The organism is Streptomyces sp. NPDC053673, assembly GCF_055585225.1.
The window spans coordinates 64,742-155,147 of sequence record NZ_JBVJKN010000017.1 but is presented as its reverse complement, the minus strand read 5'-3'; the positions used below and the strand labels follow the sequence as shown (position 1 = coordinate 155,147).

General features: G+C 71.1%; 81 protein-coding genes, 1 other RNA gene and 4 pseudogenes. 41 read left to right on the top strand and 45 right to left on the bottom strand.

What is annotated here, in order from left to right:
• Window positions 1–143 precede the first annotated feature (143 nt).
• The gene (locus ACZ6ZQ_RS24055; RefSeq protein ID WP_469770547.1) at window positions 144–581 is read left to right on the top strand and encodes a VOC family protein; all 438 of its coding nucleotides are present in this window, start codon (window positions 144–146) and stop codon (window positions 579–581) included.
• A gap of 181 nt (window positions 582–762) precedes the next feature.
• Here ACZ6ZQ_RS24055 and ACZ6ZQ_RS24050 read toward each other — a convergent pair whose 3' ends face one another.
• Window positions 763–2,571, bottom strand: coding sequence for a serine/threonine-protein kinase (locus tag ACZ6ZQ_RS24050; protein ID WP_469770546.1), 1,809 nt, complete (start codon window positions 2,569–2,571; stop codon window positions 763–765).
• Between the two features lie 252 nt (window positions 2,572–2,823).
• Complete coding sequence (locus ACZ6ZQ_RS24045) at window positions 2,824–4,185, bottom strand: glutamine synthetase family protein (protein WP_453666887.1); 1,362 nt, start codon at window positions 4,183–4,185, stop codon at window positions 2,824–2,826.
• A gap of 142 nt (window positions 4,186–4,327) precedes the next feature.
• On the opposite strand from ACZ6ZQ_RS24045, the gene ACZ6ZQ_RS24040 reads away from it, so the two are divergent.
• The 3 genes from ACZ6ZQ_RS24040 (at window position 4,328) to ACZ6ZQ_RS24030 (ending at window position 6,171) form a co-directional block, all read left to right on the top strand.
• Window positions 4,328–4,744: a hypothetical protein gene (locus ACZ6ZQ_RS24040; protein ID WP_469770545.1), complete on the top strand. Its 417-nt coding sequence runs from the start codon at window positions 4,328–4,330 to the stop codon at window positions 4,742–4,744.
• A 93-nt stretch (window positions 4,745–4,837) separates the two neighbouring features.
• Window positions 4,838–5,476: a DUF3105 domain-containing protein gene (locus ACZ6ZQ_RS24035; protein WP_469770544.1), complete on the top strand. Its 639-nt coding sequence runs from the start codon at window positions 4,838–4,840 to the stop codon at window positions 5,474–5,476.
• Window positions 5,473–6,171, top strand: coding sequence for a DUF305 domain-containing protein (locus ACZ6ZQ_RS24030; RefSeq protein WP_469770543.1), 699 nt, complete (start codon window positions 5,473–5,475; stop codon window positions 6,169–6,171). Before ACZ6ZQ_RS24035 ends, ACZ6ZQ_RS24030 begins: the two co-directional genes overlap by 4 nt.
• 131 nt (window positions 6,172–6,302) lie before the next feature.
• Here ACZ6ZQ_RS24030 and ACZ6ZQ_RS24025 read toward each other — a convergent pair whose 3' ends face one another.
• A complete protein-coding gene (locus ACZ6ZQ_RS24025) occupies window positions 6,303–6,740 on the bottom strand; it encodes a DUF5990 family protein (protein WP_469770542.1) in 438 nt (145 codons plus the stop codon).
• Between the two features lie 133 nt (window positions 6,741–6,873).
• Between ACZ6ZQ_RS24025 and ACZ6ZQ_RS24020 the strand changes: the two genes are divergently transcribed.
• Window positions 6,874–7,293, top strand: a complete 420-nt coding sequence (locus tag ACZ6ZQ_RS24020) for a CBS domain-containing protein (protein ID WP_453666896.1) — start codon at window positions 6,874–6,876, stop codon at window positions 7,291–7,293.
• Here ACZ6ZQ_RS24020 and ACZ6ZQ_RS24015 read toward each other — a convergent pair.
• Both ACZ6ZQ_RS24015 and ACZ6ZQ_RS24010 read right to left on the bottom strand, forming a co-directional pair.
• Window positions 7,214–8,164 carry an alpha/beta fold hydrolase gene (locus tag ACZ6ZQ_RS24015; protein ID WP_469770541.1) on the bottom strand — a complete coding sequence of 317 codons (951 nt, stop codon included), beginning with the start codon at window positions 8,162–8,164 and terminating at the stop codon, window positions 7,214–7,216. The two genes, ACZ6ZQ_RS24020 and ACZ6ZQ_RS24015, sit on opposite strands and share 80 nt — an antisense overlap.
• Window positions 8,161–8,841: a DUF998 domain-containing protein gene (locus ACZ6ZQ_RS24010; protein ID WP_469770540.1), complete on the bottom strand. Its 681-nt coding sequence runs from the start codon at window positions 8,839–8,841 to the stop codon at window positions 8,161–8,163. The genes ACZ6ZQ_RS24015 and ACZ6ZQ_RS24010 overlap by 4 nt, the downstream gene beginning before the upstream one ends.
• A gap of 352 nt (window positions 8,842–9,193) precedes the next feature.
• On the opposite strand from ACZ6ZQ_RS24010, the gene ACZ6ZQ_RS24005 reads away from it, so the two are divergent.
• Together ACZ6ZQ_RS24005 and ACZ6ZQ_RS24000 are read left to right on the top strand one after the other, a co-directional pair.
• The gene (locus tag ACZ6ZQ_RS24005) at window positions 9,194–10,882 is read left to right on the top strand and encodes a multicopper oxidase family protein (protein ID WP_469770539.1); all 1,689 of its coding nucleotides are present in this window, start codon (window positions 9,194–9,196) and stop codon (window positions 10,880–10,882) included.
• 130 nt (window positions 10,883–11,012) lie between these two features.
• The gene (locus ACZ6ZQ_RS24000; RefSeq protein WP_469770538.1) at window positions 11,013–12,773 is read left to right on the top strand and encodes an NAD+ synthase; all 1,761 of its coding nucleotides are present in this window, start codon (window positions 11,013–11,015) and stop codon (window positions 12,771–12,773) included.
• Here the strand turns inward: ACZ6ZQ_RS24000 and ACZ6ZQ_RS23995 are convergent.
• The 4 genes and pseudogenes from ACZ6ZQ_RS23995 to ACZ6ZQ_RS23980 all read right to left on the bottom strand — a co-directional run.
• Window positions 12,739–13,098: pseudogene (locus tag ACZ6ZQ_RS23995) on the bottom strand (MFS transporter); the annotation flags it as partial. The gene ACZ6ZQ_RS24000 and the pseudogene ACZ6ZQ_RS23995 sit on opposite strands and share 35 nt — an antisense overlap.
• A 78-nt stretch (window positions 13,099–13,176) precedes the next feature.
• A complete protein-coding gene (locus ACZ6ZQ_RS23990) occupies window positions 13,177–14,205 on the bottom strand; it encodes an endonuclease/exonuclease/phosphatase family protein (RefSeq protein ID WP_469770537.1) in 1,029 nt (342 codons plus the stop codon).
• A 165-nt stretch (window positions 14,206–14,370) separates the two neighbouring features.
• Window positions 14,371–14,994 carry a TetR/AcrR family transcriptional regulator gene (locus ACZ6ZQ_RS23985; RefSeq protein ID WP_469770562.1) on the bottom strand — a complete coding sequence of 208 codons (624 nt, stop codon included), beginning with the start codon at window positions 14,992–14,994 and terminating at the stop codon, window positions 14,371–14,373.
• A 152-nt stretch (window positions 14,995–15,146) separates the two neighbouring features.
• Complete coding sequence (locus ACZ6ZQ_RS23980; protein ID WP_469770536.1) at window positions 15,147–16,787, bottom strand: MFS transporter; 1,641 nt, start codon at window positions 16,785–16,787, stop codon at window positions 15,147–15,149.
• A gap of 182 nt (window positions 16,788–16,969) precedes the next feature.
• Here ACZ6ZQ_RS23980 and panB point away from each other — a divergent pair, with 182 nt between their 5' ends.
• From panB to ACZ6ZQ_RS23960, 4 genes are all read left to right on the top strand, one after another.
• A complete protein-coding gene (panB, locus tag ACZ6ZQ_RS23975) occupies window positions 16,970–17,836 on the top strand; it encodes a 3-methyl-2-oxobutanoate hydroxymethyltransferase (RefSeq protein WP_469770535.1) in 867 nt (288 codons plus the stop codon).
• A 163-nt stretch (window positions 17,837–17,999) separates the two neighbouring features.
• Entirely contained in the window at window positions 18,000–18,365 is a 366-nt protein-coding gene (locus ACZ6ZQ_RS23970) for a cupin domain-containing protein (RefSeq protein ID WP_469770534.1), read from the top strand.
• 199 nt (window positions 18,366–18,564) lie between these two features.
• Entirely contained in the window at window positions 18,565–19,560 is a 996-nt protein-coding gene (locus tag ACZ6ZQ_RS23965; RefSeq protein WP_469770533.1) for an ATP-binding cassette domain-containing protein, read from the top strand.
• Entirely contained in the window at window positions 19,557–20,387 is an 831-nt protein-coding gene (locus ACZ6ZQ_RS23960) for an ABC transporter permease (protein ID WP_469770532.1), read from the top strand. The genes ACZ6ZQ_RS23965 and ACZ6ZQ_RS23960 overlap by 4 nt, the downstream gene beginning before the upstream one ends.
• Window positions 20,388–20,498: 111 nt before the next feature.
• Here ACZ6ZQ_RS23960 and ACZ6ZQ_RS23955 read toward each other — a convergent pair whose 3' ends face one another.
• Complete coding sequence (locus tag ACZ6ZQ_RS23955; RefSeq protein ID WP_469770531.1) at window positions 20,499–23,921, bottom strand: AfsR/SARP family transcriptional regulator; 3,423 nt, start codon at window positions 23,919–23,921, stop codon at window positions 20,499–20,501.
• Between the two features lie 224 nt (window positions 23,922–24,145).
• On the opposite strand from ACZ6ZQ_RS23955, the gene ACZ6ZQ_RS23950 reads away from it, so the two are divergent.
• Window positions 24,146–24,952, top strand: coding sequence for a site-2 protease family protein (locus tag ACZ6ZQ_RS23950; RefSeq protein WP_469770530.1), 807 nt, complete (start codon window positions 24,146–24,148; stop codon window positions 24,950–24,952).
• On the opposite strand, the gene ACZ6ZQ_RS23945 is transcribed toward ACZ6ZQ_RS23950, so the two are convergent.
• The 3 genes from ACZ6ZQ_RS23945 to ACZ6ZQ_RS23935 all read right to left on the bottom strand — a co-directional run bounded on the left by ACZ6ZQ_RS23945 (window position 24,953) and on the right by ACZ6ZQ_RS23935 (window position 26,290).
• The gene (locus ACZ6ZQ_RS23945) at window positions 24,953–25,126 is read right to left on the bottom strand and encodes a hypothetical protein (RefSeq protein WP_469770529.1); all 174 of its coding nucleotides are present in this window, start codon (window positions 25,124–25,126) and stop codon (window positions 24,953–24,955) included.
• Window positions 25,127–25,239: 113 nt separating this feature from the next.
• Entirely contained in the window at window positions 25,240–25,956 is a 717-nt protein-coding gene (gene npdG / locus ACZ6ZQ_RS23940) for an NADPH-dependent F420 reductase (protein ID WP_469770528.1), read from the bottom strand.
• 10 nt (window positions 25,957–25,966) lie between these two features.
• On the bottom strand, window positions 25,967–26,290 hold the full coding sequence (locus ACZ6ZQ_RS23935) for a hypothetical protein (RefSeq protein WP_469770527.1): 324 nt from the start codon (window positions 26,288–26,290) through the stop codon (window positions 25,967–25,969).
• Between the two features lie 94 nt (window positions 26,291–26,384).
• Here ACZ6ZQ_RS23935 and ACZ6ZQ_RS23930 point away from each other — a divergent pair, with 94 nt between their 5' ends.
• Window positions 26,385–26,990 (top strand): hypothetical protein, encoded by a 606-nt coding sequence (locus ACZ6ZQ_RS23930; RefSeq protein ID WP_469770526.1) that lies wholly within the window; start codon window positions 26,385–26,387, stop codon window positions 26,988–26,990.
• Between the two features lie 235 nt (window positions 26,991–27,225).
• Window positions 27,226–28,521 carry an MFS transporter gene (locus ACZ6ZQ_RS23925; RefSeq protein ID WP_469770525.1) on the top strand — a complete coding sequence of 432 codons (1,296 nt, stop codon included), beginning with the start codon at window positions 27,226–27,228 and terminating at the stop codon, window positions 28,519–28,521.
• A gap of 50 nt (window positions 28,522–28,571) precedes the next feature.
• Here ACZ6ZQ_RS23925 and ACZ6ZQ_RS23920 read toward each other — a convergent pair whose 3' ends face one another.
• A complete protein-coding gene (locus ACZ6ZQ_RS23920) occupies window positions 28,572–28,805 on the bottom strand; it encodes a hypothetical protein (protein WP_469770524.1) in 234 nt (77 codons plus the stop codon).
• Window positions 28,806–28,863: 58 nt separating this feature from the next.
• Here ACZ6ZQ_RS23920 and map point away from each other — a divergent pair, with 58 nt between their 5' ends.
• Both map and ACZ6ZQ_RS23910 read left to right on the top strand, forming a co-directional pair.
• Window positions 28,864–29,721: a type I methionyl aminopeptidase gene (gene map, locus ACZ6ZQ_RS23915; protein WP_469770523.1), complete on the top strand. Its 858-nt coding sequence runs from the start codon at window positions 28,864–28,866 to the stop codon at window positions 29,719–29,721.
• A 123-nt stretch (window positions 29,722–29,844) separates the two neighbouring features.
• Window positions 29,845–30,495 carry a biliverdin-producing heme oxygenase gene (locus tag ACZ6ZQ_RS23910; protein WP_469770561.1) on the top strand — a complete coding sequence of 217 codons (651 nt, stop codon included), beginning with the start codon at window positions 29,845–29,847 and terminating at the stop codon, window positions 30,493–30,495.
• Between the two features lie 105 nt (window positions 30,496–30,600).
• On the opposite strand, the gene ACZ6ZQ_RS23905 is transcribed toward ACZ6ZQ_RS23910, so the two are convergent.
• Entirely contained in the window at window positions 30,601–31,341 is a 741-nt protein-coding gene (locus ACZ6ZQ_RS23905) for a PhzF family phenazine biosynthesis protein (protein ID WP_469770522.1), read from the bottom strand.
• A 266-nt stretch (window positions 31,342–31,607) separates the two neighbouring features.
• Here ACZ6ZQ_RS23905 and efeO point away from each other — a divergent pair, with 266 nt between their 5' ends.
• The 4 genes from efeO to ACZ6ZQ_RS23885 are packed head-to-tail and all read left to right on the top strand — an operon-like array spanning window position 31,608 to window position 35,992.
• A complete protein-coding gene (gene efeO / locus ACZ6ZQ_RS23900; protein ID WP_469770521.1) occupies window positions 31,608–32,756 on the top strand; it encodes an iron uptake system protein EfeO in 1,149 nt (382 codons plus the stop codon).
• Window positions 32,757–32,768: 12 nt separating this feature from the next.
• Window positions 32,769–34,142, top strand: a complete 1,374-nt coding sequence (gene efeB, locus ACZ6ZQ_RS23895) for an iron uptake transporter deferrochelatase/peroxidase subunit (protein ID WP_469770520.1) — start codon at window positions 32,769–32,771, stop codon at window positions 34,140–34,142.
• Between the two features lie 16 nt (window positions 34,143–34,158).
• Entirely contained in the window at window positions 34,159–35,124 is a 966-nt protein-coding gene (efeU, locus tag ACZ6ZQ_RS23890) for an iron uptake transporter permease EfeU (protein ID WP_469770519.1), read from the top strand.
• Entirely contained in the window at window positions 35,012–35,992 is a 981-nt protein-coding gene (locus ACZ6ZQ_RS23885) for an SCO2278 family lipoprotein (RefSeq protein WP_469770560.1), read from the top strand. Before efeU ends, ACZ6ZQ_RS23885 begins: the two co-directional genes overlap by 113 nt.
• Before the next feature lie 67 nt (window positions 35,993–36,059).
• On the opposite strand, the gene ACZ6ZQ_RS23880 is transcribed toward ACZ6ZQ_RS23885, so the two are convergent.
• Together ACZ6ZQ_RS23880 and ACZ6ZQ_RS23875 are read right to left on the bottom strand one after the other, a co-directional pair.
• A complete protein-coding gene (locus tag ACZ6ZQ_RS23880; protein WP_469770518.1) occupies window positions 36,060–36,827 on the bottom strand; it encodes a bifunctional DNA primase/polymerase in 768 nt (255 codons plus the stop codon).
• Window positions 36,828–36,955: 128 nt separating this feature from the next.
• Window positions 36,956–37,570, bottom strand: coding sequence for a TetR/AcrR family transcriptional regulator (locus tag ACZ6ZQ_RS23875; RefSeq protein ID WP_469770517.1), 615 nt, complete (start codon window positions 37,568–37,570; stop codon window positions 36,956–36,958).
• Between the two features lie 112 nt (window positions 37,571–37,682).
• Between ACZ6ZQ_RS23875 and ddaH the strand changes: the two genes are divergently transcribed.
• Window positions 37,683–38,546 carry a dimethylargininase gene (ddaH, locus tag ACZ6ZQ_RS23870; protein ID WP_469770516.1) on the top strand — a complete coding sequence of 288 codons (864 nt, stop codon included), beginning with the start codon at window positions 37,683–37,685 and terminating at the stop codon, window positions 38,544–38,546.
• A gap of 390 nt (window positions 38,547–38,936) precedes the next feature.
• On the opposite strand, the gene ACZ6ZQ_RS23865 is transcribed toward ddaH, so the two are convergent.
• Window positions 38,937–39,914 (bottom strand): small ribosomal subunit Rsm22 family protein, encoded by a 978-nt coding sequence (locus ACZ6ZQ_RS23865; protein WP_469770515.1) that lies wholly within the window; start codon window positions 39,912–39,914, stop codon window positions 38,937–38,939.
• A 163-nt stretch (window positions 39,915–40,077) separates the two neighbouring features.
• On the opposite strand from ACZ6ZQ_RS23865, the gene ACZ6ZQ_RS23860 reads away from it, so the two are divergent.
• Window positions 40,078–41,394, top strand: coding sequence for a hypothetical protein (locus ACZ6ZQ_RS23860; RefSeq protein WP_469770514.1), 1,317 nt, complete (start codon window positions 40,078–40,080; stop codon window positions 41,392–41,394).
• Window positions 41,395–41,398: 4 nt separating this feature from the next.
• Here the strand turns inward: ACZ6ZQ_RS23860 and ACZ6ZQ_RS23855 are convergent, their stop codons facing one another.
• Both ACZ6ZQ_RS23855 and ACZ6ZQ_RS23850 read right to left on the bottom strand, forming a co-directional pair.
• On the bottom strand, window positions 41,399–42,703 hold the full coding sequence (locus ACZ6ZQ_RS23855) for a multidrug effflux MFS transporter (protein WP_469770513.1): 1,305 nt from the start codon (window positions 42,701–42,703) through the stop codon (window positions 41,399–41,401).
• A 236-nt stretch (window positions 42,704–42,939) separates the two neighbouring features.
• Window positions 42,940–44,571, bottom strand: coding sequence for an alkaline phosphatase D family protein (locus ACZ6ZQ_RS23850; protein WP_469770512.1), 1,632 nt, complete (start codon window positions 44,569–44,571; stop codon window positions 42,940–42,942).
• A 133-nt stretch (window positions 44,572–44,704) separates the two neighbouring features.
• Between ACZ6ZQ_RS23850 and ACZ6ZQ_RS23845 the strand changes: the two genes are divergently transcribed.
• Both ACZ6ZQ_RS23845 and ACZ6ZQ_RS23840 read left to right on the top strand, forming a co-directional pair.
• Window positions 44,705–45,463 (top strand): SDR family oxidoreductase, encoded by a 759-nt coding sequence (locus tag ACZ6ZQ_RS23845; protein ID WP_469770511.1) that lies wholly within the window; start codon window positions 44,705–44,707, stop codon window positions 45,461–45,463.
• A gap of 173 nt (window positions 45,464–45,636) precedes the next feature.
• Window positions 45,637–46,509, top strand: a complete 873-nt coding sequence (locus ACZ6ZQ_RS23840; protein WP_469770510.1) for a PhzF family phenazine biosynthesis protein — start codon at window positions 45,637–45,639, stop codon at window positions 46,507–46,509.
• 28 nt (window positions 46,510–46,537) lie between these two features.
• Here ACZ6ZQ_RS23840 and ACZ6ZQ_RS23835 read toward each other — a convergent pair whose 3' ends face one another.
• Both ACZ6ZQ_RS23835 and ACZ6ZQ_RS23830 read right to left on the bottom strand, forming a co-directional pair.
• Window positions 46,538–46,792 (bottom strand): hypothetical protein, encoded by a 255-nt coding sequence (locus ACZ6ZQ_RS23835; RefSeq protein ID WP_469770509.1) that lies wholly within the window; start codon window positions 46,790–46,792, stop codon window positions 46,538–46,540.
• Window positions 46,793–46,826: 34 nt separating this feature from the next.
• Entirely contained in the window at window positions 46,827–47,150 is a 324-nt protein-coding gene (locus tag ACZ6ZQ_RS23830) for a nuclear transport factor 2 family protein (protein WP_469770508.1), read from the bottom strand.
• Between the two features lie 598 nt (window positions 47,151–47,748).
• Between ACZ6ZQ_RS23830 and ACZ6ZQ_RS23825 the strand changes: the two genes are divergently transcribed.
• From ACZ6ZQ_RS23825 to ACZ6ZQ_RS23795, 7 genes and pseudogenes are all read left to right on the top strand, one after another.
• On the top strand, window positions 47,749–48,213 hold the full coding sequence (locus ACZ6ZQ_RS23825) for a hypothetical protein (RefSeq protein ID WP_469770507.1): 465 nt from the start codon (window positions 47,749–47,751) through the stop codon (window positions 48,211–48,213).
• 164 nt (window positions 48,214–48,377) lie between these two features.
• Window positions 48,378–50,234 carry a glycoside hydrolase family 15 protein gene (locus ACZ6ZQ_RS23820; protein ID WP_469770559.1) on the top strand — a complete coding sequence of 619 codons (1,857 nt, stop codon included), beginning with the start codon at window positions 48,378–48,380 and terminating at the stop codon, window positions 50,232–50,234.
• Window positions 50,235–50,451: 217 nt separating this feature from the next.
• Window positions 50,452–50,547, top strand: a pseudogene (locus tag ACZ6ZQ_RS23815) (SAM-dependent methyltransferase); the annotation flags it as partial.
• A gap of 412 nt (window positions 50,548–50,959) precedes the next feature.
• On the top strand, window positions 50,960–52,552 hold the full coding sequence (locus ACZ6ZQ_RS23810; protein ID WP_469770506.1) for an FAD-binding oxidoreductase: 1,593 nt from the start codon (window positions 50,960–50,962) through the stop codon (window positions 52,550–52,552).
• A 95-nt stretch (window positions 52,553–52,647) separates the two neighbouring features.
• Window positions 52,648–52,770: pseudogene (locus tag ACZ6ZQ_RS23805) on the top strand (IS630 family transposase); the annotation flags it as partial.
• 710 nt (window positions 52,771–53,480) lie between these two features.
• Window positions 53,481–55,610 carry a flavin monoamine oxidase family protein gene (locus tag ACZ6ZQ_RS23800; protein WP_469770505.1) on the top strand — a complete coding sequence of 710 codons (2,130 nt, stop codon included), beginning with the start codon at window positions 53,481–53,483 and terminating at the stop codon, window positions 55,608–55,610.
• Window positions 55,607–57,463, top strand: coding sequence for a thiamine pyrophosphate-binding protein (locus ACZ6ZQ_RS23795; protein WP_469770504.1), 1,857 nt, complete (start codon window positions 55,607–55,609; stop codon window positions 57,461–57,463). The genes ACZ6ZQ_RS23800 and ACZ6ZQ_RS23795 overlap by 4 nt, the downstream gene beginning before the upstream one ends.
• 357 nt (window positions 57,464–57,820) lie before the next feature.
• Here the strand turns inward: ACZ6ZQ_RS23795 and rnpB are convergent.
• An RNA gene (gene rnpB / locus ACZ6ZQ_RS23790) (RNase P RNA component class A) lies at window positions 57,821–58,233 on the bottom strand.
• A 50-nt stretch (window positions 58,234–58,283) separates the two neighbouring features.
• Window positions 58,284–58,862, bottom strand: coding sequence for a Uma2 family endonuclease (locus ACZ6ZQ_RS23785; RefSeq protein ID WP_469770503.1), 579 nt, complete (start codon window positions 58,860–58,862; stop codon window positions 58,284–58,286).
• A gap of 173 nt (window positions 58,863–59,035) precedes the next feature.
• Here ACZ6ZQ_RS23785 and ACZ6ZQ_RS23780 point away from each other — a divergent pair, with 173 nt between their 5' ends.
• Both ACZ6ZQ_RS23780 and ACZ6ZQ_RS23775 read left to right on the top strand, forming a co-directional pair.
• The gene (locus ACZ6ZQ_RS23780) at window positions 59,036–59,830 is read left to right on the top strand and encodes a MerR family transcriptional regulator (RefSeq protein ID WP_469770502.1); all 795 of its coding nucleotides are present in this window, start codon (window positions 59,036–59,038) and stop codon (window positions 59,828–59,830) included.
• Window positions 59,827–60,651 (top strand): hypothetical protein, encoded by an 825-nt coding sequence (locus ACZ6ZQ_RS23775; protein WP_469770501.1) that lies wholly within the window; start codon window positions 59,827–59,829, stop codon window positions 60,649–60,651. Before ACZ6ZQ_RS23780 ends, ACZ6ZQ_RS23775 begins: the two co-directional genes overlap by 4 nt.
• Here ACZ6ZQ_RS23775 and ACZ6ZQ_RS23770 read toward each other — a convergent pair.
• On the bottom strand, window positions 60,602–62,044 hold the full coding sequence (locus ACZ6ZQ_RS23770; protein ID WP_469770500.1) for an RNB domain-containing ribonuclease: 1,443 nt from the start codon (window positions 62,042–62,044) through the stop codon (window positions 60,602–60,604). The two genes, ACZ6ZQ_RS23775 and ACZ6ZQ_RS23770, sit on opposite strands and share 50 nt — an antisense overlap.
• Window positions 62,045–62,223: 179 nt before the next feature.
• Here ACZ6ZQ_RS23770 and yaaA point away from each other — a divergent pair, with 179 nt between their 5' ends.
• The gene (gene yaaA, locus ACZ6ZQ_RS23765) at window positions 62,224–63,024 is read left to right on the top strand and encodes a peroxide stress protein YaaA (protein ID WP_469770499.1); all 801 of its coding nucleotides are present in this window, start codon (window positions 62,224–62,226) and stop codon (window positions 63,022–63,024) included.
• 84 nt (window positions 63,025–63,108) lie between these two features.
• Window positions 63,109–63,798 (top strand): bifunctional 4-hydroxy-2-oxoglutarate aldolase/2-dehydro-3-deoxy-phosphogluconate aldolase, encoded by a 690-nt coding sequence (gene eda / locus ACZ6ZQ_RS23760; protein WP_469770498.1) that lies wholly within the window; start codon window positions 63,109–63,111, stop codon window positions 63,796–63,798.
• Between the two features lie 117 nt (window positions 63,799–63,915).
• Here the strand turns inward: eda and ACZ6ZQ_RS23755 are convergent, their stop codons facing one another.
• From ACZ6ZQ_RS23755 to ACZ6ZQ_RS23740, 4 genes and pseudogenes are all read right to left on the bottom strand, one after another.
• Complete coding sequence (locus ACZ6ZQ_RS23755) at window positions 63,916–65,262, bottom strand: bifunctional RNase H/acid phosphatase (RefSeq protein ID WP_469770497.1); 1,347 nt, start codon at window positions 65,260–65,262, stop codon at window positions 63,916–63,918.
• Entirely contained in the window at window positions 65,262–66,005 is a 744-nt protein-coding gene (locus ACZ6ZQ_RS23750; protein WP_469770558.1) for a zinc ribbon domain-containing protein, read from the bottom strand. Before ACZ6ZQ_RS23750 ends, ACZ6ZQ_RS23755 begins: the two co-directional genes overlap by 1 nt.
• Entirely contained in the window at window positions 66,002–66,832 is an 831-nt protein-coding gene (locus ACZ6ZQ_RS23745; protein WP_469770496.1) for a Nif3-like dinuclear metal center hexameric protein, read from the bottom strand. The genes ACZ6ZQ_RS23750 and ACZ6ZQ_RS23745 overlap by 4 nt, the downstream gene beginning before the upstream one ends.
• Before the next feature lie 164 nt (window positions 66,833–66,996).
• Window positions 66,997–67,377, bottom strand: a pseudogene (locus ACZ6ZQ_RS23740) (TroA family protein); the annotation flags it as partial.
• A gap of 357 nt (window positions 67,378–67,734) precedes the next feature.
• Here ACZ6ZQ_RS23740 and ACZ6ZQ_RS23735 point away from each other — a divergent pair.
• Complete coding sequence (locus ACZ6ZQ_RS23735; RefSeq protein WP_469770495.1) at window positions 67,735–68,916, top strand: hypothetical protein; 1,182 nt, start codon at window positions 67,735–67,737, stop codon at window positions 68,914–68,916.
• A 104-nt stretch (window positions 68,917–69,020) separates the two neighbouring features.
• The gene (locus tag ACZ6ZQ_RS23730) at window positions 69,021–69,188 is read left to right on the top strand and encodes a hypothetical protein (RefSeq protein WP_469770494.1); all 168 of its coding nucleotides are present in this window, start codon (window positions 69,021–69,023) and stop codon (window positions 69,186–69,188) included.
• Between the two features lie 70 nt (window positions 69,189–69,258).
• On the opposite strand, the gene ACZ6ZQ_RS23725 is transcribed toward ACZ6ZQ_RS23730, so the two are convergent.
• From ACZ6ZQ_RS23725 to ACZ6ZQ_RS23715, 3 genes are read right to left on the bottom strand one after another with little or no spacing between them, the layout of a single operon-like run.
• Window positions 69,259–70,218 (bottom strand): 3-oxoacyl-ACP reductase, encoded by a 960-nt coding sequence (locus ACZ6ZQ_RS23725; RefSeq protein WP_469770493.1) that lies wholly within the window; start codon window positions 70,216–70,218, stop codon window positions 69,259–69,261.
• 19 nt (window positions 70,219–70,237) lie between these two features.
• On the bottom strand, window positions 70,238–71,314 hold the full coding sequence (locus ACZ6ZQ_RS23720) for a Zn-dependent alcohol dehydrogenase (protein WP_469770492.1): 1,077 nt from the start codon (window positions 71,312–71,314) through the stop codon (window positions 70,238–70,240).
• Between the two features lie 20 nt (window positions 71,315–71,334).
• Window positions 71,335–72,189: a MaoC/PaaZ C-terminal domain-containing protein gene (locus tag ACZ6ZQ_RS23715; protein WP_469770491.1), complete on the bottom strand. Its 855-nt coding sequence runs from the start codon at window positions 72,187–72,189 to the stop codon at window positions 71,335–71,337.
• Between the two features lie 558 nt (window positions 72,190–72,747).
• Between ACZ6ZQ_RS23715 and ACZ6ZQ_RS23710 the strand changes: the two genes are divergently transcribed.
• The 3 genes from ACZ6ZQ_RS23710 (at window position 72,748) to ACZ6ZQ_RS23700 (ending at window position 76,918) form a co-directional block, all read left to right on the top strand.
• On the top strand, window positions 72,748–73,536 hold the full coding sequence (locus ACZ6ZQ_RS23710) for a hypothetical protein (protein ID WP_469770490.1): 789 nt from the start codon (window positions 72,748–72,750) through the stop codon (window positions 73,534–73,536).
• A 25-nt stretch (window positions 73,537–73,561) separates the two neighbouring features.
• Window positions 73,562–76,141 carry a VWA domain-containing protein gene (locus tag ACZ6ZQ_RS23705; protein ID WP_469770489.1) on the top strand — a complete coding sequence of 860 codons (2,580 nt, stop codon included), beginning with the start codon at window positions 73,562–73,564 and terminating at the stop codon, window positions 76,139–76,141.
• Window positions 76,142–76,285: 144 nt separating this feature from the next.
• Window positions 76,286–76,918, top strand: coding sequence for a response regulator (locus ACZ6ZQ_RS23700; RefSeq protein WP_469770557.1), 633 nt, complete (start codon window positions 76,286–76,288; stop codon window positions 76,916–76,918).
• A gap of 30 nt (window positions 76,919–76,948) precedes the next feature.
• Here ACZ6ZQ_RS23700 and ACZ6ZQ_RS23695 read toward each other — a convergent pair whose 3' ends face one another.
• The 3 genes from ACZ6ZQ_RS23695 to ACZ6ZQ_RS23685 form a co-directional block, all read right to left on the bottom strand.
• Window positions 76,949–78,391, bottom strand: coding sequence for an MFS transporter (locus tag ACZ6ZQ_RS23695; RefSeq protein WP_469770488.1), 1,443 nt, complete (start codon window positions 78,389–78,391; stop codon window positions 76,949–76,951).
• 268 nt (window positions 78,392–78,659) lie between these two features.
• Window positions 78,660–79,397: a hypothetical protein gene (locus ACZ6ZQ_RS23690; protein ID WP_469770487.1), complete on the bottom strand. Its 738-nt coding sequence runs from the start codon at window positions 79,395–79,397 to the stop codon at window positions 78,660–78,662.
• A gap of 5 nt (window positions 79,398–79,402) precedes the next feature.
• Window positions 79,403–79,993, bottom strand: a complete 591-nt coding sequence (locus ACZ6ZQ_RS23685; protein ID WP_469770556.1) for an RNA polymerase sigma factor — start codon at window positions 79,991–79,993, stop codon at window positions 79,403–79,405.
• A gap of 295 nt (window positions 79,994–80,288) precedes the next feature.
• Between ACZ6ZQ_RS23685 and ACZ6ZQ_RS23680 the strand changes: the two genes are divergently transcribed.
• Window positions 80,289–80,588, top strand: coding sequence for a hypothetical protein (locus ACZ6ZQ_RS23680; RefSeq protein ID WP_469770486.1), 300 nt, complete (start codon window positions 80,289–80,291; stop codon window positions 80,586–80,588).
• A gap of 95 nt (window positions 80,589–80,683) precedes the next feature.
• Here ACZ6ZQ_RS23680 and ACZ6ZQ_RS23675 read toward each other — a convergent pair whose 3' ends face one another.
• The 10 genes from ACZ6ZQ_RS23675 to ACZ6ZQ_RS23630 all read right to left on the bottom strand — a co-directional run.
• A complete protein-coding gene (locus ACZ6ZQ_RS23675) occupies window positions 80,684–81,115 on the bottom strand; it encodes a hypothetical protein (protein WP_469770485.1) in 432 nt (143 codons plus the stop codon).
• Window positions 81,116–81,346: 231 nt separating this feature from the next.
• A complete protein-coding gene (locus tag ACZ6ZQ_RS23670) occupies window positions 81,347–82,561 on the bottom strand; it encodes a lipid-transfer protein (protein WP_469770484.1) in 1,215 nt (404 codons plus the stop codon).
• A 13-nt stretch (window positions 82,562–82,574) separates the two neighbouring features.
• Entirely contained in the window at window positions 82,575–84,833 is a 2,259-nt protein-coding gene (locus ACZ6ZQ_RS23665) for an acyl-CoA dehydrogenase (protein WP_469770483.1), read from the bottom strand.
• 89 nt (window positions 84,834–84,922) lie between these two features.
• Complete coding sequence (locus tag ACZ6ZQ_RS23660; protein WP_469770482.1) at window positions 84,923–85,861, bottom strand: sigma-70 family RNA polymerase sigma factor; 939 nt, start codon at window positions 85,859–85,861, stop codon at window positions 84,923–84,925.
• A 9-nt stretch (window positions 85,862–85,870) separates the two neighbouring features.
• Window positions 85,871–87,061 (bottom strand): NAD(P)/FAD-dependent oxidoreductase, encoded by a 1,191-nt coding sequence (locus tag ACZ6ZQ_RS23655; protein WP_469770481.1) that lies wholly within the window; start codon window positions 87,059–87,061, stop codon window positions 85,871–85,873.
• 276 nt (window positions 87,062–87,337) lie between these two features.
• A complete protein-coding gene (locus tag ACZ6ZQ_RS23650; protein WP_469770555.1) occupies window positions 87,338–87,847 on the bottom strand; it encodes a DinB family protein in 510 nt (169 codons plus the stop codon).
• A gap of 155 nt (window positions 87,848–88,002) precedes the next feature.
• Window positions 88,003–88,284 carry a hypothetical protein gene (locus ACZ6ZQ_RS23645; RefSeq protein WP_469770480.1) on the bottom strand — a complete coding sequence of 94 codons (282 nt, stop codon included), beginning with the start codon at window positions 88,282–88,284 and terminating at the stop codon, window positions 88,003–88,005.
• A gap of 152 nt (window positions 88,285–88,436) precedes the next feature.
• Complete coding sequence (locus ACZ6ZQ_RS23640) at window positions 88,437–89,588, bottom strand: permease (RefSeq protein ID WP_469770479.1); 1,152 nt, start codon at window positions 89,586–89,588, stop codon at window positions 88,437–88,439.
• Between the two features lie 89 nt (window positions 89,589–89,677).
• Window positions 89,678–89,953: a DUF397 domain-containing protein gene (locus tag ACZ6ZQ_RS23635; protein WP_469770478.1), complete on the bottom strand. Its 276-nt coding sequence runs from the start codon at window positions 89,951–89,953 to the stop codon at window positions 89,678–89,680.
• Window positions 89,913–90,406 (bottom strand): DUF5753 domain-containing protein (locus tag ACZ6ZQ_RS23630; protein WP_469770477.1); only part of this gene is annotated, 494 nt, incomplete at its 5' end. The genes ACZ6ZQ_RS23630 and ACZ6ZQ_RS23635, both read right to left, overlap by 41 nt.

The window sequence follows — 90,406 nt, the reverse complement described above, 5'->3', positions numbered from 1 at the left end:
TCTCCCCCAGAGCTGCGCCTGGGAGGTGCCCCCACCGCCTTGCGATTGCACGCACCGGACGCCGCGCGCCCCGCCCTGCGGGCGGACGGCGCTATTTGTCAGACACGACCTAGCCGGTCCCCGCAAGGAATCCGGGCATCGCCATGGAATGGACCCTCGAAGTGATCGTCGTCCCGGTCAGCGACGTCGACCGGGCCAGGACCTTCTACGCCGACCAGTGCGGCTTCACGGTCGACCACGACAGCAGCATCGGCAAAGGCGTCCGCATCATCCAGCTGACCCCGCCCGGGTCGCCCTGCTCGATCGTCATCGGTGAGGGCATGCCTCCGGCCCCCGGCCAGACGGTGATGGCCCCCGGCGCCATCCAGGGCCTGCAACTCTGTGTCCCCGACATCGAGTCGGCCCACGACGAGTTGCTCGCCCGCGGCGTCGCGGTCAGCGCGGTCCAGCATGTCGCCGCCACGGGCTGGGCCCAGGGCAGGGGCGAGGCGTGGAACTCGTTCGTGTTCTTCCAGGACCCCGACGGCAACGGCTGGGTCGTCCAGGAGGCCCCGGCGCCCCTGTCGGACCGCCGCCACTAGCGCCTGTCCGGTGGATCGGGCTGGATCAGGCGGCCCGACAGCGAGGTCAGGTCAGGTCACCTCACTTGGCCGCCTCGAAGGCGGAGGGGCGCGGGGAGTTCGACGTCGGTGCAGCCCCGGCGCTTGGTGATGTCGTCGACGTACGCCCGGGAGAGGGTGGCCCCGCAGTGCCGACGGGACGTCATCGGCTCTCCGCTGCCTTCGACTGCTCGGAAAGGCGACTGCGCATCAGCAGCAGCGCATCCGTGGCCTTCTGGCGAGTCTCCGCCAGCCTCTCGGGCGGGCCGCTCACGTAGACGGAGACCGTGGTTTTCCCTGTCCGACCGATCAGCACGATGTAGGGCAGGTTCGCCTTACTGCCGTCATCGTAGGTGGCGAGCCTTCCTTCCTCGGAGATCACCTCGTCAAATCCGGACAAAGGCGGGGCGATGGCTTCGTGCACGTCGTCCCAGCGGGATTTGCCCATGCGCTGAGTGGTACAGCGATGGGTCGTGTTTCTGTCGTCGGCGAGGGATTCTCGTGCCGTGGCGTCGTCCACGTACACCGCCACCAGGGAACTGGTGCTGAAGCCTTGCAGGTTGTCCTGTGCTGCACGGCTGACCCCGGCAAGTGTGCCCGCCCGCAGGGGTTTCCGGTACAACTCGCAATTGGGCCGGACCGCTTCTTCCAGAGCCGGGTCCTCCTCGTACGGGTCGCTGGGAACGAACCCCGGGCCCCAGTCCTGGGGTGAGAGCGCCACCGCCAATGCGATCCTGTGCGCCTCGGCGGCTTCGGACGCGGTGTCACGCGGGGACGGTGAAACGGATGCGGTGTGATGGGGGGAAGGCGAAGTGCCCCCTTCCGAAGGACCCCTTCCACCGCCTCGAAGCAGCAGCACCAAGCCCAGCAACAGCACCAGCACCACGGCCACCCCGGTGATGAGCGGAACGAGGCCTCGCCGCGAGCGCCACCAGGATGGTTCGGGGCGCGGACCTGGGCCGGCCCGATCGGGCGGAGGGCGCGGAGACAGGGGACCCGGCGGCGGGCCCGGTCCCTCGGCGACAGCCGGCTTCTGCGCGGTGGGGCGCTCTGACGGCAGCGTCCAGTCCGAGAGCGTCGCTTGCTGTGCCGGGTGGGGCTCGGCGGCGATGACGGGGACGAGCCGCCGCGCAGCCTCCTCCCCCTCCATCCGCTGCGCGGGGTCCTTGGTCAGCAGCCCGAGCACGACCGGAGCCAGCTCCGCTGCCCCTCTGGGCGGGGTCGGCTCCTCGAAGAGCAGGGCACCCATCGTGGCGTAGTCGGTCTCGCGCTCGAAGGGCCCGGTCCCCTCGAGCGCGAAATACAGGGTGGCGCCGAGTGAGAACAGGTCGGAGGCCGGCGTGGGCGGTTCGCCACGGGCCCGTTCCGGGGCCATGAAGCGCGGGGTCCCGACGAGTTCCGACGTACCGGTCAGCCGCGGTTCGCCGGAGCTCGGCTCCAGCGAGATGCCGTAGTCGGTCAGCAGCACCTGCCCGCCCCTGGTGCGGTACCCGGGCCGCGGGTCGGGGCTGGTCAGCAGGATGTTGGCAGGTTTGACGTCCCGGTGCAGGACGCCGAGCCGGTGGCCCTCCAGCAGTGCGTCCAGGACCGCCAGCCCGATCCGGGCCACCTCTGCGGGCGGCAGCGGCCCGTGCTCGCGCACCACCGCCTCCAGGTCGGTGGCGCCGGGGATGAACGCCATGACGATCCACGGCAGCCCGCCGTCCTCCACGATGTCGTGCACGGTCACGACATGCGGATGGTCGCGCAGCCGGGCGGCGCGCCGCGCTTCACCGCGGGCCCGGGTGATCCGGGCGCTCACCTCGCGGTCCGGGACGGCCGGCGGCAGGGCGATCTCCTTGAGTGCGACCTCACACGCGAGTTCCTGATCGTAGGCGAGCCACAGGCGGCCCATGCCCCCGGCAGCCAGCTGGCGCAGGAGCCGGTAGCGCCCGGCGATCACTCGCCCGGCGGCCTCGTGTGCTCCGGTCATGGCGCCACTTCTTCCAGGTGGCCGGCACGGTTCCCGGCGATCATGGGACCCCCCATCCCCAGGTATCGCATTCAGCCGAATGGCGAGCAACTCGAGCCCGTGCGTTTCACGTGCGACAGCGCCTGGAACAGAAGTGCACAGCGAAGTGCCTGCTGCCCTGCCGTGCCGCTGGGGCACGACGCCTCCGGGCCGACGGTCGGTGACCGTCGGCCCGGAGTGTCGTTCAGCCTCAGTAACTGCGCTGACCTGCGCTTACAGCACCGGCAGGTTCTTCCGCAGCTCGAAGGCGGTGACCTCGCTGCGGTACTCCTCCCACTCCTGCTTCTTGTTGCGCAGGAAGAAGTCGAAGACATGCTCCCCGAGCGTCTCGGCGACCAGCTCGCTGCGCTCCATCAGCGTGATCGCCTCGCCCAGGTTCTGCGGCAGGGGCTCGATGCCCATCGCGCGGCGCTCGGCGTCCGACAGCGCCCAGACGTCGTCGTCCGCGCCGGCCGGGAGCTCGTAGCCCTCCTCGATGCCCTTGAGGCCCGCGGCGAGCAGGACCGCGTAGGTCAGGTAGGGGTTGGCGCCGGAGTCGATGGAGCGGACCTCGACGCGGGCGGAACCGGTCTTGCCGGGCTTGTACATCGGGACGCGGATCAGGGCCGAGCGGTTGTTGTGGCCCCAGCAGATGTACGAGGGGGCCTCGCCGCCGGAGCCCGCGGTGCGGGCCGAGCCGCCCCAGATGCGCTTGTACGAGTTGACCCACTGGTTGGTGACGGCCGAGATCTCCGCGGCGTGCTTGAGCAGGCCGGCGATGAAGGAACGTCCCACCTTGGAGAGCTGGTACTCGGCGCCCGACTCGTAGAACGCGTTCCGGTCGCCCTCGAAGAGGGAGAGGTGGGTGTGCATGCCGGAGCCGGGGTGCTCGGAGAACGGCTTCGGCATGAAGGTGGCCTGGACGCCCTGCTCCAGCGCGACCTGCTTCATGACCAGGCGGAACGTCATGATGTTGTCGGCGGTCGACAGCGCGTCCGCGTACCGGAGGTCGATCTCCTGCTGGCCGGGCGCGCCCTCGTGGTGGCTGAACTCCACGGAGATGCCCATGGATTCCAGCATCGTGATGGCCTGGCGGCGGAAGTCCATCCCGACGTTCTGCGGCGTGTGGTCGAAGTAGCCGGAGTTGTCCGCGGGGGTGGGGCGGGTGCCGTCGAGGGGCTTGTCCTTCAGCAGGAAGAACTCGATCTCGGGGTGGGTGTAGAAGGTGAAGCCCAGGTCCGAGGTCTTGGCCAGGATCCGCTTCAGGACGAAACGCGGGTCGGCGAAGGACGGAGAGCCGTCGGGCATGAGGATGTCGCAGAACATCCGGGCCGTGCCGGGGGCCTCCGCGCGCCAGGGCAGGATCTGGAAGGTGCCCGGGTCCGGCTTGGCGATCATGTCGGACTCGTAGACCCTCGCGAAACCCTCGATCGCGGAGCCGTCGAAGCCGATGCCCTCATCGAAGGCCTGCTCCAGCTCGGCGGGTGCCACGGCGACCGATTTCAGGAAACCGAGCACGTCGGTGAACCACAGGCGTACGAACCGGATGTCGCGCTCCTCGAGCGTGCGGAGCACGAATTCCTGTTGCTTGTCCATGAGCCACATCCTTGCAGTTCAGACGGCCTGTGCACCACCGCCAGGGCGTAGAGGGAAGCTTCAGTATCACGACCCGGGGTTTCGCCCAGATTACGCACCCCGTATGACATGCGGCACGCTCCCGCCATTACCATCTCCGCCCATGGGGGGCCTGCGGCACTACCGCATCGCGCGCACCGCGCGTCCCATGGCACTCGGGAGCGCCGTGGCGACGCTCCTCGCCGCGCTCTTCATCTGCCTGGGCCAGGCGGGCACCGGCGCGGCCACGGGTACCGCCGAGGGAGCGCACGGCGCCGGCACCGGCGTCCACCGGGTGCTCACAACGGCGTCCACCACCCCGTCCGACGCCGAGTACAGCTGTCCGTACGACCGGGGCGACTGCGGCCTCTTCCGGCATCTCAGCCCCGCCGTGCTCACCGCCCCGCCCCTGGACGGGCCCCTCGACAGTGCCGGACTGCCGCCCGGCCCCGCCCAGGCACACCACGCCGCCCGGGTGCCCCGCACCGGAGTACTTCCCCGGGCTCCGGATCTCCACGTCCTTCAAGTGCTGCGGACATGACAGGACCGGTTCCGCCGAATCCGCCCCCAGGGCGGGCTGTCCCTGTTCCCAGACGCACCTGACGCACCTGACGCAGAAGAAGGACGAAGAAAAATGGCTACCAGGACGAACGACCGCCGGGCCCGTATAGAGGAGATGCGCCGGGCCGAGCAGGCCCGCGAGCGCCGCAACCGCATCATCACCATCTCGGTCAGCGGCCTCGTGGTCGCGGCCCTCGTCGGTTTCGGTACGTACGTACTCAACAAGGAAGGCGAGAAGAAGGAGCAGGCGGAGGCCACCGCCAAGGCGCCGATCAAGGACGAGAAGTCCTGGGACGCGAAGAAGCTCGGCCGCAACCACGTCAAGACGCCGGTGACGTACCCGATGAAGCCGCCGGTCGGCGGTGACCACCACCAGGCGTGGATGAACTGCGACGGCAACGTCTACGACAAGGCGGTCCCCGAGGTGAACGCCGTGCACTCGCTCGAGCACGGCGCGGTGTGGGTGACGTACAACGACAAGGCCCCGGCCGCCGACGTGAAGAAGCTGAAGGACAAGGTCGGCGAGACCTCGTACTCGCTGATGAGCCCGGTGCAGGACCAGGCCGGGGCGATCATGCTCAGCGCCTGGGGCAAGCAGGTCACGGTGGACAGCGCGGACGACCCGCGGGTGGACCAGTTCTTCACCAAGTACGTGCAGGGTGCGCAGACGCCGGAGCCGGGTGCCGCGTGCACAGGTGGGCTGGGCGCGTGACCCTGAAACTCAGCCGGACGCACTGGGCCTCGATCACGGCCGTCGTGCTGGCGCTGCTGTTCGCGGGCGCGGCCACGGTCGCGTCCACGGGCGGGGACGGTGCCGCGGACGGTGGTAGGGAGACGGCGACGGCCCCCGGGGCGGACTCCCCGGAGGCCGGCTTCGCCCGTGACATGGCGGTCCATCATCAGCAGGCGGTGGAGATGTCCTTCATCGTCCGGGACCGTACGCAGGACGAGGAGGTGCGCAGGCTCGCGTACGACATCGCCAACACGCAGGCCAACCAGCGGGGCATGCTGCTCGGCTGGCTGGATCTGTGGGGGCTGCCGAAGGTCTCGGCCGGGACCGGGCCGATGGCCTGGATGAAGTCCGCCGAGGGTGGTCACGGGGGGCACGGCGGCCAGGACGGGCATGACGGGCATGAGGTCCGGGACGGCTCGCTGATGCCCGGGATGGCCACCAGGACCGAGCTGGCGCAGCTGGCCGAGGCGAGCGGCAGGCAGGCAGAGATCCTCTATCTGCAGCTGATGACCGACCACCACAAGGGCGGGGTCGCGATGGCCCAGGGCTGTGCCGACCTGTGCACGGTGGACACGGAGAAGGACCTCGCCCAGGGCATGGTCGACGCCCAGCAGTCCGAGCTGGACCTGATGGCCGACCTGCTGAAGAGGCGCGGCGCCGCGCCCCGGAGCTGACGCCGGACCGGTGCGGAGTCGCCACAGCCGGCAGAGCAGGCAGAGCCGACAGAGCTGGACGGCAGACTCCGCACCGTTCCCGGGCCGAGCCGGGCCCGGGAACGGGAACGGGAAACGGGACCGGGACCGGTTCAGCCTTCGCCCGCCCAGGCGCGCCACACCACCCGGGGCGGGCGGACCGCCGCGCTCAGCGGCAGTCCGTGGCCGTCGGTCAGCCCGAGCGTCGCCTCGGCCGCACCCGCCACCACCAGCTCCGCCGGAATGTCGGCGAAGAACAGCTTCGCCCGCCGGAACATCGTGAAGGTGCCTCCCGCCGGCAGTTCGCCCCAGGTCAGATACAGGAACCGCTCGCCGCGTCGCCCCTGTACACAGGGCCCGCGGAAGTCGGTCGTTCCGTCGGGCGCCTCGACGGTGTCGGCGGTAATGTCGAATACGGCTTCCTCGGCGTCCGCCGGGACCAGCTGATCGGGTTCCTTGCCCCGCTGCGTACCTACGTGCACGTCGGAGAAGTCTCCGCAGTCGCGGCCGGGCAGGTCCCGGCCCGTGATACGCAAGAGCAGCCGGGCCATCGGAAGGCTCCTTCCCACCCGTTCGGCGGAACCGGGTGACATCGGTGGCATCGGGTGGTACTGGGCAGCATCGGGCGACATCGGATCGCGTGGGCCGCACCCAGGAGGTACGAACCCAGGAGGTACGAACTCCATGACCATCGCCAAGGACATCATGCATCGCGGGGCCCAGTGGATCCCGTCGCACGAGACGCTCGACCGCGCCGCGCAGCTGATGCGCGAACTGAACGTGGGTGCACTGCCCATCGCCGATGCCGATGAACGGCTCTGCGGCATCCTGACCGACCGTGACATCGTCGTGGGCTGTGTGGCCATGGGCCATGACCCCTCGAAGATCACCGCGGGCGACATGGCCAAGGGCACCCCGCGCTGGATCGACGCGGAAGCGGATGTGGACGAGGTGCTGCACGAGATGCAGGACCACCAGATCCGCCGGCTGCCGGTGATCGAGAACAAGCGCCTCGTGGGAATGATCAGCGAGGCCGATCTGGCCCAGCACCTGTCGGAGGACCAGATCGCGTCGTGGGTCGAGCAGGTGTACGCGCGGGGTTGACCCGCTCCTCCCCCGGCATCAGGACCGCCCGGGCCACCGCGTCCGGGCGGTCCAGCATGATCAGGTGGCCCGACGGTTCGACGACCTCGAAGCGGGCGTCCCCGAGCCGCCGGGCCAGCGCGCGCTGCCGCTCCAGCGCGCGCAGCGCGAACCGCCCACCGCCTCCGTCGTATGCGGCGAGTACAGTCACCGGAACCCCGTCCGGGAGCGGGAACCGCTCGCGCAGGGCGAGCAGTTCGGCGGCGACCGCCTTGTAGTGGGTGTTCTCCAGCAGGGCTCCCTGCAGCACGCGCGCGGTGCCGTAGCAGCGGCGTACGAGCGCGGCGGGGGCCGGGTCGCCGCCGCCCGTACGGGAGAGCCGGATACTGGCGCGCCGGGTGAGCGGGCCGAGCGCGGCGGGCGCGCCCACGGCGGTCAGCGCCGTGCCGACGCCGCGCGCCACGGCCGTACGGACCGCGGGGGCGGCGGGCACCCGCGCATGCTCCTCGACGCTGGAGTCGACCAGTACGATGCCGGCCGCACGGTCGGGGTGGAGGCGGGCGAACGCCTCCGCGTGGAAGCCCGCGATGGAGTGGCCGACGACGGTGGCGGGCCCTTCGCAGCCGACCGCGTCGAGGAGTGCGGCGATGCGGTGAGCCTCGCCCGCGGCGGACGGGGGTACGGCGGCCGGTCCGCTCAGCCCGTGTCCCGGCCGGTCGAAGCGCACGACGGTGCGGTGCGGCGCGAGCAGGGGGACGACGGGGTCCCAGTCGAACCAGCTCATCCCGAGGCCCGCGCTCAGCACGCAGACGGGGCCGCTGCCTTCGACGACGACGTGATGGGGCACCCCACCGATCTGTACGAAACCGCCCGGCCTTGCTCCCTGCGTCATATGCCCCGCCCCTCCCGTGCCACCGAATACGCCAGTACTGCCAGCCACACTGCCACCAGCAGTACTTGGAGCCGCTGACCGGCCCCCAGCAACCAGGTGCCGCGGTCCGTCTCGAACGCGGCGACGGCGGCCAGGGTCCAGACGGTGGCGGCCAGTTCGAGGGCGAGGAGCACCGGACCGGTCCTGGCGAGCGGCGCCCACCAGCGGTAGCGGCGGGCGGCGACGGTGAGCGCCACGATCCCGGTGACCGCGCCCAGGACCGCGAGGCTGCTGCTCCAGGCGTGGGCCGTGTGGGTGGCCGGCACAAGTCCGGCCTCCTCGCGGGCGGCACACTCGGGATCCGCCGTCGCGGCGCAGCTCAGCGGCAGCCGCGAGTCGGCGGCGGTCGCGGCGCCGAAGAGCAGCAGCCCGGCCCAGCCGACGACCGTCCAGGGGCGTTGCGGCAGCCGCACCAGTGCACAGCACGCTCCGGCGAGGACGAGCAGTCCGGCGACCAGGTCGGTGGCACGGAACAGTCCGCCGAAGGGCTGGTCGGCGGCGGCGAGTTCACTGACGTACGTCTGGACGGGGTCGAGGCCGGTGGGGAAGGCCAGTTCGAGCACCCAGGCGGTGTACGCGGCGGAACCCAGCGCGATCAGCAATGCGACAACTTTGGGCATACCGATCGTTCCAGGCATCGGTGACTATGTTATGACGTGTCGTGACGAATCGGTCCGAAAACAATACCCGGCGGGGGTAGTCTGCCCGTATGACGACCGACGGAGGGCCATGGACGGGCAGTTCCTCATAGGAAGCGGGTCCGCATACGCAGCGGGTCCGCCCGGACCGGCGGCGCGAGCATCGGCAGGCCGCGGCCGCCGCTGCCCGTAGGCCCGAATCCACCACCCGCCGGACCGTCCCCGCCGCCCTGCCGGTGCTGCGGATGCAGGAGCGCGTCCGGCCGTCCCGTCCTGCCCGGACGGCGGTAGCAGACGCACGCCTCCCCACGCTCTCCTCCTCATCCACAGCGAGGTGCACATAGTCATGCGCATGGAGCACACCCGTCAGACCTCTCACACCCGCCGCGCCCTGCTCGGCGCCGGGATCGCCGCCGCAGGATCCGGACTTCTGGGGGCCTGTTCGGGCAGCGGACCGGACGGCGGCGGCCCTCAGGGGGCCCCGGGCGCCAGGCCGGAGAGAACCGCCGCGCCGGACGGCAGGAAGGCCGACCCCTCGGACACACCGAGCGACGGGGCACGGGTCCATAGCCGCACCTTCACCGCCACCCCGACCACGGTCGAGCTGGGCGCCGGGCGCACCTTCAGGTCCTGGACGTACAACGGCGAACTGCCGGGCCGGGCGGTCCGGATCACCGCGGGCGACACTCTGGCACTCACCGTCGCCAACCATCTGCCGGTGCCGACCACGGTGCACTGGCACGGCATCGCGCTGAGCAACCACATGGACGGCGTGCCGTACGTCACGCAGCCGCCCATCAAGCCGGGCGGGGCGCACGACTACCGCTTCGAGGTGCCGCATCCCGGGACGTACTGGTTCCATCCCCACATGGGCGTGCAGGTCGACAGCGGGATGTACTCGCCGCTGATCGTGGACGACCCGCGGGAGCCGCTCGCGTACGACCACGAGTGGATCGTCATCCTGGACGACTGGATCGACGGGGTGGGCGGCTCCACCCCGGACGATGTCCTCGCCCAGCTCCGCAAGGGCAGGCCCGCCATGGGCCACGGCGCCGGGCACGACGACCACGACGGCCGCGACGGCCGCGATGGCCACGAGCGGGCGCCTTCCGGGCCGGTGGGAGCCGGTGGCGGGGGGCTGGCGATGGCGCAGGCACCGGACGGGAAGGCCCCGTCACCGTCGCCGTACCGCGGGAACGGCCCGAAACGGCTGATGACGGGCGCCACGAGCAAGCTGCTCGGCGGCCACGCGGGCGATGTCGCCTACCCGCACTACCTGATCAACGGGCGCACGGCGGACGATCCCACACAGTTCAAGGCCAAGCCCGGCGACCGGATCCGGCTGCGCATCATCAACGCCGGCGGCGAATCGGCCTTCCGGGTGGCGCTCGGCGGCCACGAGCTGACGGTCACCCACACCGACGGCTATCCCGTCCGGCACCACAGGACCGACGCACTGCTCATCGGCATGGCCGAGCGGTACGACGTGATGGTCACCGCGAAGGACGGTGTCTTTCCGCTCACCGCGCTCGCCGAGGGCAAGAGGGGCTCGGCGATGGCCGTCCTGCGCACGGGAAGCGGGCCGGCCCCCAAACCGACCACGCGCCCCGCGGAGCTGGACCGGAAGATCCTGACGTCGGCCGCCCGCCTCCGGCCGGACGAGTCCGTGGCCCTGTCCCGGCGCCGCCCCGACCGCCTCCTCAAGTTCAAGCTGACCGGCGGCATGAAGAACTACGACTGGGGCATCGACCACAAGCCCTACGACCCGGACACGCTCCACAGGGTCGAACGCGGCGAGCGGGTCCGACTGGTGATCATCAACGCCACGGACATGTGGCACCCCGTCCATCTGCACGGCCACACCTACGCCCTGACCGGCGTCAACGGACGTGGCGCCCGCAAGGACACGGCGATCGTGCTGCCGCACCACAAGCTGGTGGCGGACTTCGACGCGGACAATCCGGGCCTGTGGATGCTGCACTGCCACAACATCTACCACTCGGAATCCGGGATGATGACGACGCTCGCGTACGACGAGTAGGGCACGCCCCGGCCCTTCCGGGGAGGGGCCGACGCCCCTCCCCGGGCCCCACCCGGCTGGGCATCGGGAGTGGGGCGGCCCACACCCCCGCCCCAGGACATCGCGTCAGAGAGACGATTACACTGGGCCCGTGCCTCAACTACGCCTCGCTCTGAATCAGATCGACTCGACCGTCGGCGATCTCGCCGGCAACGCCGAGTCGATCGTGCACTGGACCCGGCACGCCGCCGAGCAGGGGGCGCACCTCGTCGCGTTCCCCGAGATGGTGCTGACCGGCTACCCCGTCGAGGACCTGGCCCTGCGGTCGTCCTTCGTCGAGGCGTCACGGGCCGCCCTGCGCGCGCTCGCGCTGCGGCTCGCCGACGAGGGGTACGGGGAGATCCCCGTGATCGTCGGCTATCTCGACCGTTCGGAGAAGGCCCAGCCGCGGTACGGGCAGCCCGCCGGCGCCCCGCAGAACGCCGCCGCGGTGCTGCACCGCGGCACGGTGGTGCTGACGTTCGCCAAGCACCACCTGCCCAACTACGGCGTCTTCGACGAGTTCCGGTACTTCGTACCGGGCGACACCATGCCGGTCATCCGCGTCCACGGCATCGACGTCGCGCTCGCCATCTGCGAGGACCTCTGGCAGGACGGCGGCCGCGTCCCGGCCACCCGTTCGGCCGGGGCCGGGCTGCTGGTCTCGATCAACGCCTCGCCGTACGAGCAGAACAAGGACGACACCCGCCTGGAGCTGGTCCGCAAGCGCGCCCAGGAGGCCGGCTGCACGACCGCGTACCTTGCGATGATCGGCGGCCAGGACGAGCTCGTCTTCGACGGGGACTCGATCGTCGTCGACAAGGACGGCGAGGTCATCGCGCGCGCTCCGCAGTTCGCCGAGGGCAGCGTGATCCTCGACCTCGAACTGCCGGCCGCCTCCGCCGAGCCCCCGACGGGCATCGTCGACGACGGCCTGGCCATCGAGCGGGTCGTCCTCTCCGAGGAGCCTCTACCGGCGTACGAGCCCGAGCTGACGGGCGGTTACGCCGAGCGCCTCGACGACGACGAGGAGGTGTACTCCGCGCTGGTCGTCGGCCTGCGCGCGTACGCCGCCAAGAACGGTTTCCGGTCCGTGCTGATCGGCCTCTCCGGAGGAATCGATTCAGCGCTTGTCGCGTCGATCGCCTGCGATGCGCTCGGCGCGCAGAACGTGTACGGCATCTCGATGCCGTCCAAGTACTCCTCGGACCACTCCAGGGGCGACGCCGCCGAGCTGGCCCGCCGCACGGGCCTCAACTTCCGGACCGTACCGATCGAGCCGATGTTCGACGCGTACATGGGCTCGCTCGGTCTCACCGGTCTCGCCGAGGAGAACCTCCAGTCGCGACTGCGCGGCACGATGCTGATGGCCGTCTCCAACCAGGAGGGCCAGATCGTGCTCGCGCCGGGCAACAAGTCCGAGCTGGCGGTGGGCTATTCGACGCTGTACGGCGACTCCGTCGGTGCATACGGCCCGATCAAGGACGTCTACAAGACCTCGGTCTTCCGGCTGGCGAAATGGCGCAACCGGGCGGCCGAGGAGCGCGGGCAGACCCCGCCGATCCCGGAGAACTCCATCGTCAAGCCGCCGAGCGCCGAGCTCCGCCCGGACCAGGTCGACACCGACTCCCTCCCGGACTACGACGTCCTGGACCGGATCCTGGAGCTGTACGTCGACCGCGACCAGGGCAAGGACGCGATCGTGGCGGCCGGTTACGACGAGGAGCTGGTCGCGAGGACCCTGCGGCTCGTCGACACGGCCGAGTACAAGCGGCGCCAGTACCCGCCGGGCACCAAGATCTCGACGAAGGTCTTCGGCAAGGACCGGCGCCTGCCGATCACGAACCGCTGGCGGGAGACGACGACGCACTGACCTGGTGGTCCGCCGCCGTGAGGGGGCTTCCCGCGACGACGCGGGAGGTCCCCTTCGTCGTACGGTCCAGCAGTCCGGCAGCCGCCGCGACGGCAAGGCCGACGACGGCGAGCGCCGCGCCGACCAGCGTCGGGGAGGTCCAGCCCCAGCCTGCGGCGATCGCCGCGCCGCCGAGCCAGGCGCCGCCCGCGTTGGCGAGGTTGCATGCGGAGTGGTTGGAGGCGGCGGCCAGGGTGGGGACGTCCTGGGCCTTGTTCATCACCAGCATCTGGAGCGGGGTGGTGGTCATGAAGCCGACGGCCCCGATGAGGACGACCGTGGTGAGAAAGACTCTCAGATGGATTGTCCCCGCACATGAACGGGTGGTTGCGGGGGATGCTCGCCACCGATCGGGGGGGAAAGGTCAGAGCTTGACGCGAGCCGCGATCGGGAGGTGGTCGCTCGGGGTACGGGGAAGGGCCCACGAGGAGACCGGCTCGACGCCCTTCACCATGATCTGGTCGATCCGCGCCATCGGGAACGACGCCGGCCAGCTGAAGCCGAAGCCGTTGCCCGCTGCGCCCTGCGTGGAGCGCATCTGGGACGTGACCGCGTTCAGGGAGCGGTCGTTCATCGTGCCATTCAGGTCGCCCAGCAGGACCACCTTGCCCACCTGGTCCCGGGCGATCGCCTCGCCCAGCGCGTCCGCGCTGGTGTCACGCTGGCTGGCGGTGAAACCCGCGTTCAGCTTGACCCGTACCGACGGAAGGTGCGCGATGTAGACGGCGACGTCGCCCTCGGGCGTCGCCACCGTGGAGCGCATCGCGCGGGTCCAGCCCAGCCGGATGTCGACCGGCCGGGTGTCGCTCATCGGGTACTTGCTCCACAGTCCGACGGTTCCCTGCACCGAGTGGTGGGGGTACTGCGCCGCCAGGGCCTTCTCGTACGTCGGAACCGCGTCCGCCTTCAGCTCCTCCAGCGCGATGACGTCCGCGCCCGAGGCCGCGACCACGCGGGCGGTTCCCTCCGGGTCCGGGTTGTCGGCGTTCACATTGTGTGTCGCGACCATGAGTCCGCCGCCGCCGCCCGACTTGTCGGTGAGGAGTCCGCCGAAGAGGTTCAGCCAGACGATCGTCGGCAGCAGCAGCGCGATCAGCGCGGTCGCCGACCTCCGAACGACCGCGAGGACCAGCAGCACCGGGACGAACAGCCCCAGCCACGGCAGGAACGTCTCCGTGAGGCTGCCCAGGTTGCCGACCTTGTTGGGGATCTGGGCGTGCAGGATCATCAGCAGGGCGACGACCACGGCGAGGCCCGCGAGCACGATGCCGCGCCGCCAGATCCCAGGATCGTCCCGCCAGCGGTCGAGCAGGGCACGGACCCGGGATCCGGAGCGGGGGTCCTCCGCGCCGCCGTTCCCCGACTCCGTCATGTATGCCTGCCCCTGCCGCATGTGCGTCGTCCTCACTGCCTTGCCGTGCACGCCGTACCCGCCCCCTGACACTAGGCGATGACCGGCGCCCTTCTTCCGTACGGGTTCGAGGACGACCCGGCGGCGCGGCGGGTTCCGATCAAGGGGGCCGGCACGACGGCTGTGACAGAACGTGCATATTGCGCGTCAGTGGACGGTCGGCGGACGCAGCCCCTCCAGCGCCACCGAGACGATGCGTTCCGCCAGGTCGTCGGCGAGCGGGGCGTCGGGCCGCATCACGGCGCGTACGAGCATGGGGCCGACGATGAGGTCGTTGATCAGGTCGATGTCGACGTCGCCGCGGATCTCCCCGCCCGCGATCCCGCGCCGCAGGATCTCCAGCACGGTCACGCGCCGGGGATCGATCACGGTCGCGACGTACGCCGCCCACAGCTTGGGGTGGCTCTTCATCTGTGCCAGCACGTTGTGCAGGAGCGCGGAGGAGCGCTGCGCGAGACCGCGTACGCGTACGGACTCCAGCATCACGACGAGGTCGTCGCGGGCGGAGGTGCCGGGCAGTTCCGGATCCGGCGGCTCGATGTCCCTGAGGACCTCGACGAACAGCTCCTCCTTGTTGCCCCAGCGCCGGTAGATGGTGGCCTTGCCGACTCCCGCCGTGCGTGCGACGCGCTCGATGGAGATCTCGCCGAGCGGAACGCCCTCCTCGAGGAGCGTCGCCACGGCGGCGCGGATCGCCCGTTCGGACGCCTCGCTCCGGGGGCGGCCGCGCCCCGCCGCTCTGCCGGGGCCCACGGACCTGCCGGCCGCCACTCCCACACCCGCGCCCGCGCCCACGTCCGTACCCGCGCCTCTCACCGTCTCGACCTCGCCCCGCACTCGTCTTCGCCTCCGCTCCTGCGTCTCGTACCGGCCGGCAGACACCCGGCGACCGGGCCCAGCCGTTGGATCCCACCCGTCGGATCTCACCCCCGGGCCGCCCCCGCCGCCGACCGCTCCTCCGGCTCCCCCGGCCCTCCTGGGACGGACGGCGCCTGCGCCGGCCCGGGAAGGGTGCGCCCGGGGAGGTACAGCGCCACGACCACGACGCCCACCAGCGTCGCTGCCGCCGCCCCCAGCGACGCGAGGTGCATGGCGCCGATGAAGGCGTGGTACGCAGGCCCGATCAGGACCTCTCCGGACGGCCCGAGCTTCTCCACCACACTCAGCGTCGCCTCGATCGACTCCCCCGCCGCCGCCTTGGCCCCGGCGGGGACGGCCGCCGTCGCGTCGAGGGCCGGCTCGATCCCGGTCCGGTACGTCGCGGACAGGATCGAGCCGAGCACCGCCACTCCCAGCGCACCGCCGATCTGCCGGAAGGTGTTGTTGATCGCGGAGGCCACACCCGCCTTCTCCCGAGGCAGCGCCTGCATCACCGTGGTCGTGACCGGTGACATCACATGCCCCATTCCGGCGCCCTGGACGAAGAAGGCGATCTCGATCGCCCACAGCGGCGTCGTGGCGTCGAAGAAGGCGAAGGAGGCGAGCCCCGCCGCGATCATCAGCATTCCGGCCGTGCAGGTCGCCTTGGCGCCGAACCGGCCGACGGCCAGCCGGGCGCGCGGCGCGAACGCCGACTGGGCCACCGCGAGCGGCAGGACCAGCAGTCCGGCCTCCAGCGGGCTGTGGTCGAGCACGGTCTGCAGATAGAAGACGGAGAAGAACGCCACGCCCATCATCGAGAGGAAGGCGAGTGCGGTCGCGGTGATCGCGGCGGAGAACGCGGGGTTCCTGAAGTACGAGAAGTCGAGCGCCGGATGGTCGATGCGCAGCTCGTACAGCACGAATGCCGTGAGCACGGCCAGTCCGCCGAGCAGCGGCAGCAGCACGCCCCTGTCGGTGAGGGAGGCCAGTTGGCCGCCGCGGATGATCCCGTACACCAGCAGGACGAGTCCGACGATGGAGAGCAGTACACCCACGGGGTCGATCCGGCCGGGGTCCGGGTCCCGGGAGTCGGGGATCAGCAGCAGCATCGCGGCGAAGCCGACGATCACCACCGGGACGTTGACCAGGAAGATCGAGCCCCACCAGAAGTGTTCGAGCAGCAGCCCGCCGGTGAGCGGGCCCAGGGCGATGGCGATGCCCACGGCACCCGCCCAGATGCCGATGGCCTTGGGCTGCTCGTCCCTTTCGAACACGTTCATCAGGACGGCGAGCGTGGCCGGCATGACGAACGCGGCGCCCACGCCCATCACCGCGCGGTACGTGATGAGCTCGGCCGAGGACCCGGAGAAGGCGGCGAGCGCCGAGCCGATGCCGAACACGACCATGCCGCAGAGCAGCGCCTTCTTGCGACCCGTACGGTCACCGACCAGCCCCGCCGTGAAGAGCAGCGAGGCGAAGACGAGCGTGTAGGAGTTGATGGCCCATTCCAGCTCGGCCTGGGTGGCGCCGATACCGACGGGCGCGGGGGTGGCGATGGTCTTGACCGCGACGTTCAGGACCGAGTGGTCCAGCACCATGATGAGGACGGTGAACATCAGGACGCCGAGGATGGCCCAGCGGCGTCGGTGCACGGCTTCCGGTACCCGGGGCGGGGCCGCGAGGGCCCCTGGTGGTGTCGACATGGTCCCAGTTGTTCCCGGAATTTCGATACGAGACCGTTTCGTATAGAAAGTGCACCGGGATGGCCCAATCATTGCGGGGGTGTGAACGGCCCCACTTCCCGCGACGGGCGCCGGGATGCCACCATGGATCCGGTCCGGGGACGCCGTAAGGGCGCCTCGAGATGACGAAGGAGCCGTTCACCATGACGCTTCAGGCTGCCCCGAAGCAGCCCGCCGACAGCAGCAGCAAGGCGCTGTACGGCGGCAAGGGCACTCGCCGCATCACCGTCCACGACATCGCCGCCGCCAAGGAGCGGGGCGAGAAGTGGCCCATGCTCACCGCCTACGACGCCATGACCGCGTCCGTCTTCGACGAGGCCGGCATCCCGGTCATGCTCGTCGGCGACTCGATGGGCAACTGCCATCTCGGCTACGACACCACCGTGCCCGTCACGATGGACGAGATGACCCTCCTCTCCGCCGCCGTCGTACGGGGCACGAAGCGCGCCCTCGTCGTCGGCGACCTCCCCTTCGGCTCGTACCAGGAAGGCCCGGTCCAGGCGCTGCGCTCGGCGACCCGGCTGGTCAAGGACGCCGGCGTCGGCGCCGTGAAGCTGGAGGGCGGGGAGCGCTCGCTGCCCCAGACCGAGCTGCTGGTCCAGGCCGGCATTCCGGTGATGTCCCACCTCGGCCTGACCCCGCAGTCCGTCAACACGATGGGGTACCGGGTGCAGGGCCGCAGCGACGAGGCCGCGCACCGGCTGCTGCGCGACGCCAAGGCGGCCCAGGACGCGGGCGCCTTCGCCGTCGTCCTCGAACTCGTACCGGCCGAGCTGGCCGCGGAGGTCACCCGTTCACTGCACATCCCCACCATCGGCATCGGCGCCGGTCCCGACACGGACGCCCAGGTCCTCGTCTGGACCGACATGGCCGGGATGACAGGCGGGAAGGTGCCGCGCTTCACCAAGCAGTACGCGGATCTGCGGCAGACGCTCGGCGACGCGGCGAAGGCCTTCGCGGACGACGTCGTCGGCGGGGCGTTCCCGGCCGAGGAGCACACCTTCCACTAGCAGCACCACGCACCACGCGCTCCAAGCCACTACCGGCACCAACGACAGCCCGCCGATCCTCCCCCGTCGGCGGGCTGTCGGCGTGCCGGGGACGTCTCCGGCACCCGGGCGTAGCCTGAAAACGGACTCGGGATCCGCCGCTCCTTCCAGGAGGTGGCTGACCATGGCCGGAATCTTCGCCAAGAACTTCGACTCCGCCGACGAAACCCGGCCTTTCGAGGACGGCAAGGGAAAGGTGGAGGTGCTCGCCACAGACCGCGGCCCCGTCGGCCGAGGAGTCTTCGAACCGGGCTGGCAGTGGTCGAAGCACGTCAAGCCCGTGGCCGGCGGCGAGAGCTGCCAGGCCACGCACTCGGCGTACATCATCAGCGGGCGAATGAAGGTCGTCATGGACGACGGCGAGTCCGCTGAGGCGGGGCCGGGCGACTACCTCGGCGTCGCGCCGGGGCACGACGCCTGGGTCGTCGGGGACGAGCCCTGTGTTCTCGTCGACTGGACGGGTTTCGGGGACTACGCCAAGCCCGCGTAGGCCTCTCGCAGACCTTTCGTCGTCCCCCGGTCCGCACGTCATCCCTGCGCAGACCCCCGCGTCATCCCTGCGCAGACCCCTGCGTCACGTCGTGCCGGTGCGGTTGTCCACAGGCTGTCGGCCGTCTGTCGACAGCCTGTCGGTGGCTCGTCGGCGGCTTGTCGGTGGGTTGTCGGTGGCGGCTGCGACCGTGTACGGCATGACGCGAATCGACAAGAACGCCGTCGAGGTACGAGGCCTCGTGAAGCACTACGGCGAGACGAAGGCGCTGGACGGGGTGGACCTCGATGTCCGTGAGGGCACGGTTCTCGGTGTCCTCGGGCCCAACGGCGCCGGCAAGACCACCCTGGTCCGCTGCCTTTCCACACTGATCAAGCCCGACGCGGGCCGCGCCACCGTCGCCGGATTCGACGTGCTGCGCCAGCCCCGCCGGCTGCGCCGCGCCATCGGCCTCACCGGTCAGTACGCCTCGGTGGACGAGAAGCTGTCCGGCTGGGAGAACCTGTACATGATCGGGCGGCTCCTCGATCTTCCCCGCAAGGACGCGCGACGCCGAGCCGACGAGCTGCTGGAGCGGTTCTCCCTCACGGAGGCCGCGAAGCGCCCGGCCTCCACGTACTCGGGAGGTATGCGGCGCCGCCTGGACCTGGCCGCCTCGATGATCGGGCAGCCCGCGGTGCTCTTTCTGGACGAGCCGACGACGGGCCTCGACCCGCGGACCCGCAACGAGGTCTGGGACGAGGTCCAGCGGATGGTCGCCGAAGGCGTCACCGTCCTGCTCACCACCCAGTACATGGAAGAGGCCGAGCAGCTGGCGAACGAGCTGACGGTCATCGACCGCGGCCGGGTCATCGCCGAGGGCAGGATCGACGAGCTGAAGGCCAGGGTCGGCGGCCGCACCCTGCGGATCCGGCCGGCGGACGCGGCGCAGTTGCCCGCGATGTCCTCGGCCGTCCGTGAGGCGGGGCTCGACGGCATCGCTGGCGCGCAGGCCGTGCCGGACGAGGGCGTGCTGTACGTCCCGATCCTCAGCGACGAACAACTGACCGCCGTGGTCGGCCTGCTGGGGGCCCGCGGCTTCGCCATCGCCGACATCGGCACCGATCTGCCCAGCCTGGACGAGGTGTTCCTGGCCATCACCGGCCACAAGACGGCGCCCGTCACCGACACGATCCCCCAGGAGGTCGCGGCGTGAGCGCCACCACCGTCAGCACCAGCACCGTCAGCACCAGCCCCCTCGCCGCCGAAGGCCGTATCGGCCTGCGCGGCAATCTGCGGCACATCGGCGCGCTGGTCCGCCGCAATCTGCTGTGGATCCGGCAGGACCCGGAGTCGATGTTCGACGCCGTGTTGATGCCGATCGTCTTCACCCTGCTCTTCGTGTTCGTCTTCGGCGGCGCGATCTCCGGCAAGGGCAACCAGGACGCGTACGTCAACTATGTGGTGCCCGGCCTCATGGCGATGCAGGGCATGAACATCGCGATGGGTGTCGGCACCGGCTTCAACCAGGACTTCCAGACGGGCGTCATGGACCGCTTCCGGTCCCTGCCCATCGCCCGGTCCTCCGTCCTGATCGCCAAGATCGTGGTCGAGATCGGCCGGATGATGGTCGCCATCGCGATCCTGCTGACGGTCGGCTTCCTGCTCGGGCTGTCCGTGGCGGACGTCCCCGGGCTGTTCACGGCCATCGGACTCGCGCTGGTCTTCGGGGCCTCGATCATGTGGATCTTCCTCACCATGGGCGTGACCATGAAGAACGCCCAGGCCATCCAGGGAATGGGGTTCCTCGTGCTGATGCCGCTGCAGTTCGGGTCCTCGATCTTCGCGCCGACCAGCTCCATGCCGGGCTGGCTGCAGACCTTCACGGACTACAACCCGCTGTCGTCGCTGGCCGACGCGGCCCGTGGGCTCATGAACGGCGGCCCGGTGGCCCACGACGTGTGGGTGACGCTGATCTGGTCGGTGGTGATCACCGTCACGATGGCGCCGATCGCGATACACAAGTTCCGTACGAAGTCCTGATCTACGGATCCTGATCAACGCGGCTGGGCATCAGCAAGGCGCTGTGGCGTCGCACGCGGCACGGTGTCAGGTCCTGGCTTCGTCACGCCGGTTCCACGGCACACCGGTGCCTCACGCCCGTGCTTCGCCGGCCGTCGTGGTCCACGCCTGCACCAGGGCGGCGGCCTCCTCCAGAGTGAGGTCGCCGCCTTCGGCGTACCGGGCCTCGAACTCCGCCTCGGTGAGAACGGCGCGGGTGGCCCGCTCGGCACGGACGCGGCCCTCCCGTTCCTGGGACGAGGCCACGACGTGTCCGGCCGGCAGCACTTGCTCGTACGCGCCGAGCAGCCGGGCCGCGTCGCCCGCCGGCTCACGCCCCAGACCGGCCAGCGCCTCGGCCGCGGTCACCAGCTGAACCGCGGGCATATGCGGCGCGATCACCAGCGACAGCGGCGTCAGCGCGCGCTCCAGCGCCTGGCCGGCGCGGCCCACGGCGTCGCCGTACCGGGCGTCCAGACAGTCCAGCCAGGCGAGGCAGCCCAGCCGGACTCCCTCGAAGATGGCGAGTGCGGACGGACTGAAGTCCTCGGCCAGCAGCTCCAGTTGTTCGCGCGCTTCCGCGGTGCGCCCGGTGCGGCCGAGTTCCAGGCTGAGGAAGAGCCGGGCCGCGGGCACGACCTCGCGGGCGCCGACGCCCTCACGCGCGGCGGCGAGGACGTCCCGAAGGATGGCCTCGCCCTCCTCGCCACGGCCCAGTTCGGGCAGCACACCGGCCAGCCTGGACCGCAGCAGCGGGACCTGGCTCTGCGCCCCCAGCCGCTCGGCCCGGTCCACCGCGGCGGCGAAGTCCTCGGCGGCGAGCCGGAACTCACCTTGCCGCTCACGGGACTCGCCCCGGGCCGACAGCGCTTCGGCCGCACCCCACAGATCACCGAGCCGGTCGAAGATCTCCAGGCTGCGGTCGGCGTCGGCGACGGCGTCGCCCGCCCATTCACTGCGGTTGGCCAGGACGTTGGCGCGCATCTGGAGCGCGGCGGCGAGCGACCACTCGTCACCGGACTCCTCGCAGCCGCTCACGGTCATGTCGACCACATGGCGCAGCTGGTCACCGTCGCCGGTCAGCATGATCGCGTAGAGCCAGAGCGTGCCGGGGAAGCGGCAGGTCTGCAGCAGTCCCGGCCGGTAGACCGTGGCCACCCTGCGCAGCCACTCCAGCCGCTCGGGCGTCATCCAGTCGTCGATGCCGTGCTCCATGCTGACCATCCCGATCAGCCTCACTCCGCGTCGCGCCTCCAGGAGCTGCTCGGGCTCGAACGGTGGCGGAGCGTCGGTGGCCGGTGCGTGCAGCGGCGGGGCCGGGACGAGGGGCGGTTCGAACGGATCGGGACCGAGGGCGGCGGCGGCCAGCGCCCAGTGCCGGGCGTCGCTGCGCAGATCCCGCATCTGCCAGTACCAGGCCAGGGAGAGCACCAGGCAGAGAGCTTCCTGCTCGTCCCCGGCGGCGGTGGCACGGCGCAGCGCGGTACGCAGATTCTCGTACTCGAGCTCCAGCAGGGCGATGGCGCCGATCTGCTCCGGTCCTCGGAGCAACGGATCGGTGCGGCGGGCGAGTTCGCGGTAGTAGGCGAGATGGGCACGCTCGGCGTCCGCCCGGTCGCCCGCCTCGTCGAGCCGCTCGGCGGCGTACTCGCCGACCGTCTCCAGCAGCCGGTAGCGCATGCCGCCGGCCGGTGAAGGCGCGGCCACGACCAGTGATTTGTCGACGAGCGCGCCGAGTACGGGGACGACGTCGAGGGCGGCCTCCGTCGCACAGACCGACTCAGCGGCCGCAAGGTCGCAGCCGCGGGCGAAGACGGAGAGGCGGCGCAGTACGGTGCGTTCGGCGTCGTCGAGGAGGTCCCAGGACCAGTCGACGACCGCGCGCAGGGTCTGCTGGCGCGGCAGGACGGTGCGGCTGCCGCTGGTCAGCAGCCGGAAACGGTCGTCGAGACGGTCGGCGATCTGGCGCGGAGTGAGCATCCGCAGCCGGGCGGCGGCGAGTTCGACGGCGAGCGGCAGCCCGTCGAGGCGGCGGCAGATCTCCTCGGCCGCCGCAGGGTCGTCGTCGATCCGGAAGAGGGGGTTCGCGGCCGCTCCCCGGTCGGCGAAGAGCCGCACGGCCATCGGGTCGGGCAGGGGGCCGACGGGGCGCACCGCCTCGCCCGGCACACCGAGGGGTTCGCGGCTCGTGGTGAGGACCGTGAGCCCCGGGCAGCGTTCCAGGAGCCGCTCGCACAGGTCCGCGGCGGCGGCCACGACGTGCTCGCAGTTGTCGAGGAGAAGCAGCATCCGGCGGCGGGCGCAGTGCTCCGTGAGGCGTATGAACGGGTCGTCGCCGTGCCGGTCGGACGCCGCCCGCAGCCCCTCCGCACCCGCACCGCGCAGGACCGTCTCGCGCGCGCCGAGCGCGGTGAGGACGGCTTCGGGCACATTGTCCGGGTCGCCGACGGGCGCGAGTTCGACGAGCCACACACCGTCCGCGTACGCCCCGGCCGCCCGTTCGGCCGCCTCCTGCGACAGCCGTGTCTTCCCGGCTCCGCCGGGCCCCAGCAGCGTGACGAGCCGCGCCCGGCCGAGGTCTTCGCAGATGGCGTCGATGTCCGACTCCCGCCCGACGAAGCTGGTGAGCCGCGCCCGCAGATTCCCCTGCGGGGAGCGACGGGGTTCCGGTCCGGTGGCCCCCGCTCCGTCCAGGCCCGCACGACCGCCCGACGTAAGACCGTCCGACGTACGGCCACCTGCCGCACGACCACGTGCCGCGGGCCCCTCGGGTCCGGGCACGGGCACGGATCCGAAGTCCGGGTTCAGCAGCTCCGCGTGCAGCGCGCGCAGTCCGGTCCCGGGGTCGGTGCCCAGACGGGTGGAGAGCTCGCGGCGGACCGATTCGTACGCCGCGAGGGCCTCCGCCGTGCGGCCCGCGGCGCGCAGGGCGCGGATGCGGAGGGCGTGGAGGGATTCGTCGATCGGGTGGTCACCGCAGAGCGCGGCGAGCTCGGCCAGCGTCTCCTCCGCCCGGCCCAGGGCGAGTGCCGCCGCCAGACGGGTGCGGCGGGCGGCCAGGCGCCGGGTCTCCCAGCGGGCCGCCTCGGCGGTACGGTCCGGCAGATCGGCCAGCACCGGGCCCCGCCACAGCGCGAACGCCTCGTCGAGCAGTTCCACGGCCTTGCCCGGGTCCCCCTCCGCGAGCGCCCGCGCTCCCTCCCCCGCGAGCCGCTCGAACCGGTAGAGGTCCACGTCCTCAGGCTCGACGTGCAGCCGGTACCCGCCGTCCGCGGAGACCACCGCACCGTGCCCGAGAGCCCGCCGCGCCCGCCCGACGAGGGCCTGGACCGCCCCGACCGCGTCGGCCGGCGGTTCGCCGTCCCACACCTCGTCGACGAGGACGGCGACCGGGACGGTACGCCCGCCGCGCAGTGCCAGCACAGCCACCAGCGCACGCAGCCGCGCCCCGCCGAGCGCGGCGGGGGCGCCGTCGTCGTGGGAGGCCCGGGTGGTGCCGAGTACGGAGAAACGCACCCGCCCATTGTCCCCGGTGCTGTCCAGCGGCCAGGACCGGCATGGCCCGTGCGTCGGAAGACCGGCTGCGCGGGAGACACCGGAACGCCAGGAACCCGTCGCACCTCGCAGGACGTTCCTCCCGCGTCACCGGTACGGTCTACTCGCGCCGCCCTCCCCCAGCCTCCGGCAGGGGAGACCCCGTCCCGCCCCGCTCGCCCCGCCGCACCCCAGGAGCCCCGCCCATGACCTCCGCCACCACCCGCAGCACCGACCGGAGGATCTCACCCGTCTTTCTCGGCATCACAGCGATCATGGCAGTCACCGGCTGGGCGGTCTGGACCGGCTTCGCGCCCAATGCGGGCTTCGCGGTGTTCCTGTTCGTCACGGCCGCGTGGATCGTCTCGCTCTGTCTGCACGAGTACGCGCACGCCCGCACCGCGCTGCACGGCGGCGACCTCACCATCGGCGCCAAGGGCTATCTGACGCTCAATCCGCTCAAGTACACCCATGCGCTGCTGAGCATCGTGCTCCCCGTGATCTTCGTGATCATGGGTGGCATCGGTCTGCCGGGCGGCGCGGTCTTCATCGAGCGGCACCGCATCCACGGCCGCTGGAAGCACAGCCTGATCTCCGCAGCGGGCCCGCTGACGAACGTCCTGTTCGCGGTCGTGTGCACCGCTCCGTTCTGGCTGGACGCGCTGGACGGCGTTCCGATGGCGTTCCGCTTCGCCCTGGCGTTCCTGGCGCTGCTTCAGGTGACGGCCGCGATCCTGAACTTCCTGCCGGTGCCGGGTCTGGACGGCTACGGGGTGATCGAGCCGTGGCTGTCGTACAAGATCCGCCGCCAGGTGGAGCCGTTCGCACCGTTCGGTCTGCTCGCCGTCTTCGGGGTTCTCTTCATTCCCGAGGTCAACCACGCGTTCTTCGACGCGATCAACGCGGTCCTGCGAGGGCTCGGGGTGTCCGAGCCCGAGACGTACTGCGGGTTCAACCTGTACCGCTTCTGGACCGGGCAGAACCCGCTCTGCGAGGCGGCCCTCAGCCAGTGATCACGCCTGCTTGGCGATCTTCGCCCGGCGGATGTAGTACACGGCCATGTTGGACGACACCCCGGCCAGCAGCACCCAGATGATCCCCAGCCAGCTGCCCTCGACGAAGGACACGACCGCCGCGGCGACGGCGAGGAGGCAGATGACGATGGCGTAGAGGGCGAGGCGGGGCATGGGGGTCGGCTCCTGTCCGGTCAGTGGTGTTCCGGACCAGTGTCCCCCATGCCCGTACGCTCCCGTACGACGGCATCTAGTGCCCCTCCCGGCAAACATTGCCGGTCGCGGCACTAGACGTCGGTGACGCGGAGGCCGGCGTGCGCCTTGTAGCGGCGGTTCACCGAGATCAGGTTGGCGACCAGCGACTCCACCTGGTGCGCGTTCCTCAGGCGGCCCGCGAAAACACCCCGCATGCCCGGGATACGGCCCGCCAGCGCCTGCACGATGTCCGTGTCCGCACGCGCCTCGCCCAGCACCATCACATCGGTGTCGATCTCCTCGATCGACTCGTCCTGCAGCAGCACCGCCGACAGATGGTGGAAAGCGGCCGTGACCCGCGACTCGGGCAGCAGGGCGGCGGCCTGCTCGGCGGCGCTGCCCTCCTCCGGCTTCAGCGCGTACGCGCCCTTCTTGTCGAAGCCGAGCGGGTTGACGCAGTCGACCACGAGCTTCCCGGCGAGCTCGCCGCGCAGCGCCTCCAGGGTCTTGCCATGGCCCTCCCACGGCACGGCCACGATCACGACATCGCTGCGCCGCGCGCACTCGGCGTTCTCGGCGCCCTCGATGCCGAGGCCGAGCTCGGCGGCGGCGGTACCGGCGCGTTCGGCGGCCCGGGATCCGATGATCACCTTCTGCCCGGCGCGGGCGAGCCGATAGGCGAGGCCACGGCCCTGGTCACCGGTGCCGCCGAGGACACCGACGACCAGACCGGAGACATCGGGGAGGTCCCAGGGGTCCTTGGCGGGAGCGGCGGGCTTCGGGGCGGCAGCGTTGTCGTGTGAGGTCATGGACTCGACATTACTGGCTGGTCGGGTGGGCCCGGACAGGCCGCCGCTCGACGCGATCGACCCACACGATCCAGCCGAACGCGACGAGCATCAGCACCGGCCCTGCCAGCAGTCGCAGCGCGTACCAGTCGGTCCGACCGACCCCTGCCAGGTCGAGGACACCCTGCACGAGCGCCCCGGCACAGGCCGCGAACAGCAGCCAGCCGCGGGCCCTGAGGCCCCGCGGGCCGACACGCCGGCGAAGCCAACCGGGCGCCTTGCCGAGAAACAGCAGCACCGCGAGGGGCAGCACGACGGCCGTCCATGCCGTCACCCAGATCCAGGGAAAGCTCATGGCGGCATGATGCCCGGGGACGGCGGCGCCTCATAGGGGTGAGCTGTCGCCAACCGCCTGCCTTCGCCCCGTCGTTCGGGCAGGATGCGGGGCCATGGATGCCGTACGCGTCGCACTGCTGCGAGAAGTCCTCGCCGGGACCGAATGGCCCGCCGCGGCCCGACGGTTCGCCGGAGCGCTGCGCTCGTCCGTCGTCCCGCAGGGCGGGGGGCTGCTGCTGGTCGGGACCGCCGAGTACGAGCCGTGGCATCTCGCCGCGCATCTGGTGGACGAGGCCGCCTGGTCCGGGCAGCCGGAGCTGGCTCCCACGCTCGTCCGGCACCGGGTACGGGCCGGGGACCCGGCGCACCTGGCCGTCGGGCTCGGCCGTGTCGAAGCGGCCAGGCGTGGCGAGACGCTGCTGGTGGTGGCGCCGCAGCGGCCGGACGGGGGCCTGCTGGAACGGGTCCACGACGCCCGTCGCGCCGGGGCGACGGTGCTGGCGCTGGACGCCGGGGACCCGGAGGTGCACGGCCTCGCGCACGAGGCGCTCACCGTCGGGGGCGCGGCGGAGGTGGACCTCGACACGGTTCAGCACCTGGTCAGTGCGGCGGCCGGTGAGAACGTACTGCCGCCGGCGCCGCGCGGCCGCCTCCGTCTGCGCGACCGCCTCTCCCGGCTCGCGGACCAGTTGACGGCTCCGCCGCCGCCGCGCTGGTAGCAGGTCCGGGGGGAGCCTGCGACGGGCCCTTTCCCAGGGGGATCACCCCAGACCCCCGACGTACGTCCCAGGGGCATCGCCCCAGACCCGTACGGCTTTCGGCCGTGTCCTCGATCTCGCCCGGAGCTTCGCCGGGGCAGCCCCCAACGGGCTCATTTCGGAGCCCCGCACGGCCGCGGCCGGGGTCGGAAAACCGGTTGCCGCCGTTCGCGTCGCGCGCGGAGCATGACCAGTCATGGCATCACGAATCGGCGCGCTCCTCCCCGATCTGGCCCCATGGCGGTCATCGCGGGACTTCCGGTTGCTGTGGGCCCAGGGGCTGGTCGCCTACTTCAGCAGCTTCATGGCGTTGGTGGCGCTGCCCCTGCAGATCAAGGAGCTGACCGGGTCACCGCTCGCCGTGGGCACGATGGGTGCCGTCGAGCTCGTACCGCTGGTCGTCTTCGGGCTGTACGGCGGCGCGCTCGCCGATGCCGTCGACCGGCGCAAGGTCTTGCTGCTCACCGAGGCCGGGATGGCCGCGATGGCGACGATTCTGCTGGTCAACGCGCTGCTGCCGACACCGATGCTCTGGCCGCTGTATCTCGTCGCGGCCGGTGTCTCGGCGCTCGCCGGGCTCCAGCGGCCCGCGCTGGACTCGCTGCTGGCCCGCATCGTCCCGCACGACCAGCAGACCGCCGCGTCCGCGCTCAACGCCCTGCGCTGGCAGCTCGGCGCGATCGCGGGACCCGCGCTGGCCGGCCTGGTCGTGGCGTACGCGGGCCACGCCTCGGCGTACGCCACGACGCTCGCAGGTCTCGTCGTCTCCGTACTGCTCTGCACTCGGCTCGCCGCCGCCCCGCCCGCGCACGACGCCGACAAGCCGTCGCTGCGCGGCATCGCGGAGGGCGCGCGGTACGCGTGGAGCCGGCCCGTGCTGCTCGGTACGTACGCGGTCGACCTGGCCGCGATGTTCTTCGCGTTCCCCAACGCGATCTTCCCGTTCCTCGCGGACGAGCTGGACGCCGAGTGGTCCCTGGGCCTGATGTACGCGGCGGGGTCGGTGGGCTCGGTCGTGCTGAGCCTGACCAGCGGCTGGACGTCACGGGTGCGGCGGCACGGGCTGTTCGTCGTCTTCGGGGCGGCCGGGTGGGGGCTGGCGATCGCGGCGGCGGGCTGGTTCACGAACGTCTGGCTGGTGCTGCTGTGCCTCGCGTTCGCGGGGGCGGGCGACATGCTGAGCGGTCTCGGCCGCTCCACGATCTGGAACCAGACCATCCCGGAGTCCCTGCGCGGCCGCCTCGCGGGCATCGAGGTGCTCTCGTACAGCGTCGGCCCCCAGCTGGGCCAGGTCCGCGCGGGTGCCATGGCCGGCTGGACCGGTACGCGCGCGGCCTTCTGGACCGGCGGCCTGGCGTGCGTCGCTTCGGTCGGGCTGCTCGCCGCGGTCCTGCCGAAGCTGTTCACCTACGACGCGGAGACGGACGAGGACGCCCTGCGCCGCCGCGCGCAGAAGGAGGAGGCGGCGGCGCAGACGGAAGCGGCACTCTGATCAGGACGTGCGTCTCGATCGGACGCGTCGCCTCAGCCGGACGCGTCGTCTCAGCCGGACGCGTCGCCCCCGCCGCGGGGAGCGTCGTGCCACTTGGGGTCGTTCTCCCACTCCAGGTTCCGCTCACGCGCGGTCTCCATCGCGTGCTCGGCCTCCCCGCGGGTGGCGTACGGGCCGAAGCGGTCCTTGGCAGGGCACTCGGGGCCCTCCTCGACCTTCTTGTGCTCCAGGCAGTAGTACCACTCGCCCGGCTTGCCCACCGTGCGCTTCTTGAACAGGGCCATCGTCGGCTCCTTCCTCTGACGCCATGCTGCCCCACCGGCCCTGGTTAGACTCGCTGACATGTCTGGCCAGTCGCTGCTCGTACCAGGGGAGCTCTCTCCCACCCGCTCCGTTCCCGGAAACATCCGGCGCCCCGAGTATGTCGGGAAGCCCGCGCCGACGCCGTACACCGGGCCGGAGATCCAGAACGCCGAAACGATCGAGAGCATGCGTATCGCGGGCCGCATCGCCGCGCAGGCGATGGCCGAGGCCGCGAAGCTCATCGCCCCCGGTGTGACCACGGACGAACTGGACCGCGTCGCGCACGAGTTCATGTGCGACCACGGGGCGTACCCGTCGACGCTCGGCTACCGCGGCTTCCCGAAGTCGCTGTGCTCCTCCATCAACGAGGTGATCTGTCACGGGATCCCCGACTCGACGGTGCTGCGCGACGGCGACATCGTGAACCTGGACGTCACCGCGTACATCAACGGTGTGCACGGCGACAACAACGCCACCTACCTCTGCGGCGACGTGGACGAGGAGTCGAAGCTCCTGGTGGAGCGGACGCGGGAGTCGCTCGACCGGGCCATCAAGGCGGTCAAGCCCGGCCGCCAGATCAACATCATCGGCCGGGTCATCGAGTCGTACGCGAAGCGCTTCGGCTACGGCGTCGTGCGCGACTTCACCGGGCACGGCATCAATTCGTCGTTCCACTCCGGGCTGATCATCCCGCACTACGACAGCCCGCACGCGACCACCGTCATCCAGCCGGGAATGACCTTCACGATCGAGCCGATGCTGACGCTCGGCACGCATGAGTACGACATGTGGAAAGACGGCTGGACCGTCGTGACGAGGGACCGCAAGCGGACGGCCCAGTTCGAGCACACCCTGGTGGTGACGGACAGCGGGGCCGAAATCCTGACGTTGCCCTGAGGCGTAACAGGGGTAGCGTTTTACCGACAGGCCGTCGGGAACCGGTTGACTTAGGTAAGCCTAAGTAGCAGGATCTTACCGGTTCCCGTCCCCATCGGTCCCCGGAGGCCCGCCTTGGACACGCTGGACACGCCGTTCTCGACCCTGATCCGTGTCGCGTCGCACGAACAGCACACCGAAGCGGAAACCTCGACCTTCATGAGCGATCTGCTCGGCGGCCGGCTCACGGTCGGCGCGTACGCCCGCTACACCGAGCAGCTGTGGTTCGTGTACCGGGCACTGGAAGGCGCTGCCGAGACGCTCAAGGACGACCCCGTCGCCGGCCCGTTCATACAGCCGGAGCTGTTCCGTACGGCCGAACTGGAGCGCGATCTGGCGCATCTGCGTGGCGCGGACTGGCAGGAGGGGCTCCGACCGCTGTCCGCGACGGCCGCGTACGCCGCGCGTGTCGAGGAGTGCGCCCGTACCTGGCCCGCGGGGTACGTCGCCCACCACTACACCCGCTACCTCGGAGACCTCTCCGGCGGCCAGATCATCCGGGACAAGGCCGAGCGGACCTGGGGGTTCAACCGCAAGGGCGACGGCGTCCGTTTCTATGTCTTCGAGCAGATCCCCAACCCGGCCGCGTTCAAGCGGGGTTACCGGGAGCTGCTGGACCAGGTGAAGGCCGACGACCTGGAGAAGCAGCGCATCATCGACGAGTGCAAGCGCGCCTTCGACTTCAACGGCGCGGTGTTCAGGGAGCTGGGCCAGGAATTCCCGTTGAGCGCGTAGGCCCTGTCCGGGCGACAGGGCCCAGACGAGTGAGTCCTGTCTCCCGCCTGCTTCGCGCCGCCCTCCGGGCGGACGACGGGAGACAGGACTTACTCGTCTGGCCGTTCAGTGGGCGGCGAGGCGTACGCGGCCGCCGAGTTCGATCGTGCCGTCGGGGCCGGGGGCGGTGAGGATCTGCGAACCCCGGCCCTGCATGATGTTCAGGGCCCGGCCCAGCTGCGCGGTGAGCAGCAGCGCCGCGGCGCCGGTGGCCTCGTCCTCGTCGATATCCCCGGTGCAAGCCCCGGCTCCACTGGAGCGGCTGCCGCCGCGCTCGTCGATCCTCCCCGGGAAGGCCCGGGCACGGACCCGGCCCGCGGCCTCGTCCTCCCAGCCCCACGCATACGACCTCCCCCACAGCCCTTCGGGCGTGGGTGGTGCCCCCACCCTCTGGGGCGGCACCTCCAGCGCCTCGACCTCGGCGGCCGATCCGTACTGACACAAGGTCCACGACGGGGCCCACTCGGCGCGGGCCGTGATCCAGGTGAACTCGCCGTCGGACCGCACCCACACCTCGCCGACGGGCGGGTTCACCACCTCCAAGTCGAGCAGCCAGGCCGCCCCGACCAGAGGATTACCGGCGAACGGCAGCCGCAGCCCCGGCGTGTGGATGTCGACGGCGCCGCGCTCGGGATCGTCGACGAACACGGTCTCGCTGAAGCCCAGTTCGGCGGCGAGCGCCTGCCGGGACTTCTCGTCGGGGTACGGACGCCCGTCGCGTACGACTCCGAGGGCGTTGCCGTGGCGGCCGTCGGCGGCGCAGAAGACATGGAGGACGTCGATGCCGCGGGGTCGTTCGTGAGTCACGCGGGCATTCAAACATCCCCGTACGACAGCGATACGACGGCCGGCAGCCGGCCGAGGTGCTGCCGCATCGGCGGACCGGGGCTCCCCCCGTCGCACCGAAGCGCCACATTTGACCGGGACTTGACCGTCCCGTGATCGGGGCGTTTCCGCAGCCCGGTCGTGAGAGCTGAATCACTGGACGAAGGGGTATCGCTCAGGTAAGCCTCGGTTAAGTTAGGTCAGCCTCACCGCCGTCCCACCCCCGTCCCGTCCTTTGTGGAGCCTGTATGCGACCCGTCCGCCTCTCCGTCGTCACCGCCGCCGCGACAGTGGCTGCCCTGACCGCCATCACGGGCTGCGCCGAGAAGAGTGACGCCAAGGCCGGTGACGGTGCCGTCACCGTCACCGCGAAGGACGACTCCTGCGAGGTGTCCAAGAAGGAGTTCCCGGCCGGGCACGTCCAGCTGGACATCGAGAACAAGGGCGGCAAGGTCACCGAGGTCTACATCCTCTTCCCGGACGACCGCATCGTCGCCGAGCGCGAGAACATCGGCCCCGGCACCAAGGCGAAGCTCACCGCCGAGGTGAAGGCCGGTGACTACGAGATCGCCTGCAAGCCCGGCATGAAGGGCGAGGGCATCCGTCAGCAGGTGAAGGTGACCGGCGGCAAGGCCGCGAAGCGGTCGCCCGAGATGGACAAGGCGGTCGCCGAGTTCCGCACGTACGTGCAGCAGCAGGCCGACGAAACGCTGCCCAAGGTGAAGGTGTTCACCGACGCCGTGCGCGCCGGCGACATCGAGGCCGCCAAGAAGGCCTACGCCGACTCCCGTATCGGCTGGGAGCGCACGGAGCCGGTCGCCGAGTCCTTCGGCGACATCGACCCGAAGGTCGACCTCCGCGAGGACGGCGTGGCCGACCTCAAGAAGGGCGAGCAGTGGACCGGCTGGCACCGCCTGGAGAAGGCGCTGTGGCAGGACAAGAAGCTCGGCGCCGAGGAGAAGGCGTTCGCCGACACCCTCGACAAGGACCTCGCCGACTGGGCGAAGCGCGTCGGTACCGCCGAGATCTCGCCGACCTCGATGGCCAACGGCGCCAAGGAGCTCCTCGACGAGGTCGCCACCGGCAAGGTGACCGGCGAGGAGGAGCGCTACTCCCACACCGACCTGGTCGACTTCAAGGCGAACGTCGAAGGTGCGCAGAAGTCGTTCGAGCTGCTGAAGCCGGTCGCCGCCAAGAACGACCCGAAGCTGGTCGCCGAGCTGGACAAGCAGTTCGCGGCGATGAACACGCTGCTCGACAAGTACCGCACGGACAAGAGCTCGTATGTCTTCACGTCGTACGACAAGGTCACCGAGCCGCAGCGCAAGGAGCTGTCGGACGGCGTGAACGCGCTGGCCGAGCCGCTGTCGAAGCTCGCCGCGGCAGTGGTGAAGTAGGAGGCCGGCACGATGACCGAGAACACCACGAGCACGGCCCGGACCGAGGACTCCACAGGCACGTCGTCCGGGACCGAGGACTCCACAGTCGCGTCGTCCGGGACCGAGGACTCCACAGGCACGGCCCGGACCGAGGGCACCGCAAGCACGTCGTCGTCCGAGGCCGCGTCGCCTTCGCGGCGCGCGGTGCTCGGCTGGGGAGGCGCGGGGCTCGCGCTCGGCGCCGCCGCGGCCGGCGGTGCGGTGGCCGCGACCCGCTCCGGCGGCGAGACCGTCCCCGCCGCGATCAGCGGCGCGGCGGTGCCGTTCCACGGCGCGCACCAGGCGGGTATCGCGACCGCCGTGCAGGACCGGCTGCACTTCGCGGCCTTCGACGTGAAGACCAAGGACCGTGCGGAACTGGTCCAGTTGCTGAAGGACTGGACGCGGGCCGCCGAGCGGATGACGGCCGGGCAGGCGGTCGGCGAGGGCGCGTACGGCGGTCTCGCCGAGGCCCCGCCGGACGACACGGGCGAGGCCCTCGGCCTCAAGCCGTCCCGGCTGACGCTCACCATCGGCTTCGGCCCCTCGCTGTTCGACGACCGCTTCGGGCTGAAGGACCGCCGGCCGGCCGCACTCGTCGACCTGCCCAAGTTCGCCGGCGACAACCTGGACCCGGCCCGCAGCGGTGGCGATCTGTGCGTGCAGGCCTGCGCCGACGACCCGCAGGTCGCCGTGCACGCCATCCGCAACCTCGCCCGGATCGGCTTCGGCAAGATCGCGGTGCGCTGGTCGCAGCTCGGCTTCGGCAAGACCTCCTCGACCACGCCCGAGGAGCAGACGCCGCGCAACATGATGGGCTTCAAGGACGGCACCCGGAACATCTCGGGCACCGACGCCGCCGCCCTCGACAAGCACGTCTGGGTGTCCGAGAAGGACGGCCCCTCCTGGATGGCCGGCGGCTCCTACCTGGTGGCACGCCGGATCCGGATGAACATCGAGGCCTGGGACCGTACGCCGCTGCAGGAGCAGGAGGACATCTTCGGCCGCGACAAGGGCGAGGGTGCCGCCGTCGGCAAGGCGAAGGAGCGCGACGAGCCGTTCCTGCCCGCCATGCTGCCGAACGCCCATGTGCGGCTGGCACACCCGGACTCCAACGGCGGTGCGAAACTGCTGCGCCGGGGCTACTCGTTCACGGACGGCACGGACGGACTCGGCCGCCTCGACGCCGGCCTGTTCTTCCTCGCCTACCAGCGGGACGTCGCCAAGGGGTTCATCCCGGTGCAGCGCAACCTCGCCGCGGACGACCTCAACGAGTACATCCAGCACGTGGGTTCGGCTCTGTTCGCCGTTCCGCCGGGCGTCCGCGGCAAGGACGACTGGTGGGGCCGGGCGCTGTTCTCGTAGTCAGAAGGGACCCGCCGTGTTCGGCAATTATCTGATCGGCCTCCGCGAGGGTCTCGAGGCCAGTCTGGTCGTCTGCATCCTCATCGCGTATCTGGTGAAAACGGACCGCAGGGACGCCCTGAAACCGATCTGGCTCGGTATCGGGGCGGCCTGTGCGCTGGCGCTCGCGTTCGGCGCGACGCTCGAATTCGGCTCGCAGGAGCTGACGTTCGAGGCGCAGGAGGCGCTGGGCGGCACGTTGTCGATCATCGCGGTGGGGCTGGTCACCTGGATGGTCTTCTGGATGCGGCGCACCGCGCGGCATCTGAGGGCGGAGCTGGGCGCCAAGCTGGACGCGGCGCTCCAGATGGGCACGGGGGCGCTCGTCGCCACCGCGTTCCTGGCGGTCGGCCGCGAGGGGCTGGAGACGGCGCTGTTCGTCTGGGCGTCGGTCCGGGCGGCCACCGATACGAGCGGCTCGTCGGCCCCGCTGACCGGTGTGCTGCTCGGGATCGCGACCGCCGTCGTGCTCGGCTGGCTGTTCTACCGGGGCGCCCTGCGCATCAACCTGGCGAAGTTCTTCACCTGGACCGGCGGAATGCTGGTGGTCGTTGCCGCGGGCGTGCTCGCGTACGGCGTGCACGATCTGCAGGAGGCCCGTTTCCTGGGCGGCCTGGCGGACAAGGCGTTCGACGTCAGCGCCACGGTCCCGCCGGACAGCTGGTACGGCACGCTGCTGAAGGGTGTCTTCAACTTCCAGCCCGACCCGACGGTCCTCCAGGTCACGGTGTGGGCGCTGTATCTGATCCCGACGCTCGCCCTGTTCCTGGCCCCGGTAGGGTTCGGACGGTCAGTGGGGGTCGAGGAGCAGAATGCAACCGATGAGCAGGCTGGGTCGGGCGGCGACGGGGCTCGCGGCGGCGACGGTACTGTCGCTGACGGCGAGCGGGTGCGTGACGGTGCACGGCGAGCGGGAAGTCGTACCGTCGGCGACGAAAGCTGAGGCCGCACAGGCCCTGAAGGACTTCACCGACGCCTACAACAAGGCGGACAAGGCCTACGACCCGGCCCTCGACGCGGGCCGGGTCACGGGCGCGCTCGGCGCGATCAACCAGGCGGGTCTGAAGGCGCGCAGCGTCACGACGCCGGGCGGCAATCCGGAGCACCGCCCGCTGGAGCTGACGGACGCGAAGTTCTACGTCCCCAAGAAGGCGGGCTGGCCACGGTGGTTCCTCGCGGACACCGACAGCAACCGGGACACCGACACCGGCCAGCAGGACACCCGCTGGGTGGTGGTGTTCGTCAAGAACGGCAACAGCCAGCTGTGGGAGGCCGCGTACCTGGCGATCCTCTCCCCGGACGAGGTGCCCAAGTTCCGTACGGACAAGGACGGCTGGGCGGAGCCGGTGGCGCCGGACTCCGCGCAGACGGCGGTCGCTCCGCGGAATCTGAGCGAGGAGTACGCCTCGTACCTGGCGAGCGGCAAGCCCGAGCACTTCGCGCAGGGCGCGCACACCACGGGCTGGCGCGAGGAGCGGGACCGGAGCAAGCGGCGGCCGGGGCTTTCGACGCAGTACGTCGACCAGCCGCTGGACACCGGGGACTTCGCGCCGCTGGGGCTGGTCACGGAGGACGGCGGGGCGCTGGTGTTCTTCGCCACCCGCTACTTCGACCAGCAGACGGCTGCGAAGGGCTACCGGCCGAAGGCCGGCGCGGACGTGAAGGCGCTCATGACGGGCGAGTTGAAGAGCACGCTCACGAAGGAGTGGGTGTCGAGCCAGGTCGTCCGGCTCGCACCGAGCGGCGGCAACGGACCGGCGGTGACGATCCTGAGCCGGCTGCAGGGTGTGACGGCGGCGAAGGGGTCGTAGGGCCCGTCCGGGGATGTGCGACGGCGAGGCGGGCGCGCACCACCGCGCGCCCGGGCCGTCGGCGGTGTCAGCGGCCTCGCCCCGACAGGGGCCACGCCACCGAGTGGTGGTCCAGGCCGTGCTGCCCCGCCTCGTCCGCGTACTTCGCGCAGGCGTCGGCAAGGGCCTCCAGCAGCGTCAGCGGGTCCGGCAACGGATGCTCCGGGCCGCGCACCCAGTCGACGGTGAGGTCGTCCGGGAGCCGCGCGGGCGGTACGAGGACGTAGGAGCCTCGGCTGTGCCAGCGCAGCCCGGGGTGCTCGTCCATCGTCTCGGGGTGGCAGTCCAGCTCGCACGGCCACCACTCGTCCTCGTCCTCCGGAGTACCGCGGGTGGCGGTGAAGAACAGCATCCGGTCCGCGCCGGACACGGCGACCGGCCCGACGTCGATGCCTTCCGCGAGCAGTCGCTCCAGGGCGCCGCGGCCCGCCTCCAGCGGCACGTCGAGGACGTCGTGGACCATTCCGGTGGCGGTGATGAAGTTGGCCGCGGGCTCGTCGCCGGCCCAGCGCCCGATCCGGTCCTGGTCGGTCGTGGACTGGGTCTGCCAGGCGAAGGAGACGGGGTGCCGGGCCGGGGTGGGACAGCCGATGCGCTCACAGGAGCAACTGGGGCCGGACGGGTACGCGGCGGGCGCGAGGGGCAGTCCGGCGGCGGCGGTGGCCAGCAGCAGGGTGAGGCGGCTGGAGTCGTCCAAGGCGTCCTCGCGGGGGCGCCTGCGCAGCCACTGCGGCAACCGGTTCTCCCAGGACAGCCTGCTCTCCGTGCCGCGGTAGCGGCCGATACCGTCGCCCATCTATCCCCTCACACCTCGCTGCTCGCCCCGGCCCACGCGGCCAAGCCGCGTATCGACGCTGCTGCCATCGTCCCATCATCGGGAGCGCCGGGTGGCCGCACCCCCCGATCGTGTGGCCGGTCCCTCACTCAGCTCCTGGGCGCGAGGCCGTACAGCGCGTACTCGACGATCTTGTCGGCGTAGTCGTGGGTGAGCGGGAGCGTGCGCAAGAGCCAGCGGTGGGTGAGGGGTCCCACGAGGAGTTCCAGGGCGATACGGGGGTCGATGCCGGCGTCCACCGCACCGGCGTCCTGGGCGGCGCCCAGCCTGCGTACGTACAGCTGGAGCTGGGGTTCGAGGAGCTTCTCGACGAACTGGGCACCGAGTTCGGGGTCGACGACGCCCTCGGCGGTGAGGGCGCGGGCGGGGGCGTCGTAGACGGGCGAGTTCAGCTCGTCGACGGTGGCTCGCAGGACGAGCTTGAGGTCGGCCTCGAGATCTCCGGTGTCGGGAATCCCCGGGGTCCCCGACTCGCCCTGGGCAGCCTGCTCGCCGAGGTCGAGGAAGGCTTCGAGGAGGACCGCAGCCTTGGAGGGCCACCAGCGGTAGATGGTCTGCTTGCCGACTCCGGCGCGGGCGGCGATGCCCTCGATCGTCGTCCTGGTGTAGCCGACCTCGCCGACGAGGGCGAGGGCGGCGTCGTAGATGGCGCGGCGGGAGCGTTCGCTGCGGCGGGAGGAATCAGGGGCCTTGGTCTCTGCCATGGCGCCAATCTACCAACCGATGCGACGAAACGTATCGTCTTGTTGAACGGGGGCGGTATGTGTGACGAACCACCCGTTCGGATCACAGCGCGAAGGGCTCGTACGACGCACCATGGCTGCACGCACAACCGTGCGCCCTGCCGCTCGTGAGGAGCCTGCATTGCCTCGTGACGCTAGATCCCGCCGCTACCTGATGTGCCCACCCACGCACTTCGAGGTGACGTACTCCATCAACCCCTGGATGGACCCCGGGAAGCCTGTCGACCTGTCGCTGGCGCTGGCCCAGTGGGAGGACCTGCACAACCGCTATCGCGCGCTCGGCCACACCGTGGAGCTGCTGGAGCCGCGGGCGGACCTGCCCGACATGGTCTACGCCGCGAACGGCGCGACCGTCGTCGACGGACGGGTGCTCGGCGCGCGCTTCGCGTACCCGGAGCGGGCCGCGGAGGCGCAGGCGCATCTGGACTGGTTCCGCGCGCACGGCTTCACCGAGATCCATGAGCCCGCGCACATCAACGAGGGCGAGGGCGACTTCGCGATCACGTCGACCTATGTGCTGGCCGGCCGGGGCTTCCGGTCGAGTCCGCTGTCGCACGACGAGGCCCAGGAGTTCTTCGGCCGGCCCGTGATCGGGCTCGATCTGGTGGACCCGCGCTACTACCACCTCGACACGGCGCTGTCCGTCCTCGACGACGCGACGGACGAGATCATGTACTACCCCGGCGCCTTCTCCCCCGGCAGCCGCGCGGTCCTCGCCCGCCTCTTCCCCGACGCCCTCATCGCCCGCGAGGCGGACGCGGCGGCGTTCGGCCTCAACGCGGTCAGCGACGGCCGCCACGTCCTGCTGCCGCAGGGGGCCCTGGGGCTCTTCGAGCCCCTGCGGGCCCGGGGCTTCGAGCCGATGGGGATGGACCTGGGTGAGCTGCTGAAGGGCGGTGGCAGCGTGAAGTGCTGCACGCAGGAGCTTCGCTCCTGACCTCGCGGGGGTACGGGGATACCCCGTACCCCCTGCGCCCCGGGGCGCGGTGAGTGCTGGGGGTACGGGGTATCCCCAGCAGCCCCCTGCGGAGCCACGGCAGCTTCGCGCGGCGACGGGCACCCCGGCGGCCCACTACGCGTTGCACGCGGCAGACGGCCTTGGCCCGCCGCGAGTTGGACGCCGGCGGCCACCCCCGGCCCGCCGGACGGGGACCGCCACCACCACAGCCCGTCCGGCGCTTGAGGACGGACACACCGGCCCCACCCGAGTTGGACGCGGGGCGCCACCCCCGGCCCGCCGGACGGGGACCGCCACCACCACAGCCCGTCCGGCGCTTGAGGACGGACACACCGGCCCGCCGGACAGGAACCGGCACCACCGGGCCGCTCAGGGCGCCGGAGGCCAGTCGTCGCCCCAGGCGGTGTCGCGGGCAGCGCGGTACAAGGGGCCGTGGCGCTTCGTCACCGTCGCGCGGTGGAGGGTCTCGTCCGCGTCGCACAGTTCCAGGAGGACCTGGCCCTTGCGGAGCTGGGGTTTACGGGTGACGCGGGAAGCCGCAGGGGTCACCGGGAAGCGGGTCGCGGCGACGTAGCTGAACTTCTCGTCCTCGTACGCCAGTGACCCGCCCTTCACCTGGCGGTGCAGCGAGGACCGGCTGACGCGCGCAGCGAAGTGGCACCAGTCCGTACCCGGGACGATCGGGCAGTCCGTGCTGTGCGGGCAAGGCGCCGCGACGCGCAGACCCGCGGCGATCAGCTGGTCGCGCGCGGCGATGATCCGCTCGTAGCCGTCTGGGGTCCCCGGCTCGACGATCAGGACCGCCTGGCCCGCCGCCGCGGCCTGCGTGACGACCGCCGTCCGGTCCGCCCCGTCGAGTTCCTTCAGCACGTACGAGACCGTGATCAGGTCCGCCGGCTCCAGCCGCATCGCCTCGCCGATCCGCGCCCGCCGCCACTCGGCGCCCCGCAGCGCGGGCGAGTCCGCGACCGCCGCCAGCTCCCGGCCGAGCGCCAGCGCGGGCTCCGCCCAGTCGAGGACGGTGGTGCGGTGGGAGCCCTCCGGCCAGGCGTCTGCGACCGCCCAGCTCGCCGCGCCCGTGCCGCCGCCGATGTCGGTGTGGGTGGCCGGCACCCAGTCGGGCGCGGCCCGGCGCAGGGCGGTGAGCGCGGACCGTACCGCCTCGAACGTCGCGGGCATCCGGTACGCGGCGTACGCGGCGACATCCGCCCGGTCGCGCAGCACCGGCGCGTCCGTCGGCGTAGCCCCCCGGTAGCTGGCGATCAGCCGGTCCACGGCCTGGGTGACTCGGCTCTGCGGCAGACCGTCGAGGAGGCCGGCGAGGGCATCGGGGAGGGTGGCGTTCACCGGCGAATTCTAGGACAGTCCCCGGCCACGGATCGCCTTCCCGCCCGGGCCGGACGCCCGTACCGAACCGGGACAGAACGGCTACGGAACCGAACTGCTGTGGGTACAGGGCCAGTTGCTAGTCTGGCGGCCGTTGACCGGCAGCACGCTCATCGGGGGGACCATGAGACAGCGGGTCGTACGCATGACTCTGGTGGCGGGAGTCGCCGTCCTGGCGATGATCCTCCTGCTCGCCACCTGCGGCGGCGGGGGCAAGGACGACAACAGCGGCGGCAAGCCGAAGCAACCGGCCCGGAAGAGCTCGGGTCCGGCCACGCAGCTCACCGTCCCCGCCGCGTACGACACCGCCCGGGGCTGGGAGGTGCCCGACGCCTCGCCCGAGTACGCGCTCGCCCGCGAGACCGGGCTGATCGCCCATCTGGAGCGGGCGGCGGACGACCGCTTCCGGCTGCGGACCCTGAACGCCGGGACCGGCAAGCGCGGCTGGTCGGGTGAACCGTTCTCCGCACTGGCCGGCCCGGAGAACTTTCCACGGCTGCTCTCCGTCACGAAGGACGACCGGCAGTTCTTCGTCGTCTGGTCGTACGGGAAGGCCGGACGCGACTACCTCACCCCCGCCGGCACCTTCGTCTCCCTGGACGTCTACGCCGCCCTCGACGGCACCCGGCAGCGCGTCGAGGTGCCCTGGACCGGGGCGCCGACCGTCTCCGGCGCCGGTCCCGGCATCCTGATCGGCGACGGCGGCGCCCGCAGCGCGGTCGTCGACCCGGACACCGGCGAGGTATCCCTGACCGCGCCGAAGGAACTGCGCCATCCGAAGGGCTGCGCCAGCTGCCGGCAGCTGACCGAGGTGCGCGGGCTGACCGCGCAGGGCCTGCTGGTCAGCGGGGCCCGGGAGTTCTGGGTGCGGGGCGGCTGGTTCAGCCGGAACATCGCCCCGGCCGGCGCGGACCGCGCGTACGGCACCCCGACCTCGCTGACCGCCGAACGGCTGCTGGTGCGCTGGCGGAAGGCGAAGGGCACCAAGGGAGCCGACACCCGCGACATCTGGGCGGTGCACGATGCGACGACCGGAAAGCCGCTGGTCAAGACCGAATGCCATAAGCCGGCGATCGAGCCCGGCGAGTATCCGCAGGCCGCGGTCTCGCCCGACGGCCGCTATCTGGTCGCCGGGAGTCTCGCCTTCGATCTGGAGGAGCGGACCGGCCGGTGCTTCGAGGAGGAGGACGGCACCCGCCCCCTGACGCTGACGACGGTGACCGACGACGGCGTCGCGTACGGGGCGATGAACACCCGCAGCCCGGCGGAGGCGCTGGCGGGAGGGGGCGCCCCGTACGAGGTGGACCTCACGACCTGGGTGCCCGAGGCGCTCTCCCGCAACGTCCGGCTGCCGGACGGCGAGGCCTCAGAGGTCGGGCTCTTCCGCTGGACGGACACGAAGGACCGGCTGCACCTGATCGGCTACGTACGGGCGGAATGAGCGGTTACGTACGCGCGGACCGGGCGTCGTCGGCGGTACGGCGCCACGGCCGGCACAGCCCCAGGAAACAGGCGGCCGCACCGAGCGCGCACACCAGCTGCACCACGGCCATGGGCACCGCGGTCGTCTCGCCCGCGATCCCGACGAGCGGTGAGGCGACCGCCCCGATGAGGAACGAGGACGTGCCGAGCAGCGCGGACGCCGAGCCCGCGGCGTGCGGGGTGCGCATCAGGGCCTGCGCGTTGGTGTTCGGCAGCGTGAGGCCCATCGCGGACATCAGCACGAACAGCCCGGCCGCCACGGGCGCCAGACCCGGCCGGCCGAAGACGCCCGTCGTCATCAGCAGCAGCGCGAGCGCGGCCAGCATGACCACGGCGAGTCCGAAGCCGAGGACCTTGTCGAGGCTGACCCGACCGACGAGCAGCTTGCCGTTGATCTGGCCGACCGCGACCAGGCCGATCGAGTTGAGCCCGAAGAGCAGGCTGAACGTCTGCGGCGAGGCCCCGTAGATCTCCTGGACGACGTACGGCGACGCCGAGATGTACGCGAAGAGGGCGGCGAAGGCGAGTCCGCCCGCCAGCACGTAGCCGGTGAACACGCGGTCGGCGAGGAGGCCCCGCATGGTGCGCAGGGCCTGGCCGACGCCGCCGCTGTGCCGCCGCTCCGGCGGCAGCGTCTCGTGCAGCCACTTCGCCACGACGAGGGTGAGCAGCACACCGATCACGGCGAGGACGTGGAAGACGCCGCGCCAGTCGGTGACCCGGAGGATCTGGCCGCCGATGAGTGGCGCGACGACCGGGGCCACTCCCGAGATCAGCATCAGGGTGGAGAAGAAGCGGGCCATCTCCACGCCGTCGTAGAGGTCACGGACGACGGCCCGGGCGATGACGATCCCGGCGGCTCCGGCCAGGCCCTGGAGCAGCCGGAAGCCGATGAGCAGTTCGGCGGTGGGCGCGAGCGCGCAGACCGCGGTGGCGGCGACGTACACGACCATGCCGATGAGGAGCGGGCGACGACGGCCCCACTTGTCGCTCATGGGCCCGACGACGAGCTGTCCGAGCGCCATGCCCGCGAGGCAGGCGGTGAGGGTGAGCTGGATGGTCGCGGCAGGTGCGCGGAGTGCCCCGGTGACCTCCGGCAGGGCCGGGAGGTACATGTCCATGGAGAGCGGGGGCAGCGCGGTGAGACCGCCGAGTACGAGGGTGACGAGGAGACCCGCACGGCGCGCGGCTGCGGCGGTGACGGCGGGTGCTGGTGCCGGATCGGCGCCGGCTATGTGTCCTTGTGTGGTCCGGCTGCTCTCCGGCATCAACAGCTCCTGTTCTGGGCGTCCCGCCCATGTTCTCAGCTCGCCGGAGTGGTCGAGACCTTTCTGTCCATGGCTGTGCCGTCTGCGCCTGGTGCGCCTGGCGTGCCTGGTGCGCCGGATTTCGCTCACGGTGATGCGGACGCTCGACGCGGTACGGGACCGCGTCGGCGTCCGCTAGTCGTCTACCCGTCCACTCCTCTACCGGTCTACCGGTAGACCGGTAGACGGGTCGGAACCTACGCGGGCTTGAGACCGGGGTCGCCGGCCTCGGTGACGAACGACGCGGCCGTGGTGATGGGCGCGCCCGGGGTGGTCACCGCGGACACGGTCCGGAAGTCGGCGCGGGCCAGCTCGGTGGTGAGGGTGACCGTCACATAGCCGCGACGGCCGTTGTAGAACTTCATGTGGGGGTTGGCCCGGGTGAGGTTGTCCCAGTTCGCGGGCTTGTCGGCGCCGTCCTTGCCGCTGCTGATGGAGGTCGCGACGAACTCGGTGCCGACGGTCCGGGAAGCCGGGTCGTCGAAGTCCTTCTTCAGGTCGAAGGCGTAGCCGACGTGGACGTCGCCGGTGAGGACGACGAGGTTGTCGACGCCGGCGGCCTCGGCGCCGTCGAGGATCCGCTTGCGGGAGGCCGGGTAGCCGTCCCACGCGTCCATGGAGAGCTTGAAGTCGGACGTGGGGACGTTGCGCCGCTGGGCGAAGGTGACCTGCTGGGGGACGACGTTCCAGACGGCGTCCGACGCCTGCCAGCCGTCGAGCAGCCAGCGCTCCTGGGTCTCGCCGGTCATGGTGCGCGCCGGGTCCTCGGACTCGGGCCCCGGCGTCTGCCAGCCGTCTCCGTACGCCTGGTCGGAGCGGTACTGGCGGGTGTCGAGGATGTCGAACTGGGCGAGCCGGCCGAAGCGGAAGCGGCGGTAGAGCTGCATGTCCGGGCCGTCGGGCTGCTGGGGCTTCCTGAGCGGCTGGTTCTCCCAGTAGGCGCGGTACGCGGCGGCGCGGCGCAGCAGGAACTCCTCCGGCGGGACGTCGTTCTCGGGGATGTCGTCCGCGTAGTTGTTCTCGGTCTCGTGGTCGTCCCAGGTGACGACGAAGGGGTGCGCGGCGTGCGCGGCACGCAGGTGCTCGTCGCTGCGGTAGAGCGCGTAGCGCAGCCGGTAGTCCTCGAGGGTGATCGTCTCGCGGTTGAAGTGCGCGGGCAGCCGCCGGTCGGTGTAGTTGCGGGCACCGCCGACGGCGTTGACGGCGTACTCGTAGAGGTAGTCGCCGAGGTGGAAGACGGCGTCGAGGTCCTCCTCCGCGAGGTGCTTGTACGCGGTGAAGAAGCCGTCATGGTAGGCCTGGCAGGAGACGGCGGCGAGCTTCAGCTCGGAGATCCGGGCGGCGGCGCGGGGGGCGGTGCGGGTGCGGCCCGTGGGGCTGATCCAGCTGCCGGCGCGGAAGCGGTAGTAGTACACGCGGTCGGCGTCGAGGCCGGTGACCTCGACATGGACACTGTGGTCGAACTCGGGATGGGCGGTCGCCTGTCCGCGTCTGGCGATGCGCGTGAAGCGGGCGTCATGGGCGAGTTCCCACTTGACCTGGATGCGCGCGTCGGGCAGTCCGCTGTCCGGTTCGTACGGGCGGGTCGCGAGCCGGGTCCACAGCAGTACGGAGCCGGGCAGCGGGTCGCCGGACGCCACGCCGAGGGTGAACGGGTCCTCGGTGAGCTTCTTCGCGTCCAGCTCGGCGGCGCTCGCGGTGCCGGCGGCCGGGAGGTTCACGGCGAAGGCGAGCGCGGCGGCGGCGCCGGTGACGGTGAGGAAGCGGCGGCGGCCCAAGTGCCGGGCGGCGGCGCGGAATTCTGCCGAGTGCTGGTGTACGGGTGTCATGTACCCCTCCCCTTACGGCTGTTGTCAGTCGCATTGCAGTGGGGGGCGACGTCCCAGGGTTGTCGGGTACACAACATCCGCGTGGCGGACGGATGAGATCCGGGTACGTGGGCCTGCCGTACGCTGCGGGCCCATGAACGCAGAACGCGGAAGTGTCGCCGTGGTCACAGGCGCGGGTTCGGGCATCGGCCGGAGTGTCGCGCTGGCCCTCGCGGGCGCGGGCTGGTCGGTCGCAGTGGCCGGACGGCGGGCCGAGGCTCTGGAGGAGACGGCGGCGCTGGCGGGCGACGCGGACGTGGTGTGCGTACCCACGAACGTCACGTCACCGGACGAGGTGACGTCCCTCTTCGCGGCGGTGCGCGACCGGTACGGGCGCCTTGACCTGCTCTTCAACAACGCGGGCACGTTCGGGCCCGGCGGCGTCCCGGTCGAGGACCTCCCCTACGAGGCGTGGCGGCACGTCGTGGACGTCAATCTGACCGGGTCCTTCCTGTGCGCCCAGGCAGCCTTCCGCCTGATGAAGGACCAGGACCCGCAGGGCGGCCGGATCATCAACAACGGCTCCATCTCGGCGCACGTGCCGCGGCCGCACTCGGTGGCGTACACGGCGACGAAGCACGCCATGACCGGCCTGACCAAGTCCCTGTCCCTGGACGGCCGCCCCTACCGCATCGCCTGCGGCCAGATCGACATCGGCAACGCGGCGACCGAGATGACGGCCCGCATGCGGACGGGCATCCTCCAGGCCAACGGCGAGCTGGCTGCCGAACCGGTGATGGACGCGGCGGACGTCGCACGGACGGTGCGGCACATGGCGGAGCTGCCGCTGGAGGCGAATGTGCAGTTCGCGACGGTGATGGCGACGACGATGCCGTACATCGGCCGGGGGTGACTTCTCCTCTCCCCGCCCCTTCCCGCTGTGTCGATGCGCGGCTCCGCCGCGTGGGCCCGCCGCAGGCGCCCATCCGGCGCGGGCCGGGGGCCGGTCGGGGCGGAGCCCAGGCAGGGTCTGGGGGCATGCCCCAGTTCGGGAACAGCGCGCCGGGGTCAGGCGTTGGGCACGGCATGACGATCAATAGGCAGCCCGAGGTGCTGCGTTACACCGCGTTCTCCAGCGACCCGGACGGCGGAAACCCCGCAGGTGTCGTGCTGGACGCCGCCGGGCTGGACGACAGCGACATGCTGGGGATCGCCGCCGAGCTGGGGTACTCCGAGTCGGCGTTTCTGACCGCTCCCCCGGAGGGGCTCGGCAGCGCGGACGGCCGGGCGTACACCCTCCGGTTCTTCAGCCCCAAGGCCGAGGTGCCGTTCTGCGGGCACGCCACCGTCGCCACCGCCCTTGCGCTCGCCGAGCGCATGGGGCCGGGGGAGCTGCTGTTCGCCACACCCGCGGGGACCGTGCCGGTGTCGGTGACCGAGGAGGGCGGGGCGCTCCGCGCCACGCTCACCAGTGTCGAGCCGCACATCGAGGAGATCGCCGAAGACGACCTCACGGAGGCGCTCGCCGCGCTCGACTGGCCGGCCGCCGACCTCGACCCCGCCTTCCCGCCCCGTATCGCCTTCGCCGGCGCCCGCCATCTGGTCATCGCGGCGGCGACCCGCGCGCGCCTCGCGGACCTCGCGTACGACTTCGCCCGCCTCGAAGCCCTGATGCACCGCCTGGACCTGACCACCGTCCAGCTGGTGTCGCGGGAGTCCCCCACCGTCTTCCACGTCCGCGACCCGTTCCCCGTCGGTGGTGTCGTGGAGGACCCGGCGACCGGCGCCGCGGCCGCCGCGTTCGGCGCGTACGTCCGCGAGCTCGGACTGGTCTCCGAGGACGCCGTCCTCACCCTGCACCAGGGCGAGGACCTGGGCCGTCCGGGCGTGCTCACGGTGACGCTGCGCGCGGGCGACCCGCGCATCCGTGTCAGCGGCGCGGGGACGCGTATCGGCTGAGGCGTCAGCCGACACATCAGCCGACGCGTCAGCTGAAGCGCACCGGCAGGTGCTTGATCCCGTTGATGAAGTCGGAGCGCATGCGCCGCGGTTCGCCCGTCAGCTCGACGTGCGGATGGCGGCGCAGCAGCTCCCGGGTGAGGGCCGTGATCTGCGAACGGGCGCGCCCGGCGCCCAGGCAGTAGTGCGGGCCGCCACCGCCGAAGGTGAGGTGTTCGTTGGGGGTGCGGCGGATGTCGAAGACGTGTGCGCACGCCAGGAGTTGGAGCGCGCTCCAGGGCATGGGCCTGTCCGGCGGAGTCCTCGGACCGGCTCGTCTACGCCTGGCCGGTGTCGAAGCGCGCGATCTTCCCGCTCTCGACGGTGAACCGCCACTTCGTCCGCATCTCGCCCCACGTCTCGTTGCGGTACCGGGCGACGAGCGAGCGCCCCTCGTCCGATTCGGACTCGACCTCCATGTGCCCGCGCGAGTCGAAGATCTCCTTGTCGGTCCAGTCGTCGAGATCGCGGTCCGAACCGTCGTCGGACATCGTCGCGTCCGGTGCGAGCGCGGCCATGAAGGCCTCGCGGTCGCCGGAGTTGATGGCCTTGACGAAGGCGCGTACGGCCGGGTCACTGAGCCGGTCCACGGAGATGGTCATGGTCGCTCCTCTGGTACGGGGATACGCAGGCGGGTACGTGACCTCACCCGTACACCCCGGAACGCCCCACCCCGCGGACCTTGACCCAGCCGTGGCGCGTCACTCCGCGCCGGGGGTCCGGCCCGGTTCCTCGGGGCGTCAGGCAGGAGCTGCTCAGGGCGTCAGACAGGAACTCGACCGCTCCGCGAGCTTGGCCGGCAGCGTCCCGAGGCCCGCGTCCGACCACAGGGTGTCGGCCGCGTAGCGGTGCTGTGCGGGCCAGAGCCCGGGGGTGGCCTCGAAGAGGCCATCGAGTGATGTCGGCCTGTCCGTCTCCTGGAAGAGGGCTCGATCTGCGAAGGGGCAGTTCCGGAGCGGCCGGAGGAACTTGACGGCCTGCTCGCCGGCCGAGCGTCCGCACCGTCCGCGCCGGTGGCCTGATCTGGCCGACGCGTGCGGGGATTCATGTGAACGGCCTTGCTTTCTCCAGGGGTTCCTGCAGCAATGACAAGCGTCACTGACTGCCCATCAGCCCCGCCGGGGAGCTGACGCCAGGCGCAGACAGCGGCAGTCGGCGACGCCATCCCGTGAACCCCCACACACGAAGGCGGGACCCCCCATGAAGCACGGCACACTCGGTATCGGCACTGCCCTCTTGGCCGCGCTGGCCGTGGGCACACTGGCCATGGCCCCCGCGGCCAACGCGGTCGACCCGACGACGGCAACGTTGTCGTTCGACTGTGGTTCGTTCGGCTCCGGCGAGGCGACCCTCACGGCCACGCAGGACGGCACGGCCGCGACGATCAGTGTCTCCACCGCCGCCATCACCTCCCCCATCCCCATCTCCGCGAACTCCGTCAAGTCCACCCTGACCCTGACCAAGAACGGCTCCGACACGGCGACGTTCACCGGCAACGCCAACCCGGCGATCCCGGCGGGCGGCGCGGTCGCCTCAGGACCGCTGAACGGCACGGTCGCCGCGGGCGACAGCCTCGAAGGAAAGTCCCTCACGGTCGTGGTCTTCGGCATCACGGCGACCTGCAACGCGACGACTCCGCAGAACCCCGGCCCGTTCGTGTTCTGACGGCACCGGCGGGTACGCCCGCAGGCGGCGTCACCATCCGCACACAGACGGTGACGCCGCTCTGCCCAGCGGGTAAACGCGCCACGCGACCTAGACTGAATTGCGGAGGTTCAGGCCTATACGCCGCCAGGCAGAGGGAGGACCGACCCGTGGCTGCTGAGGCTGTGACCCAAGAGGCCGCCCAAGGGGTCCCGAGTGCGGCCCACGGCCCCGGGAGCTCGGGCACTCCCCGCTATCTGCCCGTCTCCGAGCACGGGCTGATCGGGGATCTGCGCAGTGCCGCGCTGGTGGGGACGAACGGCACGATCGACTGGTACTGCTGCGGCTGCTTCGACGCGCCCAGTGTCTTCGCCTCGATCCTCGATGCCGAGCGGGGAGGCTCCTTCGAGCTCGCCCCGGACGTGCCGACGCGGACGAAGCAGTTCTACTTCCCCGACACCAACGTGCTCATCACCCGCTTCTTCGCGGACGACGGGGTCGGCGAGGTCCAGGACTTCATGCCCGTCGTCGACGACTCTGGCGAGGCCGACCGGCACCGGCTGATCCGCCGGGTGATCTGCGTCCGCGGATCGCTGCCGTTCCGCGCCGTCGTGGCGCCCCGCTTCGACTACGGGAGCCAGCCGCACACCGTCCGCACCGAGCACGGCTACCCCGTCTTCGAGTCGCCCGACCTCACCCTCGCGCTGACGTCCAGCGTCCCGGTCGAGAGCGACGGCCGGGACGTGTGGTCGCTGTTCAAGCTGCACGAGGGAGAGACCGCCGTCTTCGCGCTCGACCGGGTCGGCGGCGAGGTGCGGCCGCGGGCCTGCCCCGTCGCCGAGGCGGAGGACCTGTTCGAGGCCACCGTCCGGTACTGGCGGCGGTGGCTGTCCAAGTCGCGCTACCGCGGACGCTGGCGGGAGATGGTGCACCGCTCCGCGCTGACGCTCAAGCTGCTCACCTACGCACCGACCGGCGCCATCGTGGCCGCGCCGACGACCAGCCTGCCCGAGCAGATCGGCGGCGAGCGGAACTGGGACTACCGGTATGTCTGGATCCGCGACGCGGCCTTCTGCGTCTACGCGATGCTCCGGCTGGGCTTCACCGACGAGGCCAAGGCCTTCATGCAGTTCCTGACCGAGCACGTCTGCATCTCCTGCGCCGGCTCGGGACCGCTGCAGATCATGTACGGCATCGACGGCCGCCGGAAGCTGCCCGAGCGCGAGCTGTCCCACCTCGAGGGCTATCTGGGCTCCGCCCCCGTACGCGTCGGCAACAGCGCCGTCGACCAGCTGCAGCTGGACATCTACGGCGCGCTCATCGACTCGATCTACCTCTACGACAAGTGGGGGGAGCCCATCTCCAGCGCGCACTGGGACACGGTCTGCGAACTGGTCGAGTGGGTGTGCGAGAACTGGGACCAGCCCGACGAGGGCGTCTGGGAGACCCGCGGGGGACGCAAGAACTTCCTCTACTCCCGCCTGATGTGCTGGGTGGCGATCGAACGGGCCATCCGGATCGCCCGGCACCGGGGGCTGCCCGCCGACATCGTGCGCTGGGCCGGGCAACGCGACACGATCTACCGGCAGATCATGCGGCGCGGCTGGTCGGACGACCGGAAGGCATTCGTCCAGTACGAGGGCGGCAGCGTCCTCGACGCCTCCGTGCTGATGATGCCGATGGCCAAGTTCATCTCCCCGACCGACCCGAAATGGCTGTCCACCCTGGACGCGCTCGGCGAGGAGCTGGTCTCCGACTCCCTGGTCTACCGCTACGACCCACAGGCCAGCCCGGACGGCCTGCGGGGCGAGGAGGGCACGTTCTCGATCTGCTCCTTCTGGTACGTCGAGGCGCTCACCCGCGCCGGGCGCGCGGACGAGGCGCGGCTGGCCTTCGAGAAGATGCTCACGTACGGGAACCACCTCGGCCTGTACGCGGAGGAGATCGGCCGCACGGGCGAGCAGATAGGCAACTTCCCGCAGGCGTTCACCCACCTGGCGCTGATCAGCGCGGCGTTCAACCTGGACAAGGCGCTGGGGTGACGGCGGCGCGGCGCGGCGCCCCTGGTCAGGGGCGGGGCGCCGCGCCCGTCCTGGCCGGCGGTACCGGTCAGCCCGTGCCGTGGAGAAATGCGACGGGCAACTGAAGGCGGCCGAGCAGCACGCCGGCCAACAACTCGATGCCCAGGGCCGTTGTTCGCAGCCGCCCTGGAAGCCGCCCCGCTCGCCGAACGGCCAACGACTCGATACCGAGGGGCCGTTGTTCGCAGCCGCCCTGGAAGCCGCCCGGCTCGCCGAACCGTACTTCGATCTGCCGGCCGCCTCGTCGCATCTCCTGGCGGTCGGCACGGCGTAGGCGATCCACCTCGCGTGCAAGGCCCATGGGGGTCGAGCTTCAGCGCGTCACCACCGATACCCGGCGGTTCAGCTTCACAGCATCTGTCACCTGCCCGGCTTGCGCGCAAAAGTCTGTCTTTCGAAGACTGATCGAGAGTCCGATTCGAGTCAGACGGATTCAAGTAGGTCCAACCGGCATGGAACTTGAACGGGAGAACGGGCAGGTCAGCTGATCAGAAACACACATCCAAGGGGCGGAGCTGCATCCGGGTTACGAGCCTCCTGCTCGGCCATCAGGCCGCGCGGGAGGCACGCTTTCGAGTGGCCGGCTTGTGGGCGGGGCACGCTGAGCGGCCGCGGTGGTCACGATCGGTTGACCGCTCATTCTGGAGGCGACCGAGCCTCCGGCGGTTTCGCGAAGGCAGGCCACAGTGATCAACAGACGGGACGTATTGCGGGCAGGCACCCTCAGCGCCCTCGGCGCCGGGGCGGTGGCTCTGAAGGCGTCGCCCGATGCCGCTGCGGCAACCGAGGCGGCGGAGTCGGTCAGCCGTCGGGACTGGGAGCGGCTGGCTGCGTCACTCTCCCCCGGCGCCACCCTCTACCGTCCGCGAAACCCGGACTACCCTCCGCTGGCGATCCCGTTCAACCACCGGTACGCCGGGATCCACCCCGCCGGAATCGTTGCCTGCGCCACCACAAGGGACGTACACGAGGCGATCCGCTGGGCCCGCGCGGTGGGGCTGCCCGCCGTGCCTCGCACCGGGCTGGGACACAACTACGCCGGCTACTCCACCACCACGGGCCTGCTGCTCAACATGAGCCGGATGAAGAGCATCGTCTCCACTCCGCAGCGGAGAGCCGCCCGCGCTCGGGCATACGGGCCGATCAAGGTCGTCCACGACGCGGGCACCGTCACCGTCGGGGCCGGGGTCACCAACGGCGACCTGCACCCGCTGCTCGAGGACCAGGGCATCTTCGTACCGACCGGCCGCTGCCCCTCGGTCGGGGTCGCGGGACTGGTGCTGGGCGGAGGTATCGGCTTCAGCGACAAGATGTTCGGCCTGACCTGCGACCGCCTGGTCGCCACGACCGTCGTGCTGGCGGACGGCCGGGTGGTCGAGGCCAGTGAGGATTCGGAGCCCGATCTGTTCTGGGCCTGCCGGGGCGGCGCGGGCAACAACTTCGGGGTGCACACCTCGTTCACCCTCACGTACGAGCAGTTCCAGGGCAATGTGGGGTTCTACCAGCTCCGCTGGAGCCTGGACTCCGTACGGCCGGTGGTGGCGACCACACAACAGATCGTCCAGGACACCTTGAACGACAAGCGGTTCCACTGCCGCCTCGGAATCGGCACCCACGGGCGGACCCGGGACCAGATCCGCACGAACGCCAACGTCAATATGATCGGCCAGCACTACGGAACCGTCGACGAGTTGCGGGCGATCCTCGCCCCGCTGCTTGCCATCGGCACAACCGACGAGCGTGCCCAGAACAGCGCCGCCATCCGGGAGGTCACCCCGGCCCAGGCGAGTGAGCTGCTGAGCGCCACCACTCCCGTGGTGAAGTTCGCCTCCAAGTCAGGGATCCTGACCTCGCGGACACTCCTCACCGACGAGCAGGTCGGCGCCGCGGCCGAGCAGCTGCTCGCCTGGCCGGGCAGCGGCAACGAGGACGGAGCCGGGTTCGCGATGTTCGCGCTCGGCGGGCAGATCAACCAGGTGCCACCGGAAGCGACCGCGTTCGTGCACCGAGGCAGCACGTTCATCTTGGCCGCCGAGACCAACTGGGCGGACTACGACCACCCCGATGTCGCCGCCGCGAATCTGCGCTGGCTCCGGGATTTCTACGACGCCATCTTCGACGGCGCGCCCCCTGAGCACTCGTACCAGAACTTTCCCGATCCAAAGCTGAGGGACTGGCGCCAGGCGTACTACGGTGCGAACTACCCCCGGCTGGTCCACGTGAAGCGGGAGTACGACCCGAGCGGCTTCTTCGACTACCCACAGGCAATCGGCTCCTGACGCTCTCCCCGGGCCACACCCTCGCCGCTGACCTCGATCCCAGCCGGCCTTGACGAACCCGACCGCATCCCTGACGACGCGTCATTACGGCCCTCCGGCGGATCTACCGGCCGAGCACCGACGCCTGGCCGGACGGCCGCAAGAGCTTCGCCTGGACCGAGTACCGCGACCTGGTCCAGGCCGCGCACCAGCAGCTCGGCGGCCCGATCGTGCTGGTCTGACGGCGACCGTGGCAAGCGGCTCCGATCCACTTGTTGTGGTGCCGGATCACGGGTCGGACCCGCGGACCGGCCCGGCGGCGGTGACGACGGGCCTTGCCCGCCATTCGCCCTCGCGCCACCCGGACGGGGGATGGCTCGTGCGCCACGCCAGCCTCTGAGACCTGGTGGGCGCCGGCCGGGTGACCTGGCCGGTCAGCCGGGTCACCCGGCAGGTCGGTTCTCCGCCCGGACTGTCGACGACGCCCCGGTCGGCTTCGGCCTCCGGCGGGGACCGTGCATGTACTCGTTCTGGATGCTCCCGCGGGAGTCTCCCGGCTTCGAGTTGACACCCGGGACCCGGGCGACAAAAGTACTAATTGTGCATGTTCGAGTACGTTTCGTATTCGAGCATGCTTCCATTGCCGGTCCGTCCATCGGTCCATCCACCTCAGCCCCGGTTATTGCGGGCCGCCCTGCCTTCCTACGTGCCGCAGGGAGTTGTTCCGCGACGCTGCCTCCCGCCTGCGCCCGGCGAGCCCGCGCCCACCCGGCCGGTTCTCGCTCATCCAGGAACACGAGCAACGGCCTGCCCGACCGGCCCACGGCGTGGTGATGCGGCACACGTCGGCCGTCCGTGGAACGTCCGTGGCCGCGCGGCCACGGACGGCCGACGTGCCGTAGCGGTCGGGCCTCGCGGCTCTCGCTTCACCCAGAAGGGAACAGATGCCATGGACAACACCCAAACCGACCTCTGGAGGAACCGCGTGCGCTGGGAGACCTGTCTCCAGCTGGCGCGCGAGCTGCTCCTGATCGGCCCCGAGCCGAAGAACGAGGACCTGAAGCTGCGATTCCTCGACGTCCTCATCGACCGGGGGCTGGCTCCCGTTCGGCCGCCCGGGCGGCCGAAGGAGGTGCTGATCGTCGGGGCCGGGATTTCCGGTCTGGTGGCCGCGACGCTGCTCAAGCAGGCCGGCCACAAGGTCACGATCCTGGAGGCCAACGCCAGCCGGGTGGGCGGACGTATCAAGACCTTCCGCCGCCGGGAGGGCGAGGAACAGGGGCCGTTCACCGATCCGGCCCAGTACGCGGAGGCGGGAGCCATGCGGCTGCCCGACTTCCACCCCCTCACCCTCGCCCTGATCGACAAGCTCGGACTGAAGCGCCGGCTGTTCTACAACGTCGACGTCGACCCCCGTACGGGCTTCCAGAAGGCGCCCGTACCCCCGGTGGTCTACAAGTCCTTCACCGGTAAGGAGTGGAGGTACGGACAGGACAGCCCCGACTTCCGGGAGCCCCACAAACGGAACGACACCTGGATCCAGATGAACTCCGTCCAGGCCCGCCGGTCCGAGTACGCGGACGACCCCACACTGATCAACGAGGGCTTCCACCTGACGGGGGACGAAGCACGGCTGACCACCAGCCAGATGATCAACGATGCTCTGGAAGAGGTCAGGGACTACTACTCCGACTCCGTGACCGGCCAGGACGGCACCCAGCAACGGGTGAACAAGCCGTTCAAGGAGTGGCTCGAAGGCTGGGCGAGGGTGGTCCACGACTTCGACCGCTGCTCGATGGGCGACTTCCTGCGCGACCACGCCGGCCTGAGCGACGAGGCCATCGAGGCCGCCGGCTCGATCGAGAACCTCACCTCGCGGCTCCACCTGTCGTTCTTCCACAGCTTCCTGGGCCGCAGCGACATCAACCCGAACGTCACCTACTGGGAGATCGAGGGCGGCACCGAGATGCTGCCCGACAAGCTCGCCGAAGGGCTTCAGAACGAGCTGGTGAGGGGACACCGGATGGTCCGCCTGGAGTACTGGGACCCGCGCCGGGACGGTGAGCGGCGCGAAGACGTGGGCCCGGAGCCGGGGCGCACCGTCGCGATCCACACCGAGCCCGAGGACTCCCTGAGCGGACCGCCCCGGGTGTGGAGGGGTGACATGGCGATCGTCACGATCCCCTTCTCGAGCTTCCGCTTCGTCGAGGTGTCGCCGCCGTTCTCGTACAAGAAGCGGCGGGCCGTCATCGAGACGCACTACGACCAGGCGACGAAGGTGCTGCTGGAGTTCTCCAAGCGGTGGTGGGAGTTCACCGAGGAGGACTGGCGCCGGGAGCTGGAGTCCATCGATCCGGGCCTGTACGGCTTCTACCAGCAGTCCGCCAAGGCCCCCGTGGAGCCCGCGGACGACCTGCCGTCCCAGCTGAGTTCACTGCCGACGGGGCTGCTCGGTGCCCACGGCAGCGTCCAGGAGCAGCTCATCGACCCCAAGCAGCTCGAGTACTACCGCAAGGAGCCGCTGCGCGGGGCACCGCTTCGGCCGGCGACCAATGTGTTCGGGGGCGGTTCGACCACCGACAACCCCAACCGGTACATGTACTACCCATCCCACCCGGTGCCGGGCAGCAAGGGCGGCGGGGTGGTCCTGGCCACCTACTCCTGGTCCGACGACGCGGCACGCTGGGACTCGATGGAGGACGCGCAGCGCTACGTCCACGCCCTGCGGAACCTGCAACTGGTCCACGGCCGCCGCATCGAGGTGTTCTACACAGGCGCCGGGCAGACCCAGAGCTGGCTGCGCAACCCGTACGCCTTCGGTGAGGCCGCGATCTACACGCCGCACCAGATGACCAGCTTCCACCTGGACGCCGTCAAGCCCGAAGGGCCGGTGCACTTCGCGGGCGAGCACACCTCGCTGAAGCACGCCTGGATCGAGGGCGCCGTGGAGACGGCGGTCCGCGCCGCCATCGAGGTGCACGAGAAGGCATCGCCTCCGTCCTACACGGTGCCCGTGGAACGCGAGGCGGGACGCGAAGCGGTGGACGAGCGACAGCTCACGGAGGTGCAGGCACAGTGACGGAGCAGTCCTCGACATGGAACGTGGCGCGGTACCTGGCCACTCGACTCGAACAGCTCAGAATCGAGCACCTGTTCGGTGTGCCCGGCAACCACCTGGGCCCGTTCCTGTCCATCATGAAGCAGCACAACCCGCAGGTGACGTGGGTGGGCACCCCGACCGAGGTCGGGGCCGGTTATGCGGCCGACGCCTATGCCCGAGCCCGGCACGCCGACGCCCCTGACGGCGGCTTCGGCGTCGGCGCCGTCGCCGTCACCTACAGCGTCGGAGCGTTCAACCTGCTCAACCCCATCGGGGGCGCCTACGTCGAGTATGTGCCGCTCATCGCGATCAACGCCTGCCCGACCTACGAGCAGTGGCTGAACTACCAGGCCATCGGCCTGCTCACCTCCCACATGAGTCAGCGTCGGGAGAGCAACCTCGACGTGTACCGCCAGGTCACGGTCGACGCACAGGTGATCTCCAACCCGGGACTGGCCCCCGTGCAGATCGACAGCGCCATCGTCGCCTGCCTGTCCGAGCGCCGGCCGGTGTATCTGGAGGTCATGGAGGACGTCTGGGCCGCAGAATGCGAAGCACCCCAGGGCCATCTGGCCCCCAGGCAGCGCCCGTTCACCCCCAAGAACCAGACCATGCTGGCCAAGGCGGTCGCCGCCGCCGTCGACCTCGTCAAACAGAAGGGGGGAGTGCAGGGCTCGCCCATCCTGTGGGCGGGCGAGGAGATCGACCGGTTCCGTCTCTCCCAGCCCTTCACCGAGCTCGTGCAGGACACCGGGATGCCGTTCTGCACGAACGTCGGAGGCAAGTCCGTGGTCTCGGAGAACACCCCGGGATTCGTCGGCGTCTACAACGGCAAGGCCAGTGATCCGTACGTACGGGAGGTGTTCCAGCGGGCCAAGTGCCGCATCGGGCTGGGTACCTGGTCGACGTCGAAGAACCTCGGCGGCGAGCAGGACATCGGCGACGACTGGTGCGTGGCCGCCCGCGAAGGAGTGAGCGTCGGCGCCTCCTACTACCCCGACGTCCAGCTGGAACGGTTCATCCCGACACTGCGCGAGGCGCTGGTGACCGAGTTCGGCCCGGGCGCATTCGCCGCCGACTACTTCGCCCAGGCGCACGCCGAAGGGGCGCCGGTGCCCGAGAGCACGGCCGCCTACCAGGCCCAGCTCAGCGCCACCGACATCCAGGCGGAACTGACGTACGACAGCTTCTTCCAGCACATCAGCGGCTTCCTCGACAGCCAGGCGACAGGCACGGGCACCCAGGTCACCTCACCGTTCACCCTCCTGTCCGACGCGGCGTTCGCCCTCCTGGGCTCGATGAACCTGCACAGCGTCGAGCGCGCCGGATACCTGGCGCAGAACGCGTGGCTGTCCATCGGCTACTCGGTCGGCGCGGCCACCGGCGTCGCGATGGCCCGGAAGGCCGCGGGCAAACGGCCGATGGTGTTCGTCGGCGACGGCGCGTTCCAGGAGACATGCCAGGAACTGTCCACACACACCCGGCACCGGCTGAACTCGGTGATCTTCGTGCTGGACAACGAGGGCTTCTACGGCATCGAGCAGATGCTGGTCAACCCGTGCTACTACCAGCAGAAGCCGTCCGACGGCGCCGACTTCTACAACAATCTGCACCAGTGGCACTACGACCAGCTGGCCAAGGTCTTCGGCTCGACCAAGAGCCCGATGACCGGCATGACGGTCGCCACCCACGCAGAACTGGAATCCGTGCTGAAGCGCATCAGCGAGCCGAACGACTCGATCAACCAGGGACCGCTGCTGGTCCAGGTCCGCCTCAGCCGTCACGACTACCCCCGCGCCCTTCAGTACAAGATCAACGAGAACTGTCCCTGACGAGGCGCTGCACAGCTGACGGGCGCCTGTGCCAGAAGGCCAAGGCCTTCTGGCACAGGCGCCCGTAGCGTGTGGCTGCCGATGGCTACGCATCGATGAGTTTCGACATCACTCCGCTGACCCGGCTATGTCGAGGAGCTTGATGGTGGAGTCCGGGCCGAGCGAACAACGCGACACCGGGCTGAGCCCCCTCCGGGGCGGCGCGGCCGAGCCGCCCATGAAGACCAGAGGCAGCAGTCCCGTGAGAGTTCACCGCGCCCGCGGCACCAACGACAGCGAGGCATGTCGAGCCCAGAAGTCGCAGGCATGACAGATGCGGGCGACTGGGCGGGAGGAGATGCAGACATGATTGAGCGGCAGACGAGTCGGGCTGTACGCCGGGTTCTGTGCCCCGGGACCTCGCGGTCGTCGGGGCGACGGCCATCCATCTAGGGCCGGTGTTGCCACCGGCCTCGTGCGGTCTACCCGCGGACTCGGGCGGGCAGCCCTCGATCGTCCGCGCAGGCCCACCGTCCCTTTCGGGGGTGGCCCCTCTTGACCTTGCTCCGGGTGGGGTTTACCGAGCCGCCTGAGTCACCTCAGGCGCTGGTGGTCTCTTACACCACCGTTTCACCCTTACCGGGGACCGAGGTCCCCGGCGGTCTGTTTTCTGTGGCACTGTCCCGCGGGTCACCCCGGGTGGGCGTTACCCACCACCCTGCCCTGTGGAGCCCGGACGTTCCTCGGGAGGCGCCCCGAAGGGTTCCTCACGCGGCCGTCCGCCCGGCTCGTCTGCCGTGGTGACCATGCTACCCGGCGGTGCGGACCCCTAGCGCGCGCCTCAGACGAAGTCGGCGGTGTCCAGCTCGAAGGCGAACGGCTCGGGCAGGGGCAGGACCTTGCCGAAGTGGATCGTGCGCCGCTGGAGGTAGTCGTTGTCCTCCGGTTCGCTGAAGAGGACGAGCTCGGACGTACCCCGGTCGATCAGCAGATACAGGGGGATGGCGGCCCGGGCGTAACAGCGGCGCTTGGCCTCGCGGTCCTTGTCCGGCCGGGTGGAGGTCACCTCCATCACCATGGCCACGCCGTCAGCGGGCATCCACGAGTCTGCGCCCCGGTACAGACGCAGCTCGGCCGGCGCGAACGTGCCGTCGGGGATGACGTGGTCCCTCGAGCAGTCGGGCGCGCTCATCAGCTTGAGGCCCTTGTTCCCGGAGAAATCCATGTCGGTACGCGAACGCCTGATCACTTGCTTCACGATCAGGTTGATGTAGTCCTCATGGTCCCCGTCCGGCGGCGGTGTCACAACGATCTCCCCCTCGATCAGCTCCGCGCGGAAGCCCTCCGGCGTGTCCAGCGCCAGGAAGCCCTCCAGCAGGACGTCCGCCTGCGTGAGTGGTTCATGCGGCATGGCAGTCATGTCGCGCTCCTTCCTCGGTCGCTCGCCAGACTGGGACATCGCTGCACCCGCCGTCCGTGAGAAGGGACTGTTTCCCTCGATCGTGGCACACGATCACCGGGCCCGGGGGCGTTCGCCACCGAGTCGGCAGGCTCGCTTGACCTTGCCGCAGCGTCAGGGTTTCTACTGAGGCCATGCGGATCGGAGAGATCGCCGCACTCGTCGGGGTCACCCCGCGAGCCGTGCGGCACTACCACCACCAGGGCCTGCTGCCCGAGCCCATGCGGCGGGCCAACGGCTACCGGGACTACTCGGTGCGGGACGCCGTGCTGCTCGCGCGGATCCGGCGGCTGACCGAACTCGGGCTCGGGCTCGACGAGGTCAGGGACGTGCTCGCCGACGACGCCGGGCGGGAGCTGGTCGAGGTGCTGGAGGAGCTGGAGGAGGATCTCGCCCGGCAGCAGGAGCAGATCGCGGAGCGTCGCCGGCGGCTCAGGGTGCTGCTGGGACAGGCGCGGGACGGACGGCTGACGGCCGAAGGGCCCGTGTCGGCCGAGCTGGCCGCGCTCCTCGCCACGATCGCCGAGGCCGAGGCCGCCGCCGGGGTGACCGCGTCCGGGTCCGCCATGGCCGCGAAGGACCGGGAACTGCTCGCCCTGCTGGACAGCGTCGCGCCCGCGGCCGAGCGTGAGCGGCTGATCGGCGCCATGCGGCGGATGACCGAGGCGCCGGGCGCGGCGGAGCGGGCGTACGAGGTGTACGGGCTGCTCGACGCGCTCGCGGAGACGGACACCGACCCGGACGACCCGCGGGTCGCGGAGGCGGCGCAGGCGCTGGCCGACTCCATGCCGGACGAGGTCGTGGAGGGGCTCGGTACCGGCACACTGCCCGAAAGCGCCCTCCTGGACGCGTTCTTCGCCGACTTCTCCCCCGCCCAGGCCGCCGCCGTACGCCGCGCGCTGCGCATCGTCGCGGAGCGTGCCCGGTGAAGCGGCTGATCCGAGGACTCAGAGGCGTCGCCTACGCCGTGATACCCGGTGAAGTGGCGCTCGCGGTCTGTCTGGTGGCGGGCGTACGGCCGCCCACGGCCGCCGTCACCGCCGCCGAGGCGGCCATGCTGCTCCTGGTCCTCGCCGAGGCGGCCGTCTTCGTACGGCTGCGCAGGCAGGGCCGCAGCGCCCGCGAAGCCGTGGGCGAGCTGGTGCCCGGACAGGTGGTCCGGCTCATGGGGCACGAGCTGCGGCTGATGTGGAGCGTCGTCCTGTGGGTGGCGCGGCGGCGCCACGGCGTCGGCCCCGGCGACCAGTCCTTCGGACACGCCCGTGACCAGGCCGCCCTCCTGTTCGGCTTCGGCTTCGTCTGTGTCGTCGAGACCGTCGGGATGTCGTTCCTGCTGAGCTCCTGGCCGGTCGTGCACGCGATCGTCCTCGTCCTCGACGTGTACACCGTCTTCTTCGTCATCGGGCTGTACGCGGCTTCCGTCACCCGCCCGCACACCCTGTCCGCGGACACCCTGCGACTGCGCCAGGCCGCCCATGTCGACCTGCGGATCCCGCTCGACCGGATCGCGTCCGTCTCGTACGAACTGCTCTTCACGCACCCCAAGCAGGACGGCGTCCTCGATCTGGACGTCGGCTCGCAGACCTCCCTCACCCTGAAGCTGGCGGAGCCCGTCACGGCCGTGGGGCTGCTCGGGAAGGAGCGTCAGGTGCACACCGTCCGCTGCCACGCCGACGACGCCCGGGCCCTCCTGCGCGCCCTCACGCAGGCGCGAACCGCACTTTCGCCGCCCCCGGGTCAGCCTGCATGAGCCGTACCCGCAGCGCCTCGCCCAGCGGGAGCTCCGCCCCGCCGCCCTCGATCGGGGCGACCACCGCCGGATCCTGCAACTGGACGGTGCCGACGTCCGGTTCGTGGTCCTTCACATCGATCACGAAGGCGTCGAAGAACTCGCCGATCCGTCCGCTCAGCAGGGCCGCCTCGACGATGTCGACGCACTCGCGCTCGACGGTGTTGGCGCGCCGCGCCCCGTCGGCCATCTCCTTCGGCAGCGCCTCCAGGGCCTCCCGCACCCAGCCGGGCGGCTCCTTCCCGGCCACGGCCGCCACGCACAGCTCGCCCGCGTACCGGTCGACGAGCCGGCGCAGCGGGGCGGTGCAGTGCGTGTACGCGTCGGCGACGGCGGCGTGGATCGCGGGGTCGGGAATCCGGCCGCCGCTGAACGCGGTGTAGCCGGCGCCGCGCAGCAGCGTCGTGCACTCCTGCAGGAAGGCGGCGTGGCGGTGGTCCGACGGGTCGAGGGAGCGGACGACCTCCGCGTACGAGACGTGGTGCGGCCAGTCGATGTGCAGCGCCTTCGCGGTGCGGCGCAGCCGGGCCACGGCGCCGTCCGGGGCGGTCGGCAGGGTCCGCAGGATGCCGGTGCCGGCCGCGGTCATGAGATCGGCCGCGGCCATGCCGGCGAGAAGGGAGACCTGGGCGTTCCAGGCGTCCGCCGGGAGCGGGGCGCGGAATTCGAGACTGTACGAGTGGTCGCGCTGGACGATCTCCTGCTCGGGGACGTTGAGGGAGATCCCGCCCCGCTCGACCTCCAGCCTCTCGCGCAACAGCCCGATGTCCTTGAGCAGCGCGAGCGGCTCCTCGGCGGTGCCCGCGTCGATCTGCCGCTGCACCCCCGCGTAGTGGAGCTTGGCGCGGCTGCGCACCAGGGCACGGCGGACGTCCGTCGCGACCGTGGCCCCGTCCTCGTCGAGGTCGATCATCCACAGCAGCGCCGGACGCGTCCGGTCCGGCAGCAGACTCGCCGCGCTCTCGGAGAGCACCACCGGGTGCAGCGGAACCTTCTCGTCCGGGAAGTAGAGCGTCAGCGCCCGCCGGTGGGCCTCGGCGTCGAGCGCGCCGCCGGGCGTCACGAACGCCGCGACATCGGCGATCGCGTAGCTCACCCGGAAGCCGCCGCCCCGGCGGCGGCCCAGATGCATCGCCTGGTCCAGGTCGGTGGAGGCCGGCGGGTCGATCGTGAAGAACGGAATGTCCGTCGCGTCCCGCTCCGGCAGCCGCGGCTCCCGCGCCGCCCGTTCCGCCTCCGCGAGCACCTCGGCCGGGAAGCCCGCCGGTACGTCGAGCGCCGTACGCAGCGCACGCAGGGCGGCGGCGAGCGGAGCCTCGGCTGCGCAGGTCACGTGCAGATGGCGGCGGGGCATGTGCCGAGCGTATGGCGGGCGGAACGGGGCGGCGACCCGGGCCGGGCGGGCCCCCGCCCCCGCCCCCGCAGCCCGGGCCCGGCGCCCCGGTGGACAGCGGCGGGGCGGGGCCGTCGGCCCGACTACCCTGGCGCGGGGGCCGCACCCCCTTTTCCGTACGTACGTAGAGGAGAACCGCCGTGCTCGTGCTGTTGCCGCCGTCGGAAGGTAAAGCCGCTTCCGGACGCGGGGCGCCGCTCAAGCCGGAGTCGCTCTCGCTTCCCGGGCTGGCCGGGGCGCGGGCAGCGGTGCTCGACGAACTCGTCGAGCTGTGCCTGGGGGACGAGGAGAAGGCCCGCGAGGTGCTCGGGCTGAGCGAGGGGCTGAGCGGCGAGCTCGCGAAGAACGCGGAGCTGCGGACCGCCGGGGCGCGTCCGGCCGGGGAGATCTACACCGGGGTCCTGTACGACGCGCTGGGGCTGGCCACGCTCGACCCGGCGGCCCGCAAGCGGGCGCGGCGGTCGCTGCTGGTCTTCTCCGGACTGTGGGGCGCGGTCCGCGTCGACGACCGGATCCCGTCGTACCGCTGCTCGATGGGCGTGAAACTGCCGGGACTCGGGGCGCTCGGCGCGTACTGGCGTACGCCGATGGCGTCGGCGCTGCCCGAGGCGGCCGGGGACGGGCTCGTCCTGGACCTCCGGTCCTCGGCGTACGTGTCGGCATGGCGCCCGAAGGGCGAGGTCGCGGACCGCACGGCGACCGTGCGGGTGCTCCACTCGCAGAGCGTCAACGGCGTCGAGAAGCGTTCGGTCGTCTCCCACTTCAACAAGGCGACGAAGGGCCGGATGGTCCGCAGCCTGCTGGAGGCGGGGGCGGCGCCGAAGGCGCCGGGCGAGCTGGTGGAGACGCTGCGGGACCTCGGATACACGGTGGAGGCGCAGGCCCCGGCGAGGTCCGGGAAGGCGTGGTCGCTCGACGTGGTGGTGACCGAGATCCACTGAGCGCGACCGGGATCCACTGAACAGACCGTTGCACAGTGCGCAACGCGCGTTGTGCACTGTGATCGGCTTGGGCAGGATGACCGCATGACCTCCGTGCTCGACCTCGCCCCCGTCGTCCCCGTCGTCGTCCTCGACGACGCGGCCGACGCCGTACCGCTCGCGCGGGCCCTCGTCGCGGGCGGCCTGCGGGCGATCGAGGTGACCCTGCGCACGCCGGCCGCGCTCGACGCGATCCGTGCGATCGCGGACGCGGTACCGGACGCGGTGGTCGGCGCGGGCACCGTCATCTCACGGCGGGGCGTGACCGACGCGGTGGCCGCGGGGGCGCGCTTTCTCGTCAGCCCCGGCTGGACCTATGCGCTGCTGGACGCGATGAGGTCGTCCGGCCTGCCGTTCCTGCCGGGGGTGTCGACGACGTCGGAGGTCGTGGCGCTGCTGGAGCGCGGAGTGCACGAGATGAAGTTCTTCCCCGCGGAGGCGGCGGGCGGCACCGCCTACCTCAAGTCCCTTGCGGGGCCACTGCCCCGGGCCCGCTTCTGCCCGACCGGCGGTGTCTCGCTCGCGTCGGCGCCGGCGTATCTGGCGCTGCCGAACGTGGGGTGTGTGGGTGGCACGTGGATGCTGCCGGGGGACGCGGTCGCGGCGCGGGACTGGTCGCGTGTGGAGTCCCTTGCCCGCGAGGCGTCGTCCTTGCGGCCGCCGTCACGGCACCGGGCGCACCACCCCAGCCCGTCTGGGGGTCCCCCCACGCCGCAGGGCGTAGGGGGAGTTTGAGGACGGACACACCGGCCGCGCCCGCGGCACCGGGCACACCGTCACCCCGCACCCCGCCGAAGGCGCCCCGACCCGCACCCGCCGGAGGCACACCGCGCCCCCGCCGAAGGCACACCCTCAGCGCAGGTGAGACGTGTCGTTCAACAGGCGCAAGGACGCGTTGCCGTCCGCGTAGTACGAGACCGCCGACAGCGACGCCGCGTCGAGCTCCATACGGAACAGGGCCTCCGGCGGCGCACCCAGGGCCAGCCGGACCAGCTGCTTGATCGGTGTCACGTGGGTGACCAGGAGGACCGTACGGCCGCGGTACTCCTCCGTCAGCCGGTCACGCGCCGCCGACACCCGCCGGGCCACCGTCGCGAAGCTCTCGCCGCCGCCCGTGGGCGCCGCCTTCGGGGAGGCGAGCCACGCGTCCAGGTCGTCCGGATACCGTTCCCGGACCTCGCCGAACGTCAGGCCCTCCCAGGCGCCGAAGTGCGCCTCCCGCAGACCGTCGTCCACCCGGACGTCGAGCCCGAGGCGCGCGGCCACGGCCCCGGCCGTCTGCAGGCAGCGCCGCATCGGGGAGGCGACGATCGCCTGGATCTTGCCGCGCGCGGCGAGCGCCGTCGCGGCCGCCTCCGCCTGGCGCAGACCGGCGTCGGAGAGCTCCGGGTCGGTGCCCCCGCTGCCCGAGAACCGCTTCTGGGGTGTCAGCGGCGTCTCACCGTGCCGCAGCAGCACGAACGTGGCGGGCGGGCCCACATCCGCGGGCCCCCAGCCCACGGCCGGGGCTTCCTCAGCCGCATCGGCCGGTGCCACACGTCCCTGCCCCGCATCGGCCGCTGCCACACGTCCCGCGTCGGCGGGTGCCACGCCTCCCTGTGCCACGACGGCTGCGGACGCGCCCCGGCCCGGAGCGGCCACAGCCGCACCCCCGCCGCGACCGGCCGCTGCGGCGGACAACGCCGCACGCGCCTTCGCCGCGCCCGCGGCCGTATCGCCCACGACCCGCGCCGCGCGCCGGTCCTCGGCGAGCGCCGCCCGCGACGCGGAGGGCTCCCACTGCTTGCCCTTCCTGCCCGCGTCCATCGCCTCGTTCGCGAGCCGGTCCGCGTGCTTGTTCTGCTCGCGCGGGATCCACTCGTACGTGACCTGCCCGGCCGGGAGGATCCGCCCCGCCTCCGCCGCGAGCGGCTTCATGTCGGGATGCTTGATCTTCCAGCGGCCCGACATCTGCTCGACGACGAGCTTGGAGTCCATCCGGACGCGGACCCTGGCGTCCGGGGCGAGTTCCTTCACCGCCTTCAGGCCGGCGACCAGTCCGCGGTACTCGGCGACGTTGTTCGTCGCGACGCCGATGTACTCCGCCCGCTCCGCGAGCGTCTCCCCCGTCGCCGGGTCGAGGACGACCGCGCCGTAGCCCGCGGGACCCGGGTTGCCCCGGGAGCCGCCGTCGGCCTCGACGATCAGTTCGCGAGCCATCAGAGGCCGGACTCCGACGTACGGACCAGGATGCGGCGGCAGTTCTCGCACCGCAGGACGGCGTCGGCGGCGGCCGCCCGCACCTCGTTCAGCTCGGTGATGTTGAGCTCGATGTGACAGCCCTCGCAGCGGCGCTGGTACAGCCGGGCCGCGCCCACGCCGCCCTGCTGCTCGCGGAGCTTCTCGTACAGCTTCATCAGGTCCGCGGGGACGGACCCGGCGATCACCTCGCGCTCCTTGGAGACGGTCGCGGACTCGCCGTCGAGCTTCTCGCTCGCCGCGTCCCGGCGCGCGGTCGCGTCGTCGACCTTCGCCTGGACGGAGCCGACCCGGCCGGTCAGCTCGGAGACACGTTCCTGCGCGGACTCACGGCGCTCCATGACCTCCAGGACGACGTCCTCGAGGTCGCCCTGGCGCTTGGCGAGCGAGACGATCTCGTGCTGGAGGCTCTCCAGGTCCTTCGGGGACGTGATGGCACCCGAGTCGAGACGCTGCTGGTCGCGGGCGGCGCGCTGGCGCACCTGGTCGACGTCCTGCTCGGCCTTGGTCTGCTCGCGGGCGCAGTCGCTCTCCTCCGTCTGCGCGGCGACGAGCAGGTCGCGCAGCTGCGTGAGGTCCTTGTTCAGCGACTCGATCTCGGCGTGCTCGGGCAGGCTCCTGCGCTTGTGCGCGATCTGCGACAGGCGTACGTCGAGTGCCTGGACGTCGAGGAGTCGGATCTGGTCGGCGGGCGCGGCGTTCAGTTGGGGGCTCCAGAGGTGTGGTGGGAGGACCAGGGGTCGGTGACCGTCTTCGAGACGTGGACCCGCAGGTCCCAGCCGTGACGGTCGGAAATCTCGTCGAGCTGGGCGGCGGCCTGCTCGCACCAGGGCCATTCCGTGGCCCAGTGGGCGGCGTCGACCAGACCCAACGGGGCGGAGGAAAGAGACGCGGTCTGCGTGGCCTCCGACACCGGATGGTGGCGCAGGTCCGCGGTGAGGAACGCGTCCACGCCCGCGGCTCGTACGGCGTCGAAGAGGCTGTCGCCGGAGCCGCCGCTGACCGCGACCCGCCGGACGACGGCGTCGGGGTCGCCCGCCAGCCGGACGCCCTGTGCGGTGGCGGGCAGCCGCTGCGCGGCGCGGTCGGCGAACTCCCGCAGGGACAGCGGATGGTCGAGCTCGCAGATCCGGCCCAGGCCGGTCTCCGGTACGAGGGGGGCGACGACCCGCAGGTCGAGCGCGCCGGCGAGGGCGTCCGAGACACCCGGGTCGGCGGTGTCGGCGTTGGTGTGCGCGACGTGCAGCGCGATGTCGTGCTTGATGAGCGTGTGCACGACCCGGCCCTTGAAGTGGGAGGCGGCGACCGTCGTCGTACCGCGCAGATAGAGCGGGTGGTGGGTGACGATCAGGTCCGCGCCGAGGGCGACCGCCTCGTCGGCGATCTCCTGGACCGGGTCGACGGCGAACAGGACACGCGCGACCTCGGCGCCGGGCTCGCCGCAGACCGTGCCGACGGCGTCCCACTCTTCGGCCCTCTCGGGCGGCCAGAGGACGTCGAGCGCGGCAGTGACTTCAGAGAGACGGGGCACGCAGCAAAGGCTACCTGGCTGTCCATTGCGCCTGAACCGGCGCCGCTCGGGCGGAAGGCGCGGCGCCGGCTGCGGCGGTCACGCCCGGCCCCGGAGAGTGCCCCGGCGAGAGAGCCCCGGTGCGGGCGGCACCAGGGCTCTCGTCCTACGTGACCGGGTATCCGCTACTTGACCAGGTATCCGCGCAGGTCGTCCAGGACCTCGCCGGCGGCGGTCACGCCCAGACCCAGGTACCAGGTCTCGTCCGGAACGTCCTTGGCCCGGCCGCCCTTGACCGCCTTCGGGTTCTTCCAGAGCGGGTTGGCCTGGGCGGTGTCGCGCTTGGTCTTCGTCGGGTCGCCGTAGACGCCGGTGAAGATCCAGTCGGCGTCCGCCTCGTCGACCTTGTCCGCACTGATCTCCGTGGCGAGGTCGTTGACCTGCTGGTTCTTGGGCTGCGGCAGTCCGGCGTCGTCGAGGACGGTGCCGACGAAGGAGGCCTTGGCGTACAGGCGGATCTTGTCCGGCATGCAGCGGACCATGGAGACGGTCGGCTTGGCGCCGCCGTCGGCCTTGTCCGTGCCCTTGCCGGAATCGTCGCCGCCGGTTCCACAGGCCGCGAGGGAGAGCGCGGCGGTGAGGGCGACGGCTGCCGGCGGATCCGCGGCGGCGTAGGGACATGGGTGGGTGCTCCTGCGGGTGCGCACGACTGGGGACAGAAAGGGACAGACAGGGAACAGAAGCGGACCGAGAGAGTCCGACTTAGGCAGGCCTAGCCATAGCTGCCGCCCCGCGCAGCACAACGCCCCCCTCGACCTCAGGCGAATCGAGAAATGCCCACCCTTATGTGTGAAGTGAGCACGCTCGCGTCGTTCGGCTGGTAGTGCGAAAACTAGCTTCGGTGGCCGGGAGGTGACCATCCGATGACAGCGTGTGCCATTGAGGCGGCCCCGGAGGGCGACCCCGGCCGGCACGTACCGCACCTACCGCACGTACCGCGTGCGGCGCTCACGGTCAGCGGGGACGGCTGCTACGCGGCGCGTCTCGCGGGTGAGGGAGACGCCCGGTTCGTCGAGCGGTGGACGCTCGACGGGCCCGAGCCGTACGCGGTGCCGCTGCCGCTCGGCCAGCCGGAGGAGCCCGACGCGCAGGTGGCGCCGCTGGCCGACGGGCGGGTGCTGATACACCGCAGGGTGGCGGACCTGCGGACGTTCTCCCTGCTGTATCCCACCGGGCCGGGTACCGGCGAACTGCCGCTCGGCGCGGTCGAGTCCACGGCGCTGCGGCTGCTCCCGCCGTCACCGAACGGAACGTGCGTGTACGCACTGGCGCCCGGTGAGCGTTCGACGACGGTGTGGCTGGTGGCGGGCGGGGCGTCCGGTCCCAAGCGGGTCGCGGAGGTGCCGGGCCGCTGTTCGGGCGGGGCGTGGCTGGACCGTACGGGCCGGATGCTCGCCGTGGACCGGGAGTCGGACGGCATCACCAAGGCGGTGGTGGTCGACCTGGAGCGGCACGGGGAGGTGACACCACTGCTGCAGATCACGGAGGACAGCAACGACCGGCTGCTGCTCGCGGACGCCGAGAGCGGACTGCTGCTGATCCGCTCGGACGCGGCGGGCCACGACCGGCTGGGCTGGGGGGTGCTCGGCAGTGTGCGGCCGGTGCGGTTTCCCGAATGCCTGCGTCTGGCCGACGCGGCGGTCACGCCGTTCGCGATCCAGCCGGGGCAGGTGCTGATGCCGGAGAGCTGCGCGGTGGGGCTGCGGATCGACGCGGCGGCGGGCAGCTGGGTGGGGGTGTGGCGCCCCGCGGGCCGCCGACTGCAGCAACTTTCCCCGCCGGAGGGGTGGTTGACGGGGTCGGGGCTGTGGACCCGGGACGGGGTGCTGCAACTGCCGTACGCGACGGGTGCGGTGCCGTGCGGGGTGGCTCGGCTGGAGCCCCCGGAGGATGTGCCACTCCCCGACGGGCCTGCCGTGATCACAGAACCGGCACAACCGGAATGCGCAGGTGGGGAACCATCCGGAGGTGTCGGGGGTCCTGCTGTGTGCAGGCCGGTGCCGTTGCAGGAGGCACCCCTCACCGGGCGTACGGCACGCGGTTAGACTCTGCGGCCGGGCTGCGCAGCCGCATCGTACGGATGCCGACGGTGACGTGACTGCTCGCCTTGCGACGGAAATCAGCGATCTCAACGGGGTGAACTTCCCACATGTCTGAAGCCCGAACCGACACGACCCAGGCGCGTCCGCAGGGGGCGGCCGCGAACCAGGCCGAAGCCGGCGGTGCCGGAAAGCACCGAGGCGGTGCGGCGGCGACGGAGGACTCGACGTCTCCGGCCCACGGCCGGCACCGCCGCCCTGGTGGCGGCGGGCAGTAGACCCGTCCTCAATTGCCGGAGGGGCTCCTTTGGAGCCCCTCCGGCGTTCTGAAGACTCGACCCGGCGAACCTAACCCCGCTTCAGGCCCAGGACCTCCGCTGCGGCGAAGGTTTCGTTCGGGGGGCGGGACTCGTAGTACGGGGAGAGGGCGCCGTCCAGCTCCTCGTAGGAGAACGTGTCCTTCTCCGAGTCGAACTTGGCGGCCACCCGCGGCCGTTCGACGACCGCCACCATGCCGCCGTGGACGACCAGGAGCTGGCCGTTGACGCGAGCCGCGGCCGGGGACGCCAGATAGCCGACCAGGGGGGAGACATGCTCGGGCGCGAGCGGGTCGAGTTCGCCGTCGGACGGCTCCCCGCCCCTCTTGATTGCTGGAACGGCAGCGAAGACGTCCTCCGTCATACGGGTACGGGCCCGCGGGCAGATGGCGTTGGCCGTGACGCCGTACTTGGCCAGGGCCAGCGCCGTCGACGTCGTCAGGCCGACGATGCCGCCCTTCGCCGCCGCGTAGTTCGGCTGGCCCGCCGAGCCCGCCAGGAACGCCTCCGACGATGTGTTGATGACGCGCCCGTAGACAGGCGCACCCGCCGCCTTGGATCGTTCGCGCCAGTGGACCGACGCGAAGTGGGTCGTGTTGAAGTGGCCCTTGAGGTGGACCCGGATCACCGAGTCCCACTCGTCCTCGCTCATGGAGAAGACCATCCGGTCCCGCAGGATGCCCGCGTTGTTGACCAGGATGTCCAGCTTTCCGTACGTGCCGATCGCCAGGTCGACGAGGGCTCGTGCCGAAGCGACGTCCGAGACGTCGCCGAGCTGGGCCACCGCCTGGCCGCCCGCCGCGCGGATCTCCGCGACGACCTCCTCCGCGGGCGCTGCGGACGCCTCGCCGGAACCGTCGCGGCCGGGCTGCCCGTAGTCGTTGACGACGACGCTCGCGCCGAGCCGGGCCAGCTCCAGTGCCTCGGCGCGGCCGAGACCGCGGCCCGCGCCCGTGACGATCGCGGACAGGCCCTCAAGTGGGAGTGACATCCGGGTCCCTTCGGCTCGATCAGATCTCGATGCAGGTGCGCAGCGCCTCGCCGGTGCGCATCTGGGTCAGTGCCTCGTTGATCTCGGGGAGCTGTACGCGGTGCGTGATCAGCGACTCCAGGTCGACACGGCCGGCCCGCCACAGCGCGATCGCGCGTTCGTACGAGCGGAGCACGTCCCCGCCCCCGTACATCGACGGCAGGATCCGCTTCTCGTCGAAGAACAGCTCGAACATGTTGAGCTGCAGGAAGTCGTCCATCGCGCCCGCGCCGACGATGCACAGCGTGCCGCCGCGCCGCGTCGTCTCGTACGCCGTCCTGGCCGTGGCCGACTTGCCGACGACCTCGAAGACGTAGTCGAAGCCTTCGCCGCCGGTGATGCGCTGCTTGGCGTCGGCGAGTTCGCCCGGGGAGACGGCCTCGGTCGCACCGAAGGACAGCGCCGCCTCGCGCCGCGAGGCCACCGGGTCGACGGCCACGATCTGTGCCGCGCCCTGCACCCGGGCGCCCTGGATCGTGGAGATACCGACGCCGCCGCAGCCGATGACGGCGACCGACGAACCGGCCTCCACCTTCGCCGTGTTGACGGCCGCGCCGATTCCCGTCGTCACCCCGCAGCCGATGAGCGCCGCGATCTCGAAGGGCACGTCGTCCGGTATCGGCACGGCGCAGCCCGCGTCGACCACGACCTCCTCCGCGAAGGTGCCCGTACCGGCGAAGCCGAAGACGTCACCGCCGGGGCGTTTGAAGTTGGGGGTGCCGGCGTTCATGAGGCCGGCCAGGCAGAGCTGGCTCTGGCCGCGTTTGCAGGACGGACAGGACCCGCAGGCCGGGAGCCAGCACATCAGCACCCGGTCGCCGGGCTTGACCGCGGTCACTCCGTCGCCGACGTCGAGGATCTCGCCGGCCCCCTCGTGGCCGGGGACGAAGGGCGCGGGCTGCGGCAGCACACCGCTCATCGCGGAGACGTCCGAGTGGCACAGCCCGGTCGCCCTCATCCGGATCTTCACCTTGCCGGGGCCGAAGCCCGCCGCCTCGACGTCGTCGAGGACGTCGAGCTTGTCCTGGCCGATCTCGTGCAGTACGGCTGCGCGCATGGTGCGGCTCCCTTCAGGAGTCAGGCGATTTCGACGATGGTGTCGGCGAGCACCGGGGCGTCGTCCCTCTCGACGGCCGTCACCGACACCTGGACCTTGCTGTCCTGCTGCCACATCCGGATGCGCAGGGTCTCGCCCGGGAACACCACCCCGGCGAAGCGCGTGGCGTACGAGCGGACGCGGGCGACGTCGCCGCCGAGGAGCGTGTCGACGACCGTCTTGAGCGTCATGCCGTACGAGCAGAGCCCGTGCAGGATCGGCCGGTCGAAGCCCGCGAGCCCGGCGAACTCCGGGTCGGCGTGCAGCGGGTTCCAGTCGCCGGAGAGACGGTAGAGGAGCGCCTGGTCCTCACGGATCGCCCGCTCGACGACCTTGTCGGGCTCGCGGTCCGGCTGCTCCACCCGTACGGACGGCCCGCGTTCGCCTCCGAAGCCGCCCTCGCCGCGTACGAAGATCTGCGCGTCGCTGGTCCACAGCGGCCCCTCGTCGTCGGCCGCCTCCGAGCGCAGTACGAGGATCGCCGCCTTGCCCTTGTCGTACACGGCGGCGACGCGCGAAGTGCTGACGGCCCGGCCCTTGACCGGGATCGGGCGGTGCACCTCGACCCGCTGGCCACCGTGCAGCACGGCGGCGAGGTCGACGTCGATACCGGGGGCGGAGAGCCCGCCGACGACGCCCATGCCGGCGCCCGCGACGGTGGCGAAGCTGGGCAGCACATGGAGCCGGGACTCAAGGGTGTAGCGCAGCTCGTCGGGGTCGGTCGCCGGGACGCCCGCCCCGAGGCCGAGGTGGTAGAGCTGGATGTCCTTGTGGTCCCAGGTGATCTCGGCGCTGCGCGGCTCGGCCGCGATCGCCTTGGCGGCATCGATGGGCATGGGGATGCTGCTCCTTGGTTCCTTGGCTCACTGTGGAGTGGAAGACCTCGGTGCGGCCGTCCGCACCGTCGGCCGCACCGAGGCCGTGCGGGACCGGCCGCTCCCCGCGTCCGTTCTAGAACGCGTTCTAGGCCGGTTGGACCCTATGTATAACGCACCCCCCATGACTTGTGAAGACTCCTGACGCCACGTCAGATCGTCGTGTCCCGGTGTCCACGCAGGACATTTGTCACTGCCGCGGCCGTACATGCGCATCTGCCGGAGCCACCGCTCCGGTCCGAAGCGTCGTGGTCATGACGACAGCAGTCCTCTTCACCGGGGCCGCCAAGTCCGTCGGCTCCGTGTCTCCGCGGCAGGCGGATCCCTGGACGCGGGCCCGGCTCCGCGGGGCGGGTTCCGGGTGACGGCGGAACTCCCCGTGGACGCGCAGGGGAAGACGGTGTCCTAAGGGCTAGCCCTTAGCGGGTGTCTCGCGGATCTCGCAGGAGCCTGTTCCCGTCGTCCGGGGATCCTCCATTTCGCTCACGCTAACGCGCCCAAGGCCCTACAGTCCGTGTCATGTTGGAGCTGTTCCAGATCCTCGGGGGCATAGCCGGATTTGGCGGGGTGGCGCTCGGCGTCCTCTTCCTTCTCTATCGGGACTTCATCCGCGACATCATTCGGCACAAGATGTTCAGGGCGCTGACATCGGCGCAGGCGACCGCGCTCTTCGGGGCCGTGATCGTGCTCGCGTTCACCATCGCGATCCTCGGGATCTTCGCCACGCAGGCGAAGGGTGAAGGCGCCCAGCAGTTCATGATCATGGTCGGCATGCTGCTGGCCTTCCTGCTCGCGGTGCTCCTCGTGACCGGACGTCTCTTCGCGGGTGGCGGACGCCGCGGCCCGGAGGATGCCGGGCCGGACGAGGAGCGTTCGCTGTCCAGGGTGGCCAGGCTCGTCGCCCACAACGAACCCGACCAGGCGGAGCGCGCGCTCGAAGCGGCGGGCGTGGACCGCGAGGCCGAGGAGTTCTGGTACTGGAAGGCCCGTATCGCTCTGGCGAGATCCAACATTCCGGTGGCCGCCGGATACGTCGACGAGGCGTTGAAGATCGATGCCCGGAACGAACACGGCATCGCCCTGAAGATCAAGCTTCTGCTGCTCGGCCATGCCGCCGGGGACCGCGAGAGAGCGGTGCGGCTGGCTGCCGACAGTGAGGGAATCAGCAGCGAACTGGACGTCTGGCTCAGGCGCATGAGAGCGGAGGGAATGTTCGACTCCCGGGTGCGGACCAGCACCGAGCTGGACGAACGCTGCCCGCTTCCCGCCCGCCACCCCCAGGCCGTGGCCCGACGCCGGCCCCGGTGAACGACACGGAGAGGGACACAGAAACGTGCACGAGGCGAACCACTCCGGCGGACCCGGGTCCCCGGTCCCCGCTGTTCTCTACATCGCCGAGCCGACCGAAGCGGTGAGAGCACCTCTGAGGTGGGCAGGCCCCGACGCGGAACGGGCCTGCCGTGAGCTGGCCCGGCGCCACGGGCTGGCACCGATGGAAACGGTCGCCCGGGAGCGGGCGCAGGTGGACGACTTGTTACGCGCGGAACCTCGCGGTGCGGTGGTCGTCCAGCCCGCGTACGACAGGTACTGGCTGTGGATGCCCGCGGCCGGGGGGCCGACGCCGGGTGCGGTGCTGTACGCCCTGCTCACCATGGGTGCCACGCTCCGCGTCTGCGACCCAGCCACACCTCCCCTCGTCCAGCACGACGAGCTGTCGAACGGACGGGCCTACCTGCTGACTGCCCTCCCCCACGGCCCGACCGTTCCCCCGGAGGAGGCGGCTCGGAGGAAGGCGGCATGCGACGGCTACGCGGCGCAATGCGGTCTGCGCACCGTCGGGGTGCTCGACGACAGGAAGTCGTACGCCGCTTTCGCGTATCGCTGGGCCGTTCTGGAGGACTTGGACCGGGTACCGACGGTCGTCGTCCATCCCGATGTGATCGACCCGAGCAGGCTCGGCAGCGTCACGCGCGATCCGGACGGTCTGCTCGTGCCCTGGATCATCCAGGGCCGTGTCGTGTACGCGGGAAGCAGGGTGCCGTTCGAGCGCACCGGGCCCATGGCCCGGATGCGCAGGCGGCCGGAGGCCATGGACAGCGGTGAGGACGGCGGCGACGTCAGGTATGAGGTCGCCCGCCCGCAGCAGGTCCGGCGGCTGGTCGAACCCCCGGAGGAACTGAGCGGGCACTACGGCTCGGCGGCCGGACAGATCGTTGTGAGCGGCGCCTCTGCGTGGGCCATGGCCCACGGGGCCAACGTATCGAACTACTTCGGCGCGTCCCCGGGCGGGCACTTCGGCATCGGCACCCGCGCCCCTCGCGACCCCAGCGTCCCTCTCCCCCACGACGGCCTCTTCTACCGGCGCAACAACTCCTACGGCACCAGGTCGGCGCTCGGGGTCTCCGACCTGATCGAGAGCGGCGTTCTCATCGACCAGGAGCAGATCAGGTTCGACGACTTCGTCGCCGCGCGCACCGCACAGGTACCCGGACCGCCCCCGGAGGAAGCGATCGCCGTCAGCCACGGACTCGCCCCCGTACCGGGCGGTTTCAAGGCACACGAGCCGACGACCCACTTCGTCGAGATCGCGCTGAAGGCAGGCGCCGCGGCTCCGGAGGACGACGGCGCGTCCGCGAAGGAACCGCTCCCGGTGAACTTCGTCTTCGTCGTGGACACCAGCGCCTCGATGGCCGGCGGGAAGCTCGACACCGTCAAGTCCGCGCTGCAGGAGATCTACACACGGCTGCGCCCGTCGGACTCCCTCGGCATCGTCACCTTCGACCACCGCACGGACACCCTTCTGAAGGCGACCCGGAAGGCCGATCTGCCCGAGGACAGGTTCGCCGCGGTCGTGTCCCGGCTGACCGCCGACGGCGGGACGGACATCAATCTCGGTGTGCAGTACGGCATCGACGAGATCAGCCGCAGGGCGAGCAGCGGCCGCACCGTGAACCGCCTCTATCTCTTCTCCGACGGCGACCCGACGTCCGGCGAACGCGACTGGATCAAGATCCGGAAGAACATCGCGGCGAAGCTGCGCGGCGAGCTGAAGCTGTCCTGCTTCGGCTTCGGCTCGGACGCGCGGATGCCCGAACTCGCGGCGCTCGCGGGCATCGCCAGCGGGCATTCGACTTTCGTCACCCGCCCGGAACAGGTCCGCGCCGGCCTCGTCGAGGATCTCAGCCGCCGCGATCATCTCGCCGCGATCGACATCCAGCTGCGCATCGACATCGACCCCGCGGTCACCGTCTGGCACCTGTACGGGCACGACCTCATCAGTGATGCCAGAGCGCGGGCCGCGGTCGAGCAGGAAGCGGCCGATTCGGCGCGGCGTGCACGCGAGGACTACGGCACCGACGCGCTGCCCGATCTGATCACCGAGGAGAAGGGGCTCAGGATCTTCGCTCCGGATCTGGCCTTCGGCGAGACCTACTGGGTGGTGCTGGAAGTCCAGGTGCCGCCGCACCTGGAGCTGCCCGACGGGGGCCTGTCGGGGATCGGCACCGCGACGGTTCAGTACGTGGACACGGTGGCGCGCGAGAGCCGACGCCGGGAGATCGCGTTGTCGGACGCGCTGACGCTCGCCGCCGAGACCGTGGCCGTTCACGCCGTGGGCCTGTGGACGAGCGAGATCACGTTCTTCGCCCTCGACGACCTGTACGAGAGCGACCGGGACACCGCCAAGAAGCGCCTGACGAACCACATCCAGGCCCTCCAGCAGGCGTATCGGGTCTTCCCCGCCGAGGAGTTCGTGGACGACCAGGTGACGATCAGGAAGCTGATCACCCTCACCGACTCGCTCGGTCATGCGATGTCGTTCAGCGACTCCTCGACCCGGGGCGGCTCCGTCGTACCGGCCGTGCGGCTCATGAACGAGTTCGGGAGGGTGAGATCGGGATTCCTGGCCTTCTGACGCCGTGTTCGATGTGCGCCCGGTGATCCTGGCGGTCCGGTGGTCCCGGCAGTCCCGGAGGTTCTGGCGGTGGTGGTCCCGGTGACCAGGCCGGTTGGCCGCGCCCGGTGGGTGGTCCGGCCATATCCTTGAGCGGTGGATGAAATGCCCCGGGATCACCGCCCCGCCAAGTCCATCAGGGTTCTCCTCGCCGAGGACCAGGGCATGATGCGCGGCGCGCTCGCGCTGCTGCTCGGGATGGAGGAGGACATCGAGGTGGTCTCGCAGGTGGCCGCCGGGGACGAGATCGTACGGGCCGCGCAGTTGGCGCGGCCCGACGTGGCGCTGCTGGACATCGAACTGCCCGGCCGCAGTGGTCTGGACGCCGCCGCGGAGTTGCGGGACGAGGTGCCCGACTGCCGGGTGCTGATTCTGACGACGTTCGGGCGGCCCGGGTACCTGCGCCGGGCGATGGAGGCAGGGGCCGCCGGGTTCCTGGTCAAGGACGGGCCCATGGAGGAGCTCGCGGAGGCGATCCGGGCCGTTCTGCGTGGTGAGACGGTCATCGATCCCGCGCTCGCGGCGACGGCACTGAGCGCCGGCCCGAGCCCCCTGACGCCGCGTGAGCGGGATGTGCTGAACGCGGCGGTGGACGGGGCGACGGTCGCCGACATCGCCGTGAAGGTGCATCTGTCGGAGTCGACGGTGCGCAACTACCTCTCGGCGGCGATCGGCAAGACCGGGACCCGCAACCGGATGGAAGCGGTCCGCGCGGCCCGCCGCCAGGGCTGGCTGTAACCGGGGGCTCCGCCCCCGGCCTCCCGTACGTCAGCGCGTGCGGCGGTCCTTCGGCAGCCAGAGGAGCATCAGCAGCACCCCGCCCAGCAGGATTCCCGTGCCGGACCTGAACGCCAGCGCGTATCCGGCGGTCAGGGCCTCCGGATCCGTCGCCCCGCCCGTCCGGGTCGCCGCGACCGTCGACAGGACGGCGAGCCCGAGCGCACCGCCCATCACCCGTGAGGTGTTGATCAGCCCGGAGACGAGGCCCGCGTCGCCCGGCGCGGCCCCCGAGGTGGCGAGAGCCGCGAGCGGCGTTGCCCCGAGTCCGGCGCCCGCCATCATCACGATGCCGGGCAGCATGATCGTGGTCACGTACGAGCCGTGCGCGTCCATCGTGGACTGCCAGCCGAAGCCGGCCGCGGACACCAGCACCCCGAGGGCGGCGACATTGCGGGCGCCGGCGACGGGCATCAGCCGCGGGGCGAGCTTGGAGCCGAGGATCACGGCCAGCGAGCTGGGCATCAGCGCGAGCCCGGCCTCCAGCGGGGTGTAGCCGAGAACGTTCTGGGCGTAGAGCGTCATGAAGTACCACATGCAGAACATGGCGGCGCCGCAGCTGAACATCGCCGCGTTCGCCGCGGACACCGACCGCATCCGGAACAGCTTCAGCGGCATCAGCGGCGTCTTCGCCCGCGACTCGACCGCGACGAAGGCACCGAGCAGCGCGAGTCCGGCGCCCAGGGGCACCAGGGTCGCGGGGGCGGTCCAGCCTTCCTGTTCGATCTGCACGATGCCGTACGCGAGCGTCGCAAGACCCGCCGTGACGAGTACGGCGCCGGGCAGATCGAGCCGGCGGCCCTCCCCGCCGCGGCTCTCCGTCAGCCACCACATGCCCAGTACCAGCACCAGCGCGCCCACGGGCACATTGATCAGCAGCGTCCAGCGCCAGGAGAGGGAGTCGGTCAGCGCCCCGCCGACCAGCCCGCCGGCGGCGCCGCCTCCCGCACCGACCGCGGTCCAGGTGGCGATGGCCCGCGCCCGGGCCGGCCCCTCCGGCACGGCGGAGGTGAGCAGCGCCAGCGTCGAGGGGGAGAGCACCGCCGCACCCAGCCCCTGCCCGGCGCGCGCGGCGAGCAACTGCCAGCCTTCCTGGGCGAGCCCGCCCGCGAGCGACGCGGCGGTGAAGAGCCCGAGCCCCACCAGGAACATCCGCTTCCGCCCGAACAGGTCTCCGGCCCGCCCGCCGAGCAGCATGAAGCCGGCGAAGGCGATCGAGTACGCGTTGACCACCCATTGCAGCCCGACGGCGCTGAGCCCCAGGTCGGCCCGCATGGAAGGCAGTGCGGTGTTGACGACGGACACGTCGAGGACGACGAGGAACTGCCCGGCGCAGGCGGCCATGACGACCGCCCACATACGTGCGGCCGGGCGGCCCTGAGCCGATATCCGGGGGTCTGCTGTGTCTGACGGGGCTGAGACCATGACCGTCATGCTCTCAGGCACCTGACAGCCCGTACATCCGGATTTCGATGTACGGTCCGCGGGACCGGGGTCGTAGGTCGTGTCTTCAAAGTCCCGTCTGCCCGGCGACGCCTGGCACGCACGCTCGCTGCGTTGTCGTCAGTCGGCGACACTGCTCCCGCACCGGCGGCTGCTGGACATCGACGCCTGTCCGGAGCAGCCCACTTCTCTTGACACGGGACAAGCGCCTGCCCTGTCCCGCCGCCGCATGCGTCCGCGCGCCTCGGCCGCGCGCCGGTCATCGGGCGTCGAAGCGCGCGCTGGCGAGGACCGTGCCGTCGGCGGCCGTCAGGCGGGCGCCGGAGAGCGTGGACGGGTCCACGGAGACCGGGGCTCCCCAATAGCCGTAGCCGTCGTCGTACACGGAGAAGGTGCCGACCCGGACCGTGCTGCCGTCCTTGCGCTCCAGTAGGCAGGAGACCTTCCCGCGGTAGGTGATTCCGGCGTCGTCGAGGTCGACGGACATGTACATCCATGCCTGTGGCCCGGGATGGACGTAGATCTCACCGGCCGCTTCCCGACCGGAGCCGACCGCGATCAGATCCGCGTGCTGCATGCCCGCCCCGGCCTCGGCGGACCGGGAAGAGGCTGCCCGCTGCTGCTCGGCGACCGTGCCGACCGCCCAGCCGGCCATCCCGAAGCCGAGCGCGAGGGCGGCCGCGGCGGCCACGACGCGCAGCCGTACGCGTCCGCGGAGCCCCGTGGGCAAGAACTCGCGGCCACGCAGCCGCGCCTGTCCCTCGCTCGCCGCCCCGGCCTGGCTCAGCCGCCGCGCCACCCGGGTCTCGAACCCGACCGGCGGCTCGCTACCCGGCAGCAGGCCCAGCAGTCCGTCGCCGACCAGGGTCAGCTGCTCGACGTACTCCCGGCAGTCGGCGCAGCGGTCCAAGTGCGCGACCGCCTCGGCCCGCTCACGGCCCGGCAGCACACCGAGAGCCAGCTCGGCGCCGATCTGCCGAAGCTGCTCGCAGGTCATGTCTCTCACCATGGTCGCCTCGCTTCTTCAGCCGCGAGTGCCTTGCGCAGCCTTCCCATCGCCGTGCGGATCCGCGTCTTGGCCGTGCCCAGCGGGATCTGCTCCATGACGGCGATCTGCTGAGCCGTCATCCCGTAAATGCCCGCCATCACGAGGGCACGGCCCTGTTCGCGCGGGAGCCGTGCCACGGCGGCCCGCAGGTTCGACGACGCCTCGTCGGCCAGCGCCTGCTTCTCAGGGGTAGGGGTGTCGGTGACAACGTCGAGGAGCGCGTCGAGGTCTTCCGGGGCCACCGGCTCCGGGCGGCGGGCCCGGACGGTGTCGATGGCGAGGTTGTGCGCGATGCTGGTCAGCCATGTCGCCACCGATCCGCGGCGGGAGTCGTAGATCTGCGCGTGCCGCCACGCACGCTCGAAGGTCTGCTGGGCGACGTCCTCGGCGAGCTGCGGATCGCCGAGGACGGCGAGAGCGACACCGAACACCGTGTGCTGGAACCGCCGCACGAAGGTGACGGTGAGCTCGGGGTCGCCCGTGGCCAGTCCGGACAGCAGAGCCTCGTCCGAGAGGCGGCCGGCCGGGAACCGAAACCTCTGCATACCCGTATATACGGCCCGCCCCGCCCAGGAGATTGCCTGAGGGCCACGGAAATCCACCGGCCCATTGTCGTCCGGCTTCCTCACGCAATCCATTGGCGTCGGCGTTCCGTACACAATGCGGTACGGAACGTTGTGGAGGAGGAGATCCGAGATGCGAAGGACATCTGCGCCGGTCCGGACGCGGGTGGTGCGCGGATCGGCCGCCGGAGCACTGGTGTGTGTGCTCGCCGCCTGCGGCGGGGGCACGGACGTAAGCCGACCGCCGGAGCCGGCGGGCCGGCCGGGAGCGACACCCGTGAACGTCACCCTGGCCGACTTCCGTCTCACGCTGCCGAAGACGGTCTTCACGGCCGGGGACTACACCTTCGTCGCCAAGAACACCGGTCAGTACGAGCACGCGCTGGAGATCGAAGGTCCGGGCGGTGAGCGACGGACCCCGACGCTGGGGCCGGGAGAGTCCGCGAGCCTCGACGTCACCCTGAAGCCCGGTACGTACGAGGTGTACTGCCCCGTCGACGGGCACAAGGACCTCGGTATGGAAACGGAGATCACCGCACGCGCGGGCGGCGCTTCTCCGGGCGGCACCGGATACTGAGCGGGCCCCCGGGCTCGGGCGTGCAGGGGCGTCGTCCGGCGGGAGTCGCCCTGCGGCGATGCCGTGCGCAGCTGTGCGCAGCCGTGCCGGCGATGTCACTTGCCTGCAGGCACCTTGATGCCGGCGGGAACGGCCAGAGCACGCGCCTTGTGATTGCCGTACCAGGCGGCAAAGGAGGCGAGGAACACGACCTCAGCGATCACGGACAGAATCCCGTACGGGGGATCCCACCCCACTTCGCGGTAGTCCGGCAGCCCGACCGTGCGGGACAGGGCGAAGCCGAGAATCATGCCACCGCTGACGAGTGCACCGACGCACCAGGCAGGGAGCGGGTTCCGCAGCAACAGGCCCGCGGCGGCGAGAAGGAGCGCGGCGCTGCCGACGACGAAGAGGATTCCGATGTAGGGCACCTCCTCAAGGTGTTCAGGCGTGATGGCGAGGTGAATGACAGCGCTGAGGAGAGCAGCGAGCACACCGGCCCCCCGCAGCACGAGCTCAACAGAACGGGGGTACAAACGGGAGTGCATCAGACCTCCTGGCAAGGAACTCCGGCGACGAACCGGTATGAGCATGTGCCTGCAGGTGGGACCCGATGGGCCGTGGATATCCAGGGGACTCGAGCGCATGGCCGGTCCCCTGCGATCGGCACAAGGGATATACGGGACAGACCGGCAAATGGTTCATGATCGGCTGTCTTGACCGGTCCGGCCCGGGTACATCAGGCCGGATCCGCGGGACCGGGTCCTAGGACCTAGGAACTAGGACTTTCGCAGTACGGTGACGACCGCGGCCCCGCCGAGCCCGATGTTGTGCGCGAGTCCGGTCCTGGCACCCGGGACCTGGCGTGCCCCCGCCTCGCCGCGCAGCTGCCAGGTCAGCTCCGCGGCCTGGGCCAGTCCTGTCGCGCCCAGTGGATGCCCTTTGGAGATCAGCCCGCCGGACGGATTGACCACCCACCGGCCGCCGTACGTCGTCGCCCCGGACTCGACGAGCTTCCCGGACTCGCCGTCCGCGCACATGCCGAGCGCCTCGTACGTCAGCAGCTCGTTGACGGAGAAGCAGTCGTGCAGCTCGATGACGTCGATGTCGTCGATGCCGAGGCCGGACGCCTCGTACGCCTGCCGGGCCGCCGTCCGCGACATGGGCCTGCCCACGACGTCGATGCAGGAGCCGGAGGCGAAGGAGTCGGCGGTGTCGGTGGTCATGGCCTGCCCGGCGATCTCGACGGCCTTGTCGTGGAGGCCGTGCTCGACGACGAAGCGTTCGGAGACGACGACGGCCGCGGCGGCGCCGTCGGAGGTGGGCGAGCACTGGAGCTTGGTGAGCGGCTGGTGGATGGGTTTGGCGGCCAGGATCTCGTCCACCTCGTAGACGTCCCGGAACTGGGCTTTGGGGTTGCCGGCCGAGTGCCGGTGGTTCTTGGCGGCGACCGCGGCGAGCTGCCGTGGGGTCGTCCCGTACCGTTCCATGTGCTCGCGGGCCGCGTTGCCGAAGATCTGGGCGGTGGGCGGGGTCATCTCGAAGCCGTGGGCGGCGGCCATGATCCCGTAATGCCGGGCCACGGGCGAGACCTTGCTCCAATCATCAGTGGCTCCGCCACGGGCACCCCCGTCGGCTCCGCCCCCGAGCGCGCCCTTCTTCATCTTCTCGAAGCCCAGCGCGAGGACGCAGTCGCTCAGGCCGCCCGCGACGAACTGCCGGGCCATCATCAGGGCCGTCGAACCGGTCGCGCAGTTGTTGTTGACGTTGTAGACGGGGACTCCGGTGAGGCCGAGTTCGTACGCGGCGCGCTGGCCGGCCGTGGAGGCCTGGAAGCAGTAGCCGACAGGGACCTGCTGGACGAGGTCGTACGGGATCCCGGCGTCGGCGAGGGCGGCGCCGCCCGCCTCCTTGGCCATGTCCCAGTACTGCCAGTCGCGTGACTCGGGCTTCTCGAACTTCGTCATGCCGACACCGACGATGTAGGTCTTCACCGGACGGACTCCTTCAGTCTCGCGGCAGGCCGAGGATGCGCTCGGCGACGACATTGAGCTGGACCTGGGTGGTGCCGCCCGCGATCGTCAGACAGCGGGACATCAGCAGGCCGTGCACGGCCCGTTCGCCCGGCCCCTCCCGGACCGCGCCTGCGGGACCGAGCAGTTCGAGGGCGAGTTCGGCGACCCTCTGCTGGTGCGGGGTCTGGACGAGCTTGCGTATGGACGCACCGGCGCCCTGCTCCATGCCGTCGACCTGCTGGAGGGTCGTGCGCAGCCCGATGCAGGCGAGGGCGTGCGCCTCGGCGGCGAGCGCGCCGATCCGGGCACGGAAGGTGTCGTCGAGGCCGGACGCCCGTGCGATCAGCTCCTCCAGCCCCGTGTCGAAGGTCAACTGGTCGGCCATGTGGACGCGTTCGTTGCCGAGCGTGTTGCGGGCGACCCGCCAGCCGTCGTTCACCTCGCCGACGACGGCGTCGGCGGGGAGCAGTGCGCCGTCGAAGTACACCTCGTTGAAGAGGGACTCGCCGGTGATCTCCTTCAGCGGCCGGGTGTCGATGCCGTCCGTGGCCTTCATGTCGACGAGGAAGTAGGTGAGGCCCTTGTGCCGGGGGGCGTCAGGGTCGGTGCGGGCGAGGAGGATGCCGTGGTCGGCCCACTGGGCGGCGCTCGTCCACACCTTCTGGCCGGTGATCCGCCAGCCGCCGTCCGCGGTGCGCTCGGCGCGGGTGCGCAGGCTCGCGAGGTCGGAGCCGGCGCCGGGCTCGCTGAAGAGCTGGCACCAGAGCAGTTCGCCGCGCAGGGTCGGGAGCAGAAAGCGGTCCTTCTGCTCCTGGGTGCCGTAGGCGATGAGGGACGGCACCACCCAGGTCGCAATACCGAGGTCGCTCACCTCGACCCCGGCCGCCCGCATCTCCTGCTGGACGGCGAGCTGCTGGAGCGGCCCGGCGCCGAGGCCGTACGGGGGCGGGAGGTGCGGGGCGGCGTAGCCCGAGGGCGCGAGGGCGCGGCGCGCGGCGCCGGGGTCCAGGCCCCGGGCCGCGGCGATGACCTCACGCGCCCGCGCCCGGTACGGCTCCGCCTCGGTCGGCAGATCGAGGCGCAGCTCGCGCCGGGCGCCGGCCGCGGCGAGTCGTACGGCGCGTAGCCGGTGTGCGTCGCCGGGGCCGAGGAGCTGGCGGGCGACGAGGGCCCGGCGCAGATGGAGGTGGGCGTCGTGCTCCCAGGTGAAGCCGATGCCGCCGAGGATCTGGATGCAGTCCTTGGCGCAGGTGTAGGCGGCGTCGAGGGCGGTCGCGGCGGCGAGTGCGGCGGCGAGCCCCCGGACGGAGGAGTCGTCGTCGGCCGCCCGTGCCGCGTCCCAGGTCAGCGCCCGTGCCTGCTCGACGCGTACGAGCATGTCCGCGCACAGGTGCTTCACCGCCTGGAACTGTCCGATGGGCCGCCCGAACTGCTCGCGCACCTTCGCGTACTCGGTGGCGGTGTGCAGCGCCCAGGCGGCGGTTCCGCACGCCTCGGCGGCGAACAGCACGGCGGCGAGGTCGGCGACGAGGTCCGGGCCGATGTCGCCGACGTCGCCGATGTCGCCGTTATCAGTGATGTCACCGCTGTCCAGGACGCGGTCCTCGGGAACGACGACGCCGTCCGCGGTGACCTCGGCGGTGGGACGGGTCGGATCGGCACTCTCGTGTCCTCGTACGGAGAGCTCACCGGCATCCACGGCGAGCCATCCGGCCGCCGGGGTCGGGAGCAGGACCAGATCCGCCGGCCCGGCGCCGAGCACGGGAGGAGCGATGCCGTCGAGGCGGTAGCCGCCCGGGATACGGGTGGCGGTGAGCGTGCCGGACCCGAGGGCGACGGCCCCGATGCGCCGGCCGTCGGCGAGGCCGCGTACGAGTTCGCCCCGCCCGGCACGGATCAGCACGGCGGAGGCCAGCACACTGGGCAGATACGGCCCGGGCAGTGCGGCCCGCCCGGTCTCCTCAAGGACCACGGCAAGGTCCACGAGCGTGCCGCCCCCGCCGCCGTACTCCTCAGGCAGATGCACCCCGAGCAGCCCCTGCGCCGCGGCCGCGTCCCAGTACGCGGGCCGTCCACCGGTGCCGGCTCCCGGTGAGTCGAGCAGTTTCCGTACGACTTCGGGCGGCACGGCCCGCGCCAGCCAGCTGCGTACGGAGGCCGCCAACTCGCCCTGCTCCTGCGTGATTCCGATGCTTCCGGCGCTTCCGGTGCTTCCGGTGCTTCCCGCGCTGCGCGTGCTTCCGGTGGCCATGCGCGGCAGATTAGAACACGTTCCAATCTGATGGAAGGTCAGATACGCGAAATGCTCCGACTCAGGTCACTGGATTCCGGTGGCTCTGTTCACCATGCGTTGATGACCGGCGCGTCGGGTTCGTTCTGCCGCCAGGCCACATTGAGGCGCGCGAGCCGGTCCGCGGCGGCGATGCCGCGCAGGGCCGCAACCTTGCCGTCGCTGACTTCGAACGCCACGGCACCCACGACCCGGTCGTCGACCACGGCGAGGACGGCCGGGGAACCGTTGACCAGCGCGATGTGGAATGTGGGGGAGCCGCCGGCCAGCCGCCGCTTCGCCGGAGTGGGCTTGAAGCCGGCCCGCACGTAGGAGGCGATGCGCTCGCGCGTCTTGTACCGCAGCAGCCGCCTGGCCAGTCCGGCGCCGTCCGAGACCGCAGTCGCGTCGGCGGTGAGCAGCGCCACCAGCCGTTCGGTGCGCCCCGACGTGGCGGCGGCGAGGAACTCCTCGACGATCCGGCGCGCGGACGCGGGGTCCACCTCGTCGCCGCCGCGGCGCTCCGCGGCGACCCGGCGGCGGGCCCGGTGGACATGCTGCTGGCTCGCGGACTCGGTGATGTCGAGGATCCCGGCGATCTCGGCGTGGGGGTAGGAGAAGGCCTCGCGCAGGACGTAAGCGGCCCGCTCGACCGGCGCGAGGCGCTCCATGAGGGTCAGTACGGCCAAGGACACCGATTCGCGCTGCTCGAAGGTATCGGCAGGGCCGAGCATCGGGTCGCCCTCGAGGAGTGGCTCGGGCAGCCAGTCTCCGACGGCGCGCTCATGGCGCGCCTGCGCCGAGCGGAGCCGGTCGAGGCAGAGATTGGTGACGACCTTGGTCAGCCACGCCTCCGGCACCTCGATGCGTTCCCGGTCCGTGGCCTGCCAGCGCAGGAACGCGTCCTGCACGGCGTCCTCGGCGTCGGCCGCCGAGCCGAGCAGACGGTACGCGAGCGAGGCCAGCCGGCCCCGGCCGGCCTCGAACCGATCGATGGCTGCGCTGTCCATCGGAACAGCCTATGCGGCGACCCTCACACCGACCCGGTCAGGCGCGGTGGCCAGGCGGCGCTTGCGCTTCGGCATGCCGAAGGTCGGGTGGGCGATGCCCCACCCGGCCCCCTTGAGCACGCCCGACTTGAGCCGCGCGGCGGTCCGGCCGCCCAGGTACCAGGACTTCGACCGGACGTCCCCGTCCACCATCTGGAAGATCGCGTCTCGCCGCCCGAGGCTGATGTGGTTGCCGTGGTACTTCAGGCCGGTGGTCGGGACCTCGCCGCCCGTCAGGCGCGCGATGATCGCGGCGGTCGCCTGCATGTTGGTGAAGCCGGCCGAGGCGCAGGACATCGGCAGCGGCCGGCCGTTCTCGCCGATCGCGTAGGCGCAGTCACCGGCGGCGTAGACGTCCGGGTGCGAGACCGAGCGCATGGTGCGGTCGACGACGATCTGGCCGGTCTCGGCGACCTCCAGGCCGCTGGCGGCCGCGATGGGGTGCACGGCGAACCCGGCCGACCACACAGTCACGTCGGCCGGGATGGACGTACCGCCGGCGGCGATCGCCCGTGTCGGCTCGACAGCTTCGATGCCGGTGTGCTCGTGGACGGTGATGCCGAGCCGGTCGAAAGCCTGGCGCAGGTGGCGGCGGGCCTTCGGGGAGAGCCAGGCGCCCAGTTCGCCGCGGGCGGCGAGCGCGACCGAGAGGTCGGGCCGGGACTCGGCGAACTCGGTGGCGGTCTCGATGCCGGTCAGCCCCTCGCCGACAACCAGCACGGCGCCGTCCTCGCCCAGGCCGGCCAGGCGCTCGCGCAGACGCAGCGCCGAGGACAGGCCGGTCACATCGAAGGCGTACTCGGCCACGCCGGGGACGCCATGGTGGGCTACGGAGCTGCCGAGCGCGTAGAGAAGCGTGTCGTACGCGAGCTCGCCGTCGCCGTCCTTGCCGGTCACGGCGACGGTCCTGCGCTCGGGGTCGACACCGGTGACACGCGCCAGGCGCAGCCGCACGCCGGTGCCCGCGAATACCTCGGCGAGTTTGCGGAACGCGAGGTCCTGGCCGATCGCGAGCTGGTGGAGCCGCATCCGCTCAACGAAGTCGGGCACGGCGTTGACGACGGTGATCTCGGTGTCGGCGGGGGAGAGCCGACGGGCCAGATTTCCGGCGGCGAAGGCCCCGGCGTAGCCGGCGCCGAGTACGACGATGCGGTGCTTCATGGCGTTGCTCCTGTCTCGTTCGCGTGCCCCTTGAACGAGACGGCGCCCCGATTGCTGACAGGAGCCAGGTGTGACGCGGGTCACCGACCCTCCGGCAGGCGCTTGGGCCTGTCCTGGGCAGTCGAAACGGGGCGATGGCCAACTACGGATCGAGATGGCCAACTATCGATCGGCCTCACATGACCCACCAGCGCCTACTACAACCCCTCCGAACAAGGCAGCGGCCCGGTGATTGACTTGTCCCGCTGAGCCCCGCGAAGTTCCGGGGCGCAGTGATCATTGGCCTACTCGGCCGTCGATCCGCTCGCGCAGGAGGTCGGCGTGGCCGCAGTGTCGCGCGTACTCGGCGATCTGCATCACCAGGATGTCGCGAAGCTGCCCGTCCCCACCGGGTTGTGCGCCGAGGTCGGCGAAGCGGGCGATGAACCGGTCGGTCAGTTCCACCTCGGCCCGCCACTGACGCCAGGCGTCCTCCACGACGGCCGGGTCGGCGGTCGCGCCGTTCCAGTCGCCGTCGCGGTCTTCGGCGGTGCGGTAGATCCTGGGCGAGTCCTCGCCGGCCAGCCGGCGGAAGTGTCGTTCATCCTCGGCCATGTGCCGCACCAGCCCGAGCAGGGACATCGTGGACGGCGGTACGGAGCGCCGGGCCATCTGTTCGGCGTCCAGGCCCGTGCATTTCATTTCCAGGGTGAGGCGGTAGTGATGCAGGCCGCCGAGCAGCGCGCTGCGTTCATCGACGGTCTCGGCATCGCTCTCGCGCGGGTCGTCGTCCGGATCAACCCACATGTCGGTATAGATGGTCGACCGCGTCCACCGAGTCGCCGCCGCTTCGTCGGCGTGCGCATCCAAGTCCATCTGGGCATGGTCGCGCGCGCCGACACTGTCCGCCACCAGATATTGGGCATCCGCGTCAGCCGGCGGCTGGCGACCGGCGACCGCGTTCAGACGGGAAACGTGAAGGTGGCGCCGCCCCCTGCCTTGACCAGCTCCACGGCCGCCTGGTGCACGGCCCTGCCCGTGTCCTCGTCGGCCGCGGGCACGGGGCTGCCCTGCACGGCGTACCACTCGGTCGCACCGGTGTGCTGCACGGTCACCTGCGCCTGGCCCTCGATCCACGTGGTGTGCACCGTCAGGTCGCCGGTGATGGGACCGCCCTCGGTGGTCATGACGCCGCCCGAGCCGGCGATGATTCCCTGGGTGGTCCAGGTGGCCCAGGTGTCCATGACGCCTCCACAGCGGTACCGGGTCGAACAATCGGGGGTTGCACCATCCTGTCCGAATTTCCGCCCGAACACCCGTAGGCACGCTCCGGCCCGCCCCCGGCCGGAGTTCCGGACACCCGGACACCCGGTCACGGGGTCAGGGGGTCAGGGGGTCACGGGGTACTGGGGGCGCCTCCCATCGCACGGAGCATCCCGACCCCGCCGGTGCGCAGGAAGCGCACCACGAAGACGGCCGAGAGCAGCAGGAAGAGGATGTTGAGCCACGTCGTGTAGTCCAAGGACACGCCCTCGCTCGGGATCTTCGCGGTGGACTGGTCCGGGATGAGCCCGAGGGCGCCGAAGACGAACTCCACCACGTAGGCGGCGGCGACGATGGCGGCGTAGAACGTCGCCAGGATGAAGGCGGCCGTCCTGGCCCCGTAGTACTTCCGGTAGATGTTGAGGATCGGCACGATCAGCAGGTCGGCGAAGATGAAGGCGACCACCCCTCCGAAGCTGATCCCGCCCTTCCACAGCACCACCGCGAGCGGCACATTGCCCACCGAGCAGACGAACGACGCGATGGCGACGAGCGGCCCGATCAGCGGGCCCCAGAGCTTCGCGGCCAGGGGATGCCCCTCGAAGAAGAACGCGCTCCAGAAGGAGTCCGGCACCCAGGCGGCGACGGCCCCGGCGATGAGCAGGCCCAGAACGAGGTCCCGCAGGATCGCCGCCCACTCCATGACGAAGACGTGCGAGGTGGCGGTGAAGCCCTCGCGCGACAGCAGCCGGTGCCAGAAGGAGCCCTCGCTCGGGATGGACATGTCCATGGCCGCGTGGCCCTCCATTGAACCGGCCCGGCCGCGTTCGGCCTGCTCACGGGCCTCGCGCACCAGCCTTTCGGTCAGGAACAGCCGGAACAGCACCGCCAGCACAATGATCATGATCGGGCCGCCCACGAACTCGGCCGCCGTGAACTGCCACCCCATCAGCAGCGCCAGGATGATTCCCAGCTCGACGACGAGGTTGGTGGAGGCGATCTCGAAGGCCATCGCCGCGGTGAAGTTCGCCCCCTTGCGGAACAGCGACCGGGCGAGGGCGACGGCCGCGTACGAGCACGACGAGGACGCCACACCGAGGCCCGCGGCCCGAGCGAGGCTTTTCGGGCTGTCGTCACCGAGGAGGGAGACGACGGTGGACTTGCGGACCACTGCCTGCACAACGGCGGACAGCGTGAAGCCCAGGATCAGGGCCCAGGTGATCTCCCACGCCATGGACCCGGTGAGGGCCAGGGCGTGCAGCACGGCGTCGACTGCGGCATCCATGCCGCCCAGCCTGGCGGTACGGGCGCACAGGACGGCCCGCTGACACGACCGCGGACCGCCCACCCACCCCGGTGGACGTCAGGCTCGCGTCAGAGGTCGCCCTCGGCGGCGGCCGTGACGAACGCCGCGAAGGCGGTGGGCGCGACGGCGAAGACGGGGCCCCCGGGGTTCTTGGAGTCGCGGACGGCGATACGGCAGGGCTGGGGGGCGACCTCGATGCATTCGCCGCCGGTGTCACCGCTGTAGGACGACTTGCGCCAGTCGGCGGCGCCGAGGGGGGCGCACTCGATGCAGTCGCCGCCGGTGTCGCCGCTGTAGGACGACTTACGCCATCGTGCGCCCGTCAGGGTCTGGATGGTGCCCATACCGTTCCTCCATTACGCGGGCGATGAGTGCCGCCGAGTCCTCCACGGAGAGGGCGGCTGCCTGCAAGTGATCGTAACGGAGCGAACCCTCCCTGAGAGCTTGAGGATTGGCCGTCATATGGCCCTGCACGAAGTCCTCCGTGTAGACCAGATCCGGATCGTCCTCGAACCGCAGAACAGTGAACGAGCCCATCAGTCCCGCATGGGCTCCCGCCCCGAACGGCAGGATCTGTACCTGCACCCACTCCCGTCTGCGCAGACCCAAGAGGTGGGCGAGTTGGTTCCGCATGACCCGCCTGCCGCCGACCTCCTGGTGCAGCACGGCCTCGCTCATCACCACCCAGATCAGCGGCGGGTGTTCGCGCTCCAGGATGCGCTGCCGCTCGATGCGAGCCGCGACCCTGGCGTCGAGGTTGCTCTCGTCCCGTACGCCCAGCACCGCCCGCGCGTACT

Bases quoted from the DNA above. Each gene is read 5' to 3' on its own strand.
- ACZ6ZQ_RS24055 (WP_469770547.1), top strand. From the start codon at position 144: ATGGAATGGACCCTCGAAGTGATCGTCGTCCCGGTCAGCGACGTCGAC.
- ACZ6ZQ_RS24050 (WP_469770546.1), bottom strand. From the start codon at position 2,571: ATGACCGGAGCACACGAGGCCGCCGGGCGAGTGATCGCCGGGCGCTAC.
- ACZ6ZQ_RS24045 (WP_453666887.1), bottom strand. From the start codon at position 4,185: ATGGACAAGCAACAGGAATTCGTGCTCCGCACGCTCGAGGAGCGCGAC.
- ACZ6ZQ_RS24040 (WP_469770545.1), top strand. From the start codon at position 4,328: ATGGGGGGCCTGCGGCACTACCGCATCGCGCGCACCGCGCGTCCCATG.
- ACZ6ZQ_RS24035 (WP_469770544.1), top strand. From the start codon at position 4,838: ATGGCTACCAGGACGAACGACCGCCGGGCCCGTATAGAGGAGATGCGC.
- ACZ6ZQ_RS24025 (WP_469770542.1), bottom strand. From the start codon at position 6,740: ATGGCCCGGCTGCTCTTGCGTATCACGGGCCGGGACCTGCCCGGCCGC.
- ACZ6ZQ_RS24020 (WP_453666896.1), top strand. From the start codon at position 6,874: ATGACCATCGCCAAGGACATCATGCATCGCGGGGCCCAGTGGATCCCG.
- ACZ6ZQ_RS24015 (WP_469770541.1), bottom strand. From the start codon at position 8,164: ATGACGCAGGGAGCAAGGCCGGGCGGTTTCGTACAGATCGGTGGGGTG.
- ACZ6ZQ_RS24010 (WP_469770540.1), bottom strand. From the start codon at position 8,841: ATGCCTGGAACGATCGGTATGCCCAAAGTTGTCGCATTGCTGATCGCG.
- ACZ6ZQ_RS24005 (WP_469770539.1), top strand. From the start codon at position 9,194: ATGGAGCACACCCGTCAGACCTCTCACACCCGCCGCGCCCTGCTCGGC.
- ACZ6ZQ_RS23990 (WP_469770537.1), bottom strand. From the start codon at position 14,205: ATGCGGCAGGGGCAGGCATACATGACGGAGTCGGGGAACGGCGGCGCG.
- ACZ6ZQ_RS23980 (WP_469770536.1), bottom strand. From the start codon at position 16,787: ATGTCGACACCACCAGGGGCCCTCGCGGCCCCGCCCCGGGTACCGGAA.
- panB (WP_469770535.1), top strand. From the start codon at position 16,970: ATGACGCTTCAGGCTGCCCCGAAGCAGCCCGCCGACAGCAGCAGCAAG.
- ACZ6ZQ_RS23970 (WP_469770534.1), top strand. From the start codon at position 18,000: ATGGCCGGAATCTTCGCCAAGAACTTCGACTCCGCCGACGAAACCCGG.
- ACZ6ZQ_RS23965 (WP_469770533.1), top strand. From the start codon at position 18,565: ATGACGCGAATCGACAAGAACGCCGTCGAGGTACGAGGCCTCGTGAAG.
- ACZ6ZQ_RS23950 (WP_469770530.1), top strand. From the start codon at position 24,146: ATGACCTCCGCCACCACCCGCAGCACCGACCGGAGGATCTCACCCGTC.
- ACZ6ZQ_RS23945 (WP_469770529.1), bottom strand. From the start codon at position 25,126: ATGCCCCGCCTCGCCCTCTACGCCATCGTCATCTGCCTCCTCGCCGTC.
- npdG (WP_469770528.1), bottom strand. From the start codon at position 25,956: ATGACCTCACACGACAACGCTGCCGCCCCGAAGCCCGCCGCTCCCGCC.
- ACZ6ZQ_RS23935 (WP_469770527.1), bottom strand. From the start codon at position 26,290: ATGAGCTTTCCCTGGATCTGGGTGACGGCATGGACGGCCGTCGTGCTG.
- ACZ6ZQ_RS23930 (WP_469770526.1), top strand. From the start codon at position 26,385: ATGGATGCCGTACGCGTCGCACTGCTGCGAGAAGTCCTCGCCGGGACC.
- ACZ6ZQ_RS23925 (WP_469770525.1), top strand. From the start codon at position 27,226: ATGGCATCACGAATCGGCGCGCTCCTCCCCGATCTGGCCCCATGGCGG.
- ACZ6ZQ_RS23920 (WP_469770524.1), bottom strand. From the start codon at position 28,805: ATGGCCCTGTTCAAGAAGCGCACGGTGGGCAAGCCGGGCGAGTGGTAC.
- map (WP_469770523.1), top strand. From the start codon at position 28,864: ATGTCTGGCCAGTCGCTGCTCGTACCAGGGGAGCTCTCTCCCACCCGC.
- efeO (WP_469770521.1), top strand. From the start codon at position 31,608: ATGCGACCCGTCCGCCTCTCCGTCGTCACCGCCGCCGCGACAGTGGCT.
- efeB (WP_469770520.1), top strand. From the start codon at position 32,769: ATGACCGAGAACACCACGAGCACGGCCCGGACCGAGGACTCCACAGGC.
- ACZ6ZQ_RS23880 (WP_469770518.1), bottom strand. From the start codon at position 36,827: ATGGGCGACGGTATCGGCCGCTACCGCGGCACGGAGAGCAGGCTGTCC.
- ACZ6ZQ_RS23875 (WP_469770517.1), bottom strand. From the start codon at position 37,570: ATGGCAGAGACCAAGGCCCCTGATTCCTCCCGCCGCAGCGAACGCTCC.
- ddaH (WP_469770516.1), top strand. From the start codon at position 37,683: ATGGCTGCACGCACAACCGTGCGCCCTGCCGCTCGTGAGGAGCCTGCA.
- ACZ6ZQ_RS23860 (WP_469770514.1), top strand. From the start codon at position 40,078: ATGAGACAGCGGGTCGTACGCATGACTCTGGTGGCGGGAGTCGCCGTC.
- ACZ6ZQ_RS23855 (WP_469770513.1), bottom strand. From the start codon at position 42,703: ATGCCGGAGAGCAGCCGGACCACACAAGGACACATAGCCGGCGCCGAT.
- ACZ6ZQ_RS23850 (WP_469770512.1), bottom strand. From the start codon at position 44,571: ATGACACCCGTACACCAGCACTCGGCAGAATTCCGCGCCGCCGCCCGG.
- ACZ6ZQ_RS23845 (WP_469770511.1), top strand. From the start codon at position 44,705: ATGAACGCAGAACGCGGAAGTGTCGCCGTGGTCACAGGCGCGGGTTCG.
- ACZ6ZQ_RS23840 (WP_469770510.1), top strand. From the start codon at position 45,637: ATGACGATCAATAGGCAGCCCGAGGTGCTGCGTTACACCGCGTTCTCC.
- ACZ6ZQ_RS23835 (WP_469770509.1), bottom strand. From the start codon at position 46,792: ATGCCCTGGAGCGCGCTCCAACTCCTGGCGTGCGCACACGTCTTCGAC.
- ACZ6ZQ_RS23830 (WP_469770508.1), bottom strand. From the start codon at position 47,150: ATGACCATCTCCGTGGACCGGCTCAGTGACCCGGCCGTACGCGCCTTC.
- ACZ6ZQ_RS23825 (WP_469770507.1), top strand. From the start codon at position 47,749: ATGAAGCACGGCACACTCGGTATCGGCACTGCCCTCTTGGCCGCGCTG.
- ACZ6ZQ_RS23800 (WP_469770505.1), top strand. From the start codon at position 53,481: ATGGACAACACCCAAACCGACCTCTGGAGGAACCGCGTGCGCTGGGAG.
- ACZ6ZQ_RS23785 (WP_469770503.1), bottom strand. From the start codon at position 58,862: ATGACTGCCATGCCGCATGAACCACTCACGCAGGCGGACGTCCTGCTG.
- ACZ6ZQ_RS23780 (WP_469770502.1), top strand. From the start codon at position 59,036: ATGCGGATCGGAGAGATCGCCGCACTCGTCGGGGTCACCCCGCGAGCC.
- ACZ6ZQ_RS23770 (WP_469770500.1), bottom strand. From the start codon at position 62,044: ATGCCCCGCCGCCATCTGCACGTGACCTGCGCAGCCGAGGCTCCGCTC.
- eda (WP_469770498.1), top strand. From the start codon at position 63,109: ATGACCTCCGTGCTCGACCTCGCCCCCGTCGTCCCCGTCGTCGTCCTC.
- ACZ6ZQ_RS23755 (WP_469770497.1), bottom strand. From the start codon at position 65,262: ATGGCTCGCGAACTGATCGTCGAGGCCGACGGCGGCTCCCGGGGCAAC.
- ACZ6ZQ_RS23735 (WP_469770495.1), top strand. From the start codon at position 67,735: ATGACAGCGTGTGCCATTGAGGCGGCCCCGGAGGGCGACCCCGGCCGG.
- ACZ6ZQ_RS23730 (WP_469770494.1), top strand. From the start codon at position 69,021: ATGTCTGAAGCCCGAACCGACACGACCCAGGCGCGTCCGCAGGGGGCG.
- ACZ6ZQ_RS23725 (WP_469770493.1), bottom strand. From the start codon at position 70,218: ATGTCACTCCCACTTGAGGGCCTGTCCGCGATCGTCACGGGCGCGGGC.
- ACZ6ZQ_RS23720 (WP_469770492.1), bottom strand. From the start codon at position 71,314: ATGCGCGCAGCCGTACTGCACGAGATCGGCCAGGACAAGCTCGACGTC.
- ACZ6ZQ_RS23715 (WP_469770491.1), bottom strand. From the start codon at position 72,189: ATGCCCATCGATGCCGCCAAGGCGATCGCGGCCGAGCCGCGCAGCGCC.
- ACZ6ZQ_RS23710 (WP_469770490.1), top strand. From the start codon at position 72,748: ATGTTGGAGCTGTTCCAGATCCTCGGGGGCATAGCCGGATTTGGCGGG.
- ACZ6ZQ_RS23700 (WP_469770557.1), top strand. From the start codon at position 76,286: ATGCCCCGGGATCACCGCCCCGCCAAGTCCATCAGGGTTCTCCTCGCC.
- ACZ6ZQ_RS23695 (WP_469770488.1), bottom strand. From the start codon at position 78,391: ATGACGGTCATGGTCTCAGCCCCGTCAGACACAGCAGACCCCCGGATA.
- ACZ6ZQ_RS23690 (WP_469770487.1), bottom strand. From the start codon at position 79,397: ATGACCTGCGAGCAGCTTCGGCAGATCGGCGCCGAGCTGGCTCTCGGT.
- ACZ6ZQ_RS23685 (WP_469770556.1), bottom strand. From the start codon at position 79,993: ATGCAGAGGTTTCGGTTCCCGGCCGGCCGCCTCTCGGACGAGGCTCTG.
- ACZ6ZQ_RS23675 (WP_469770485.1), bottom strand. From the start codon at position 81,115: ATGCACTCCCGTTTGTACCCCCGTTCTGTTGAGCTCGTGCTGCGGGGG.
- ACZ6ZQ_RS23665 (WP_469770483.1), bottom strand. From the start codon at position 84,833: ATGGCCACCGGAAGCACGCGCAGCGCGGGAAGCACCGGAAGCACCGGA.
- ACZ6ZQ_RS23660 (WP_469770482.1), bottom strand. From the start codon at position 85,861: ATGGACAGCGCAGCCATCGATCGGTTCGAGGCCGGCCGGGGCCGGCTG.
- ACZ6ZQ_RS23655 (WP_469770481.1), bottom strand. From the start codon at position 87,061: ATGAAGCACCGCATCGTCGTACTCGGCGCCGGCTACGCCGGGGCCTTC.
- ACZ6ZQ_RS23650 (WP_469770555.1), bottom strand. From the start codon at position 87,847: ATGTGGGTTGATCCGGACGACGACCCGCGCGAGAGCGATGCCGAGACC.
- ACZ6ZQ_RS23645 (WP_469770480.1), bottom strand. From the start codon at position 88,284: ATGGACACCTGGGCCACCTGGACCACCCAGGGAATCATCGCCGGCTCG.
- ACZ6ZQ_RS23640 (WP_469770479.1), bottom strand. From the start codon at position 89,588: ATGGATGCCGCAGTCGACGCCGTGCTGCACGCCCTGGCCCTCACCGGG.
- ACZ6ZQ_RS23635 (WP_469770478.1), bottom strand. From the start codon at position 89,953: ATGGGCACCATCCAGACCCTGACGGGCGCACGATGGCGTAAGTCGTCC.